At 61.8% G+C, this 113647-nt stretch carries 107 protein-coding genes, 3 pseudogenes and 2 riboswitches (1 of these 112 cut by a window edge); of the genes and pseudogenes, 68 read left to right on the forward strand and 42 right to left on the reverse strand.

What is annotated here, in order from left to right; all coding sequences use genetic code 11:
- Positions 1-253: 253 nt before the first annotated feature.
- A pseudogene (locus ACFRFQ_RS10020) lies at positions 254-1641 on the reverse strand (PLP-dependent aminotransferase family protein).
- Between the two features lie 50 nt (positions 1642-1691).
- On the opposite strand from ACFRFQ_RS10020, the gene ACFRFQ_RS10025 reads away from it, so the two are divergent.
- The 5 genes from ACFRFQ_RS10025 to ACFRFQ_RS10045 are packed head-to-tail and all read left to right on the forward strand — an operon-like array spanning position 1692 to position 5362.
- The gene (locus ACFRFQ_RS10025) at positions 1692-2150 is read left to right on the forward strand and encodes a carboxymuconolactone decarboxylase family protein (RefSeq protein ID WP_378656358.1); all 459 of its coding nucleotides are present in this window, start codon (positions 1692-1694) and stop codon (positions 2148-2150) included.
- A 26-nt stretch (positions 2151-2176) separates the two neighbouring features.
- Positions 2177-2974: an SDR family NAD(P)-dependent oxidoreductase gene (locus ACFRFQ_RS10030; protein ID WP_378656361.1), complete on the forward strand. Its 798-nt coding sequence runs from the start codon at positions 2177-2179 to the stop codon at positions 2972-2974.
- Positions 2975-3008: 34 nt separating this feature from the next.
- Positions 3009-3653 carry a GntR family transcriptional regulator gene (locus ACFRFQ_RS10035; RefSeq protein ID WP_378656364.1) on the forward strand — a complete coding sequence of 215 codons (645 nt, stop codon included), beginning with the start codon at positions 3009-3011 and terminating at the stop codon, positions 3651-3653.
- Entirely contained in the window at positions 3653-4927 is a 1275-nt protein-coding gene (locus tag ACFRFQ_RS10040; RefSeq protein WP_378656367.1) for an MFS transporter, read from the forward strand. Before ACFRFQ_RS10035 ends, ACFRFQ_RS10040 begins: the two co-directional genes overlap by 1 nt.
- A gap of 30 nt (positions 4928-4957) precedes the next feature.
- Positions 4958-5362, forward strand: coding sequence for a DUF4259 domain-containing protein (locus ACFRFQ_RS10045; protein WP_378656370.1), 405 nt, complete (start codon positions 4958-4960; stop codon positions 5360-5362).
- Between the two features lie 6 nt (positions 5363-5368).
- Here the strand turns inward: ACFRFQ_RS10045 and ACFRFQ_RS10050 are convergent, their stop codons facing one another.
- The 3 genes from ACFRFQ_RS10050 to ACFRFQ_RS10060 form a co-directional block, all read right to left on the reverse strand.
- Entirely contained in the window at positions 5369-6673 is a 1305-nt protein-coding gene (locus ACFRFQ_RS10050; RefSeq protein ID WP_378657382.1) for a M1 family metallopeptidase, read from the reverse strand.
- 11 nt (positions 6674-6684) lie between these two features.
- Entirely contained in the window at positions 6685-10599 is a 3915-nt protein-coding gene (locus ACFRFQ_RS10055; protein ID WP_378656373.1) for a Pls/PosA family non-ribosomal peptide synthetase, read from the reverse strand.
- 94 nt (positions 10600-10693) lie between these two features.
- Entirely contained in the window at positions 10694-12547 is a 1854-nt protein-coding gene (locus ACFRFQ_RS10060; RefSeq protein ID WP_378656376.1) for a BCCT family transporter, read from the reverse strand.
- Between the two features lie 496 nt (positions 12548-13043).
- Here ACFRFQ_RS10060 and ACFRFQ_RS10065 point away from each other — a divergent pair, with 496 nt between their 5' ends.
- The 3 genes from ACFRFQ_RS10065 to ACFRFQ_RS10075 all read left to right on the forward strand — a co-directional run bounded on the left by ACFRFQ_RS10065 (position 13044) and on the right by ACFRFQ_RS10075 (position 15817).
- Positions 13044-13370 carry a hypothetical protein gene (locus tag ACFRFQ_RS10065; RefSeq protein ID WP_378656379.1) on the forward strand — a complete coding sequence of 109 codons (327 nt, stop codon included), beginning with the start codon at positions 13044-13046 and terminating at the stop codon, positions 13368-13370.
- 210 nt (positions 13371-13580) lie between these two features.
- Positions 13581-13695: riboswitch (SAM riboswitch) on the forward strand.
- Between the two features lie 54 nt (positions 13696-13749).
- The gene (locus tag ACFRFQ_RS10070; RefSeq protein ID WP_378656382.1) at positions 13750-15072 is read left to right on the forward strand and encodes an aminotransferase class V-fold PLP-dependent enzyme; all 1323 of its coding nucleotides are present in this window, start codon (positions 13750-13752) and stop codon (positions 15070-15072) included.
- A gap of 130 nt (positions 15073-15202) precedes the next feature.
- Positions 15203-15817 carry a hypothetical protein gene (locus ACFRFQ_RS10075; protein WP_378656385.1) on the forward strand — a complete coding sequence of 205 codons (615 nt, stop codon included), beginning with the start codon at positions 15203-15205 and terminating at the stop codon, positions 15815-15817.
- Between the two features lie 44 nt (positions 15818-15861).
- Here ACFRFQ_RS10075 and ACFRFQ_RS10080 read toward each other — a convergent pair whose 3' ends face one another.
- Entirely contained in the window at positions 15862-16206 is a 345-nt protein-coding gene (locus ACFRFQ_RS10080) for a hypothetical protein (protein ID WP_378656387.1), read from the reverse strand.
- 92 nt (positions 16207-16298) lie between these two features.
- Positions 16299-16676: a hypothetical protein gene (locus ACFRFQ_RS10085; protein WP_378656390.1), complete on the reverse strand. Its 378-nt coding sequence runs from the start codon at positions 16674-16676 to the stop codon at positions 16299-16301.
- Between the two features lie 63 nt (positions 16677-16739).
- On the opposite strand from ACFRFQ_RS10085, the gene ACFRFQ_RS10090 reads away from it, so the two are divergent.
- The gene (locus tag ACFRFQ_RS10090) at positions 16740-17318 is read left to right on the forward strand and encodes a CGNR zinc finger domain-containing protein (protein WP_378656393.1); all 579 of its coding nucleotides are present in this window, start codon (positions 16740-16742) and stop codon (positions 17316-17318) included.
- 134 nt (positions 17319-17452) lie between these two features.
- Positions 17453-19072: an ABC transporter substrate-binding protein gene (locus tag ACFRFQ_RS10095; RefSeq protein ID WP_378656396.1), complete on the forward strand. Its 1620-nt coding sequence runs from the start codon at positions 17453-17455 to the stop codon at positions 19070-19072.
- A gap of 4 nt (positions 19073-19076) precedes the next feature.
- Here the strand turns inward: ACFRFQ_RS10095 and ACFRFQ_RS10100 are convergent, their stop codons facing one another.
- The 4 genes from ACFRFQ_RS10100 to ACFRFQ_RS10115 form a co-directional block, all read right to left on the reverse strand.
- Complete coding sequence (locus ACFRFQ_RS10100; protein ID WP_378656399.1) at positions 19077-19280, reverse strand: hypothetical protein; 204 nt, start codon at positions 19278-19280, stop codon at positions 19077-19079.
- A 171-nt stretch (positions 19281-19451) separates the two neighbouring features.
- On the reverse strand, positions 19452-20786 hold the full coding sequence (locus ACFRFQ_RS10105) for an MFS transporter (RefSeq protein ID WP_378656401.1): 1335 nt from the start codon (positions 20784-20786) through the stop codon (positions 19452-19454).
- Positions 20770-21297, reverse strand: a complete 528-nt coding sequence (locus ACFRFQ_RS10110) for a carboxymuconolactone decarboxylase family protein (protein ID WP_378656403.1) — start codon at positions 21295-21297, stop codon at positions 20770-20772. The genes ACFRFQ_RS10105 and ACFRFQ_RS10110 overlap by 17 nt, the downstream gene beginning before the upstream one ends.
- Before the next feature lie 73 nt (positions 21298-21370).
- Positions 21371-22801, reverse strand: a complete 1431-nt coding sequence (locus ACFRFQ_RS10115) for an MFS transporter (RefSeq protein WP_378656405.1) — start codon at positions 22799-22801, stop codon at positions 21371-21373.
- Between the two features lie 310 nt (positions 22802-23111).
- On the opposite strand from ACFRFQ_RS10115, the gene ACFRFQ_RS10120 reads away from it, so the two are divergent.
- Positions 23112-23855 carry a hypothetical protein gene (locus ACFRFQ_RS10120; RefSeq protein WP_378656407.1) on the forward strand — a complete coding sequence of 248 codons (744 nt, stop codon included), beginning with the start codon at positions 23112-23114 and terminating at the stop codon, positions 23853-23855.
- A gap of 269 nt (positions 23856-24124) precedes the next feature.
- Positions 24125-24469: pseudogene (locus ACFRFQ_RS10125) on the forward strand (metal-sensitive transcriptional regulator); the annotation flags it as partial.
- A 101-nt stretch (positions 24470-24570) separates the two neighbouring features.
- Here the strand turns inward: ACFRFQ_RS10125 and ACFRFQ_RS10130 are convergent.
- Entirely contained in the window at positions 24571-26172 is a 1602-nt protein-coding gene (locus ACFRFQ_RS10130; RefSeq protein WP_378656409.1) for an ABC transporter substrate-binding protein, read from the reverse strand.
- Positions 26173-26334: 162 nt separating this feature from the next.
- Positions 26335-26526, reverse strand: a complete 192-nt coding sequence (locus ACFRFQ_RS10135; protein WP_378656412.1) for a hypothetical protein — start codon at positions 26524-26526, stop codon at positions 26335-26337.
- Between the two features lie 9 nt (positions 26527-26535).
- Between ACFRFQ_RS10135 and ACFRFQ_RS10140 the strand changes: the two genes are divergently transcribed.
- The gene (locus ACFRFQ_RS10140) at positions 26536-27246 is read left to right on the forward strand and encodes a class I SAM-dependent methyltransferase (protein ID WP_378656415.1); all 711 of its coding nucleotides are present in this window, start codon (positions 26536-26538) and stop codon (positions 27244-27246) included.
- Here the strand turns inward: ACFRFQ_RS10140 and speB are convergent.
- Positions 27210-28181 (reverse strand): agmatinase, encoded by a 972-nt coding sequence (gene speB / locus ACFRFQ_RS10145; RefSeq protein ID WP_378656418.1) that lies wholly within the window; start codon positions 28179-28181, stop codon positions 27210-27212. The two genes, ACFRFQ_RS10140 and speB, sit on opposite strands and share 37 nt — an antisense overlap.
- A gap of 131 nt (positions 28182-28312) precedes the next feature.
- Between speB and ACFRFQ_RS10150 the strand changes: the two genes are divergently transcribed.
- The 4 genes from ACFRFQ_RS10150 (at position 28313) to ACFRFQ_RS10165 (ending at position 34835) form a co-directional block, all read left to right on the forward strand.
- Positions 28313-28945: a helix-turn-helix domain-containing protein gene (locus tag ACFRFQ_RS10150; protein WP_378656421.1), complete on the forward strand. Its 633-nt coding sequence runs from the start codon at positions 28313-28315 to the stop codon at positions 28943-28945.
- A 106-nt stretch (positions 28946-29051) separates the two neighbouring features.
- Positions 29052-29888 (forward strand): carbon-nitrogen hydrolase family protein, encoded by an 837-nt coding sequence (locus ACFRFQ_RS10155; RefSeq protein WP_378656424.1) that lies wholly within the window; start codon positions 29052-29054, stop codon positions 29886-29888.
- Positions 29885-31573 (forward strand): flavin monoamine oxidase family protein, encoded by a 1689-nt coding sequence (locus ACFRFQ_RS10160; RefSeq protein ID WP_378656427.1) that lies wholly within the window; start codon positions 29885-29887, stop codon positions 31571-31573. Before ACFRFQ_RS10155 ends, ACFRFQ_RS10160 begins: the two co-directional genes overlap by 4 nt.
- A 130-nt stretch (positions 31574-31703) precedes the next feature.
- A complete protein-coding gene (locus tag ACFRFQ_RS10165) occupies positions 31704-34835 on the forward strand; it encodes an NAD-glutamate dehydrogenase domain-containing protein (RefSeq protein ID WP_378656430.1) in 3132 nt (1043 codons plus the stop codon).
- On the opposite strand, the gene ACFRFQ_RS10170 is transcribed toward ACFRFQ_RS10165, so the two are convergent.
- Positions 34809-36326 (reverse strand): PucR family transcriptional regulator, encoded by a 1518-nt coding sequence (locus ACFRFQ_RS10170; protein WP_378656433.1) that lies wholly within the window; start codon positions 36324-36326, stop codon positions 34809-34811. The genes ACFRFQ_RS10165 and ACFRFQ_RS10170 overlap by 27 nt on opposite strands.
- Positions 36327-36454: 128 nt before the next feature.
- On the opposite strand from ACFRFQ_RS10170, the gene gabT reads away from it, so the two are divergent.
- Positions 36455-37819, forward strand: a complete 1365-nt coding sequence (gene gabT / locus ACFRFQ_RS10175; RefSeq protein ID WP_033236294.1) for a 4-aminobutyrate--2-oxoglutarate transaminase — start codon at positions 36455-36457, stop codon at positions 37817-37819.
- A 1-nt stretch (position 37820) separates the two neighbouring features.
- A complete protein-coding gene (locus tag ACFRFQ_RS10180) occupies positions 37821-39266 on the forward strand; it encodes an NAD-dependent succinate-semialdehyde dehydrogenase (RefSeq protein ID WP_378656435.1) in 1446 nt (481 codons plus the stop codon).
- Between the two features lie 51 nt (positions 39267-39317).
- Here the strand turns inward: ACFRFQ_RS10180 and dszD are convergent, their stop codons facing one another.
- From dszD to ACFRFQ_RS10195, 3 genes are all read right to left on the reverse strand, one after another.
- A complete protein-coding gene (dszD, locus tag ACFRFQ_RS10185; RefSeq protein ID WP_378656438.1) occupies positions 39318-39887 on the reverse strand; it encodes an NADH:FMN oxidoreductase DszD in 570 nt (189 codons plus the stop codon).
- 72 nt (positions 39888-39959) lie between these two features.
- Entirely contained in the window at positions 39960-40433 is a 474-nt protein-coding gene (locus ACFRFQ_RS10190; protein WP_378656441.1) for a YbaK/EbsC family protein, read from the reverse strand.
- Between the two features lie 16 nt (positions 40434-40449).
- Positions 40450-41553: a hypothetical protein gene (locus ACFRFQ_RS10195; protein WP_378656443.1), complete on the reverse strand. Its 1104-nt coding sequence runs from the start codon at positions 41551-41553 to the stop codon at positions 40450-40452.
- 68 nt (positions 41554-41621) lie between these two features.
- On the opposite strand from ACFRFQ_RS10195, the gene ACFRFQ_RS10200 reads away from it, so the two are divergent.
- On the forward strand, positions 41622-42269 hold the full coding sequence (locus ACFRFQ_RS10200; RefSeq protein WP_378656445.1) for a TetR/AcrR family transcriptional regulator: 648 nt from the start codon (positions 41622-41624) through the stop codon (positions 42267-42269).
- On the opposite strand, the gene ACFRFQ_RS10205 is transcribed toward ACFRFQ_RS10200, so the two are convergent.
- The 3 genes from ACFRFQ_RS10205 to ACFRFQ_RS10215 all read right to left on the reverse strand — a co-directional run bounded on the left by ACFRFQ_RS10205 (position 42270) and on the right by ACFRFQ_RS10215 (position 44773).
- Positions 42270-42707 carry a GNAT family N-acetyltransferase gene (locus ACFRFQ_RS10205; protein WP_378657385.1) on the reverse strand — a complete coding sequence of 146 codons (438 nt, stop codon included), beginning with the start codon at positions 42705-42707 and terminating at the stop codon, positions 42270-42272. It lies immediately after the preceding gene.
- Between the two features lie 228 nt (positions 42708-42935).
- The gene (locus ACFRFQ_RS10210; RefSeq protein ID WP_378656447.1) at positions 42936-44057 is read right to left on the reverse strand and encodes a DUF475 domain-containing protein; all 1122 of its coding nucleotides are present in this window, start codon (positions 44055-44057) and stop codon (positions 42936-42938) included.
- Positions 44058-44197: 140 nt separating this feature from the next.
- On the reverse strand, positions 44198-44773 hold the full coding sequence (locus ACFRFQ_RS10215; protein WP_378656449.1) for a TerD family protein: 576 nt from the start codon (positions 44771-44773) through the stop codon (positions 44198-44200).
- A 243-nt stretch (positions 44774-45016) separates the two neighbouring features.
- Here ACFRFQ_RS10215 and ACFRFQ_RS10220 point away from each other — a divergent pair, with 243 nt between their 5' ends.
- The 8 genes from ACFRFQ_RS10220 (at position 45017) to ACFRFQ_RS10255 (ending at position 54568) form a co-directional block, all read left to right on the forward strand.
- Complete coding sequence (locus ACFRFQ_RS10220) at positions 45017-46162, forward strand: hypothetical protein (RefSeq protein WP_378657388.1); 1146 nt, start codon at positions 45017-45019, stop codon at positions 46160-46162.
- Positions 46163-46271: 109 nt separating this feature from the next.
- Positions 46272-47429, forward strand: a complete 1158-nt coding sequence (locus ACFRFQ_RS10225; protein WP_378656452.1) for an HpcH/HpaI aldolase/citrate lyase family protein — start codon at positions 46272-46274, stop codon at positions 47427-47429.
- On the forward strand, positions 47426-48709 hold the full coding sequence (locus ACFRFQ_RS10230; protein ID WP_378656454.1) for a phosphoribosyltransferase family protein: 1284 nt from the start codon (positions 47426-47428) through the stop codon (positions 48707-48709). The genes ACFRFQ_RS10225 and ACFRFQ_RS10230 overlap by 4 nt, the downstream gene beginning before the upstream one ends.
- Positions 48706-49815 (forward strand): cysteine protease StiP family protein, encoded by a 1110-nt coding sequence (locus ACFRFQ_RS10235; protein ID WP_378656457.1) that lies wholly within the window; start codon positions 48706-48708, stop codon positions 49813-49815. Before ACFRFQ_RS10230 ends, ACFRFQ_RS10235 begins: the two co-directional genes overlap by 4 nt.
- A complete protein-coding gene (locus tag ACFRFQ_RS10240) occupies positions 49812-50699 on the forward strand; it encodes an HAD family hydrolase (RefSeq protein ID WP_378656459.1) in 888 nt (295 codons plus the stop codon). Before ACFRFQ_RS10235 ends, ACFRFQ_RS10240 begins: the two co-directional genes overlap by 4 nt.
- 28 nt (positions 50700-50727) lie before the next feature.
- Positions 50728-52044, forward strand: coding sequence for a TerD family protein (locus ACFRFQ_RS10245; protein WP_378656461.1), 1317 nt, complete (start codon positions 50728-50730; stop codon positions 52042-52044).
- A 43-nt stretch (positions 52045-52087) separates the two neighbouring features.
- Entirely contained in the window at positions 52088-52990 is a 903-nt protein-coding gene (locus ACFRFQ_RS10250) for an SGNH/GDSL hydrolase family protein (RefSeq protein ID WP_378656464.1), read from the forward strand.
- A gap of 9 nt (positions 52991-52999) precedes the next feature.
- Positions 53000-54568, forward strand: a complete 1569-nt coding sequence (locus tag ACFRFQ_RS10255) for a TerD family protein (protein ID WP_378656467.1) — start codon at positions 53000-53002, stop codon at positions 54566-54568.
- A 5-nt stretch (positions 54569-54573) separates the two neighbouring features.
- Here ACFRFQ_RS10255 and ACFRFQ_RS10260 read toward each other — a convergent pair.
- Positions 54574-54795, reverse strand: a pseudogene (locus ACFRFQ_RS10260) (LuxR C-terminal-related transcriptional regulator); the annotation flags it as partial.
- A gap of 198 nt (positions 54796-54993) precedes the next feature.
- Here ACFRFQ_RS10260 and ACFRFQ_RS10265 point away from each other — a divergent pair.
- The gene (locus ACFRFQ_RS10265; RefSeq protein ID WP_138871661.1) at positions 54994-55449 is read left to right on the forward strand and encodes a tellurite resistance TerB family protein; all 456 of its coding nucleotides are present in this window, start codon (positions 54994-54996) and stop codon (positions 55447-55449) included.
- A gap of 81 nt (positions 55450-55530) precedes the next feature.
- On the opposite strand, the gene ACFRFQ_RS10270 is transcribed toward ACFRFQ_RS10265, so the two are convergent.
- Both ACFRFQ_RS10270 and ACFRFQ_RS10275 read right to left on the reverse strand, forming a co-directional pair.
- Positions 55531-56052, reverse strand: coding sequence for a 2-oxo-4-hydroxy-4-carboxy-5-ureidoimidazoline decarboxylase (locus tag ACFRFQ_RS10270; RefSeq protein WP_378656470.1), 522 nt, complete (start codon positions 56050-56052; stop codon positions 55531-55533).
- 149 nt (positions 56053-56201) lie between these two features.
- Complete coding sequence (locus ACFRFQ_RS10275) at positions 56202-58157, reverse strand: amino acid permease (RefSeq protein WP_378656472.1); 1956 nt, start codon at positions 58155-58157, stop codon at positions 56202-56204.
- Positions 58158-58356: 199 nt separating this feature from the next.
- Between ACFRFQ_RS10275 and ACFRFQ_RS10280 the strand changes: the two genes are divergently transcribed.
- Together ACFRFQ_RS10280 and ACFRFQ_RS10285 are read left to right on the forward strand one after the other, a co-directional pair.
- Positions 58357-58563, forward strand: a complete 207-nt coding sequence (locus ACFRFQ_RS10280; protein ID WP_378656475.1) for a hypothetical protein — start codon at positions 58357-58359, stop codon at positions 58561-58563.
- A 26-nt stretch (positions 58564-58589) separates the two neighbouring features.
- Complete coding sequence (locus ACFRFQ_RS10285; protein ID WP_378656477.1) at positions 58590-59420, forward strand: crotonase/enoyl-CoA hydratase family protein; 831 nt, start codon at positions 58590-58592, stop codon at positions 59418-59420.
- A gap of 74 nt (positions 59421-59494) precedes the next feature.
- On the opposite strand, the gene ACFRFQ_RS10290 is transcribed toward ACFRFQ_RS10285, so the two are convergent.
- Complete coding sequence (locus ACFRFQ_RS10290) at positions 59495-59986, reverse strand: inorganic diphosphatase (RefSeq protein ID WP_138871667.1); 492 nt, start codon at positions 59984-59986, stop codon at positions 59495-59497.
- A gap of 104 nt (positions 59987-60090) precedes the next feature.
- Here ACFRFQ_RS10290 and dacB point away from each other — a divergent pair, with 104 nt between their 5' ends.
- The 11 genes from dacB (at position 60091) to ACFRFQ_RS10345 (ending at position 71049) form a co-directional block, all read left to right on the forward strand.
- Positions 60091-61500 (forward strand): D-alanyl-D-alanine carboxypeptidase/D-alanyl-D-alanine-endopeptidase, encoded by a 1410-nt coding sequence (gene dacB, locus ACFRFQ_RS10295; RefSeq protein ID WP_378656480.1) that lies wholly within the window; start codon positions 60091-60093, stop codon positions 61498-61500.
- Positions 61491-62558, forward strand: coding sequence for a zinc-dependent metalloprotease (locus ACFRFQ_RS10300; RefSeq protein ID WP_378656482.1), 1068 nt, complete (start codon positions 61491-61493; stop codon positions 62556-62558). Before dacB ends, ACFRFQ_RS10300 begins: the two co-directional genes overlap by 10 nt.
- A gap of 3 nt (positions 62559-62561) precedes the next feature.
- On the forward strand, positions 62562-63536 hold the full coding sequence (tilS, locus tag ACFRFQ_RS10305) for a tRNA lysidine(34) synthetase TilS (RefSeq protein ID WP_378656485.1): 975 nt from the start codon (positions 62562-62564) through the stop codon (positions 63534-63536).
- A gap of 3 nt (positions 63537-63539) precedes the next feature.
- Positions 63540-64094, forward strand: a complete 555-nt coding sequence (hpt, locus tag ACFRFQ_RS10310; RefSeq protein ID WP_378656488.1) for a hypoxanthine phosphoribosyltransferase — start codon at positions 63540-63542, stop codon at positions 64092-64094.
- A 244-nt stretch (positions 64095-64338) separates the two neighbouring features.
- Complete coding sequence (gene ftsH, locus ACFRFQ_RS10315) at positions 64339-66972, forward strand: ATP-dependent zinc metalloprotease FtsH (RefSeq protein WP_378656491.1); 2634 nt, start codon at positions 64339-64341, stop codon at positions 66970-66972.
- Positions 66973-67030: 58 nt separating this feature from the next.
- The gene (gene folE, locus ACFRFQ_RS10320) at positions 67031-67648 is read left to right on the forward strand and encodes a GTP cyclohydrolase I FolE (protein WP_033236318.1); all 618 of its coding nucleotides are present in this window, start codon (positions 67031-67033) and stop codon (positions 67646-67648) included.
- A 53-nt stretch (positions 67649-67701) separates the two neighbouring features.
- Positions 67702-68514: a dihydropteroate synthase gene (gene folP, locus ACFRFQ_RS10325; RefSeq protein WP_378657391.1), complete on the forward strand. Its 813-nt coding sequence runs from the start codon at positions 67702-67704 to the stop codon at positions 68512-68514.
- 1 nt (position 68515) lies between these two features.
- The gene (folB, locus tag ACFRFQ_RS10330; RefSeq protein ID WP_378656495.1) at positions 68516-68881 is read left to right on the forward strand and encodes a dihydroneopterin aldolase; all 366 of its coding nucleotides are present in this window, start codon (positions 68516-68518) and stop codon (positions 68879-68881) included.
- Positions 68878-69381, forward strand: coding sequence for a 2-amino-4-hydroxy-6-hydroxymethyldihydropteridine diphosphokinase (gene folK, locus ACFRFQ_RS10335; RefSeq protein ID WP_138871672.1), 504 nt, complete (start codon positions 68878-68880; stop codon positions 69379-69381). Before folB ends, folK begins: the two co-directional genes overlap by 4 nt.
- A gap of 17 nt (positions 69382-69398) precedes the next feature.
- A complete protein-coding gene (locus tag ACFRFQ_RS10340; protein WP_378656498.1) occupies positions 69399-69866 on the forward strand; it encodes a DUF3180 domain-containing protein in 468 nt (155 codons plus the stop codon).
- 70 nt (positions 69867-69936) lie between these two features.
- Positions 69937-71049, forward strand: a complete 1113-nt coding sequence (locus ACFRFQ_RS10345) for a DUF6779 domain-containing protein (protein WP_378656501.1) — start codon at positions 69937-69939, stop codon at positions 71047-71049.
- A gap of 13 nt (positions 71050-71062) precedes the next feature.
- Here the strand turns inward: ACFRFQ_RS10345 and ACFRFQ_RS10350 are convergent, their stop codons facing one another.
- Entirely contained in the window at positions 71063-71188 is a 126-nt protein-coding gene (locus ACFRFQ_RS10350) for a hypothetical protein (protein ID WP_260684529.1), read from the reverse strand.
- On the opposite strand from ACFRFQ_RS10350, the gene ACFRFQ_RS10355 reads away from it, so the two are divergent.
- The 6 genes from ACFRFQ_RS10355 (at position 71169) to ACFRFQ_RS10380 (ending at position 75556) form a co-directional block, all read left to right on the forward strand.
- A complete protein-coding gene (locus ACFRFQ_RS10355) occupies positions 71169-72110 on the forward strand; it encodes a Rossmann-like and DUF2520 domain-containing protein (protein WP_378656504.1) in 942 nt (313 codons plus the stop codon). The genes ACFRFQ_RS10350 and ACFRFQ_RS10355 overlap by 20 nt on opposite strands.
- A complete protein-coding gene (panC, locus tag ACFRFQ_RS10360; RefSeq protein ID WP_378656507.1) occupies positions 72103-73035 on the forward strand; it encodes a pantoate--beta-alanine ligase in 933 nt (310 codons plus the stop codon). Before ACFRFQ_RS10355 ends, panC begins: the two co-directional genes overlap by 8 nt.
- A gap of 27 nt (positions 73036-73062) precedes the next feature.
- On the forward strand, positions 73063-73509 hold the full coding sequence (panD, locus tag ACFRFQ_RS10365; protein ID WP_138871676.1) for an aspartate 1-decarboxylase: 447 nt from the start codon (positions 73063-73065) through the stop codon (positions 73507-73509).
- A 2-nt stretch (positions 73510-73511) separates the two neighbouring features.
- On the forward strand, positions 73512-74327 hold the full coding sequence (locus tag ACFRFQ_RS10370) for a type III pantothenate kinase (protein ID WP_138871677.1): 816 nt from the start codon (positions 73512-73514) through the stop codon (positions 74325-74327).
- A gap of 290 nt (positions 74328-74617) precedes the next feature.
- The gene (locus ACFRFQ_RS10375; RefSeq protein ID WP_378657394.1) at positions 74618-75130 is read left to right on the forward strand and encodes a cysteine dioxygenase; all 513 of its coding nucleotides are present in this window, start codon (positions 74618-74620) and stop codon (positions 75128-75130) included.
- A gap of 3 nt (positions 75131-75133) precedes the next feature.
- Positions 75134-75556, forward strand: a complete 423-nt coding sequence (locus ACFRFQ_RS10380) for a rhodanese-like domain-containing protein (RefSeq protein WP_378656510.1) — start codon at positions 75134-75136, stop codon at positions 75554-75556.
- Positions 75557-75578: 22 nt separating this feature from the next.
- Here ACFRFQ_RS10380 and ACFRFQ_RS10385 read toward each other — a convergent pair whose 3' ends face one another.
- Complete coding sequence (locus ACFRFQ_RS10385) at positions 75579-76538, reverse strand: AraC family transcriptional regulator (protein WP_378656513.1); 960 nt, start codon at positions 76536-76538, stop codon at positions 75579-75581.
- An 80-nt stretch (positions 76539-76618) separates the two neighbouring features.
- On the opposite strand from ACFRFQ_RS10385, the gene ACFRFQ_RS10390 reads away from it, so the two are divergent.
- From ACFRFQ_RS10390 to ACFRFQ_RS10400, 3 genes are all read left to right on the forward strand, one after another.
- Entirely contained in the window at positions 76619-76837 is a 219-nt protein-coding gene (locus ACFRFQ_RS10390) for a hypothetical protein (protein WP_378656516.1), read from the forward strand.
- 509 nt (positions 76838-77346) lie between these two features.
- Positions 77347-78858, forward strand: a complete 1512-nt coding sequence (gene lysS / locus ACFRFQ_RS10395; RefSeq protein WP_033236329.1) for a lysine--tRNA ligase — start codon at positions 77347-77349, stop codon at positions 78856-78858.
- A gap of 243 nt (positions 78859-79101) precedes the next feature.
- Positions 79102-79701, forward strand: coding sequence for a hypothetical protein (locus tag ACFRFQ_RS10400; RefSeq protein WP_378656519.1), 600 nt, complete (start codon positions 79102-79104; stop codon positions 79699-79701).
- Between the two features lie 316 nt (positions 79702-80017).
- On the opposite strand, the gene ACFRFQ_RS10405 is transcribed toward ACFRFQ_RS10400, so the two are convergent.
- Positions 80018-80146: a hypothetical protein gene (locus ACFRFQ_RS10405; protein ID WP_378656522.1), complete on the reverse strand. Its 129-nt coding sequence runs from the start codon at positions 80144-80146 to the stop codon at positions 80018-80020.
- Positions 80147-80449: 303 nt separating this feature from the next.
- On the opposite strand from ACFRFQ_RS10405, the gene ACFRFQ_RS10410 reads away from it, so the two are divergent.
- The 4 genes from ACFRFQ_RS10410 to ACFRFQ_RS10425 all read left to right on the forward strand — a co-directional run bounded on the left by ACFRFQ_RS10410 (position 80450) and on the right by ACFRFQ_RS10425 (position 85717).
- Positions 80450-81391, forward strand: a complete 942-nt coding sequence (locus tag ACFRFQ_RS10410; RefSeq protein WP_378656524.1) for an esterase/lipase family protein — start codon at positions 80450-80452, stop codon at positions 81389-81391.
- A 20-nt stretch (positions 81392-81411) separates the two neighbouring features.
- Positions 81412-82305 carry an esterase/lipase family protein gene (locus ACFRFQ_RS10415; protein WP_378656527.1) on the forward strand — a complete coding sequence of 298 codons (894 nt, stop codon included), beginning with the start codon at positions 81412-81414 and terminating at the stop codon, positions 82303-82305.
- A 308-nt stretch (positions 82306-82613) separates the two neighbouring features.
- The gene (locus ACFRFQ_RS10420) at positions 82614-85157 is read left to right on the forward strand and encodes an ATP-dependent Clp protease ATP-binding subunit (protein ID WP_378656529.1); all 2544 of its coding nucleotides are present in this window, start codon (positions 82614-82616) and stop codon (positions 85155-85157) included.
- Between the two features lie 80 nt (positions 85158-85237).
- Complete coding sequence (locus tag ACFRFQ_RS10425; RefSeq protein ID WP_378656532.1) at positions 85238-85717, forward strand: nucleoside deaminase; 480 nt, start codon at positions 85238-85240, stop codon at positions 85715-85717.
- A 91-nt stretch (positions 85718-85808) separates the two neighbouring features.
- On the opposite strand, the gene fadD5 is transcribed toward ACFRFQ_RS10425, so the two are convergent.
- Positions 85809-87398: a fatty-acid--CoA ligase FadD5 gene (fadD5, locus tag ACFRFQ_RS10430; protein WP_378656535.1), complete on the reverse strand. Its 1590-nt coding sequence runs from the start codon at positions 87396-87398 to the stop codon at positions 85809-85811.
- Between the two features lie 20 nt (positions 87399-87418).
- Positions 87419-88195, reverse strand: coding sequence for an enoyl-CoA hydratase (locus ACFRFQ_RS10435; protein WP_378656538.1), 777 nt, complete (start codon positions 88193-88195; stop codon positions 87419-87421).
- Positions 88196-88436: 241 nt separating this feature from the next.
- Here ACFRFQ_RS10435 and ACFRFQ_RS10440 point away from each other — a divergent pair, with 241 nt between their 5' ends.
- Both ACFRFQ_RS10440 and ACFRFQ_RS10445 read left to right on the forward strand, forming a co-directional pair.
- Positions 88437-89648, forward strand: a complete 1212-nt coding sequence (locus ACFRFQ_RS10440) for a TetR/AcrR family transcriptional regulator (protein WP_378656541.1) — start codon at positions 88437-88439, stop codon at positions 89646-89648.
- Positions 89649-89712: 64 nt separating this feature from the next.
- Positions 89713-90147 carry an OsmC family protein gene (locus ACFRFQ_RS10445; RefSeq protein WP_138871691.1) on the forward strand — a complete coding sequence of 145 codons (435 nt, stop codon included), beginning with the start codon at positions 89713-89715 and terminating at the stop codon, positions 90145-90147.
- Here the strand turns inward: ACFRFQ_RS10445 and ACFRFQ_RS10450 are convergent.
- Both ACFRFQ_RS10450 and ACFRFQ_RS10455 read right to left on the reverse strand, forming a co-directional pair.
- Positions 90122-90604, reverse strand: a complete 483-nt coding sequence (locus tag ACFRFQ_RS10450; RefSeq protein WP_378656544.1) for a hypothetical protein — start codon at positions 90602-90604, stop codon at positions 90122-90124. The two genes, ACFRFQ_RS10445 and ACFRFQ_RS10450, sit on opposite strands and share 26 nt — an antisense overlap.
- Positions 90601-91116, reverse strand: coding sequence for a DUF4352 domain-containing protein (locus tag ACFRFQ_RS10455; RefSeq protein ID WP_378656547.1), 516 nt, complete (start codon positions 91114-91116; stop codon positions 90601-90603). Before ACFRFQ_RS10455 ends, ACFRFQ_RS10450 begins: the two co-directional genes overlap by 4 nt.
- A gap of 24 nt (positions 91117-91140) precedes the next feature.
- On the opposite strand from ACFRFQ_RS10455, the gene ACFRFQ_RS10460 reads away from it, so the two are divergent.
- From ACFRFQ_RS10460 to ACFRFQ_RS10470, 3 genes are all read left to right on the forward strand, one after another.
- Positions 91141-92496 (forward strand): sensor histidine kinase, encoded by a 1356-nt coding sequence (locus tag ACFRFQ_RS10460; RefSeq protein WP_378656550.1) that lies wholly within the window; start codon positions 91141-91143, stop codon positions 92494-92496.
- A 35-nt stretch (positions 92497-92531) separates the two neighbouring features.
- Positions 92532-93185 (forward strand): response regulator, encoded by a 654-nt coding sequence (locus ACFRFQ_RS10465; protein ID WP_378656553.1) that lies wholly within the window; start codon positions 92532-92534, stop codon positions 93183-93185.
- 95 nt (positions 93186-93280) lie between these two features.
- Positions 93281-93910, forward strand: coding sequence for a DsbA family protein (locus tag ACFRFQ_RS10470; RefSeq protein ID WP_378656556.1), 630 nt, complete (start codon positions 93281-93283; stop codon positions 93908-93910).
- A gap of 47 nt (positions 93911-93957) precedes the next feature.
- On the opposite strand, the gene ACFRFQ_RS10475 is transcribed toward ACFRFQ_RS10470, so the two are convergent.
- From ACFRFQ_RS10475 to ACFRFQ_RS10495, 5 genes are all read right to left on the reverse strand, one after another.
- Entirely contained in the window at positions 93958-95526 is a 1569-nt protein-coding gene (locus ACFRFQ_RS10475) for an ABC transporter substrate-binding protein (RefSeq protein ID WP_378656559.1), read from the reverse strand.
- Positions 95527-95680: 154 nt separating this feature from the next.
- Positions 95681-96847, reverse strand: coding sequence for an NADH:flavin oxidoreductase (locus ACFRFQ_RS10480; protein ID WP_378656562.1), 1167 nt, complete (start codon positions 96845-96847; stop codon positions 95681-95683).
- Positions 96844-98142, reverse strand: coding sequence for an alkyl sulfatase dimerization domain-containing protein (locus ACFRFQ_RS10485; RefSeq protein ID WP_378656564.1), 1299 nt, complete (start codon positions 98140-98142; stop codon positions 96844-96846). Before ACFRFQ_RS10485 ends, ACFRFQ_RS10480 begins: the two co-directional genes overlap by 4 nt.
- Positions 98139-99428: a sulfotransferase family protein gene (locus ACFRFQ_RS10490; RefSeq protein WP_378656567.1), complete on the reverse strand. Its 1290-nt coding sequence runs from the start codon at positions 99426-99428 to the stop codon at positions 98139-98141. Before ACFRFQ_RS10490 ends, ACFRFQ_RS10485 begins: the two co-directional genes overlap by 4 nt.
- A gap of 5 nt (positions 99429-99433) precedes the next feature.
- The gene (locus ACFRFQ_RS10495; protein ID WP_378656570.1) at positions 99434-100225 is read right to left on the reverse strand and encodes an SDR family NAD(P)-dependent oxidoreductase; all 792 of its coding nucleotides are present in this window, start codon (positions 100223-100225) and stop codon (positions 99434-99436) included.
- Between the two features lie 78 nt (positions 100226-100303).
- On the opposite strand from ACFRFQ_RS10495, the gene ACFRFQ_RS10500 reads away from it, so the two are divergent.
- From ACFRFQ_RS10500 to ACFRFQ_RS10520, 5 genes are read left to right on the forward strand one after another with little or no spacing between them, the layout of a single operon-like run.
- The gene (locus ACFRFQ_RS10500; RefSeq protein WP_378656573.1) at positions 100304-100915 is read left to right on the forward strand and encodes a TetR/AcrR family transcriptional regulator; all 612 of its coding nucleotides are present in this window, start codon (positions 100304-100306) and stop codon (positions 100913-100915) included.
- Between the two features lie 11 nt (positions 100916-100926).
- Positions 100927-101709 (forward strand): 3'(2'),5'-bisphosphate nucleotidase CysQ, encoded by a 783-nt coding sequence (locus ACFRFQ_RS10505; protein WP_378656575.1) that lies wholly within the window; start codon positions 100927-100929, stop codon positions 101707-101709.
- Positions 101706-102611, forward strand: coding sequence for a sulfate adenylyltransferase subunit CysD (cysD, locus tag ACFRFQ_RS10510; RefSeq protein ID WP_378656578.1), 906 nt, complete (start codon positions 101706-101708; stop codon positions 102609-102611). Before ACFRFQ_RS10505 ends, cysD begins: the two co-directional genes overlap by 4 nt.
- Complete coding sequence (gene cysN, locus ACFRFQ_RS10515) at positions 102611-104512, forward strand: sulfate adenylyltransferase subunit CysN (RefSeq protein ID WP_378656581.1); 1902 nt, start codon at positions 102611-102613, stop codon at positions 104510-104512. Before cysD ends, cysN begins: the two co-directional genes overlap by 1 nt.
- A 45-nt stretch (positions 104513-104557) precedes the next feature.
- Positions 104558-104920: a nuclear transport factor 2 family protein gene (locus tag ACFRFQ_RS10520; RefSeq protein WP_378656584.1), complete on the forward strand. Its 363-nt coding sequence runs from the start codon at positions 104558-104560 to the stop codon at positions 104918-104920.
- Here the strand turns inward: ACFRFQ_RS10520 and ACFRFQ_RS10525 are convergent.
- Both ACFRFQ_RS10525 and ACFRFQ_RS10530 read right to left on the reverse strand, forming a co-directional pair.
- Positions 104910-106163, reverse strand: a complete 1254-nt coding sequence (locus tag ACFRFQ_RS10525) for a GAF domain-containing protein (protein WP_378657397.1) — start codon at positions 106161-106163, stop codon at positions 104910-104912. The genes ACFRFQ_RS10520 and ACFRFQ_RS10525 overlap by 11 nt on opposite strands.
- Positions 106164-106200: 37 nt before the next feature.
- Positions 106201-106980 carry an acetoin reductase gene (locus ACFRFQ_RS10530; protein ID WP_378656586.1) on the reverse strand — a complete coding sequence of 260 codons (780 nt, stop codon included), beginning with the start codon at positions 106978-106980 and terminating at the stop codon, positions 106201-106203.
- Positions 106981-107189: 209 nt separating this feature from the next.
- On the opposite strand from ACFRFQ_RS10530, the gene ACFRFQ_RS10535 reads away from it, so the two are divergent.
- A complete protein-coding gene (locus tag ACFRFQ_RS10535) occupies positions 107190-108335 on the forward strand; it encodes a hypothetical protein (RefSeq protein ID WP_378656588.1) in 1146 nt (381 codons plus the stop codon).
- 44 nt (positions 108336-108379) lie between these two features.
- On the opposite strand, the gene ACFRFQ_RS10540 is transcribed toward ACFRFQ_RS10535, so the two are convergent.
- Positions 108380-109825 carry an MFS transporter gene (locus tag ACFRFQ_RS10540; RefSeq protein WP_378656591.1) on the reverse strand — a complete coding sequence of 482 codons (1446 nt, stop codon included), beginning with the start codon at positions 109823-109825 and terminating at the stop codon, positions 108380-108382.
- A 164-nt stretch (positions 109826-109989) separates the two neighbouring features.
- On the opposite strand from ACFRFQ_RS10540, the gene ACFRFQ_RS10545 reads away from it, so the two are divergent.
- Both ACFRFQ_RS10545 and ACFRFQ_RS10550 read left to right on the forward strand, forming a co-directional pair.
- Positions 109990-110445 (forward strand): MarR family winged helix-turn-helix transcriptional regulator, encoded by a 456-nt coding sequence (locus tag ACFRFQ_RS10545; RefSeq protein WP_378656594.1) that lies wholly within the window; start codon positions 109990-109992, stop codon positions 110443-110445.
- 103 nt (positions 110446-110548) lie between these two features.
- Positions 110549-112396 carry an NAD(P)-binding domain-containing protein gene (locus ACFRFQ_RS10550; RefSeq protein WP_378656597.1) on the forward strand — a complete coding sequence of 616 codons (1848 nt, stop codon included), beginning with the start codon at positions 110549-110551 and terminating at the stop codon, positions 112394-112396.
- Between the two features lie 59 nt (positions 112397-112455).
- On the opposite strand, the gene ACFRFQ_RS10555 is transcribed toward ACFRFQ_RS10550, so the two are convergent.
- From ACFRFQ_RS10555 to mhuD, 3 genes are all read right to left on the reverse strand, one after another.
- Entirely contained in the window at positions 112456-113220 is a 765-nt protein-coding gene (locus tag ACFRFQ_RS10555) for a CbtA family protein (RefSeq protein WP_378656599.1), read from the reverse strand.
- On the reverse strand, positions 113211-113405 hold the full coding sequence (locus tag ACFRFQ_RS10560; RefSeq protein WP_378656602.1) for a CbtB domain-containing protein: 195 nt from the start codon (positions 113403-113405) through the stop codon (positions 113211-113213). The genes ACFRFQ_RS10555 and ACFRFQ_RS10560 overlap by 10 nt, the downstream gene beginning before the upstream one ends.
- A 31-nt stretch (positions 113406-113436) precedes the next feature.
- Positions 113437-113572: riboswitch (cobalamin riboswitch) on the reverse strand.
- A gap of 53 nt (positions 113573-113625) precedes the next feature.
- Positions 113626-113647: the end of a mycobilin-forming heme oxygenase MhuD gene (gene mhuD / locus ACFRFQ_RS10565; RefSeq protein WP_138871712.1), read on the reverse strand. It continues 287 nt past the right edge of the window; 22 of the gene's 309 nt are visible here — the last part of the coding sequence; its start codon lies off the right edge, out of view; its stop codon occupies positions 113626-113628.

Here is a 113647-nt window from a genome sequence, read left to right on the forward strand (position 1 = left end):
CGGAAGCTAAGCCCTTCAGCGCCGATGGTACTGCACTCGACAGGGTGTGGGAGAGTAGGACACCGCCGAACACAACTTGAGAAAGCCCCCCAACAATGTTGGGGGGCTTTTTCGTATCCCCGAATCGATTTGTCCCCGGGATCGGTAGTCGCCGGCACCAGTGGTCGGGGTGAACGTATCGCTCACCCCGACAGACAGGGGCGGCGGTACGTTCACGCGATGCCGGGGCGAGGCATACTCGGCGAACCGGACGCTACTGCAGTGCCGATTCCAATGTCTCGCAGAGCATTTCCAGTGCCCGCGGGTACTGAGACGGTGAGGGTTTGCTGTATCCGACAACAATGCCGTCAGAGTCGGGGCAGGACGAGTCTGGGTGCCGGAACGTGGACAGCCCTTCAAGGCCGAGACCGCGTGCGTCTGCGGCAGCCATCACGGCTTGTTCGCTGCCACGAGGCAACCGAATTACGGCATGAAGTCCTGCGGAGATCCCCTCGACCCGGACTTCGGGTACTCGTTGTGTCAAGATGGCGACCAGTTGATCGCGTCGTCGTCGGTAGGAAACCCGCATCTTCCGAATGTGACTGTCGAACCGCCCGGACTCGATGAAGTCTGCGAGAGCTAGCTGATCGGTTGAGCTGACCCAACGCTCGTACGGCCCCTTGACTGCGAGCACCGGTTCGATCAATCTGTCCGGCAACACCATCCATCCGATACGAATGGCCGGCGAGAGTGTTTTGCTCACCGTTCCGAGGTACGCGACGTGTTGTGGGGCTATCCCCTGTAGTGCGCCGACGGGCTTTCTGTCGTAACGGAATTCACCGTCGTAGTCGTCTTCCAGTATGACTCCGCCAGTGCTCGACGCCCATTCGATGGCAGTTGCCCGCCGTGCGGGACTGAGGGGTCCGCCGAGGGGAAACTGGTGCGCCGGCGTCAATAGCGTAGCTCCGGCGGCTGTGGATGCGAGTTCGTCTGTGCACGTGCCTGATTCGTCAACAGAGACAGGGACGGTTCGGATTCCTTCGTCGCTGAGCAACTGCCGGTGCAGATGAAGGCAGTAAGCGTCGACTGCAAACGTTCCTCCTAGTGTGCGAGCCAGGAGCGAGATTCCGTGACCTGAACTGGCGCTGATCACTATTCGGTTCGGGTCTACCCGAACTCCTCTGGTCGGCCCAGATATCCGGAAAGGGCATCGCGGAGTTCGACGCGACCGCGCGGGTCGGCGGCGGCAAACGCGTCGTTGGGTGCTGCGGTCAGGGCTCGTCGAGCAGATGAAATCCAGGCTGAACGTGGGAAGGCTGATACGTCAGGCGATCCGGGCATCAAGCTGTGTGTGAAGCGCATCGCGGGTGGTGCGGGCGCCGCGTTATTGCGGGAGTCGGCGAGCGAAGCGACCACGGTTCCGGATCCCTGGCGAGTGACGAGCCATCCGGCCGCAGCGAGTTCGGTGTAGCAGTCGGCCACGGTGTTTCGCGCCAGGCCGAGGTCGTGTGCAAGGGTGCGCGACGGCGGGAGTCTGGTGCCGGACTTCAAGACGCCGCCGTCGATCGCGTCGCGAAGTGCCTGCAGAAGTGCTGCTTTGACGCCGATGCCCTGCGGTAGTTCTATGTGCAGATCGAAACCGAGATTGGCCCACGAATTCACACACAAATTGAACCATGTTTGAGGGTCATTGCGAGATTATCGTTCTAGTTATGACAACAACATCAGGACAACGACTCAACATTGCGCAGCTGGCACCCGAGGTTTACAAAGCGATGATCGCACTGGACAGTGCTGCACGTAAGGGGTTGGATCCCACGCTGGTCGAGTTGGTGCTGACACGTGCGTCGCAGTTGAATCACTGTGCGTGGTGCTTGGACATGCACACACGTGATGCGCGCGAAGCCGGCGTGACGGAGCAGAAGCTGTACTTGCTGAACGCGTGGGAGGAAGCCCGAGGTCTGTACTCCGACAAGGAGCGCGCAGCTCTCGCGTTGACGGAGGCCGTCACAGTTCTCACCGACGGGTTTGTCCCCGATGCCGTCTACAACGAAGCGTCCGAGCACTTTGCCGACGCCGAGCTGGCTCAGCTCATCAGCGTCATCTTGACCATCAACGCATGGAATCGGATTGCCGTCACCTCGCGGATGGCGCCGCCTGTCCGGGGCTGACTCCGTCGTTTGGATAGTGTCGCGGCATGGATCTTCGACTTTCGGGAAAACGCGCAATCGTTGCGGGCGGTAGCAAGGGGATCGGGCTCGCGATCGCCAGAGGTTTGGCGGCGGAAGGAGTCGATCTCGCGATACTCGCCCGCACCGAACAGACTGTGGCCGGCACTGCCCGAGATCTGGCGTCGGAGTTCGGGATTCGAGCAATCGGTGTGGCCGCCGATACGCGCGACGACGACGCAGTTCAGGCCGCGGTGCTCGAGGTGGTCGAGACGTTTGGCGGCGTCGACATTCTGGTCAATTCCGCGGCGACGCCATGGAGTGCTGGTAGGCCAACGGATTTCTGGTCGACAACCGATGATGTCGTGCGGGACGAAGTCGAGGTCAAGGTTCTCGGCTATCTCCGTACGGCCCGGGCAGTTGCGCCGCACATGGTGGCGCAGGGGTGGGGCCGGATCATCAACATCAGCGGATTGGGCGCGCGTACGGCCACCTCGATTGCACATACGGTACGCAACGTCAGCGTCTCCGCGTTGACGAAGAACCTGGCCGACGAGTTGGGGCCGAGCGGAATCAACGTGACGGTGGTTCATCCCGGCGTGACTCGGACCGAGCGACTCGATGCGCGGATCGAAGACGAGATGAACCTGACGGGTCGTTCGCTCGCCGAGGTGGAAGCGGGAATTGCCACCAATTCGATTCGCAAGATCGTCGACGCGGCCGAGGTGGCCGATGTCGTCACGTTCCTGGCGTCGCCGCGCAGTGTCTCGATCACGGGTGACGCGGTGGCCGTCGGCGGCGGTATTCCGGGGCCGGTGTACTACTGACCTGCACGGAGGAGTATAAATACATCTTGTGTCTATGTTGCATTCTACGGCGGAGTCGGTATTCCGCGAGGTGAAGGAACTCATCCTGTCCGGCGAGTTGCCCGGTGGTGAGCTCATCAGTGAGGGCGAGATCGCCAGTCGGATGGAGTGCAGTCGCACTCCTGTGCGAGAAGCGTTTCTTCGTCTCGAAGCCGAAGGCTGGATGCGCCTGTACCCGAAGAAGGGTGCATTGATCGTCCCCGTGGCTGACGGCGAGGCCGAGCATGTGGTCGCGGCGCGGCAACTGGTGGAGACGCAGAGCGTGCGCGTTGTGGCTGACCGGCCTCAGTCCCGTAGCGGTTTGGTCGCAGCGTTGACGGCGAGTGTGGCTGAGCAGCGTGAGATTGCAGATCGTGGCGACGTCGCGGCCTTCAGTGCCGCCGACGCAGATTTCCACAAGACGATCGTTGCTGCGGGCGGTAATCCTCTGCTCGACACTTTCTACGCGGGTCTGCGTGATCGGCAGCGCCGGATGACAGCACGGTCCATCGCGCTCGACCCGGGAAAACTGTCGAGGATTCTCGAAGACCACACCGAACTGATCAGCCTGGTCGAGGCCGGCGACGCCGATGCGTACAACGACGCGGTGCTCGCGCATATGCGTCGGGTTCACGGACTCGGACTGCGGGGAGAACTGTGATGAGCGTCGAAACCTTGTTGTCGAACAAGTCCACGGACAACCGTTCTGCCCGAGTGTGGCTCATGGTTGCGGCCAGTATGTTCGCAGTTGCCTGGGGCGGCAACGAATTCACGCCGCTGTTGGTGATGTACCGGGTCGATCACGGCTATTCGCCCGTGATGGTCGACTTCTTCCTCTTTGCCTACGTGGTGGGTATCGTTCCTGCGCTCTTGCTCGGTGGCCCGCTGTCCGATCGGCTGGGTCGGCGCCCGATCATGCTCCCGGCTCCGTTCATCGCGATCGCCGGCTCGACGCTGCTGGCTTTCGGGGCGGATTCCGCGGCTGTTCTGATTGTCGGCCGTATCCTGTGCGGCATCGCACTGGGTATCGGCATGGCCGTCGGCGGTTCCTGGGTGAAGGAACTATCCTCGGCTCCCTGGGATCCGGACGCCAACGAAGGCGCGGGCGCCAGACGCGCCGCCATGAGTTTGACCGCTGGTTTTGCGTTGGGCGCGGGCTTCGCGGGTGTGTTGGCGCAATGGGCACCACTGCCGAGTGCGTTGGCTTACGTGCTGCATATCGCGATCACTGTGCTTGCAGGCGTTGCCTTGTGGCAGGCGCCCGAGACTCGCGCCGCTCAGCCGAAGAACGAGCGTCGCCGGTTGAGTGACGACTTGAAGATTCCGTCCGCCGGTCATCGCCGATTCCTGTACGTCGTTGTTCCGTTGGCGCCGTGGGTGTTCGGAGCAGCAAGCGTCGGGTACGCCGTCATTCCCGCGCTGATGACCGGCCACAGCGGCAACGCCCCGGTGGCCTTCTCCGCGTTCCTCTGTGTCGTTGCCCTGGCCTGTGGATTTGCGATCCAGTCGCTCGGGCGCAAGATCGACACGAACAACAGTGCGCGAGGTGCCGTCGTAGCGCTTGTGTTCCTGGTAATCGGAATGGCTGCAGCGGCTCTGGTGGCGTCGACGCTGACGGTTGCCGTTGCGATTGTTGCCGCTGCGATCCTCGGCTGTGGATACGGAATGGCCTTGGTGTCCGGCCTGCTCGAGATTCAGCGCATCGCCGGGCCGGACGACCTTGCTGGGCTGACCGCGGTGTTCTACTCGATCACCTATATCGGGTTCGCGGTTCCCGCGGTCTTGGCGATGCTGTCGGAAAGCATTCCGGCGCTGAGTTACACGGTGACTTTGTTGTTCGGCGCTGCGGCAGCCGCAGCCTGCCTCGTACTTGTACTGTTCAAATCCCGGTCACACCTCCCGGCGCATGAATCGGATATCGTCAAGGCGGGCTGAGCCTGGCCCACGAAACAGGAGGAACGCTCAATGGGGACTTGGGGTTCGGGACCGTTCGAGAACGACGCGGCCGGCGACTTGCTATCGGCGATTCGGGCCGGTGAATTCGACATCACCGATTTCACCGGGCACGTCGACGAAGAATACGTCGAGGTGGACGATTCGCAGGCGGCAATCGCAGTGGCGGAAATTGTTGCAGTGGCGCACGGACTCCTACCGGCCCCACCGCAACTCGAAGGCATCGATGCCGTCGCCTATACCGAGTCCTTGACGCCAGAGCAGCGGGAGTGGATTCTCGCGACACTCGAACGCACAATTGGCGACCCCGAAACGTCCGAACTCTACGAGCTGTGGGCCGAGAACGGTCCGGAGGATGTCGAGGAATGGCGGGCTCCGATCCTGACAAGGTTGGAGAGCCTCAAAGCCTTGAGCTGACGCGGCTCACGTCCGGCGCGGCAGGGGTTTCTGATTGAGCCACGCATCCCACAGCGGACGCAGCGGGATGTCGGTGAACCGTGATGCCAGATCGGTGAACTGTTCGGTGCTGACAGTGCTGTGGCGATGTTTGGTGGTCCACTGCCGGAGAAGTTCGAAGAACTTGTCGTCTCCGAGAACCCCACGCAGAGTGTGCAGGGTGAGAGCGCCGCGTTTGTAGATTCGATCGTCGAACATCAGGGCCGGCCCGGGATTACAGAGGACGAGATCCTGAGGTTTGCGCATCAGCCCTTGATAGGCGTTAGCAGCAAGGGTTTTGGACGAGGGTCCGCCGGAGTTTTCGGACCAGATCCATTCCGCGTAACAGGCAAAACCTTCGTGCAGCCAGATGTCGCACCACGCCCCGATGGTGAGGCTGTTGCCGAACCATTGGTGCGCCAATTCGTGTGCGACAAGGCGTTCGGATCCGCGTCGGCCGGTGCAGTGATTGGCGCCGAAAATCGAGAGCCCCTGGGCTTCGATGGGAATCTCGAGTTCGTCGTCGGTGACCACGGCGGTGTAGTCGGCAAAGGGATACGGGCCGAACAGTTTTCCGAAGACGTCGAGCATCTGCGGCTGCCGCGAGAAGTCGACGTCGAACTCGTTGTGCAGTCGAGGCGGGTGAACCGCGAAGATCGGCACCTGACCCGAGCTGACCTGCCGATGCTCGTACTGCCCGATCTGAATGGTCGCCAGGTAGGTGGCCATGGGCTCGGTCTGCTCGTACACCCACGTGGTTGCACTGGCGCGGGTTTGCTTACGCACCAATGCACCGTTGGCGAGTGCGTAGAACGGAGAATCGGTGGTGATCGAAATGCGGTACGACGCTTTGGAACTGGGATGGTCGTCGCACGGAAACCACGACGCGGCCCCGTTGGGTTGGCTCGCGACGAGGATTCCTTCGGTGAGTTCTTCCCAGCCGACTTCACCCCAGAGACCTTTGACGGGTTCGGGGTTACCGGTGTACTGAACGGTGACCGAGAGTGCCCCGCCGGCGGGGATCTTGGTGCCGGGCGTGATGATCAACTTGTTGTTCTGACGCGAGTACTTGGCGCCGCGGGCGCCGTTGACCGACACCTTGGACACCTGCAGGTTCTGGGCAAGATCGAAGCTGAATTTGGACCGGTTCTCAGTGGTGACGGCGGTGATGACGGCTTTGCCGGCCAGTCGGTTGCTGAAAACCTTGTAGGTCAGTTCCAATTCGTATCGCGAGACGCGATATCCGTGGTTGCCGTTCTGCGGCAGGTACGGGTCGACCGGCTCGTCGAGCATCTTGTTCGGCTTCACGAAGCCGCCCACGGGGCAATAGGGTTGCCCTGCCACCGGGTCGACGGCGGAACGGTGTCACCTCGCATGACCAATGATGCAGGTCCGACGGTTGCGCCTGCGCCGATTCCGGCTGCAGGTAGCGCGACGCAGTGTGGTCCGAGTGTTGCTCCTGCTCCCAAGGTGACGGTGTCCATGGCCATAATCCGATCATGGAAGAGGTGAGTTTGCACGACGCACCCCCGTTCGACCGTTGCCCCGTCACCCAAGGTTACGAGATCTGCTTCGGGTAGCCAGTACGACTCGCACCAAACCCCTTTGCCGATTTTGGCGCCGAGTCCGCGCAAGAAAATGTTCAGTACGGCAGTACCAGTTGCGGCTCGCGCGAACCAGGGCGCCGCGACTGTCTCGACAAAGGCGTCGGCAACTTCGTTGCGCCAGACGAAGGAACTCCAGAGCGGATGCTCCACCTTCTTGATCTTGCCGACGACAATCCACTTGGCTGCGACGGTGATCGCGCCGGCAACTGCGCCCGCGATCAGCAGGACGATGCCGCTGAGCAATGCGGCGAACCAGAATCCGACGGCGCTTGCGAGGGCTTCGAGTGCAAACAGCACGCCCAGACCGATGCCGAAGGTGACCATGACGGGGATCAAGCGGCAGGTCTCCACGATGCCGCGGGCGATCTTGAGCCGTGTCGGTGGGTTGAAGGTGCGGGCCGCGTCGGTGTCGCCGACTGCACGGCGCAGACGCACGGGCGGGCTACCGAGCCAGGAGGATCCGGACTTCGCCTTCGACGGTGTTGCGGACAACACGGCAACGAGACCGTTCTTGGGGACGCGTCGACCGGGGGCGGTCATGCCGGAGTTGCCGAGGAAAGCACGCTTGCCGACCTTGGCGTGCTCGATGTGCATCCAGCCGCCGCCGAGGCCGTAGCTGGCGACCATGGTGTCGTCGGCGAGGAAAGCGCCGTCGGCAACGGTTGTGAACTTGGGGAGAAGTAGAACGGTGGATGCTTCGACATTCTTGCCGATCTTGGCGCCGAGGAGGCGCAACCAACCGGGCGTCAGCAGACTCGCGTAGAGCGGGAAGAGGAAGGTGCGGGCGGAGTCGAGCAGACGCTCAGTGGCCCACACCTGCCAGCCGATTCGGCTGCGAACGGGGTGGTACCCCTCGGTCAATCCGATGGAGAGCAGGCGTACCGCGACAAGCGTGATGAGGGCAAAGACCAACAGGCTCAGAACCGTCGCGAAGGGGAGAACGATCAATGACTGGGCGATTGCGCTACCGAGGGTGTCGGTGTCACGAATCCACCAGCCGATCAACGATATTCCGGCAATGAGAGCAAAAATCGGGACACCGGCGAGGAATACAGATGTGACTCCGTAAACCGGAACCCAGCCGGGTGCGCGCTTCGGATGTTCCGACGGCCACGGATGATTCGCCTTGCCGACCTTGGCTGCTGGCGAACCGGCCCACTGCTGATTGGCTTTCACCCGGCCGAACACAGCCGATCCGGGCTCGACGACGGCACCGCGACCGATACGTGCGCCCGGCAGAAGTGTGGAACGTGAACCGACAGAAGCGCCGTCACCGATCTTGATCTCACCGATGTGGATGAGATCGCCGTCGATCCAGTGGCCGGACAGGTCGACTTCGGGTTCGACGGAGCAGCCGTCGCCGAGTTCGAGCATGCCGGTGACAGGCGGCAACGTGTGCAGGTCGACGCCGTGGCCGATGTCGGCTCCGAGCGCACGCGCGTAGTACAACATCCACGGCGCTCCCGAAAGATTGGCTGCGCCACTGGCTTCGGTGAGTCGCTGGGCGATCCACAGCCGCATGTGTTCGCTGCCGCCGCGCGGGTAGGTGCCCGGCTGCAGGTTTCGTAGCAGCGCTCGGGTGCCGATCACGGCGATTGCCATCCGGCCGACCGGTGTGATGAAGACGAGGAATGCCAACAGAATCCACCACCACGAGACCGTCGGCGCCCAGCTGACGTCGACGAACCAGGCGAGGACGTTGTTCGCGATTGCCAGCCACGTGACCCACTGGAGTCCGGCCAGGGTGGTGATCGGAACCGTTGCCGCGATCTGCGCCAGTTGGGTTTTCAGTGGTGTGGGCTTGACGATGCGCGGTTCGACGGTTTCGGTGGGGGCCAATTCGTCGAGGTATTCGGCCAGAGATCCCAACCGCGGATGATCGTAGAGTTGCGCGACGGTGACCTCGGGGAAACGCTCGCGTAGTGCTGTCACCAGCTGGGCGGCGGAGAGAGATCCGCCGCCCACTTCGAAGAAATCGTCGTCGAGGCCGGTGATCTGGGCGCCGAGAATCGACCCCCACAGTCCGGCTACCCAAGCTGCGGTTCCGTCCAGTCCGAGTGCGGCTCCGGCATCTTCGCCGGCTCCGGGCAGAGGCCACGGAAGAGCGTTGCGGTCGACCTTGCCGGAGGTGCGCGTCGGGAGTTCGTCCATCAATGCCAGACGCGGAACGAGAGCTGCCGGCAATTGTTCGCTGAGTGTGGCGTGTGCGGCCTTGAGGTCGAAGTTGGGGTCGGTACTCGCGATGTATCCCACGAGCAGTTGGTTTCCGGCCGCGGTTTTCTTGACCGCGGCCGCGGCGCCACTGACGCCGGGAAGGTTCTGCAGCGCGTTGTCGACCTCGCCGAGTTCGATGCGTCGGCCACCGAGCTTGACCTGATCGTCGGCCCGGCCTTGGAACATGAGTCCCTCGAGCTCCAGTCGGACGAGGTCCCCACTGCGGTACGCACGCTCCCAGCCGAGCGAGGGCATCGACGCGTACTTCTCAGCGTCTTTTGCCGGGTCGAGATAGCGGGCGAGACCGATGCCACCGATTACCAGTTCGCCCACCTCCCCGACTGCGACGGGGTTGTTCCGGGCGTCGACGACGGCAAGGTCCCAGCCGTCGAGGGGGAGTCCGATGCTGACGGGGCTCTTGCCGTCCATCAACGCGCCGCAGGCAACCACTGTCGCTTCCGTGGGACCGTACGTATTCCACACTTCACGGCCTTCGACGGCCAAGCGCTCGGCCAGCTCGGGCGGGCAGGCTTCGCCGCCGAAAATCAGCAGACGGACGGCTTCGAGTGCTTCGGCCGGCCACAGCGATGCCAACGTGGGAACGGTGGAGACGATGCTGACATCGCGAGAGACCAGCCAAGGGCCGAGGTCCATGCCACTGCGGACGAGTGATCGAGGTGCGGGGACCAGGCACGCGCTATGACGCCACGCCAGCCACATTTCCTCACACGACGCGTCGAAGGCAACGGACAGTCCCGCGAGTACACGGTCGCCAGGACCGATCGGCTCGTCTTGAAGGAACATGCGGGCCTCGGCGTCGACGAACGCTGCGGCGTTGAGGTGGGTGACGGCGACGCCCTTGGGTGTGCCGGTGGATCCGGAGGTGAAGATGATCCAGGCGTCGTCTCCGGGCAGTGGATCGCGCACGGGTGGGTGCTCGAGCCGCTTCGGCGCGGTGCCAGGCCCGACGCCGTCGCCAGTGATGATCGCGGCGACTTGGGCTTCACCGAAAACCAGTTCGGCGCGCTCCTCCGGATCATCGGCGTCGACGGGTACATAAGCAGCGCCGGCCCCGAGGATCGACAGGATTGCCACGTACAGCGACCGTGAACCGGACGGCATCCGGATGCCGACGCGATCACCCGCGCCGACTCCGGCGTCGGCGAGCCAGCGCGCACCCTGTTCGATTTCGCTCAGCAGTTCGGCGTACGACAGCGTCGTCTCACCGTCGTCGATGGCGGGTGCTTCGGGGTTCGCCTGCGCGGATGCCCGCACGATGTCGATGAGAGTGCGCGGCGCAGGTGCCTGCCCCGAACGTAGGAATACTGGCGGAATCCCGATAGACGATTCCGTCGACTGCGGCTGGAGTGGCAAACCCGTTGATCCTGTTCTGCTCATGATCTTTAGTCGTGCGACCTGTCGAGTTGTTATCTCATGACAAGTTTGCGAGTTGGTGAACAGTTCTGCCTAATGCAACATGCCGACACTGCGCTTATTCCGAGTTCGTGGCGTTCTGCAGGTGCCCTTCGGCCGAATCGGCGAACTCAGGCGTGTCGAAGACCTCTCCGCCCAGAGGGTCGACGGCGCGAGAATCTGCGGAGATGTCGACGACGCCGGTATCGGGATCGATGTTGACCGCGTGCTGCGGTACTTCGTGGACCGCGACGAACATGTGAGTATCACTTGGATCAGTGGTGATACCCGATTGTGACGGTGCCAGCCCCGCGAAGCTGGACGAGATGTTCAGGTCACGCAATCGTTTGCTCGACGGTTGTGGCACGTCGGCCGAACTGTTCGTGGTGGAGATCCGCAAGTACCGCGGAGCTGCGGCGACCTCGTATCGGAACGCCTTGAGCATGGACAGGCAGGCCAGCACCATGATGATCGAGAACGGTACGGCGGTTGCGATCGCCACGGTTTGCAGGGCCGTCAGAGATCCGCTGCCACCCACCAGCAGCAGAACAGCCGAGGCAGCGCCGGACAGGAACGTCCAGTAGACCCGCGTGATCTTGGATGTCTCCAGATTGCCGCCCGTCGCGAGGATGTCGATGACGATCGAACCCGAGTCGGCGGACGTCACGAAGAAGAACACGATGACCACGATGGCGAGAACACTCGAGATCGTTCCGAGCGGAAGCCCGTCGAGCAGCGTGAACAACGACGTGTTGGTGTCGACGGCGCCGGACGCGTCGAGCATGGTGCCCTCGTTGCGTTGACGCAGGATGCCGGAGTTGCCGAAGATCGTGAACCACAGTGAACCGACGAGTGTGGGCGCGAGCAGAACACCGAATACGAATTCACGGATGGTGCGTCCACGAGAAATGCGGGCGATGAACATTCCGACAAACGGCGCCCAACTCATCCACCATCCCCAGTAGAAGATCGTCCACGCGCCTGCCCAGCCGTCGTCGGCGAACGGAGAGGTGCGCAGCATCAGTTCCGGAAGGGCCTGTACGTAGCCGCCGAGGTTCTGCACCCAGGACTGGAGAAGGAACAGTGTGGGGCCGAGGACCAGGACGAACAGAGCAAGGGCCGCAGCCAGGATCATGTTGATGTTGGAAAGCCACTTCAGTCCCTTGGTGACACCGGAGACCACCGAGAACGTGGCCATGCCGGTCACGATGACGATGATGGCGACGACCAACCAATTGTCGGTCTCCACCCAGCCGAGGTAGTCGAGGCCGGCGGTGATCTGCTGCACACCGAATCCGAGCGATGTTGCAACGCCGAACAGGGTGCCGACGATCGCGACGACGTCGATGGCGTGCCCGATCTTGCCCTCGATGCGAGCGCGTCCGAGTAGGGGTTCGAGGAGCCACCGGATCGACAGGGGGCGACCCTTGCGGTACGTCATGTACGCCAGTCCGAGACCGACGACAACGTAGATCGCCCACGCGTGCAGGCCCCAGTGGAACATTGTCAGTTCCATGGCTTGATTTGCGGCCGCGTCGGTGGATCCTGCTACCCGGCCCGCGACTGGCGGGTCCACGTAGTGTGAAAGTGGTTCGGCCACTCCGTAAAACACCAATCCGATGCCCATGCCGGCACTGAAAAGCATGGCAAACCACGACATCATGCCGAATTCGGGTTGTTCGTCGTCGCGGCCGAGTCTGATATTGCCGATCCGGCTGATCGCGCAGTAGAGGGCAAAGACCACAAATCCGGTGGCGGACAGGATGTACCACCAGCCGACGCCATCAGTGATGGCGTTGTTCAGGCTTTGGAACGCGTCGGCCGCAGTTCCGGAATAGATCACGGCAAAGGCGATCAGCCCGAAGATCGCTATCGATGCCGGGACGAATACGGGTTTCCGCAATCCCCTCCACGCGCTTTTGACCGCAGTCATCTCGCTCCTTCACACAGTTCAGCGTGCTTATCGCCACTTCGGCGGCCACAGGTCGCGTAGGTGGGCAAACGCTCGCACCATCGCAGTAAAGACCGGGCTATTGCTTTGCATTCCAAACTAACGGCAGGCTTCCGGCAACTCAACTCAACGAAAGATGGTGCATTGTCATGACATTTGCTTCCTCGTCGCCGGAATTTCGCTGTAAAATGTTGCACAGTAGCAACATTGGTCTGCATTTCAGAGATGGAACGACGAATTCTCTTGGGGCTGAGAGGGGATGTCGATCTCATGTGATTCAGCACTGTCAAGCGATTGTCAAGTTCGGCGAAACTCTTTGTCGGTCAGATGCTTAACTCGCAATTTCCCGCAATATCAATGATGGGCGGGGTCGATACCGAAACGTGACTGTGACGGTCGCAACTATGTACGCCGCCGCCCCTTTTCCGGCTCGGCCAACGGGTCGATATTCGCACAGTTCCGCTGTATCGGTGCGACCATGGTGACTATGGAGATTCAGGATGCAGTGGAGCAACTTCGCGCAGAGTCCGGTGTTGCGAAGATCTTCTCCGAACCCTACGAGACCAGCGATGGAACGACGATCATCGCGGTTTCACGCCTGCATCGGCGATGGCGCGGCGACCCGATTGCGGTGCCCGTTGGAGTGTTCTCCATTCGGGACGGCAAGGCGCTATGGGTGCCGGCAACGGATCAGTCGAGAATTGCGTTGTTGGGGGAGGTTATCGGATTGGCGGCCGCCGTGATCGCAACACTGGCGGTTCTTCGTCGACCGCCGTGGCCGGACTTGTCGATTCAGGGCGAGTGACGCGGCAGCGTGCAGGCCGACAGCCGGGTCATGTTGCAACATAGGGACATTCGACGCGAAATTCACTCGGTTCATTGTCGAAGAACTGTCGGCGTAGCTCGACCAGGAGACGTGCCCTTCACCTCGTGTGCCGAACGGTCGGCCGGCCAGGAAAAATTCTTCATCCCTCCGAGTTGACAAGCCGCCGGAGTCCTGCCATTCTCGTTTGCAGGTCACGAGTACCAGTGTTCAGCCCCGGCTTGCTGGTCGGCAACCCTCCTCCGCGGTGGGGTGCTCCGGGTGACGACCCGGCTGTATCCGAAAACGGATTCGGCAAGCGCGGACTCTTCCGGGAACATCACCCGAACGAATGAGTCCTTGAACGTGAGGATTGTCTTCGATGACTGCTGTTCTGAGTGCCGATACCTGCACCGCTCCCATCGCCAACGTTTCCGGCGCCGACCTGCAGGTTCCCCTCGTCCAAGGTGGCGAGTGTTCCTATGCGAACTTCGACTACGCAGCGAGCGCGCCGGCATTGGCCCAGGTCACCGACCGTATTGCGGAACTTCTTCCCACCTACGCCAGCGTCCACCGTGGTGCCGGATACGCCTCCCGGATCTCCACGCTGACCTACGAGAACGCTCGCGAATCGGTTGCACGCTTTGTGAACTGCGCCGACGATCAGGTTGTCGTCTTCACCCGCAACACCACTGACTCGCTCAACCTCCTCGCTCAGTCCGTGCCCGGTAGCACCGTCGTTCTCGACATCGAGCACCACGCAAACCTGTTGCCCTGGAACGACGCTCGTATCGTCACGGCCGCCGATACCGTCGAAGAAACCATCGAGCGACTGATCGCGGAGCTGTGCACCAAGCCCGCCGCGCTCCTCGCCATTACGGGAGCGTCCAACGTGACCGGCGAGATCCTGCCGATCGCACGCCTTGCGGACATTGCGCACCGTTGTGGTGCACGTATCCTCGTCGACGCTGCTCAGTTGGCTCCCCACCGTCGTATCGACCTGCAGGAATGTGGAGTCGACTACCTCGCGTTCTCCGGTCACAAGCTGTACGCGCCCTTCGGTGCCGGCGTCCTCGTCGGTCGCCGTGACTGGCTCGACGAGGCCAAGCCGTACCTCGCCGGTGGCGGCGCTGTCCGTGAGGTGACCATCGAGTCCACCGAGTGGGCCTGCGCTCCCGCCCGTCACGAGGCCGGTTCGCCCAACGTTCTCGGTGCTGCTGCAATCGCCGCAGCCTGCGACGCGCTGACCGCGCTCGACTTCGATGTGATCGCGGAGCACGAGAAGGCGCTTACCGCTCAGCTGACCGACGGACTGGATGCCATCGCGGGCGTCAACCTGCTCCGCTTGTGGGCCGATGCTCCTGACGCCGTCGGAATTGTCACCTTCACCGTCGACGGATACGAAGCCGGCGAGGTTGCCGCCTTCCTCTCCGCAGAACACGGTATCGGCGTCCGCGACGGACGCTTCTGCGCGCACCCGCTGCTCTCTCGTCTCGGCCTGTCCGGCGGTGCCGTCCGCGCCAGCCTCGGATTGGGCAGCAGTTCTGACGACGTGGATCGCCTGATCAACGCCGTGAGCATCCTGGTTTCCAATCAGCGTGATTGGAACTACGAGAAGACCTCCGGTGCATGGAATCCCGTGCCCGAGACCCGCACTTTCCTTGGTGGCACCGCCGGCGACGCCGGCGCAGCCGAATGCGTCTGAGCTCACATCCGGATGCACTGACTGAAATAGGCAACTAACATGGCAGGCATGGCAACTGCGACGTTTGGAATGTGTACGAGCTGACGATCGTCTCGCGCTCACCCCTCCCTCCATACTTTCGGAGATACACATGTCTTCTATCGCATCACACTCCCTGCACGTAGCTGTTGAGCTGACCGGATTCGGCCACCATCCCGCCGCCGAAGGGGCTCCCGGAAACCTGCCACTCATCGGCGCAGACTACTGGGTAGATCTCACCGAAGGTGACACCCTTCTCGATCTGACGGCCTTCCCTGTCAATGTCATTCGAATCCGCGCCGCCGACCTGCGTGACGCGCAGGCTCAGCGAGCCCAGATCCGTGCAGCGATTGCCGAGGACGGCCGCGATCCCGACTCCGTTGCAGTATTGGTCGATCTCGAAATCCTGATTGCCCCGGAAGCGCGCGCTGCGCGTAAAGAGTTGGCGCAGTTGGACAGTGCGCTGAGCGTCCCGCGAGTCCCGGCTTCGCTGCACTACGTCGGTACGCCGTCCGGGCTCGGCAGTTTGATCGCCGATATTCGGGCTGCCGACGTCGCAGATGGTGTGACCTTGCTCCCGTTGTCGCTGCCTCGCACTCTCGAACATCTTGTCGGCGAGACCATTCCGTGGCTACAGTCGCGGGGTCTGGTGACTCCGGCCACCGCAGTCGACGAGGTTCTCGGTCGCTTCGGGTTGCCGCAGCGTCAGCGCACTCTCGCGTCCTGAAGGTTATTGCGTGCGCCACGCCTACGCTGGATAGGCGCTGATCATCATGCGCCGGTGCGCCCTTCGAGGTGCTCTGCGATCAGATTCTCGACGTGTCCGGGATCGCGCGGAGTGAACGACACCGCGCCGCGGCTGGTGAGTGTGAGAACGACGGCTGTGTCTTTCCACGGCCGGAGCAGGTCCAGGCTGTACCACGAGCTGAAATCTGTTGTTCCCCAGATTCGTAGGCGTCCGCTCAGCCATGACATGACTCCGAGGTCGACGGATTGGATCTGCGAGTACGGAACGTACTTACTGACAAACGGGAAATAGTAGTGGCGGATCGTGACGCCCTGATCGTCGAGCCGGACCGTTCGGTCCTCGTAGATTGTCGATGCTCCTGCACTCACAGTGATAACCCGGCTCCTGCTGGTCGATGCTCTGTTGGTTACCCAGAAACCAACCATACAGTCTCTATTGGAGCGGGCCGCAAGCTCGGGCGTTAGGCGCTGGTGGGCCTTGACACTACGAGATCACTCACCGCGATCTGGGCGTTGCCGATTGCCATCTGAACTGGTTCGCAACTGCTCGATGCTCGGGCGAGGGCAAGAACCGCCGTGAGTAGCGCCGCGTCGGGTTCTCCCTCGTACGGTCCGCTCTGGACGTCGAACTTTCCAGCGCGCAACTGCTTTCGGGCATTGATTCCAAGTTGTGAAATGACCTCGTCCATCGCGGTCAGGCACTGGGCGAGCGCGCCGATCGACCAGTAGAGATCGGCAGCGACGACGGGTGTCTGCGATGCCACGGTGCCGGCGCGGCGCAATCGGTGGTGAGTGTCTCGGAGTATCTCGGGCAGCCTGTGGTCTGCGCAATGTTCCATCCCGCCGCCTCCGTAAGGTGTAAAGTTAGGTTATTCAATTACGGTAGGGCAGGACGGTAAGGGATGCAAGTAGTTTTAGACGATTACGTCGCCGGTGCGTCGTTTGCGACCGACTTGGTCAATACCTCGCCCCGCGTGTGGGTGGAGGCAGGTGACGCGTTGGCTGCCCCTCAGGCGCTTCACGATCTACTGGACGAACATGGACTCTCGCCGGATGCGCTCACCAACGGACGTCGGCTTACCAGCGGTGAACTTGCTGAGGTCAAGGAACTCAGAGAGGGGATTCGTTCGATTCTCGATGCTCCGACTTCTGATGAGCTCGTTGATCGCACTCATCGACTCCTGCAGACCGTCCCGCATCACGTCCGACTCGTGCCTGATGCCCGGTCCGACTATCGATGGAATGCGGTACCGGACAGCAGAATCAATCTCGCCGGCGAACTTGCGCTGTTGATCGGCTACTCGTTGCTGGGGACTCTGCGCACATTGGGGTACGAACGATTCCGCCCATGCGCGTCGCCGACGTGCAACGGGGTGTTTGTCGATACAAGCCGGGGAGGGCGACGCCGCTACTGCATGCCGGCGTTGTGTGGCAACCGAATCAACGTCGCGAATCATCGGCAACGACAGCGTCGTACTTAGTCGCTGTGATTGCCCGGTCGATAGTGACAATCGAACAGAGTACGTCCAACTGTATGGGTGACTTCAACGAGATCCAGACCACGCCAGTCCCGCACCATTGTCGCCATGGCAACTTCTAGTAGATGGCGGCTGGTATGAAAGCTCGTTCTGTCTCCGCGACAGCAGTTATCAGCGTTGGCGTGTTCGCCCTGGCCGGGTGTGGTGGTGCGTCCAGTTCGGAAGGTTCGGTCGGCGAGTATGCAAAGGACGGCAGTTTCACGACTGTCATCAACGCCGATCCTGGAAATCTGCATCCTCTGATCACCAATCTCACCTCGACTCAGATCGTGAACGCGTACTCGTACGATTCGTTGATCGACGTCGATGCGCAAACACGCGCTGTGCGTCCGTACCTGGCTGAAAGCTGGAGTGAAGAAGGAAACACGCTGAAGTTCGTGCTCAAGAAGGGCATCACCTGCGTCGACGGTACTTCCTTCACCGCCCAGACGGCGGCCGACGACATCAACTGGGTCATGGACCCTGAAAACGCTTCACCGCTGCGCGGATCCACTGTGCCCATGTCGACTTCAGCGTCGGCGAATGGTGACGAATTGACGGTCACCACCGCCGAACCGGCACCCTTTCTGCTCTCGCGGATAGGCTCGATGCGCCTTCCGTGTGCCGCGACGCTCGAAGACCCGGCCAGCATCCGTTCGAGTAGCAACGGAACGGGTCTGTTCAAGGTCACCGAAGTTGTTCCCAATGATCACATCACGATGGAACGCCGCGACGGATACACCTGGAGTCCGAACGGAGAGACCACTTCCGACACTCTCGGAGTACCGAAGACCGTGACGATCAAGATTGTCACCGACCCGAGTACAACCGCGAATCTTGTTCTCACCGGCGGGGTCAACGCGGCAGCGGTAGCCGGCGCTGATGAGGAACGAGTCTTGGCGGCGGGTCTGGATTCGAAGACGTACACCACGTTGTCCGGAGAGTTCATCTTCAATCATTTCGCGGCCCTACCCACGGCGGACCGTGCTGTGCGGCAGGCCCTGGTACAAGCAGTCGATCTGGACGACTACACCGAGATCGCCACCGGCGGTAAGGGAACTCGCGCACGCGCACTCGCAGTATCGGAACCCCTTGCGTGCGATTACAACAGTGTCGAAGGAACGATTCCCAAGTTCGACGTCGACGCAGCCAAGAAGACTCTGTCCGACGCCGGCTGGAAGGCGGGTTCCGATGGCGTCCTGACCAAGGACGGGCGACCGCTCACCCTCAACGTGATTTTCAACAATGCGCGTGATACGAACTCTGCCGCCGCGGAATATGTAGCGACACAATGGGAAGGACTGGGTGCGAAGGTGAAACTGACCGGCGGCGATTACAGCTTCGTCATCGCAAACACGTTCAGCACCACCGACCTGTCGTCGTGGGACGTCTCCATCGGATTGACGCTGGGCAGTGACACACCAAGTATCTTTGCGAAGTACTTCACTGGTCCACCGAAACCGGAAGGGGTCAATTTCGCTTCCCTCGACAACAAGAAGTACATCGAATTGTCCACTCAGGCTTCGCTTCTTCCCGGCGACGAGTCCTGCAAGATCTGGGAGGAAAGTGAGCGGGCGTTGTTCAACGACGTCGACTTGTTGCCGATATCGACCACGCCCTCGCACCTGTTCTTCAACGGGGCAACCTCGATCTACCCTCCGTCCGGCGGAATCATTCCGGGCTCGGCGATCCGTGTCCTGGAGTCGGCCGTTCGGTAAACGCTCACCTTCGGGTATTGATCATCCGAAGTGCAAATCGAAATACCACCGCAGCACCCGCACCTGCAGCCAATCCGACTACGACGTCGGCAAGAAGAACCCCGACGCCGATGCCCAGTACGGCAGCAGCGGCGACGGCAAGGGCGACGTCAGCACGAGGAGCGGCGATCGCAGCATTCCTTTCCCCGAGTATCGAACCAGCACCCATCTCAACGGAGCATGTCACGAAACTGTCGTTCGCAGGTGAATCAACTGCAAAATGCGTGAAACGCGTCGGCCCCGACGGAGTTGGACTCCGCCGGGGCCTGGCCGTGTGTGTTGCGCACTGGGTCAGGGTGAGGACGGATTCCTTCGAGGAGGTCGGGACCTATCGTCGATATCAGACGATGCGAGCGCAGGAGCACTGGGCAGCCGCCAAGGTGCATTCACCTTGCGCTGTTTCGTACGTTGCGACGACGCTCGACGGTGCCGGCGTTTCGGTGCCCTCCTCCCGCGGCCAAAGTGCAAATCCTGCAACGGCTCCCACAATCGCAAGGGCTGCAAGGATGCTCCAGGTGGCCGCAAATCCCGCGCTCGTGCCGACCCATCCGGCGATCGGATAGGTGACAAGCCAGGCGAGGTGCGACAGGGAGAACTGGGCTGCGAACACCTCCGGAATTCCGGCGGGGTCGACGGAGCGCCGAAGCACCTTTCCGGTCGGTGTGACGATCATGGCCATCCCGGCGCCGATGAGCGCCCATACTGCGGCTGTGAGTGTCCACGTGAATACACCGGCCACGGCGAGGGATGCTGCCGCGCCGGCGCTGAAGACCAAGATGACGGAACCTGCTGTCATCACGGTGCGTTCGGCGGTTCTGTCGAGAATGCGTGGAAGAAGCAGTGCGGTCACCAATGTGCCGGTGCCCGATGCGGCAAGCATCCAGGCGACGTCGGATTGGCTTCCGCCGAGCGCGTCTCGGACGTAATTGACGGTGTTGACGACGACGATCGAGCCGGATGCTGCCACCACGAGGTTGAGCGCCATGATGCCGCGCAGTCGCGGCGTGGTCACGAAGATTCGCACTCCGGACGCGATCCGATCCCACGCCTTGCGGTGAGTACTGGGACGAGCGTTGGGGATTCGGGTGGCCAGCACGAGCAGTGCCGAGACGGCAAAGCCCACGGAAGTGGCGACGAACAACAGGTTGAATGTCATGAGGGACAGAGCGACTGCGGCGAGAACAGGGCTGAGCAGACTTTCCATCGTGTAGGCGACCTGCGATGCCGACAGCGCGCGGGTGAAATCGGCCTCGTCGGTCACGATGTCAGGGATGACCGCTTGGAACGTGGGAGTGAACGCTGCCGACGCAGCTTGGAGAACACCTACCAGCACGTAGATGTGCCAGATCTCGCTGACGAAGGGCAATGCGATCACGACCGCTGCGCGAATGGCGTCGAGGGCAACGAGGAAAGCCCGTCTCGGCAACCGGTCTACGTATGCCGCCGCGAGTGGAGCGATCACGACGTACAGGGACATCTTGATCGTCAGCGCGGTGGCCAGCACGGCTCCGGCGCTCGGGCCGGCGAGTTCGTAGGCGAGTAGACCTAGCGCAACTGTCGCCAACCCAGTGCCGAACAGGGCGATGATCTGGGCGCTGAAGAGCAGGCGATAGTCGCGAATCAGGAACAGACGCCGGCTGTTCCGTTCCGGTACGGTCCTAGCGGTCCGGTTCATCTGGTTTCACTCCTGCAACAAGATTGAAAGCTCCGGTCAGGACATTGAGGGCGACGATTCCGACTACGTCGGCGATCTCGCGATCACCGTAGCCGTGCGCTCGCAGGCTCGCGATGTGTTCGTCGGAAATCGACGCAGGCTCCCGATAGACGCGAAGTCCGAGGTCGATCATTGCCGCCACTGCGGGATCGGCCGATGTGCCCGCGCGGGCACGCTCGATCTCGTCCCATTCGACGCCGTTGGCGTGCGCGGCGGCGACGTGGGATTCGAGGCAAACAGCGCAACCTTGCTGCACCTGCACAGCGATCGAGATTCGCTCGGTGATCTTGCGGATGAGTTTCGCTCGCTTCATTGCCCGGCTGAGTTGCAGATAGCCACCCAGTACGGCGGGCGAATGAGCCATCGCCGTAACCATGTCGCCGACCTGTCCGTGGCGGTTGACGAGCTCGGCGAGAAGGTCTTTGGATGTGCCGACAGCGGTGGCCGGTGTGAGAGATGCAAGGCGAGGCATGACGAGTCCTAAGTGGTTCCGACAGTGGTGGGTTCGACCGGTGATCGCCGGCCGAACCCACCACCGGAGTAGGTCAAGAATTGACGGTGGATTGAACGGTTTCGGGCTCTTCGACTTTGGACGACCGCATCACTACCGCGGTGATTGCCGCGCCCACCACTGCGATGGCTCCTGCACCGAGGAATACTGCGGAGAACCCGTTCGTCAACTCCGTCAGGTCACCGAGTTGATCGGCGCCGAACGCCGCTGCGATCGCGGTCATCACCGCGAGACCGACAGCGGAGCCGACTTGGTAACTGACGTTGACGATGCCGGAGGCCAAGCCGCCTTCCTCTGGGCGTGCGGCCGAAATCGCCGTACCCAGTGAGGGAATGAACGCCAGCGTCATACCGGCCGCAGCCACCAGAGACGCCGGCAGTACGTCGACCCAGAAGTTGCCGGTGGGCCGGATCAACGACATCCACCCCAAGCCGATTCCCAGGACCAGCAATCCGGCTACGATCATCGCTTTTGCGCCGAAGCGCGCCATGGCCCGTGGTGCTACGACGATCATGCCGAGCATGACGAAGATCGTCATCGGCAGCAGCGCCGCACCGGCAGGGAAGGCGCTGTATCCGAGCACTTGCTGCAGGTACAGGTTCAGGAAGAACCACATCGGTATCCAGGCGGCTCCGAGGACGAGCTGAGCGATGTTCGCGGCACCGAGGTTGGGTGCTTTGAAGATTCCCAGCCGCACCAGTGGCTCCCGGCGCTTGGACTGGATCAACACGAATGCGCCCAACAAAGCGGCCGAGACGGCGAGCGCCAGCCACGTCTGCCCGGATCCCCAACCGACGTCCGGTGCCCTGACGATGCCGAACACTCCAACGGCGAGGCCAGCGGTGACCGCCAGTGCGCCGAGGAAGTCGATCGACCCGGTACGTGCCGGTGCGTTCGGCATCAGGAAGGGAATGGCGATCAATGCAATAACTGCGATGGGGATGTTGAGATAGAAGACCCAAGGCCAGCTGGTGTATTCGGTGATGACGCCGCCGAGAAACACGCCGGCCGTACCGCCCGCTGGGGCGGCAGCGCCGTAGATGGACAGCGCCTTGGTCATTTCCTTTTGCGTGCTGCCGAACAGCATCATCAGCAGGGTGAGCGCCGACGGCGCGATGAGTGCGGCACCTGCGCCCTGAACTGCGCGGCCCGCAAGTTCGACGGCGACGTTACCGGCGGCACCGGCGACAACGGAACCGATAAGCAGGATCAGCCAACCGGCGGTGAACACTCTGCGGGCGCCGAACAGGTCGGAGAGACGCCCGCCGAGGAGGAGTAGCCCGCCAAAGGCGATGACGTATGCATTGAAGACCCAGGTCAGGCTTTCCTGGGAGAAGCCGAGATCGCTCTGCATCTGGGGGAGAGCGACACCGATGATCGAGGTGTCCATGATGACCATGAACTGAGCGGCGGCGATCAACGCCAACGCCCACCACTTACGGGTGGATTGCGGTTGTGTGGACATTCTCAAGTTCCTTACCTGTACGGGGTATAGGTGATGTTCGTGTGGCCAGGGTTGTCGTAAGCGAGTAGCTGCGACATCGGTACAGCGCAACGATGAAATGCACGGGGAAGTGATTCTCTCGGAACTCATTCGACCGGCGCTCGGCGTGGGTGCGCATCGGATCTCCTTCGAGTGAATTCGCGGTGCTCGGATCGCTCGTTGCATACCCTAGGGGGGTATGGTAGAAATTGCAATAGGTTCGACTTCAAGGAGTGCAGAACCCACACAGACGGCAACGGAAGTGCTGCCGACCTAAGCTTTGGAGGGCAAGATGTCCAGCAAGAACGGCTACACACTGGAATTGGCAACGTCGGCGGCTGTCGGCAGCAATGTACCTCTGCAATTCCGAATCCTGGATTCGGCCGGAGCGCCGCTGATTCGGTACGCGGACACCCACGACAAGCAGCTGCATCTGATCGTCGTCGGTCTGGACCTGACCGGGTTCCAGCACGTGCATCCCGAATTGGACGAGTCCGGAAACTGGCACGTATCAGTAGATTTTGCCCATCCGGGAGACTATCGAGTCTTCGCTGACTTCACCCCGGACGGCGGTGACGGAATCACGCTGAGTGCGGATGTTCGCGTCGCCGGCTCCTATGACCCTCGGCCGTTGCCTGCCGCGGCTACCGCCACGACGGTCGACGGCTACACCGTCTCGATTGAAGGCGCGGCCCACGCGGGCCAGGCATCGAAGCTCACGCTCTCGGTCAGTCGTGACGGAATCCCTGTCACGGACTTGCAGCCCTACCTTGCCGCGTACGGGCATCTGGTCGCGCTGCGTGCCTCCGACCTCACCTATCTCCATGTGCATCCGGACGGCCATCCCGGTGACGGTGTCACGTCGGCTGGACCGGCAATCACCTTCTACGCCACCATGCCGAGCGCCGAGGATTACCGATTGTTCTTGGACTTCAAACATGACGAAGTGGTGCATACGGCGGAATTCACACTGACGGCCGACAATGCGACCACGACTGAGTCCGAACACACGAGCCACGCGCACCACGGGCACTGAGGTCGAATGCGTTTCACGGCAACGACATACATTTCACGGCAACGACATAGCTGAAAGGCGACACCTACGAACTGGAGGGCAGTATGTCACCAACAGTCAAACGGGCATGGGCGATCGCGATGTACCCATCTGTTCGCGCAGTAGCGAAGTGCGTGGCGATGTGTGCAGTGATTGCTCTGCAGGACAACGGAAGCCGAAGAGTATCCGCACATCGACTCGGAAATGAGAATTGTTGCGCCGTCATGCCTTGACGAACAGGAGGACATCAAATGCCGGAAGCGACAGAAGTCGGCAGTGCTCCACGTAGCGCACCGAGCAGAGCCCCAGGCAGTGATCCGACTGACGATGCGTGCTGCACGAACGATTCACGCGGTTACGTCTCTGCCGAGGACGACTACCTGGGGCGTCTGCGTCGCATCGAAGGTCAAGCTCGTGGACAGCAGCGTATGGTCGACGAAGACAAGTACTGCATCGACATTCTTACGCCGGTCTCGGCGATGACCAAGGCTCTCCAGGCTGTGGCCATGGGCCTGCTCGAGGACCACATCGGCCGCTGTGTGGTCAAAGCTGCCGTCGCCGGTGGGCCCGAGGCGGATGCGAAGATCAAAGAATCGGCCACCGAACTCGACAACGAGACGATCGGTGCGCCAACAAGATACGTCGGATCGCAGCGATCTGACGTATCTCGTTGGCGCACAGCGTTCGATCGGCCGGCCTACCGGTAGAGGCGCAGTGCAGAGCCGATGAAGGTCTTACCGAATGCGAGACCGGACTTGTTGAAGTAGAAGCTCAGGACCGTATCGGCAAACGGCACTGCGGACACCGTTTTGGTGATCTGTGATTCGGCGTCTGCCCATTCCGCGCATGCTGCGTCGCCGGTCAAACCGGAGGCCTTGGCCACGGCTGCTTCGTAGGCGGGGTTGTCGATCGACGAGAAATTCTTACCGGCTGCCGGGGCAGGACCGGAGAAGAACGGGACGAACCCGCTGGGAATCGAGTTGTTGATCTGGATCCACGCGATGTCCCACTGGTTGTTGTCCTTACCGCTGAGCATGACGTCGACAACCTTGGTCTGGTCGGCTCCCGTCACCTCGACCGTTGCGCCGAGATCGGACCATGCCGACTGAGCGAGTTCGGCTGCTGCGCTGCGAGCATCTTCGCCGGCGGCGTAGAAGAGGCGCAGGGTCAACGGGTTTCCGTCCTTGCTTCGCTTGCCGTCAGCGCCGGCGGTCCAACCAGCCGCATCCAGTGTTGCCTTTGCCGCGCTGAGATCGAAGTCCGGAATGATCCCTGCGACAGAGTTGTACACGCAGGCGCGGGGTTCGACGGAGACAAGACTGGTTGCACGGGTGCCCTGACCGCCAGTGATCACTTCAGTGAGATCATCGAGATTGACTGCCTGGACAAGGGCTTTTCGAACGGCGGGATCGCTGGTCGGATTGTTGGCGATCTGATTGAAGTACATCTGACCGGCCGGAAGTGGGCGCTGGACCGAGGCGAGATTGGCGGCTTCGATGCGATCCTTGTCCGGACCGGCGATCGGAGATGCGCTGAGTTCGCCCGAGAGAAGCTGGTTTGCGGCGGTGCTGACATTGGGTGCCATGACGGCGATGACTGTCTTGGGGACGCCCGGTGTGTCGGAGGTGGTGTCGTCGGGGCCCCAGTGGTAGCCCTCACGACGCTCGAACGTGTAGTGGTCGTTGGCCGAGACTTCGGTGACTTCGAACATGCCGGAGCCGAGTGACTTCTTGTTCGAGGCGGTCGGATCCTCGATCCCGGCGTCGCACATGATCGAGAGGCGACTGACGGTGAGGAGGAGGAACGGGGTCGGTGCCGCAGTGGTGACCGTGATGGTGCGGGTGGCGAGATCGGCGGTTGCCGACGCGCCGACGGGAACTGTGGTGCCGCGCTGTTGTGAACCGTTGGCAGGATCGGCGACGAAGTTGATGTTGTTGGCGACGGTCTGTGCGGTCAGGGTCGACCCGTCGGTACAGGTCACGCCTTCACGGATGGTGAAAGACGCGGAGGTTGGTGTCTCTTCCCATTTCTCTGCCAACCACGGTTTGAGTTCACTGGTTTCGGGATCCTGGTAGACCAGGGAGTCGTACGCCAGCCTCGAGACGTCCGCGGTTGACTGGGATCCGGACATGATCGGGTTGAGTGCACCCGGATCGCCCTGCAACGCGTACCGGAAGGTCCCGTCTGTCAGAGGCTCACCGCCGCCGGAGCCCGAGGACGTGCCTCCAGAGCTGCAGGCCGACAACACGAGCGCGAGCCCCGCGGCCACTGCAAGTGTCGGATAGGAGCGGTGTTTCATTGTGCCTCCGTGAAGGAGCCGGGGCCCGGAGAGAATCGTGAGGGCGCATTCGAGTGTGACCGCTAAATCTTGGCGCAGGACGTGACGGGCATCTCGGTCGATCCTCACGAAAATCCGGCAGATTTTTGTCCGATCACACGAGAGCTGGGATTGTGGATCGGTTCAGCGCACGGACACCCGGTTTTCGGCGAGTATGACGGCGGGAACGGACGTCGGTGGAACACATACGAGTTGCTGCTCGTCGAACAAAATCAGGACGGTCGGCTCGAAGGGGGAGCGACGATACAGGAGTTCCGAATCGGATGCGTTGCTGTTTCGGCAATGAACGTTGCGCAAGTTTTCAAGTGTGGTCATCCTGGAAACATGAGCCACGAACACCATGACCATGCAGATCACAACCATGCAGACCACAACCATGCAGACCACAACCAAGCTGACACGACTGAAAACCCGTATGCCAAGGCCGATGCACAATTCTGGAACTCACTGTACGAGGAACGTCCAGCCCGCTGGAGCGGAAACCCCAACCCGCAGTTGATCGCCGAGGCTTCAGACCTCGAGCCCGGCACCGCACTCGACGTCGGTTGCGGCGAGGGCGCCGACGCTCTGTGGTTGGCACGCCGCGGGTGGAAAGTTACCGGCACCGATATTTCGTCTGTGGCGCTCAGTCGCGCAAAGGCCCATGTCGAGGGCTCGGGCGTTGACATCGAGTGGCTGGAAGCAGACCTGACCAAGTGGGATCCGCAGGGGCGTTCTTTCGATCTGGTGTCCGCGCAGTTCTTCCACATGCTCGAACCCGCACGCGGTGAACTGTTCCGAGCACTCGGCGGACTGGTCGCGCCGGGTGGCCATTTGCTGATCGTCGGCCACTCGCCGCACGAGTCGCCCACGGAACATCATCGGGCAATGCTGCATACGCCCGAATATGTGGAATCGTTGTTCACGGATGGGTGGAAGGTGTTGGTCTCGGAGTCGCGGGAGCGTGATCTTCCCGCGAACCCCGAGATGCATCACACCACGGATACCGTTGTGCTGCTTCAGCGATTGAGCGAGAGTACCGACAGCAACTCGTAAGCGACGTGAGCCGCTGCGATACCGGTGATCTCGGCGTGGTCGTATGCCGGCGCGACCTCGACGATGTCGGCGCCGACCACGTTGAGACCCACCAATCCGCGCAGCGTGTTCAGCAATTCACGAGAAGTCATGCCGCCCGCTTCGGGCGTTCCGGTGCCCGGAGCGTGGGCGGGATCGAGTACGTCGATGTCGACGGAGACGTACACCGGGCCGCCGTCGAGGCGCTTACGCATGCGCTCGACGATGCTCGCGACGCCGTCGACCTCGTAGTCGTCGCTGCGGATCACCTGGAAGCCGAGCACACGGTCGTCTTCGAGGTCCTGCTCACTGTAGAGCGGCCCGCGGATTCCGATGTGCTGCGAGCGCTCCATGTCGATGAGCCCCTCTTCGCTGGCGCGGCGGAAAGGTGTTCCGTGCGTGAAGGGTTGGCCGAAGTAGGTGTCCCAGGTATCGAGGTGGGCATCGAAGTGCAGGACGGCTATCGGTCCGTGATCGCGGGCGAGTGATCGCAGGATCGGCAGTGCGATGGTGTGGTCGCCGCCGAGTGTGAGCACCGAGGAACCGTCGGCGCGCAGGTCGGTGACCGCGGATTGAATCGTCGTCAGCGCTTCCTGCATGTCGAAGGGGTTGACGCCGATGTCGCCGAAGTCGGCAACCTGCTGGTTGGCGAAGGGGGACACCTTCAGTGCGGGGTTGTACGGACGCAGCAGCTTCGATGCAGCGCGGATGTGGCCAGGCCCGAAGCGCGCGCCGGGCCGGTAGCTGACCCCGGAATCGAAGGGGATTCCCAGGATGGTCACGTCGGCGCGCGACACCTCGTCCAGTCGCGGCAGACGCGCAAAAGTGGTCGGTTCGGCATATCGGGGGACGCGAGTTGCGTCGACCGGTCCGATCGGTGCCCCGGAGCTGTCGGCTGCGGAATTGTTGGTGGCCATGTTCGGGGTCCCTGCTCGTGAATGGGCACATCGATGATGTAGCTCTCTAGGCAAGTATGGTTTCTTCAAGAGGCTCAATTGTCAACCCTTGTTTCCTATAGGGGACAGGGCTGTGCTGAAGGAGTTGCTGCGTGGTCAAGACGAAGGACAGTTCGGAGCCGGCTGGACCGCAGATCGGGTCCAGGCTCAAGGCTGCCCGCCAGTCGAAGCGGTTGACGCTCGAATATCTGGCCGAATCGTGCGGCGTCACCAAGGGGTACCTGTCGAAACTCGAACGCGACCATGTCAACGCGTCGGTGGCGACCTTGATCAAGGTGTGCGCGGTGCTCGAGATCCCGGTCGGCTCGCTGTTCGAGAACGCATCTGCCGGTGAGGTGGTGCGCGCCGAGGCTAGGCCGCAGATCAGCTTCGGCGGCGAGAAGATGGCAGAGTTCCTGCTCACACCGTCGAATGAGCGTCGCATCCAGGTGTTGATGAGCGAGATCGAACCGGGTGGTGGAAGCGGGCGGGAGTACTACAGCCTGCCGGTCGACGTGAACTTCGTTCACGTCCTCGAAGGCGGCTTGCGGGTGTCGTTCGAGGGTGGGCGAACTGATCAGGGAAGTGAGTCCGTCGACGCGGAGGACGTGGTCCTGCAGGTGGGGGATTCGTTCACCTTTGCTCCGCGTCACAACCACAGTTTCTCGGCTGAGGGCGCAGTGCGGGCAAAGGTTTTGTGGGTTTTGAATCCGGCGTTGCCGGAGGGGCCGCGAGTACCCGCCTAATGTTGAGTTTTGAGAAACTCTAGTTGACAGATGTGACGTCGCAGATCACCCTTTGTAGTCGTCCCCGTCGCATACTGACGTCACGGAACTTCTCGAGGAGTGCACGATGAATGTCGATTCCCTCCGTGTCGGACTGTTTCAGGGCCCGCTCACAGCGAAAGACGCCGTTGCGTCGGTGCAGTCCAATCTGGAGGCGATCGGGGAGGCAGCACACGTAGCGGCAGCGTCCGGTGCATCGATCCTGGTGACGCCGGAGATGTCCGCAACGGGGTACAACATCGGCGGATTGCTCCGAGCGCGCGCGGAAGTGGCGGACGGACCGATTTTCGACGCCGTCGCGGCGGTGGCAGTGAGCGCGGGCATTGCCATCGTCTACGGCTATCCCGAACTCTCCGACGGCGATGTCTACAACAGTGTCCAGGTAATAGGGCGCGATGGATTCTCACTTGCCAACTACCGCAAGACGCATCTCTTCGGGGCACTCGATCGTGAGAATTTCACGCCCGGAGACACTTTGGTGGCCGGATTCGATCTCGACGGAATCCGGTGTGGTCTGTTGACCTGCTACGACGTCGAATTTCCCGAAGCTGTTCGTGCACACGCTGATGCCGGTACGCAGTGGTTGATCGTGCCCACCGGGTTGATGGCGCCGTTCGAACACATTGCACAGCAAGTTGTTCCGGCCCGCGCCTACGAGAGCCAGATGTTTGTCACCTACGTCAATCGCTGTGGTTCGGAGTCCGAGCTCACCTACTGTGGATTGTCGTGCGCGATCGATCCGACCGGCCGGGAACTGGCCCGAGCGGGTGCGGAGCAGGAACTGATCTTTGCCGATGTCTCCGCTGCCGAGGTGGCTCGATCACGTTCCGTCAATACACATCTCGACGATCGTCGACTCGATCTGTACCCCGCTTATCGTTCCCGCCGAGAGGGCCGTCGATGACCATTCCCGTAGCTCCGGACAGTTCCTCCGAACCTGGGCCGCTGCCTCCGCTGACGATGTTCGGCCCCGACTTTCCCTTTGCATACGACGATTACGTGTCAGACCCGGCTGGGTTGGGTTCGGTGCCCGATGTCGCATTCGGTACCGAAATCGCGGTGATCGGCGGCGGGCTGGCCGGTATGATTGCCGCCTACGAGCTGCTCAGGATCGGACTCAAACCGGTTGTCTACGAGGCAGATCAGATTGGCGGCCGAATGCGGTCGGTCGAATTCGACGGGTATCCAGGCGTGGTCGCGGAGATGGGTGCGATGCGCTTCCCGCCGTCGTCGACAACGTTGTTCCACTACCTCGGCGAGATGGGACTGGGGACCGAGGAGTTCCCCAATCCGCTGGCGGAAGTCACGCCGAGCACCGTCATCGATCTCAAGGGCGAGAGCCACTATGCACACACACTCGAGGACTTGCCGCCGATCTTCACGGAGGTCGCACAGGCGTGGGCGCGCACTCTTGAAGAGAGTGCCGACTTGATTCCGATGCAGCAGGCAATTCGGGACCGCGATACCGCCGAGATCAAGCGGATCTGGAACGACCTGGTGGTGCGTTACGACGACCAGACGTTCTACGGATTCCTTGCCGCGTCGGAGCACTTCAAGTCTTTTCACATGCGGGAAGTGTTCGGCCAGGTCGGTTTTGGTACCGGTGGCTGGGACACCGACTATCCCAATTCGATCCTCGAGATCCTGCGTGTGGTCATCACAGCAGCCGATGACGATCACCGTGGGATCGTCGGTGGGTCGCAGCAGTTGCCGTTGCGACTGTGGAACCGTTCTCCAGCGCGGATGAAGCACTGGCCGGCCGGCACAACGGTGTCTTCGCTGAACGGCGGAAGAACCCGGCCGCGTGTCACTGAACTACGACGCACCGAACCTCGTCGTTTCACGGTGGTCGATGCCGAAGGTTTCATTCGAACATATGCGAGCGCCGTTGTCACCGTGCAGAGTTGGATGCTTCTCAACAACATTCGCTGCGCCGACGATCTGTTCCCGATTGATCACTGGACTGCAATCGAACGAACGCATTACATGGGCTCGACCAAGGTGTTCGTGCTCGTCGATCGTCCGTTCTGGAAGGACAAGGATCCCGAGACCGGTCGCGATTCGGTGTCGATGACACTGACCGACCGCATGAGTCGCGGCACATACCTCCTTGATCAGGGGGAAGGGAAACCCGGCGTGATCTGTCTGTCGTACACGTGGTCGGACGATTCGTTGAAGTTGTTGGCACTGAACGCTACCGAGCGCATGGAGATCATGTTGCGCTCATTGGAAGAGATCTATCCCGGCGTCGATTTCCGGAGTCACGTCATCTCCAGTCCGGTTACGCTGTCCTGGGAAACCGAACGTGACTTCATGGGTGCTTTCAAGGCGAATCTGCCCGGGCATTACCGGTACCAGGAACGGCTGTTTTCGCACTTCGTGCAAAGTGACCTCGAACCGCGTCATCGCGGAATCTTCCTCGCGGGCGACGACATCTCCTGGACGGCGGGCTGGGCGGAAGGCGCGATCCAGACGGCGATCAACGCCGTCTGGGGCGTCGTCCACCATCTCGGCGGTTCTACACCGTCCGGGAATCCGGGCCCGGGAGACGTCTTTGCAGATCTGGCGCCGATCCGGCTGGGAGACTGACCCGAGATGTGCAACTGCCGGATTGTCGTGCCGGGGGAGGGTTAGCACTCCGATTGGGCACGAACTTTTCGCGGTGATGCACGTAACACTGGAAAGTGTTCGGATCCAATACTTTCCAGGAGGGTGTTCAATGGCGAGCACATCAACGGCAACCAAGTCAGAATTCGCAGACTCAGCGGATCCAGCGTTGGGACTGGTTGCCGAGTTGGCAGCAGCGGGGCAACGACTGGTTTTCCGTCAGGGCGACGAACTGACCGGCGTGGTGCTGTGGCCTTCCGGCGAGCCCTCCCTCTCCGATCTGTGCGAGAACTTCGAATCCCTCGGGCTTCGAGTGTCCACGCACCGCCCTCTTCCGACAGTTCTCGGATCGGCGCATCATTTCACCTTCGAACCCTGTGCCTTCGACGGCGGTGCCCTCGAGAAGATGGCCGCGGCTTTCGAAGCTGTTGTCGCCGGTAGGACCCGGATGGACAACTTTTCCAGCCTGATCGGCCGAGCCGACATCACGTGGCGCGACGCAGAGCTGCTCCGCGCGGCGTGCCGGTTCCTCGCGCAGGCACGGATCGGGCTGTCCGAAGGCTACGTGGTGGGCGTGCTGGCAGCGAAGCCCGTTTTCGTTCGTGCGGCGCTCGGACTGTTCACTGCGCGATTCGACCCCGTCGTGCTCGAACGCGGTGCGGCGGTCGCCGCCGCGGTTGCCGCGATCGACGAGTCGGTCGAGCGGGCAGACACTCTCGACGAAGACCGGGTACTTCGCGGAGTTCGCTCATTTCTTCAAGCAACGTTGCGCACCAACTGGTACCTGAGTGACGACGCCGGCAATCCGCTGCCGTACGCGTCGTTCAAGATCGATTCGAAGCTTCTGTCGACGCCGCAGAAAACCGTTCCGTTCCGTGAGATCTACGTCAGCGCACCCAACGTCGAGGGCGTTCACCTGCGTAGCTCGTCGGTAGCACGTGGCGGCCTGCGATGGTCCGATCGCTTCGAGGACTTCCGCACCGAGGCCTTGAGCCTGATGAAAACCCAGAGCGTGAAGAATTCGCCCATCGTTCCGACCGGAGCCAAGGGCGCTTTTGTCGTGCGCGGAACATCCACGCCCACCCCGGCCCAGGTGCAGGACTCGTACAGTACGTTCATTCGCGGACTGCTCGACGTCGTGGACAACATCGTCGACGGCTCGGCAGTACACCCGGCGGAAGTGATCGCCTACGACGGTGAAGACTCGTATCTTGTTGTGGCAGCGGACAAGGGAACCGCTAGGTTCTCCGACGTCGCGAACGGTATAGCGATCGAGCGCGGTTTCTGGCTCGGCGACGCTTTTGCGTCGGGTGGCAGCGCCGGCTACGACCACAAGGCCATGGGTATCACCGCCCGCGGCGCATGGGTGGCAGTGCGACGCCATTTTGCCGAACGTGGCGTGGACGTCGACACCGATCCCTTCACCGTCGCGGGGATCGGCGACATGTCCGGCGACGTGTTCGGCAACGGAATGTTGCTCTCGCACAAGATCCGTCTGGTTGCCGCGTTCGACCACCGCCACATCTTCATCGACCCGAACCCCGACATGGAGGCGACGCTGCGCGAACGCGCCCGCCTCTTCACGGTGCCGCGCTCGTCCTGGGACGACTTCGATCGCACGGTGATGTCTCCGGGCGGCGGCGTCTGGCCGCGCAGCGCAAAGTCCATCAGCCTTCCTCGTGAGGCACGTGACGCACTCGGAATCACCGAGGAGAAGCTCACCCCGCAGGAATTGATCCGGGCGATCCTGTGCGCCCCGGTAGAGCTGCTATGGAACGGGGGCGTCGGCACCTACGTGAAGGCGTCGGCCGAGAGCAACGTCGACGCGGCCGATCCGTCCAACGACGGTGTTCGTGTCAGCGCGGACGAATTGCGTGCCGCCGTGGTGGGGGAGGGCGGCAACCTCGGTTTCACGCAGCGTGCGCGGATCGAATACGCCGCAGGCGGTGGACGAATCAACGCAGACTTCATCGACAACGCGGCAGGGGTTGCCACGTCGGACCGTGAGGTCAACATCAAGATCGCTCTGGCGGAGTTGGATTCCGGCGCACGAAATGCGCTTCTGGCGTCAGCGCAGGACGAGGTCGCCGCGTCGGTGCTGAAAGCCAGTGAAGATCAAACCCTGGCCATCAGCCTGGCCGAGCATCGAGCGCCGGCACTTCTCGACCAGCACGAGCGACTGATCGAGAATCTGATTGCCGCCGGCGCGATGAAACGCCTCGAGGAATCGCTTCCGGACGCCAAGGCGCTTGCTGCAAGGTCGCGGGCAGGTCAGGGGCTGCTTCGTCCCGAACTTGCTGTGCTGGTTGCTCAGTCGAAGAATGTGCTGACCGCCGAGCTGGGCGCTTCGGATGCCCCCGACAACAAGATCTTTGCGGACCGGCTGACGCAGTACTTCCCGCCGTCGGTAGTTCAGGCGGCGCCTGAAGCTGTGAAGGCGCACCGACTCGGACGTGACATCATCATCACCTCGGTAGTCGATGAACTGGTCAACCGCGTTGGGCCGGGGGTACTTTTCAGGCTGGAAGAACACCTGGGTGTGCGTAGTCCGGAAGCGTCGTTGGCCTATGCGGTGGTCAGCGAAGTGCTCGGCACTGAGGATCTTCGCCGCGACATTCTGAACTCCGATCTTGATGCTGCCGAACAACTTCAGGCTCTCGATCGCCTGCAACAGTTGCTCGAGTCGGAAATGAGTTGGGTGCTGCGACGGCCAGGGGCCGCCGGACGCTTTGCCGTGAACCCACGGGCAGACATTGATCGATGGGCGGGGCCGGTGCGTGAACTCACCGCCGGGCTGACCTCGAGTGAACGCATCGAGGTGTCGTTCGGAGCGTTGGCATTGGCCGACCTTGCACTGCAGGAGAATACGTCGGTCCAGGCGGCCGCTACCGTCTACCGCGAGCTCGTCGCAGAGCTCGATCTGAGTGATGTGCTCGGTGGCGTCGACGTTGCCGTCGGAGCTTCGCACTGGGAGGTCATGGGCGGCGCTGCTGTTCACGCCCGACTGACAACGCGATTTGCGGATCTTGTGTCAGGGGCCCTCGACGACGATCGTGACGGTGTGGTGCAGCGGTGGTCGAGTGTCAATGCTGTTTCTGTACAGCGATTTACGTCTCTGTTGTCGCATGCGCGTCGAAGTGGAGCGTTCGACACCGCAAAACTGTGCACCGTCGACGCCGAACTCGAACTGCTGATCCGCGGAGCGACGTCATTTCTGTCAGCGGCTCTCCCACGCGAGCAGTGACAGCAATAGTTCAGCTCTGACCCTGGCCTCACCGAGGTCGCATCGCAAGAGTTCTTCGACGCGGGTGATGCGACCTCGGAGGGTGTGCCGGTGGATGCCGAGTTCGGATGCGGCAGATTCCCATTGGCCGTTGGCCTCGAGGTAAGCGCGAAGCGATATCGTGAGTGCCGTTCCGTGTTTGTCGTCGTGTTCGGTCAGTACGGGAATCGTGGTGGCGGCCATGGCAACGAGTGCTTCCCGTGCAGGTTCGGACGCAAGAATCGTCGATCCGGTCAGTGCATCGAATTCGAGAATGCGCGCTGTTGCTGTTGTGAGGTTGGCTGCGGCGCGTGCTTGCACGAGTGCGCGCGAAGCGTCGAGGATCGGGTGCGGCGGGCTGATTCCGGCGCGAACCGCTTTGGATTCGCTCGGAGTCAATTGCGTCAGAAGGGCCTGTGCGGTGTCGACGGTATCGCTGCCGCGAAGCAGCACGGTGAGCGCGCCGTTTTCTGCCTGGGCAAAAAGAGGTCTTCCCGCGCGTGCCAGTGCGCCGTCCAGTTCACGTAGAACTGGACCCAGCGCTGGTCCGCGAATGTGGACGACGCGTACCAATCCGGTGGTGTCGCTGGCTTCGTCGAGATACGAGGGCACAGCATCTTCGGCGATTCGTCCGTCGAGTAGCAGTCCCAATGCCGTGGAGTTCAGTTTGGACCGCTCCGCCCGCAGTCGCACTGGTTTCTCGAGTTCGAGGGTCAGCAGTGAAACGGCATGTCCGAGAAGCACTCTGTCGATGTTGCTCAGCGGCTTCGAGCCGGCCAGTGCAAGGTAGCCGTGCCAACTGTCGGTCACCCCGACCGGGGAGAGCGTGAGCGTCCGCTCGGGCGTGCTCTGTGAAATAGATGCCGGAGCATTGGGGTCACGAGTGGTCGCGGCTACGGCACGCACCTCCGCGATCAGCGACTTCTGATTCGCCGGATGTACGGCAGTGATGCGGTCGCCGACAAACGCAACCGAATTCTTTGTCGCCGTAGCCAGTTCGCGCACGATTGCGGAAACACCGCCGCGCAGCGCGACCCGGGTGATACGTGTCTGCACTTCTGCGGCACGCAAGACGGACTCGTACTCCTGCTGACTCAGCCGAGTCATGACGGCGCGGGTGACTGCCGCGAACGGGGTGGTGAACGGAACCTCGAGCAGAGGGAGCCCGCGACTACGGGCAGCTGCGAGAAGCTCCGCCGGGACCTCCTTGTGAGAAAGTCCCGTTCCGAACCCCAATGCCGATACTTCCGCCGCGGCCAAACGATCGACGTAATCCGCAAAATCAGTGGCGGTCGCCCCCACGAAGGCAAGCCCGGTGGTGAGGACCAGTTCACCGCCCGAGAGCCACGGAGTTGGATCCGTCAGTTCTGTGGCCTGCGCAAACGTGACCGGCTGGGCGGATGATGACGAGTCGGTCAGCAGTGTCAGCGACAGGTGTTTCTGTCGCAGAAGCCAGGAAATCGGAACTGTCACGAGTTCAAGGCTAGCGGGACGTGCCGATATGGAGTAGGCCTGAGTAGGTAGATATCCATTTCGGCACTGCTCGACGGTGCTCGCGCGTCGCATACTCGAATGCAATACACAACCGAGAGGGTGGTCACATGAGTGCAATCGAATACCGGCTTCCGCAGGAACGTCGCATCGTCACGGAGTTCCCGGGCCCGCGCTCGGCTGCGCTCGCAGAGCGTCGTAAGAAGGTTGTCGGCGCCGGCGTCGCGTCCACCCTTCCGGTCTACGTTGCCGACGCGGACGGCGGAGTGATCGTCGACGTCGACGGCAACTCGCTCGTCGATCTCGGTGCCGGTATCGCCGTGACCAGCGTCGGTGCGTCCAACCCCGCCGTTGTCGCCGCAGTTCAGGATCAGGTTGCGCACTTCACTCACACCTGTTTCATGGTCGCTCCGTACGAGGGCTACATCGAGGTAGCCGAGCGCCTCGCCGAACTCACCCCCGGTGACCACGAGAAGCGTTCCGTGCTGTTCAACTCCGGCGCCGAAGCCGTCGAGAACGCCGTCAAGATCGCTCGTCACGCAACGGGTCGCGACGCCGTTGTGGTGTTCGATCACGCGTACCACGGCCGCACCAACCTCACGATGGCACTGACGGCGAAGTCGATGCCGTACAAGAGCGGCTTCGGTCCCTTTGCTCCCGAGGTATACCGCGTTCCGATGTCCTACCCGTACCGCGAGGGACTGAACGTCGACGGTTCGAAGATCACCGGTGAGCAGGCAGCGCAGCGCGCCATCACGATGATCGAGAAGCAGATCGGCGCGTCCAACACGGCAGCCATCCTCATCGAACCCATCCAGGGTGAGGGCGGATTCATCGTTCCCGCAGAAGGATTCCTGCCGACGCTCGTCGCCTGGGCCAAGGAGAACGGCGTCGTCTTCATCGCCGACGAGGTCCAGGCAGGATTTGCTCGTACCGGCGCCTGGTTCGCCAGCGACCACGAGGGAATCGTCCCGGACCTGGTTACGCTTGCCAAGGGCATTGCCGGCGGTATGCCGCTCGCAGCCGTCACCGGCCGGGCCGACCTGATCGACGCAGTCCACCCGGGCGGCCTCGGTGGCACCTACGGCGGTAACCCCGTCGCCTGCGCCGCGGCGCTGGCATCCATCGACCAGATGCATGAGCTGGACCTCTGTGGTCGAGCCCGCACCATCGAGACCACCGTCGTCGGCCGAATGAACGCGCTGGCAAAGGAACTCGACGTCATCGGAGATGTTCGCGGACGCGGTGCCATGCTCGCCATCGAGCTGGTCAAGCCCGGCGGACAGGAGCCGGACGCCGACATCACGAAGGCAATCGCAGCTGCGTGCCTTGCGGCGGGCGTTGTGATCCTCACGTGCGGCACCTACGGTAACGTCATTCGTCTACTCCCTCCGTTGGTCATTTCCGAAGAGCTGCTCGACGACGCCCTTACCGTCCTCGAGTCTGCTATTCGCACTGCAGCACAGGAGAACTGACATGTCGAACGTCTCGGAACTTCTCGATTCGCTACCCCAAGGTCTCTGGCTGGGCGGCAAGCTCACCCCGGCCGAGAAGACCTTCGCGGTCTACAACCCGGCAACCGGCGAAGAGTTGGCGCAGGTAGCCGACGCCACGGCAGCCGACGGTATCCGTGCCCTCGATCTCGCTGCTGCGGCACAAGATGATTGGGCCGCAACGCCCGCTCGTACTCGTGGCGAGATCCTGCGCCGCGCATTCGAGCTGTTGCACGCCCGCGCCGAGGACTTCGCGCTGATGATGACCCTGGAAATGGGTAAGTCGTTGGCCGAGAGCCGCGGTGAGGTCAACTACGGCGGCGAATTCCTGCGCTGGTTCAGCGAGGAAGCCGTCCGCATCGGTGGACGCTTCACGCAGGCTCCGGCCGGCAACGGTCGTATTCTCGTCACCAAGGAAGCCGTCGGACCGGTTCTGGCGATCACGCCGTGGAACTTTCCGTTGGCCATGGGCACCCGCAAGATCGGACCGGCGCTCGCTGCCGGCTGCACCATCATCGTCAAGCCGGCCGAGGACACTCCGCTCACCATGCAGCTTCTCGGCCAGGTATTTGCCGATGCCGGTCTGCCTGACGGTGTGCTCTCGATCCTCCCGACCTCCGACGCCGCAGCCATCAGTGGACCGCTGATGGAAGACGCGCGACTGCGCAAGGTCACCTTCACCGGCTCCACTGGCGTCGGAAAGCTCTTGGTGCGCAATGCTGCTGACAAGCTGCTTCGCACGTCCATGGAACTCGGTGGCAACGCTCCGTTCATCGTCTTCGACGACGCCGACATCGATGCAGCTGTCGACGGCGCGATGCTCGCCAAGATGCGCAACGGCGGTGAGGCCTGCACCGCAGCCAACCGTATTTACGTTGCCAACTCGGTCCGCGAAGAGTTCACCGACAAGTTCACCGCCAAGGTTGCAGCCTTGAAGGTGGGCGCCGGCGACGCCGAGGGCACCAACATCGGACCGCTGATCAACGCCAAGCAGCTCGCCACCGTTACCGGACTCGTCGACGACGCCGTGTCCAAGGGTGCTCGCGTGCGCACCGGTGGATCGGCACCCGAAGGCCCCGGATTCTTCTTCACCCCGACGGTCCTCGATCAGGTTCCCGCTGACGCGCGCCTGCTGAAGGAAGAAATCTTCGGACCTGTTGCAGCCGTAGTCGGTTTCGACACCGAAGAAGAAGCCGTCGCCGCAGCCAACAACACCGAGTTCGGCCTTGTCGCGTACTTCTACACCCGCGACATCGATCGCGCGATGCGTGTCTCGGCGAAGCTTGCCACCGGCATGGTCGGCGTCAACCGCGGCGCCATCTCCGACGCCGCAGCACCGTTCGGTGGTGTCAAGGAATCGGGCTTCGGCCGCGAAGGCGGAACCGAAGGTATCGACGAGTACCTCGATACCAAGTACGTAGCGCTGTAACTTGCTGTGCGCCTTTGTTAACCGCGGGCGGTTAATAAAGGCGCACAGTAGCTATTGCCCCAACGGCGTCGGGCGGTAGTACTTACCCTCGTGATACAGCAGCGGTGCCGCAGCGGAATCGTCGTCCTCGTCGGCGTGGACTCGGGTGACAAGCCCGACAACAAGGGTGTGGTCGCCCACCGGAATCAACTGATCGACGGTGACCCGCATCCAACTGGGCGTGCCGTGCAGTACCGGTTCGCCGGTATCGAGGACGGCCCAGAGCGATTGATCGGCAAAACGCTGATCGGCGCTGCGTGCAAAGCGCTGCGCGAGATGCTGTTGGTGCTCACCGAGCAGATGAATGACCAAGGACTTTGCGGCCTTCAAGGCGGTGATGCTCGACGACGTCTCCGCGATGTTGAACGACACGAGCGGCGGTTCGAGTGAGAGCGAGGAGAACGAGGTGGCCGTGAAACCTACCGGTCCGGTGCCGGAGTCGAGGGTGACAACAGTGACTCCCGCAGGGTGACGGCCGAGTGCTGCGCGGTAGTCGGCGGCGCAGATGCCGGTGGACAACTCGGGCGTGGCGACCGCTTCGGGTGTGGTTGAGTTGGAAATATCGTTCGGCGTGTCAGACAACGGGGACTCTCCGGTGGGAAATATGGTCTTTCGCCCACTATAAGCGCGAGTCCGCCCTTACCTGGTCCGTATCTAGTCCATCTCTATGGCAAGGCCCGCCGTTATCCGCAGCAGTTCCGGATACGTCGTGCGGAAGACCGTGTTCGGATGGCCCGCCGCGGCCCACAGGATCGGGTACTGCTCGAGTGCGGTATCGACATAGGTCGGCAGATTCGTGGGATGCCCGAGCGGCGCAATTCCGCCGATAGGTTGGCCGGTTGCGGCTTTGACCATCTCCAGCGGAGCGCGCGTCAGTTTGCCCTCGAGGCGCTCACCCGTCGCCTGCAGGTTGACCTGATGTGCGCCTGAGACCAGCAACAACACCGGATCGTCGTCGAGTAGGAAGACGAGTGACTTGGTGATTGCGCCCACCTCCACCCCGACGGCTGCCGCTGCTTCCTCGGCAGTGTGCGTCGCGTCGGCTTGCGTGACGATGACGCCGTGATGGCCGCGAGCGATCAGGGTTTCGGCGACGTGCGAGGCGTTGGGGTGGAGGAGGCTCGTCATGAATTCAAGAGTAGGTCTAGTCGGCGATTGTCACAGCCGGAGTGGGCGTTGTGTCGGCTGACTTTCGGTTCTTCCTGATTGTAAATCCGAACAACATGGCGGCCCCGACCACGGCGTACAGGAAAAGCGTCAGTACGGGCTGGCCGATTCCGACGTTGCCGAAGTACACGATGCTTCGAACACCCTCGGTGCCCGCACCCGGAGTGATCCACCGACCGATCGCGGCATAGAACGATGGGAGCACATTCGAGCCGAAAGCGCCTCCGGCACTGGGATTGCCGAGGATAACAAACACTGCGATCGCCAACGGAACGGCGAGGACGCCGATTGCCGCACGGAGTCCGACCGTGAACATTGCGGTACCGAACACGACAGCACTGCCCAGCAGGGAGAGCGGGAGCCAGTGTCCGGCAAAGGTTCCGAGAACGTGTGACGTGATGAGTGCGCCCAGTGCTCCGGATATCACCGAGTACACCGCGATCACGCCGGTGTGCGCCGCTGCCTGACGAAGTGTCTTCGGTGCACCGATGAACAGGCCGATTGCGGCGGCAAAGAGGTAGCCGCCGACAACCCAGCCGATCGAGAGGTAGAAGCCGGACAGGCCGCGGTTGTCGTGAGCGCCCACCGGAATCTCGTCGCGCACCACGAACTCGCGGTTCTGGCTGCCCTCGACCTGGGCAAAGATCGATTCGAGCGACGTCGCAATGGAACTGCCGCCCGCGCTGGCGGTGATCAGGGTGTCGGCGCCGGCCGGATTGATGACAAACGCTCCCTGGATCTCGCGATCGTGAAGCATCCGACGCGCTACGGCGGTGCTGTCGACTACACGGGCGTCGAGGGGGCTGCCGTCGATGGCGTTGAGCTTGTCGGCGATCTGCTGATCCATGCCGGCTGGAGTGCCTTGATCTGCGATGACCACGATTTCGATGTCACGGGGCGTCGGCTGATGAAACGCGGCGACGTAGCTGAGGATGAAGCCCATCTGCAGCAGGATCATGCCGACGAACAGCGCCACCATGACTTTCGGTGCGCCGTATTTGGCCAGCAGGTTGTCGCTGGGGTGTTCGTGCTGAGGTGTGGGAGTTTCGGGTGCGGCGTGTGCCGGATGCGTTGTGGTCACGATGAGTCCTGATCTTGTCGAAAGTAAAGAGCTTGTCAATACCCGAGGTATTGAATACTCTAGGTATCGTGACTGAATCCCGTCAACCGGACTTCGTGCCGGCACCCCGCCCCGGCCGCGACGTTGTGCGGCAAAGACTGCTCGACGCTGCAGCGGAAGAATTTGCGGAGCAAGGATTCAGTGCTGCACGTCTCACCGAAGTGGCCCGCCGAGCGGGCTTTACGAAGGGAGCCGTCTACTCCAACTTCGAATCCAAACAAGATCTGTTTGCCGAACTTTTTGCGCAACGGTCTCTCGAACTTGCCGGGCGGGTACTTGCCGAGATCGCGGGTATGAGCCCCACCGATGCTGCCGGTAAAAGTGGCGAAGCGATCGCGTCGTGGATGGCGGGCAACCCTGGCTGGTTGCTGCTCGTCCTCGAATTCGGAGTCCTGGCCGGGCGTGACCCCCAGATTGCCCAGGCATACCTCCGAGAGCGTCGGCACCTGCGAAGTCAACTGGTGGAATTGATCGGTGCGCGTGCCAGTGAATGGGGCGTCGAGGATGCCTTCGACGTGCGAACTACGGCAATCTCGTTGATGGCCTTGATATCCGGATTGGTACTCGAACACTCCGTCGACCCGGAAGAAGTCGATCAACAGGCAATGGGCGCCGCAGTGACCGCTCTCTTCGCCGGTGCGGTCGCGCGGGCGGGACTGCCCACGGCCACCGGATAATTACTGACGAGCAAGGTGGGGATCGGGCGCCGTCTCGAGTTCTCGGCGCAGGAAGATTTCGGAGGATTCACCCGGGAGCAACAAGACTCCGGCGTCGGCGTATCCCATCGTGCGATAAAAGTTCTGGGCTGATTCGTCCGCGAGTGTGGAGGTGAGAACGCTCGAATAGCCCGCATGGCGCATATCGGTTTCCCAATATTCGACCAAGGCTCGCCCGGTGCCCTGGCCGCGGTCCGAAGGCAAAACGGTGAGCATGTTCATGAACGGAATCTCGTCCCAGAACAATCCCCAGCGGAGCCATCCGATTGGGGCGTCGTTGTGCTCGGCGATCAGAATCCGGCCGCGTTCGACCACGGACGCGAGTTCGACGGCTGTGATGTGTGAGTCGTTCTCGTGTAAGAACGGCAAGTCTGCCTGTGCTGCGACGCGAATGTTCATCACGTAAGCCAGTATCGCCGTTCAGTCGCAGACGGTGATGTTCAGCGGCGGCAACTGCACGTAACCCGCCGGGTCTTCGTTCCCGCGCGCTGATTGTTCATCCGCAGGCGAAGTCTGGCGCGCGGCTGAACAATTGCCCTGCGGCTGTAACTGCAGAAAGTTTCAATTCGGGCATAACGAATAAAACGCCCGCGACCGGAATCGGCCGCGGGCGTTCTACGAACATAATCAGACTGTGGCTGGAGTGTTCTCGTCGAGTTTCGGATCTTCATTCGCGATCCGCTTGTTTCGGATAATGCTGCTGATAAACGCTGCGCCGATCAAGACGACACCGACAAGGCCGGTGATGATCTCGTTGATGTGAACACCGATGGACACCATCAGGATGATTGCCAGAGCGCCGATGGCCCAGTGAGCACCGTGCTCGAGGTAGACGTAATCGGACAGCGTGCCCTTGCGGACGAGGAAGACGGTGATGGAGCGGACGAACATCGCGCCGACAAAGCCGAGGCCGAGAGCGATGATGATCGGGTCCGAGGTGATGGCAAATGCGCCGATTACGCCGTCGAAGGAGAAGGACGCGTCGAGAACCTCGAGGTACAGGAACAGGAAGAACCCGGCCTTACCAGTCGCCTTGACCAGCTCGGAGGGGCCGCCGGACTTGGCGCTCTCTTCATCTTCGCCCTCTTCGGGCAGGTTGAAGAGTTCACCCAATCCGTTGACGGCGATGTACGTGATCATGCCGAGTACACCGGAGATCATGACCGTCGTGACTTTGTCGTCTGCGGCAAGGAACGAACCTGCCAGGACCAGGATGAGACCGGCAACGACTACGGAGAGCTGATCCAGCTTGCCGATACGCGCAAGCGGCCTCTCGAGCCAGGACAGCCAGGTGATCTCACGCTCTTCGAAGATGAAGCCGAGGAACAGCATCAGCAGGAACATGCCACCGAATGCCGCGATGGTCGGGTGGGCGTCGGTAATCAGTGTTTCGTAGCTCGGATCGCCGTTGGGGAAGTACGCGGCGTCGTCGGCCGGCGGGTTCAGCGCGAGGTCGAGTGCCGCGATCGGACCGAGGCCCGACGCCGCCCACACGATGACAAGCGGGAACACCAGACGCATACCGAACACCGCGATGACGATGCCGACGGTGAGGAAGATCTTCTGCCAGAAATCGCTCATTCTTCGCAGAACGGTGGCATTGATGACGGCGTTGTCGAAGGAAAGTGAAATTTCCAGAATTGACAGGATGACAACGAGGAAGAGAGCCTCGGGGCCGCCGTAGATGAACGCGACGATCATCGCGATGATCGAAATGCCGATGGACAAACCGAATATTCGCAGTACCACGGAGCGTGGCCCTTTCTAGTTGGTCAATGCGCAGTGGTTACTGCAGCGGTTATCTCACCGCAATCGAAACGAAGCCGGGGAGAGTTCCACAGCGTACTGCGGAACTCTCCCTTTGGTCAGCTCGACGGAAGGTCGACTATTTAGACGTTGACGCCGTAGTCGCGTGCGATGCCCGCGAGGCCCGAGGCGTAGCCCTGGCCGATAGCGCGGAACTTCCACTCGGCGCCGTTGCGGTACAGCTCGCCGAAGACCATTGCGGTCTCGGTGGAAGCGTCCTCGGACAGGTCGTAGCGGGCAAGCTCGTTGCCGTTGGACTTGTCGACGACGCGGATGTACGCGTTGCGGACCTGGCCGAAGGACTGCGAGCGTGCTTCTGCGTCGTAGATCGAGACGGGGAAGATGACGCTCTCGATGTTGGCCGGGACAGCAGCGAGGTTGACGTCGATCTGCTCGTCGTCGCCTTCGCCTTCACCGTCGGTGTTGTCACCCTTGTGCTCGATCGAGCCGTCGGGCGAACGCAGGTTGTTGAAGAAGATGAAGTGCTGGTCGGAGACGACCTTCTTGTCTGCACCTGCGGCGATTGCGCTGGCGTCGAGGTCGAAGGCTGCACCGGTGGTGGAACGTGCGTCCCAGCCCAGGCCGACGACCACTGCGGTCAGGTTCGGGGCCTCCTTCGTGAGAGAGACATTGCCGCCTTTGGTCAAGCTGACGCCCATTCAGGGGTCCTTTCAAGAGAAGAGACATGACCCGCGACGACGATTGGCCGTCTTGGGAATGTGTTTACCTCCTCCACCCTAACGGCACTTCGGGTGTGGCTGCGGTAACAGTGGAAATCGAAACGGAAGCGCAAGCAGTCGGCCCCGTAGGATTCAATCGTGGTAGGCAGATGGTCGGAGCGCTTCAATCGGGGGGTGAGCGTGGAGGAGTCGATCAGTCGTGCGCGGGAGGCGCAGACTGCGATGGTCTCGGCGTTTCTCGATATGGACAAGCGTCAGACGATTGCTTCCGCTGCTGTCAAAGCATCGACAGAACTGTTTCCCGAGCGTGGCCTGGGCGAGGCCTGGAAACCGGTTCGGGACAAGTGCTACGTGGCGGTGTCGAACTATCTGTCCACGAGCGAGCAGTACGGGAACGACCAGGCTCTCCATCGTGACGCGCGCACTGCCACTGCGGCCTTCGAGAAGTCGGTGGCCGAGCTGGTATCCGCGGCTCAAAGCATTGATGCGTTCTACAACGGGAATCGCGCGCACCTCGAGCAAGCCACCGCGACGATGTCCACGATTCCGGTTCTCGGCCAGCAGGCGCGCACAGCGGCCGAGGCCGCTCGCCGCGCGTTGAGTGATACCGATCGGCGCTATTGCGAGTATCCGTCGGTTGTGGCGTCGGCGGAGCATCTGGACGCGGCTGTGGCCGCGCTCGCCAGGGCGGAACGCGGCGAACGGGCAGACGAAATCCGGGTCGAAGCCGAGCGGGTTACCGCCGCGGCAGCAGCACTCACGGAAGCATTGGCGCAGGCACCGTCCACGCAGCGACATGCACAGACGACGGTGTCTGCCGTGTCGACAAGGCTGGCGGCGGTGCGAACGCGGGTGGACCGCCTCGACCCTGCGTATTCCGCTTTGCTTCGGGAGTTCAATGCTGCGAGTTCAGCTGATCTGGTCAACAACAGCAGTCGGAGTCGTGAACATATCGATAACGCCGCTGCCGATTTGAACGAGGCAATGCAGGCTTTGGACGTGGGTAACCCGGAGCATGCGTTGGCATTGATGGCAGACGCGCGCGTTCATCTTGCCGAAGCGGAAGCCTGCGTCGATGCTGTGACGGATCGGTTGACAACACTTCGGGCAGTTCGGGCGGATCCGACAGAAAAAGAGCGTCAGGTCCGCTTTCGGTTGAAAGACGCGCAGATGTTTGCCGTCAATCACGGTTTGGTGGCGGAATGGGGGTCTGTCCTCGATGCGCAATTGGCGCGGATCGAACGGGCGGCCGCGTCACTGACGGGAACTCATCCGGACTACTGGTCGTATGTCATGCAGTTGGATTCGGTTTCGGCGTTCATCGCCGAAGTCGTCGAAAAGATGCGGACGCAAGCAGGAAGACGCTGACCAGGAACTGAAAACGCAGGCCGGGGCCGATCGGGGGATCGGAATCTACACCCGAAATCAAGTGGGGGAATGAAACGTGGAATTGCCATCGGTCATAGAGAGAAGAGACATGCAGCACTTTCAACACCTCGAGGATGACGTGCGGGAACAACTGTTCCTGCACGTTCCCCGGACCTTCAGCGATTCCGACGAGCGAGATCTGCTGGCGATCGCATTGGGTGCGACTCTGTACGTTCCCGCCACGCGGGCAGGGTTGGCCGAACTCGTGGAGAAGCGTGCTGCCGAGGGTGTCAGTTCGATGGTTCTCGATCTCGAGGACGCAGTCGCAGACGACGAGGTGGAAGCAGCGCGGGCCAACGCAGTGGCCGCGCTCGACAAGATCGCGGCGACGGATGCGGTCGGCATGTTGCTCTTCGTCCGGGTCCGTGAAGTCTCCGACATCGCGGACATTGCCCGATCGCTGACGATCGGGCGGGATGCGCTGACGGGGTTTGTGATCCCCAAGTTCGGGAGCGACTCCGGTGAGTCGTTCCTCGATGCGGTAACCGACGCGTCCGCTGCGCTCGGAAAGCACCTGTACGCCATGCCGGTGCTCGAATCGCCGGAATTGGTACACCGCGATACCCGCGATCATGAATTGCGCAGTGTCCAGGAGATTCTGACTCGCCATCGGGATCGCATTCTTGCAGTTCGTATCGGCGCCACCGACATGTGCAGCACGTTCGGCATCCGCCGCGACCGCGACTTGACGATCTACGACGTGCGCGTGGTTGTCGATGTCATCGCCGACATCGTCAATTACCTTGGCCGAGCCGATGGTTCGGGGTTTGTCATCACCGGACCGGTGTGGGAATACTTCGCGGACCACGAGCGCATGTTCCGCCCGATGCTGCGCGCGACGCCGTTCGAGGAGCATGATGCGGTGCGATTCCGCCAGCACCTGGTGAGCCGCGACCTGGACGGTCTGTTGCGGGAAATCGCTTTGGACCGGGCTAACGGCATTCAAGGTAAGACGGTTATTCACCCGTCACACGTTGCCGCGGTCAATGCGTTGTCCGCAGTCACGCACGAGGAGTACCACGACGCTCTCGACATTCTCGGTGTCGAGGTGGGCGGAGTGCAGGCGTCCGGCTACCGGAACAAGATGAACGAGATGAAGCCGCACCGTAACTGGGCTCGGCAGACTGCGCTGCGCGCGCACGTCTTCGGGGTGACCAATAAAGGGATCACCTTTGTCGAACTGCTGACGGCGTTGGTCGATCGATGACCAGCAGTGTGGGATCGGTTCCCTGGGCCACAGAAGAATTCGGATTGGATCTTGTTCACGGTGGCTCTGCCGTCGGACGGACGGTGCCGGAGTTGGTGATTCCCGGACTGCGTCGCAACCCGCGCCGGGCGCACCTGTTGGTGTCGACGGTGCTCGGTAAGCACATTCCGACGCCGCCGTCGGTCGTCATCGGGGCCGCCGAGGATCTGGGTGACCTGGTGCGCGAGCGCCTGGGTGTCGGCGTCGATGTTGTGGTACTCGGATTTGCCGAAACTGCAACAGGTTTGGGTCATTGTGTCGCTGCCCGCCTACATGCTCACTGCTACCTGCATTCGACGCGCCGCGACGTGCCGGGGGCTACCACCCTGGCCGGGTTCGAGGAGGGGCATTCGCATGCGACCAGTCACCTGATGCAACCGACGTCGGCGGAACTGTTCGAGAACAATTTGCCCTTGGTGTTGGTGGACGACGAAATATCGACCGGTGCAACAGCGATCGACGCGATCCGCGCACTACACGGCCAGTGTCCGCGCGAGCGATACGTCGTGGCCTCGTTAGTGGACATGAGGACCGATGAACATCGCGCAGCCAGTGCGGCTGCCGCAGAAGAACTGGGTGTGGCTATCGACTACGTCAGTCTCGCGTCGGGTTCCACCGTCCTGCCGCTCGGATTGACGGAACGAGTGACGGCGCTGGATGCTCCTACTCTCAATATTGTCGGTACCGATCGCGGTTCGGTTACCACTGTGGACCTGCCGTGGCCGGCGGAAGTGCCGGACGGCGGCCGGCACGGATTCCTCGACGCGGATTCGGCAGCTTTCGACAGCGCGGTCGAAGTCGCTGTCACGGTTCTCGATTCGACGGTGGCGCCAGGCCGTGCACTGATCGTGGTCGGTCACGAAGAGTTGATGTATCTCCCTCTCCGCATTGCGAGCGGTCTCGAACGTGGCGGCCGCCAAGTGCGGTACCAGACGACAACGCGGTCTCCCGCGTACGTCATGGATCATGCGGGCTACCCACTGCGTCGTGGATTCACCTTTGTCGCACCGGAATCGGGCGAGAATGAGCCGCGCTTCCTGTACAACGCGCAGTGGCCGGAGGCGGCCGTCGACGCACTTGTCGTGCTGATCGTGGACGAACCTGCCGACACCGATCGTCTGACGTCACCTGGCGGTGTTGTCGAGGTATTGAGAAACGCCGGGACCGATGTTGTCGTGGCAACGGTGCGCGGCGCAAACCCGTCGACGTTGCGGGATTCGAGAGAAGGTGAAGGCAAATGACGACGCCTCTGGTCGGACCCGAGTTCGGTTCGTATGCACCCGAAGAAGTGACGTGGCTACTCAAAGATCTGTCGCATGCAGACCTGGAAGCAGATGTTGCGCTGCGGGAGCAGCGTATTCAGTCGGGTGAAGCGCATTATGCCGAATCCCTTCCCATCGAGTACCAACCCGATGCGGCGTATCGTGAACTGTTCGAAACCGTGTTGTCGGAGAGTGCGCCCCGACTGGCGCGTGCCGTCGGAACAGTGACGGACCTGGTGCTGGCCGAGCGCGGATCCGACGTAGTCTTGGTGTCGCTGGCCCGCGCGGGCACTCCGGTCGGCATCTTGATGCGTCGGTGGGCGCAGCACGTCCACGGATTGACCTTGCCGCACTACGCCGTGTCGATCGTGCGGGGTAAGGGCATCGATTCCGTCGCGCTCGATTATCTTGCGCGCCATCATGATGCGTCGAACATCGTCTTTGTCGACGGCTGGACGGGCAAGGGTGCCATCGCCCGGGAACTCGAGGCCGCTCTCTCTGAATACCAAGCCGGCGGCGGCGCCGAATTCAATCCGGACCTGGCTGTTCTTGCCGATCCCGGATATTGCGTTCGGACCTACGGCACCCGGGACGACTTCCTGATCGCGTCGGCCTGCCTCAATTCGACTGTGTCCGGTCTGGTCTCGCGGACGGTACTCAACGACACTCTCATCGGTCCCGGCGACTTTCACGGTGCGAAGTTCTATGCGGATCTGGCCGATGTCGACGTGTCCAACCGTCTCCTCGACGTTGTCTCAGCCGAGTTCGACGGCGTTCGGAGCGACGTCGCGGATTCGCTTGCCGCTGTGCGGGCTTCGGATCGAACCCCGACGTGGGCCGGATGGGAATCCGTGGAGAAGGTGCAGGCGGAATACGGGATTTCGACCGTGAACTTCGTGAAACCGGGCGTAGGCGAGACCACCCGCGTGCTGCTGCGCCGACTGCCGTGGAAGGTGCTCGTTCGCGAGAGTGGAGCGCCCGAACACGCGCACATCCGTCTGCTGGCCGAAGCTCGCGGTGTTCCGGTCGAGGAAGTGCCCGATCTTGCGTACTCCTGCGTCGGATTGATCAAGGACATCACATGAGTGCGTCACCGGTGCTGGTCGCGACCGATCTGGATCGCACGATGATCTATTCGAAAAACGCGATCGGTGGAGACCCGAGCGGCACCGACCTGACCTCGCCGCAGCAACACGTGTGCGTCGAGTATTACAACGGTGGCCCGCTGTCCCACATGAGCACCGACACCATCGATCAACTCGTAGCGCTCAGCCGAACAACGCCGGTCATTCCCACGACCACCCGAACCATCGCGCAGTTTCAGCGCATCGACCTACCCGGCGCTCCGTGGAAATATGCGATCACGAGCAACGGCGGCAACATTCTGGTGGACGGAAAGCCCGATCTCCTGTGGCGCACCGAGATCGACCGATCGACCCACAGTGCCGGAGTGGAGCTGGCGCATGTTCACAGTGAACTCGAAACCCGCATCGACGTCAGCTGGGTCAGTTCCCTGCGAGTGGCCGACGAGTTGTTTCCGTACTTGGTAGTGGACTTGTCGACCATTCCGGCCGATTTCGAAGCGGGCTGGAGCGACTGGTGCACCGCACGTGGGTGGAACGTCTCGCGCCAGGGCCGGAAGATCTACACGATGCCGAACGCGGTCTCGAAATCCCGGGCCCTCGCGGAAGTACGACGACGCCTCGTCGAAGCGGGCGAACTCACGCCGGGCGCCACGGTCCTGTCGGCCGGAGACGGCGCGCTCGACGCGGACATGCTCGAATATGCGGATTTCGCGATCCGGCCCAGGCACGGTGAGCTGGAAGAACTCAACTGGCAACGGCCGACCGTTACTGTGACAGAAGGATCCGGTATCGCGGCGAGTGCGGAGATTGTGCGTTGGTTCTCCGCCCACGTTGCTGCGATGACGGTCGGAACACCGCACAGTCCGAGCAGCTCTCTTAAGTAATGCACGCTCTGAAATGAAGGAGATGTAGTTGTCTGTATCGCTTGCCAAAGGTCAGAACGGTCCGTTGGATGTGCCGGAGGTGATTGTGTCGGTGCAGTTGGCCGCCGCCGCTGACCTCTCCGCCCTGCTCGTGGCCGGCAACGGCAAAGTGCGCTCCGACGCGGACTTCGTCTTCTTCAACCAGCCCACCGGGCCAGGCGTGCAGTTGGTTCCCAACCCGGGTGGCATCGCGTCCCTGAAGGTCTCGTTGGCCGGTGTGCCTGCCGACATCGAGCAGGTTCGTGCCGTGATCACTCTCGACGACACCTCCTCGAATTTCGGGCGTACTGCGGCGCCCACGGCTCGGGTATCGGATTCCGCCGGAAACGTGCTGTACGAGTACGTGATCGACGGGCTGTCCAGCGAGTCCATCGTCATCGCACTCGAGGTGTACCGCCGCCAGGGCGCGTGGAAGATCCGCGCCGTCGGGCAGGGCTACGCCGGCGGATTTGCAGCGTTGGTGACGGATCACGGTGTTTCCGTCGACGACGCACCAGCCCCCGCGGCCCAGGCTGCACCCCCGCAGCCGGCCTACAGTCCGCCGCCGCAACAGCAGCCGGTGTACAACCAGCCCCCGCAGCAGCAGCCGGTCTACAACCAGCCCCCGCAGCAGCAGCCGGTCTACAACCAGCCCCCGCAGCAGCAGCCGTCGTACAACGCTCCGCCGGCCCCGCCGGTGTACAACCAGCCTCCCGCAGCACCGGCCGAGGTAAGCCTGGTGAAGGGTCGCCCCGTCAGCCTGACCAAGGGACAAAAGGTCACGCTCCGCAAGGAAGGCGGCGTTGCGCTCACTCTGATCCAGATGGGGCTTGGTTGGGACCCGATCAAGAAGAGCGGCATGTTCGGCAGCCGCACGGCCAATGTCGACCTCGACGCGTCGGCGCTCCTGTACGCCGACGGCAATCTGGTCGACGTCTGCTACTACGGACAGCTCACGTCGAAGGACGGGTCGGTGCGTCACATGGGTGACAACCTGACCGGCGAAGGTGACGGCGACGACGAAGTGATGACGGTGGATCTTCAGCGCGTTCCGGCGCACGTCAATGCCGTGATCTTCACGGTCACGTCGTACCGCGGGCACACGTTCGAGCAGGTGCAGAATGCGTTCTGCCGTTTGGTCGACAGCACCACCAACTCCGAACTGGCTCGGTACACGATGCAGGGCGGAATGCCGTTCACCGGAATGGTGATGGCAAAGGTGTACCGCCAGAACGGTGAATGGAAGTTGCAGGCGATCGGTGAGGGCATCCAGGCAAAGCACGCTGGTGAAGCCGCACCACAGCTGGGCCGTTTTCTGATGGCGTAGTTATCGAAATTCGGTTGGGGTGTGAAAGGGCTTGGCTCGGTAGATGATTAATCGTGGGATGCGGTTCGGCTCCATTGCGGCCACTGTGGTGGGACTGGTTTTGACGTTGGCGGGTGCCGGCGCCGCACATGCGTCGGTCCCGGTGGACGCGGGGGAGAACGAGGGCATCAAGTACACCGCTCTCGGAGACTCCCGGGCGTCGGGACCGCGCTTGGAACCGATGTACCCCGACGGGTGCTCACGGTCCTACGAGAACTTCGCGGGCAAGATATCGCGCGAACTCGCAGTCGAGGAGTTCGCGGACGTGTCCTGCAGTGCTGCTCGTAGCGAGAACATCATCTCCACACCCCAACTGATTCCGACGCAGTGGCCGGTGCAGTTGGACGCGGTACACCCGGACACGAATTTGATCACACTCTCGGTCGGTGGAAACGACTCGAACACACTGATCGTGGGCGCGCTGTGCGCTTCGCCTGCCCCTGGCGTCGATCGCAGATGCCGCACCGATCCGCTCACCGAATCCCTGGCGCAGTCCGGGATCGATCAGGCTGCTGATTCTCTCGACAAGACCCTGGCTGCGCTGACGGCGCGGGCTCCGCAGGCGCGGATCTACATGGTCGGCGCCGGCGGAATGATCGGTGCCCGCGCGTGCTGGCCCAACGTTCCGTTCTCGGACGGTGACGCAGCGTGGTTCATGAACTACTACGCACGTTTCAACACACAATTCGCCGCGATTGCCGGCCGGTACGGGGTTCACGTCATCGACATCGCCACGGACGCCGTAGCGGGTGGGCACGACGCCTGCGCGGCGCCCGAGCAGCGGTGGTTCGAGGGCATGTTCTCGGAGTCGACGGCGCAGCGACTGCATTTCACCGCCAGCGGAATGACCGAAGTCGCAGATCGGATCGTGGCAGATCTGCGAGCGAACCCCATCGGCGTGGCATAGTTCTCGCCTGTGACTGTGGAGTTCGTTCCTGGGCAGAATGCGCCGCTGCATACATCCGTCGTGATGTTCCGTGCGTCAAGCCAGACACCGTTCGACGTGTCTGCGATGGTGACGGATACGCGGCTGCGCGCCCTCTCGTCCGATGCGTTCGTCTTCTACAACCAGCCGTCGACGGCAGGCGTGCAACTGACGGGCGACATCGTCCGGGTCGACCTCGATCGCCTGCACCCCGATGCCGAGGCGGTGCTGTGCATCGTGAGCGTCGATCCGAGTGCCGCGGCAGCCGGGGCCTTTCGGGTCGCGGGGTTGTCGGCGCAGCTGAGCGATGAATCCGGTTCGGTACTCGGAAAATTCGACATTCCCACCGCAGGTTCGGAAACCGCAGTCATCTGCTGGGAGCTGTACCGGCGAAACGGCGCGTGGAAGGTTCGAGCAGTCGGACAGGGGTATGCGGGTGGTCTGGCCGAACTCATCGGCGTTCACGGAGTCGAAGTCGACGACGCACCGGCCAACCCGATTCCCGTGCCGGAAGATCACGCCGTGGAGCCCGTCGAGGAGGGCCGCGCACTCGAACGTATGTGGATGATCTTCGAAGACGCGTCGAGGTCGGCGGCGTCGTTGATTTCGAGTAGCGAATACGCGATGACGAGGTTGGACGAAGAACTGTCCGTAGCAGTAGCTGACGCGAGCAACCGCAATTCGCCTGCCGGAATTGCGGCTCGCGACGCGGCGCAGAAGCGTCACGACGAACTGGTGGCGACGGCCCGTGCGAGCCATACGCGAGATTCCGCGCAATTGGCCCACGAATTGACCGTCGTGGATTCGGTGATGCCGCGGGCGATGGCGTCCTGGGAATCACCGGTCTGGACGCCGGGTTCGGTGAGCGAATCTCTGGCGGCGAGTGACGGTGTGCGACTTGGCATGTTGTCGGCGCCTGACCGAAGTTCGCTGAGCGTGCCCTACTGCATGCCGCTCCCGCTGCCACGTCCGATCTGGGTAGACAGCACATCCGGGGCAGCTGCGGTTGCCGTGGTCAGTGCGTTGACGCTCCGAATCATGGCAGCGGGGCCCATGCCCTTGCTTGACGTCGTTGATCTGACCGGGTCGTACACGTTGCTGACGGACCGTTTGTCCGCGCAGTTGGCCGGGCCGCTGATTCGCACACATCAGGAGATCTCGGCGCGGTTGACGGAGTTGGCCCAAGGCGTGGATTTGGCGGGGCTGGCACGAAACAGCGGCCAGGAATTCGCGATGTCACTCGACGCCGGCCCGAGTACTCCCCGACTACTGATACTCGGCGACTTCCCGCACGGGTATTCGGCGCAGGACGCCGATGCGATCATGTTCCTCGCTGAGCACGGATCGATGATCGGATTGTCGATACTGCTTGTCGGAGATGACGAGTCGAGTTCGACCGAGGAGAGCATCGTGGCCTTGGCACACGGGTGCCGTCACCTCCCGGCGGCCGGTGAGATCGACGTGCACGATCCGTGGACGGGATCGCACTGGGTCTTGACTCCGGACACACTGAACCCGGCCACGCAACCGCAACTCTTTGCCGCATTCGACAAACTCTGACCCGATCAGAGTTCGTCGAGCGAAATAATTCCGTCCTGCAACGCGCGAGCAAGCAGGCTCATCTTGGTGGGGGCTCGCCGACCGACGGCTGCGTATTTCCCTCGAATCCGTGTCAGATGCGTGTTGATCGTTCCGATGGAGATAAGCAGCTCCGTAGACACGACGGGTTTACTGTCGGATTTGAGCCAGTGCCGGAGCACTTCGATCTCGCGGCTGGAGAGACCAGGGTCGCGTGGCGGCGCAACAGGTTGTTCGGGTGGGCCAGTCACGGAAATGCTCCTCGATCTTGACTGTCTGCAGGTCCGCCAGCATATAAGAACCTACCGGAAGGTTTTAATCTAGGTGGATGGCAAAATCCGAGGCTCCCAGGCAAAGTGGTTGGTACGACTACGCGCGGTGCGTGGCGGCAATACCCGAGGAGACTCATGGCATTCTGGGATCAGCTGAAGGCTAAGGCTCAGGAAATGAACGGCCAGCTCAAGACCAAGACGAGCCAGTTCCAGAACAAGGAGTTCAAGAACGCAAGTATGGCGATGTGCGCGTTGATCGCTGCCGCAGACGGCTCGATCGACCCGTCGGAGCGTCAGAAGACGTCGGCGTTGATCATGAGCAACGAGTCGCTGGCTGTCTTCCCGCCGGCTGAGTTGAGTCAGCAGTTCGATTGGTACTGCAGCAAGCTTACGTCGGACTTCGAGTTCGGAAAGCTCGAGGCGACTGCGGCAATTTCCAAGCTCAAGTCCAAGCAGGATCAGGCTCGCGCGGTCATTCAGATCGGCATCATCATCGGCGGCGCCGACGGCAACTTCGATCAGCATGAGCGCGGCGTAGTGCGGGACATGTGTTTTGCGGTGGGAATCGCTCCCTCTGAGTTCGATCTGTGAGTGTTCGATCTCTGAGTTCTGTGTAGAACAGCAGAAAAAGCGGGTGTGGTGCCAGTGGCCCTACACCCGCTTTTTACGCTGTCAGTACTCCGGGTAGCCGTCCTCGGGGCCGAGCATGCGCTCGATCCGGGTGCACGTGATCTTTGCCAACTCGTCGACGCAGATCTTTCGTTCCACGGATACCGGATTGGTCAGACGGACGCGGATGTTCTCGAGTAGATCCTGAGCATCGTGTCCGTGCGAGCACCAGATGTACCGGAACCCGAAGATCAGCTCGTATTCCTCACCAGCCCGGCGAATGGTTGCCATCAGGGCCTCGTCGGAATCCCAGATCGCGCATTGTTCGAGGTGGGACGGCACACTGTGAGCGCGAACGCCGACGGGCGGATGGCAATGCAGGGAATTCTCGACATCGGCGTCGGACAAGTTCAGTAGTGCGTCCTCGGCTCGCGCCAGGATCTCCGCGTAACCGGCAAACGGGCGACCGTCGCTGACCCATCCCGCCCATGTCATCGAGCAGCAGCATTCGTACAGCGCGTGGATTGCCTTCGGGCGGGGCAGTTCGTTGAAGCATTCCAACCCGATCGACTGATGTAGCAGCATGTGCCCTCCCGGTCGGTTCCTGAGGCAGTGTGGGGCGTCCTGCCACGGGTTAACTAGATGTGCGATCACCACCGATGATCCGGCGTTTACCTGCGAATGGAAAGGTTTGCCAGCCGAATTTTCAGGTTCTTAACACGTGGGAAATCCGCTCAGCCGACGTGAACATGGGGCCGACGGGAGCGTCGAGGTTCGGCCCGGCGCAGCACCTCACGGGTCACCGGAGCGGTCTCGCCTTCGCCGATGAACAGGAACCGAAGAAGGTTGGTCAACGGATTTCCTTCGGACCATTCGAAGTAGACATCGGGAATCACGCCCGTGAGATCGCGAGCCTTCAGGAGTACGGCTGCAATGGTGTTGGGAACTGCCGGACTGTCCACCCGCAGGACGCGGTGCCTGCCGCGCCGTCGGCCGTGGACAACAAGATCGGTGCTGAAATCAGAGGAATCGGTGACGTTGACTTCCATGAAGATGATCGATTCGCCTCGGGGGATGTTGCTCTGCACCCGTTGCTGGAGTTCCTTGACCCGGTACTCCTTCTCGCTGAGGTGGGCGGCGTCGTGCGCGACCACGGCGAGATAACCCCGGTGTGTGGCTTCGGTGATGAATTGCACAGCGGTATCGTCGAATTCGACGGATGTGGCGCGCAGTTCGAACGCCCGTGACACTCTCGACAGGAGGGATACGACCATGATGGCGGCGATGAAGAACGAGGCAACTTTCACTCCGTCCGGTCGTTCGATGATGTTTGCGATGGTCGTATAGACAAAGAGCACGGCAACAAAACTGAAGCTTACGAACAGCTTTCGGATTCCGCGTTTGCGAGCGGACAGCGCGACGGCCACTGTTGCGGAGGAGATGAGAACCAGGACGCCGGTTGCATACGCCGAACTTTGTGCGTCGACGCTGGCATCGAAATAGAACGTCACGGTGATCGCGATGACGCTGAACACGAGAACGAGTGGGCGCACGGCGCGAGCCCACGACGGGGCCATTCCGTACCGGGGGAGGTATCGGGGAACAAGATTGAGGAGACCGGCCATCGCGGAAGCGCCGGCAAACCACAGGATGAGGATCGTGCTCAGGTCGTAGACGGTGCCGAATATCTGCCCGAGATAGTCGTGAGCAAGAAACGCCAAGGCGCGCCCGTTTGCAGCGCCGCCGGGCTGAAACTCGTTCTCCGGGATCAGGATTGTGGTGACCAGGCTCGATGTCAGCAGGAATCCGCTCATGATCAACGCTGCTGTGGTCAGTAGCCGTTTGGTGCCGCGGATGCGGCCCTCCGGCTCGGCTTCGGTGTCGTGAGGACCACCTTGGATCTGCGGCATCACGGCAACGCCGGTCTCGAAACCGGAAAGGCCGAGAGCAAGTTTCGGGAACACGATCAGAGCGATCAGGATCATCATCGCGGGATTGCCGTGCTCCGTCGACATGGCTCGGGTCCAGTCGGTGACCAACGCGGGTGCCGTCACGATGTGCCACAGGCCCACGCCGATCACCACGAGATTGAGCGTCAGGTACACCGCGACGAGCCCTACCGCGATGCCGATGGCCTCGGTGAAACCGCGCAGGAATACCGCCGACAACAGCGCCAGGAGAACCAGTGTGACGACAACGGTCTGCCCCGAGAGAAATGTTGGTGCAAAAGGGTTTTCGACGAGGTGGGCGGTTGCATCCGCTGCCGAGAGCGTCATCGTGATCAGGAAGTCCGTCGCGGCAAATCCCAGCAACACCAGGACGAATATCTTTCCGCGCCACTTCGGGAGCAGTCGCTCGAGCATGGCAATCGAACCTTCACCGTGCGGACTCTCTCGCGCCACACGTCGGTACACGGGTAATGCGCCGAACAGAGTGAGAAGGATGAGCACAACCGTTGCCAACGGGGCCAAGGTACCGGCTGCGAGGGCGGCGATCCCAGGTTGGTATCCGAGCGTCGAGAAGTAATCGACCCCGGTCAGACACATGACTTTCCACCAGGAATGACGGTGTTCCTTCTTCCGGGCGATGCGGTGTGGACCCAGGTGTCCGGCCGGTTCCTCGGTGATGTCCGCGAGCAGCCACGATCTCAGCCGACGTCGAGGAGTATCTGGTTCGGCGGTTGTCGCCATAGTGATCGCTCCTCGTGCGCAGGCTCGATCAACCGGGTACCCGTTTTCCGGTTCTCAGCGTTTTCCGGTTCTCAGCGGATTCGCAGGAATCTCGAGCTGAATTCTTCGGGAAGCGGGTCTAGATTGAAATTGTCGAACTTCGCCGCAGGCTTGACTTTTGAAACCTGCGACGAGAATGCGGAGTCGAGAGGATCGTGTAATGGCTACCACTGTGGCAACGAGGAATCCGAGCAGTTCGCGCACGCGAGTCGTGCCGCTGGATCAGTACATCGCCGAGCATCCGACGGTGCGGGTTTTTCCACCGACAAGTGAGCGCGCCACGAGGATCGCGATGCAGACGATGTGGGCGCTGATCGTGGTGTCGCTGGTGATATTGGTACTGGATGAGGCCGGACTCTTCGGCTGATCGCAACTCGAGGTTACTCTTGAGTAATGAGCGAACAGAAGAGCTGGAATGCGTTCACCGTCGAGCGCGAAGATCACATTGCCCAGGTCACGTTGATCGGACCGGGCAAGGGCAACGCGATGGGTCCGGATTTCTGGAGTGAACTCCCCGAGATCTTCGCGGACCTCGACGCAGATCCCGATGTGCGAGCCGTCGTTATCGCGGGATCGGGCAAGCACTTCTCGTTCGGACTTGATCTGCCGGCGATGAGCGGCGAATTCGGCGCCGTCCTCGCGGACAAGGCTCAGGCCGGCCCGCGAACCAAGTTTCACGACATGATCAAGCGCATGCAGTCCGGCATCAATGCCGTCGCGGATTGCCGCAAGCCGGTGATTGCCGCTGTTCAGGGTTGGTGCATCGGTGGCGGCGTAGACCTCATCACGGCGGCAGACATTCGCTACGCAAGCGCCGACGCGAAATTCAGCATCCGTGAGGTCAAGGTCGCGATCGTTGCGGACATGGGCAGCCTCGCCCGCCTGCCTGCGATCATCGGCGACGGGCACCTGCGCGAACTCGCGTTGACCGGCAAGGACATCGACGCTGTGCGCGCCGAGAAGATCGGCCTGGTCAACGACGTGTTCGACGACGCAGACGCCGTGCTCGCCGCAGCCCGCGCAACTGCCCGGGAAATTGCGCTCAATCCGCCGCTCGTCGTTCACGGCATCAAGGACGTGCTCGATCACACGCGTAGCGCGAGCGTCGACGACAGCCTGCGCTACGTCGCTGCGTGGAACGCCGCGTTCCTGCCGTCGCAGGATCTGACGGAAGCCATCACGTCGGTGTTCCAGAAGCGTCCGCCGGTCTTCACCGGGGAGTAGACAAACAGGGGAGTAGGCAAACAAAAATCCCCGCGCGCCGGAAGGCGAGCGGGGATTTTTTGTGCGGAGATCTTTCAGTGACCGCCGTTGGCAGCGAGACGCTTGATCGAAGCTTCGATCTCGGCCTCTGCCTCGGCGCGGCCGACCCAGTCGGCACCGGTGACGTGCTTGTTCGGCTCCAAGTCCTTGTAGTGGACGAAGAAGTGCTTGATCGCGTCCAGCTCGAACTGCGAAATGTCGCTGAGGTCCTGGATGTGATCCCAACGAGGATCACCTGCCGGAACGCACAGAACCTTGTCGTCGCCGCCGGCCTCGTCGACCATTTTGAACATGGCAACGGGGCGAGCTTCGACGATGACGCCGGGGTACACCGACTCGGGCAGCAGAACCATGGCGTCCAGGGGATCGCCGTCCTCGCCGAGGGTGTTCTCGATGTATCCGTAGTCAGCCGGGTAGCCGAAGGCGGTGTAGAGGTAACGGTCCAGCTTGACGCGGCCGGTCACGTGGTCGACCTCGTACTTGTTGCGTTGACCCTTGGGGATCTCGATGGTGACGTCGAACTCCACGCCGATTCCTCGCTGTCGTGTCGGTAATGATTCGTCCGGAAGGATATCGGGTCAAGGATAAGGTTGGCTGACCACCCAGCAGGGCGAGCACAGACGGAGGGGCGTTGGCGGGCCAGGGAAAGAAAAAGATCGGCTCGTTGGAAGAGCGCAAACGACGCACAGTGCGCATCCTCCTTGCGGTGTGCGTGGTCGCGGTAGTCGCGATTGCGGCAGTGCTGGTCGTCGCACTGGGAACTTCCGAGGAACCCACACAGAACGCGATTGTCACGACATCGCCACAACCGAGTCCGGTGACGCCGGCGCCGCAGGTAGTTCCCGTTCCGGCGGACGCACCGATGCCGTCGGAGGCTGGTATTGCCGCGGCTGTCGGACCAGCTGTCGCGAACCCTGATCTGGGCAAGTTCACCGGCGTCGTCGCTGATGCGCTGACCGGAAAGGTTCTGTGGAGCGCCGACCCGTCGACGCCCATGACGCCGGCATCCACCACGAAAGTCCTCACCGCAGCCGCCGCGCTGCTCGCATTGCCGCTCGATCATCGAGTGGCGACGACAGTGGTCCAAGGTTCAGTGCCGGGGCAATTGGTGCTGGTCGGTGGCGGTGACCCGACTCTGACCGCAACTCCCAAGGGTGAAAGCGGGTACTACGCAAACGCTGCGCATATCGCCGATCTTGTCGATCAGATCAAGGCGTCGGGAACGCAGGTGGACAGCGTTGTCGTCGACAGTGGTCTGTTCAAAGGCGACACCATGGCACAGGGATGGTTCCCGGCCGATATCGCTGCGGGATACATCACACCCATCGAATCGGTGATGATCGAGGGCGGTCGATTCGACGGCTCCATGGACGAGTCGCCGCGTTCGGAAACTCCCGCTTTGGATGCGGGCAAGGTTCTGGCACAGGCACTGGGTGTCGACGTGGCCAACGTCTCGGCAGGAACGGCGCCCGCCGGCGCAAAGTCGATCGCGAGCGTGCAGTCTGCACCGCTCAGCGATCGACTGATCCAGATGATGGAGCATTCCGACAACGTGCTCGCCGAGACGATCGGGCGTGAGGTGGCGATTGCCTCAGGCAGCGAAGCATCGTTCGTAGGGGCCGTGGACGGTACTGCCAAGACTTTGCGTGCAGCAGGCTTCGAATACACCGGTGTGACGCTCTTCGACTCCAGCGGGTTGTCTGTGGACGACCTCATCCCGGCCGAGGTTCTCGATCGAGTGATGACTGCCGCAGCGGGAGACGGCGACCCGAAACTGCGGCCGCTGCTCGACTACCTGCCCGTTGCCGGTGGAACCGGCAGCTTGTCCGACCGATATGCGTCGGGCAACCGAACGGGCGCAGGATGGGTGCGCGCCAAGACGGGAACTCTGTCGACGGCTAGTGCGTTGTCAGGTTTTGTAGTGGATCAAAACGGACGAGTGCTCACCTTTGCGCTCATGTCCAACGATCGACCACCGGAAGTCAGCCGTCCGGCTTTGGACGCCATCGCCGGAGCATTGAGGAATTGCGGGTGCCAATAGTGGCAGCAGAGAACGACTCGACAACTCTGGGTGGAGCGGTCGACTGGAGTCTCGCGACCAAAGCCGGCATCAAATTCGCTCGCGGCGGTCCGGCCATGTCGCGCTACACCGCCGAAACTGCTACCGCAGAGCTGGCCGACGCGTCGAAACGCGCCGAACTGCCGGTGCGCGACGTGACCGGTCTGGCCGACGGTCTGCCCGTTCCGGCAGCGGAAGTTCTCGATCGCGCCGGCTGGATCACCGCGGCGTCGCGGTCGATGGCGCATCTCACCGGTGCCGATCCGGACGGCAACGGAAATCTTCTGGTCGGCAAGCCCGCCGGGTTGCAGGCCGGCGCGATGCTCGCCTATCTGTCGTCCGCGATTCTCGGGCAGTACGACCCATTCACCGGCGAAAACGGCACACTGCTTCTGGTCACTCCCAACATCGTGTCCGTCGAGCGTTCGCTTCGGCTCAACCCGAGTGATTTCCGGCTGTGGGTCTGCCTGCACGAGGTGACGCACCGCGTGCAGTTCTCGTCGTCGCCGTGGTTGGCGGATTACATGAAGGAATCCGTCGAAACGTTGAGCGCGAGCGTCGACGAGTCGATGACCGACGTCGTGGGGCGTCTCACTGCCGAACTGCGGTCCCGGAAAGACCCTGCCGCAGACGGTGACGCCGCCCCCGGCGGAATCATCGGGCTGTTGCGTGCGTCGCAGGCGGAACCGCAACGCGACGCGCTCGATCGCATGCTGGTTCTCGGCACGCTGCTCGAAGGTCACGCCGATCATGTGATGGACGCGGTCGGGCCCGCTGTGGTGCCGTCCGTCGCCACGATTCGCGCCGCCTTCGACAAGCGTCGGCAACGCAAGTCCAATCCGGTGCAGCGCATTATCAAGATGCTGCTCGGCATGGACGCCAAGATGGCGCAGTACGTTCGAGGCAAAGCGTTTGTCGACGCCGTGGTTCTCAAGGTCGGGATGGAGCAGTTCAACACGATCTGGACCGGCCCGGAAACGTTGCCGTTGCTCGACGAGATCGACAATCCCGACGCGTGGGTGACACGCGTGCTCGGCTAGACGGTGCTGCCTGAAACTGCGTCGCTGCTGGAATTGCGGTTGGCTCTGAGGCGATGGCTGCGTCTCTACCGCTCGCACGGTCCGGTGTGTGTGGCGTTGTCCGGTGGTGCCGATTCTCTGGCACTGACTGCTGCTGCGGTGGCGGAAGCGGAGTCGGTGGACGCGCTGATCGTCGACCACCGCCTGCAGCAGGGCTCGGACGTCATTGCACGTGCCGCCGCTGACCAGGCACTGGCGCTGGGAGTTCGATCCGCACGGGTGCTCACTGTCGACGTCGACAGCAACGGCAGCCTCGAGGCCGCCGCCCGCGATGCGCGTTACGAGGCGCTCGGCAGCAGCAGGGGAGAAGCGCCGGTTCTGCTCGGCCACACACTCGACGACCAGGCCGAAACGGTTCTCCTCGGTCTCGCCCGCGGGTCCGGCGGCCGATCCATTCAGGGAATGCAGGCCTTCGACGATCCGTGGGGTCGGCCACTTCTGGGTGTGCGACGCGGCGTGACCCGAGCCGCGTGCCAAGACCTGTCGATCACGCCGTGGGACGATCCGCACAACACCAACAACGAGTTCACGAGGGTTCGTCTGCGGCACGAGGCCTTGCCGTTGCTCGAACAGATTCTTGGTGGCGGAGTTGCCGAAGCACTAGCCCGCACGGCCACACAATTGCGTGAGGATGGGCAGGTTCTCGACGCGCTTGCCGACGCCGTGCTCCTTCGCGCTGTCGTCGACGGGGAAGTGGAAGTGGACACACTTGCCGAATCGGCCGGCGCGGTCCGTCGACGCGTTCTCCGGAGCTGGCTTTTCGAGGGCGGGGCAAAAGCGTTGACGGACAAGCAGTTACGTGCAGTCGACGCGCTGATTACCGATTGGCGGGGTCAAGGTGGCGTTGCAATCGGTGGCGGAACCCCGGAGTCGAGGTTGGTAGTGGTTCGTCGACGTGGCAGGCTGGCCGTCGGATTCGAAGACCGACGAAGGGTTTGACGCGTGTACGAGGGTGACATCGCATCGGTACTGATTACCGAGGAACAGATTCGTCAGCGAACGGCGGAACTGGCCGAGGAAATCGCCAAGCGTTACCCGGTGGGAGCTCCCGAGGGGGATCTGCTGCTGATCGGTGTACTCAAAGGCGCAGTCTTCTTCATGACGGACTTTGCCCGCGCGCTCCCGATTCCGTCGCAGATGGAGTTCATGGCCGTCAGCTCCTACGGATCCTCGACCTCGTCGTCGGGCGTCGTGCGCATTCTCAAGGACCTCGACAAGGACATCGCCGGCCGCCACGTGCTGATCGTCGAGGACATCATCGACTCCGGTCTCACACTCTCCTGGCTGATGCGCAACCTCAAGACCCGAAACCCAGCGTCACTCGAGGTAGTCACCCTGCTTCGCAAGCCCGACGCCGTGAAGATCGACGTCGACGTTCGTGACGTCGGGTTCGACATTCCCAATGAGTTTGTCGTCGGCTACGGACTCGACTACGCCGAGCGTTACCGCGATCTGCCGTACATCGGATTGCTGGATCCCGAGGTCTACGGGGGCTGAACTCGCTGCGTCGCCTGACGTAGGAGTGGGTGTTCGCTCACAGGGAACTATGCACTGTGGTTGCTCGGGAACCTCGTGGTCCTGGTCGTCGTTGAAGTTGCAGACGATCATTTCGATCAACCTCGACGGCTGCTGACGGGCACAGACGGGACCGACCACGGTAACCTGCAGGTGTCCGGTTGACAGCCGGCGGCGACCGGCAGACCCGCACTCCCGAAAGGACCGGCCACTTCGGCCGACCTGTATGAACCGTAAGACTGTGTTCCGTAACGTGCTACTCGTAGCCGTCGTGCTGATGGTGATCTACGCCTTCAGTTACTTCGGTAACGACACCCGTGGCTTCAAGACCGTCGATACGTCGGTCGCGATCTCCCAGATAGACGCCAAAAACGTCACGTCTGCGCAGATCGACGACCGTGAGCAGCAGGTCCGCCTGTGGCTCAAGGAAGGTAACGACGCGACTGATGGCCAGACGCAGATCTTGGCGAAGTACCCCGAGAGTGCGTCCCAGCAGATCTTCCAGGACATCGAGGGTGCCGGGCTCGAGAAGTTCAACACCACCGTCACCACTCAGAGTTGGTTGACGTCGATTCTGCTGTTCGTCCTGCCGATGATCATTCTGTTCGGCATCTTCTTCTTCGTCATGAACCGCATGCAGGGCGGTGGGGGTCGTGGCGGCGTGATGGGCTTCGGTAAGTCGAAGGCCAAGCAGCTGTCCAAGGACATGCCCAAGACCACGTTCGCCGATGTCGCCGGTGCGGACGAAGCTGTCGAAGAGCTGTACGAAATCAAGGACTTCCTGCAGAATCCGACGCGCTACCAGGCTCTCGGTGCCAAGATCCCGCGCGGCGTTCTGCTGTACGGGCCTCCCGGTACCGGTAAGACGCTGCTCGCTCGCGCTGTTGCAGGCGAAGCCGGCGTCCCGTTCTTCACGATCTCCGGTTCGGACTTCGTCGAGATGTTTGTCGGTGTCGGTGCTTCGCGTGTTCGTGACATGTTCGAGCAGGCCAAGCAGAACAGCCCCTGCATCATCTTTGTCGACGAGATCGACGCCGTCGGTCGTCAGCGCGGCGCAGGTCTCGGCGGCGGACACGACGAGCGTGAGCAGACTCTTAACCAGTTGCTCGTCGAGATGGACGGCTTCGGTGACCGCACCGGCATCATCTTGATCGCCGCAACCAACCGCCCCGACATCCTCGACCCGGCACTGCTGCGTCCCGGCCGCTTCGACCGTCAGATTCCGGTCGGCGCCCCCGACCTGGCCGGCCGCCGCGCAATCCTGCGTGTTCATTCGCAGGGCAAGCCGATCGATCCCAATGCAGACCTCGAGGGTCTCGCCAAGCGAACCGTCGGAATGTCGGGCGCCGATCTAGCCAACGTCATCAACGAAGCCGCGCTGCTCACAGCGCGCGAAAACGGCACCGTCATCACGGAAGCCTCTCTGGAAGAATCCGTCGACCGCGTTGTCGGTGGACCGCGCCGCAAGAGCCGCATCATCAGCGAGCACGAGAAGAAGATCACCGCGTACCACGAGGGTGGACACACTCTTGCGGCGTGGGCGATGCCCGACATCGAGCCCGTCTACAAGGTCACCATCCTCGCTCGCGGTCGCACCGGCGGCCACGCGATGACCGTGCCCGAGGACGACAAGGGTTTGATGACACGCTCCGAGATGATCGCTCGTCTCGTGATGGCGATGGGTGGACGTGCTGCGGAGGAATTGGTCTTCCACGAGCCCACCACCGGAGCGTCGTCGGATATCGACATGGCGACCAAGATCGCTCGCGCGATGGTCACCGAATACGGCATGAGCGCCAAGCTCGGTGCAGTCCGCTACGGGCAGGAGGGCGGCGATCCGTTCCTCGGCCGCTCGATGGGCGTGCAGTCCGACTACTCGCACGAGATCGCCCGCGAGATCGACGAGGAGGTGCGCAACCTCATCGAGGCCGCGCACACCGAAGCGTGGGCAATTCTCAGCGAGTACCGTGACGCCCTCGACCTCATTGCCAGCGAACTGCTCGAGCGTGAGACGTTGACCCGCAAGGATCTGGAGAAGATTCTTGCTGGCGTCGAAAAGCGTCCGCGCATCACGGCTTTCAATGATTTCGGTGGCCGCACGCCGTCGGATCGTCCGCCGGTCAAGACGCCGCGCGAATTGGCGATCGAGCGTGGCGAGACGTGGCCGGAGCCGGCTCCGGCACCCGTACTCGTGAAGTCCGCTGCGGCAACCAACGGTACCTCCAACGGCTACGCGCAGCCCAATGCTCCGCAGCAGCCTGCTGCGCCCCAGCAGCCCGCACCTGCGCCGGGTACTCCCGACTACGGTGCACCGGCCGGTTGGTCGGCTCCGGGTTGGCCGCCGCGCGAGAACCAGACGCAGGCCTACCCCGGCCAGCAGTCCGGCGGATACCAGGGCACTCAAAACCAGGGCGCTCCCAACCAGGCACAGCCTGCTCCGGGCCAGTACGGTCAGCCGGCGCCGGGTCAGTACAGCCAGCCCGCGCCCGGTCAGTACGGTCAGCCGCAAAGCCATCCGGGTGAGCAGGCCTACGGTCAGCAGAATCCGGGCCAGCAGAATCCGGGTCAACAGAACCCGAGTCAGCAAAATCCGGGCCAGCAGCAGAATCCCGACCAGCAGTACCAGGGGCAGCCTCAGTACCCGACCCAGCACTACACGGGTCAACAGGGTCAACCGAGCTACCCGGTGCAGTACCCGGACGGTGGGCCGTTTGCCGATCCGAACCGCGGAAATGCCGGTGGAAACACGGGCGTCGAGGGCCAGGATCGGTGGCTGGCGCCGGAGTCTGATCCCAACGCCACGTCGAGTGACGACGGACCGAGCACCATGCGCTGGGACGGACCGGACGGATCTCGCTGACCAACCGCCGATAGGCTCATGCGGCGGGGTATGAAACAAACTCTCGAGGAGCGTTCGGTTGTCGGTGAATGAAGTGGTCAGTGAACTGGTATCGGTTGAAACAGGACGGCCGTTCGATCAGGCACGTGCAGAAGCAGCAGTTCGTGAATTGTTGATCGCGGTGGGCGAGGATCCGGATCGTCCCGGTTTGCTCGACACACCGGCACGGGTGGCTCGGTCGTACAAGGAGATCTTTGCCGGGCTGTACTCCGAACCGGATCAGGCGCTCAACACCACGTTCGACGAAGGACATCAGGAACTGGTGCTCGTGCGAGACATTCCGATGTACTCGACCTGTGAGCACCACCTGGTTTCGTTCCACGGAGTGGCACATGTCGGCTACATCCCGGGTAAATCCGGCAAGGTCACCGGCCTGTCCAAGTTGGCCCGCGTTGTCGATCTGTACGCCAAGCGACCCCAGGTCCAAGAACGGCTGACCAGCCAGATCGCCGATGCGTTGATGCGCAAACTCGATCCGCGCGGCGCCATCGTGGTCATCGAGGCAGAGCATCTGTGCATGGCGATGCGTGGTATCCGTAAGCCCGGCGCGAACACGACGACGTCGGCTGTTCGTGGGCTCCTGCAGTCCAGCGCGGCCTCGCGTTCCGAGGCTCTGGACCTCATACTCCGTAAGTGAGCGTCGTGAACTCCGCGAGCAGCGTGTCGACGGATCCGGGTCGGACGCTGGTGATGGGGGTCCTCAACGTCACCGCTGATTCATTCTCGGACGGTGGCCAGTTCCTCGATCGAGATGCGGCGCTTGCTCGCGGACTGGAACTGAAGGCTCTTGGCGTCGACATCGTCGATGTCGGTGGCGAATCGACCCGGCCGGGAGCCTCGCGAGTTGATCCGAAAGTGGAAGCGGGACGGGTAGCGCCGGTCATCGAAGAGTTGGTGGCCGCGGGTATCCGCGTCAGCGTCGACACCATGCGGGCATCGGTTGCCGCTGCCGCGATCGAAGCCGGCGTCGACATCGTCAACGACGTATCCGGCGGACGTGCAGATGCAGACATGGCGTCGGTGGTTGCCGATGCCGGGGTTCCGTGGGTTCTGATGCACTGGCGTTCTGCGAGTCACTACGTGCACCGCGGCAGTGCCGATCACTACGACGACGTTGTCGCCGACGTACGTGACGAACTCCTGACTCAGGTCGACCTCGCGTTGAAGGCGGGCGTCGATACCTCTGCCATCATCCTCGATCCAGGTCTCGGGTTCGCCAAGAACGCCGACCACAACTGGGCACTGCTGCGGGCGCTGCCCGAGTTCACGGCGTTGGGTTTCCCCGTTTTGGTCGGGGCGTCGCGTAAACGTTTCCTCGGCTCGCTGCTCAGCGGCTCGGACGGAACGCCGAGGCCACCCGCCGGTCGGGAAACAGCGACGGCGGTAGTCTCCGCGCTTGCTGCCCGTGAGGGCGCGTGGGGTGTTCGTGTTCACGACGCCCAGGCGTCACTCGACGCCATCGCTGTTGTGGAAGCGTGGTCTCGTGGACGGGAAAGGGACTGACATGGGCGATCGGATCGAGTTGCGAGGACTGAAAGTCCGTGGCAATCATGGTGTTTTCGACCATGAGAAGCGTGACGGTCAGGATTTCTTCATCGACATCACGGTCTGGATGGACTTGGCCCCGGCGGCCGCATCGGACAATCTCGAACACACACTGCACTACGGCGAGTTGGCCGAGGCCGCCGCAGCGATTGTCGGTGGACCTTCACGCGATCTCATCGAAACCGTTGCCGCCGAGATCGCCGACAACGTCATGACGGATTCGCGGGTGCAGAGCGTCGAAGTTGTGGTCCACAAGCCGTCGGCGCCGATCCCACTCGTGTTCGCGGACGTTGCCGTCGTTGCTCATCGGACGAGGCAGCAATGACTCGGGCCGTTCTGTCGATCGGTTCCAACATCGGCGATAGCCTGGCCCATTTGCAATCTGCGGTAGACGGTCTCGGAGACGCCGTAGTGGCTGTGTCACCGGTGTATTCGACCGCGCCGTGGGGTGGCGTCGAACAGCAGGATTTTCTCAATGCCGTCCTACTCGTCGACGATTCGACGGCCGGAAGCTACGACTGGCTTCTGCGGTCACGCAAACTCGAGGAAGACGCCGATCGGGTGCGTGATCAGCGGTGGGGTCCGCGGAGCTTGGACGTCGACGTGGTGGATTGCGAAGGAATAATCAGTGCGGATCCGGAACTGACTCTGCCGCACCCGCGGGCGCATCTGCGAGCTTTTGTACTCATTCCCTGGCTTGACGTCGAACCAGGTGCAACTTTGATGGTCGATCAAGAGGTGCGTGCCGTTGCGGAGGTTCTCGCGAACCTCGATCGCTCGGAGCGCGACGGAGTGCGCGTCACGGATTCGGTTCTGATTCGGTGACCGAACAGGATCGGGGCATGAAGCCGACAAAAATCAGCGAACTACTGGTTTTGACCGGGGTGGCCGCGGTTGCCACCTGGATTCTGATTCGTGTGTTCTACGGTTCGATGCCGCCGATCCCGGTGTACGCCGGTGCGTCGTTGTATCTGGCCGCCATCGCCGAGGTGGTCCTCGCGTTCGTCATTCGGTCCCGGATCAAGGGAAGTCAGATCGGGGACGGTTACCGACAACTGCACCCGATTGCGGCGGCACGGGCGCTCGCGCTCGCCAAAGCGTCAGTACTGGTCGGTTCAGCTACCACCGGTGTCTGGATCGGGGCGCTGGTGTATCTCATCCCACAACGATCCGTTTTGAAAGCTGCCGCCGAGGACACGCCTGGTGCGTGGGTCGGACTCGGGGCAGCAATTGCGCTGGTAGCGGCCGCGTTGTGGCTCGAACACTGTTGTAAGACGCCAGAAGATACACCGGACGAGCCGGCGCACTGAGCGCTGCGGTAGGCGAATCGCATGGGTAAGGTCCATGGCACCTGCGCTCTCGGCAAGTACCCTGGCAACCATGACGAATTCTGGTCGATCGAAGTCTGCGCGCCGTAGCAAGCGCAGCGCGAGCCAGATGATCGTTGCCGGTCTTCTTGCTCTCGCCGTCATCGCCTCACTGTTTCTGATCTTCAGTAACAGTGTTCAACTTCTTCGCGTCGGACTGGTGGTGGCGCTCTGGGCAGCCACGCTGGGCGCGATCGCGATGACGAAGTACCGCCGCGAATCAGCGCTCGACAAAGCCAAGGTTGCGGACCTGCAGACCGTGTACGAACTGCAACTAGAGCGTGAGATTTCCGCCCGCCGCGAATACGAATTGAGTGTCGAAGGTCGTATTCGCCGTGAAGTCGGCGCCGACTCGGCTGAGCTGTCGGCGCTCCGCGAGGAGCTCGTGGCGCTACGACGCAATCTCGAAGCGCTCTTCGACGGCGGACTACTCCCAGAACGCCCGGCATTGAAGGCGGACTCGACGCGCGTCGGAGAACTCGGTGGCGGTTCGTACAGTGCATATCAACCGGCAGCATCGGGCCTGTACGTACCCGGTGCCGGTCAGAATGCCACCAATTCCCCAAGCCCTCAGGTAGGTGGCTTGGCGTCGCCGAACGACGATCCGGTCACCGCTGAAACCACCGTCGTGTTCGAGGAAGTCGCGTGGCGCGAGGCAGCTGCGAAGAATGCGTCCGCCAAAGTTGCTCCGGTGAAACGCAATTCGCAGCAGACGCAAGGTGCTGCGCGCGGCGATAACCGTGAGCCGGCTGTTGCCCCGGTGAAGCCTGTGGCTGTCACGCCTCCGGTCGCGAAGCCTGCGGTTGTGAAGCCCGCCGTTGTGAAGCCCGCCGTTGTGAAGCCTGCGGTTGAAGAGTCGGTCGTCGAAGAAATCGCTGAAGTGGTCGAAGAGCCGACGGTCACACCTGCAAGCAGTGCTCCGGGGCCGACGGTCGCACCTGCAAGCAATGCTCCGGAACCAGCATCCGAACCCACGGAAGAACCGCGGCGTCGGCGCCGCGCTGTTCCGGACAGTACTGACAGCGGTGCGCACTCCAACGGTTTGACGGTGGCCGAGATCATGGCAAACCTCAGTTCCGCGAATCCGGCGGAAGGCTCAGGTCGCCGTCGGCGACGTGAGGATTGAGAGAGTTTGAGTCCTAGATCACTCGCTCGTCCATAGCGTCGCGTCTGGCGTGGGGGATATCCTCGTCGAAGAACGTCTGGTACCCGCCGAGCGGGACTGGAACGAACGAGAGGAATCCGGTGACTTCCTTCGGGATCACTAACGGACCTGTGCCTGCGCGATTGACAGTGGGAATTGTCTCGGCAGGGCGGGTCGGAACTGCGGTAGGTGCCGCACTCGAGCGCGCTGGACACATTGTCGGGGCGTGCTCTGCTGTCTCGGCGGCGTCGGTTGCGCGGGCAACCAAGCGACTGCCCGATTCCGAAATCCTGCCTGCCACTGATGTTGCAGCTCGCTCGGAACTGTTGATCCTGGCTGTTCCGGACGATCAACTGGCGGACCTGGTCAAGGGCCTGGCGGCTACACAGGCAGTCAAGCCGGGGACGCTCGTCGCCCACACGTCCGGTGCCAACGGGATTGCCATCCTGGCTCCGTTGACGGAACTGGGCGCGCTGCCTTTGGCTATCCATCCGGCGATGACGTTCACCGGGCATGACGAGGACACCGCACGGTTGTCGTCGGCGTGCTTCGGGATCACCGCGGCAGATGACATCGGGTACGCGATCGCTCAATCCCTGGTCCTCGAGATCGGCGGCGAACCGGTTCGCGTCCGCGAGGAGAACCGCGCGCTGTACCACGCTGCATTGGCGCACGGCAGTAATCACCTCGTCACGCTGGTCGTGGATGCCGTCGAGGCGCTGCGCGCGTCGTTGCAGGGAGATGAGCTGCTCGGTCAGCAGTTGATCGACGGCGATCCCGGGGGAGTCGCCGAGCGGGTCTTGCAACCACTTCTCTCCGCTGCCCTCGACAACGCACTACGACGCGGCCCGTCGGCATTGACGGGTCCGGTGGCTCGCGGTGACGCCGCGGCCGTCGAGACACATTTACGAGTACTGACGGATCTCGACCCGGAGCTTGCAGCCGGATATCGAGCGATGTCCTTGCGATCGGCCCAGCGGGTGGGCGCCCCCACCGAATTGTTCGACATCTTGACTGAAACGGGAGGTGACCGTCGTGAGTGATTTGCAGGGCGGATACAAGCGCGGCGAACTGACAGTGCACCACGAGCCGGACATGATTCGGCGCGTATCGAAGGCCCTGCGCGGAGTGGGGCGCCAGGTGGCGTTGGTTCCGACGATGGGTGCTCTGCATGCCGGGCACATCGAGTTGGTCCGTCAGGCCAAGATCACCGGTGCGGTTGTCGTCGTGTCGATCTTCGTGAATCCACTGCAGTTCGGCGCTGGCGAGGATCTGGACGCGTACCCGCGCACGCTCGACGCAGACCTCGATCTGCTTCGGGCCGAGGGCGTCGAGTTGGTGTTCGCGCCGAGCGCGAAGACGATGTACCCGCGTGGTCAGCGCACGACCGTCATGCCGGGTCCGTTGGGTAGCGAGCTCGAAGGCGGAGCCCGCCCGACGCACTTCGCCGGCATGCTGACGGTGGTGGCGAAGCTGCTGCAGATCGTGGCTCCCAACCACGCGTACTTCGGGGAGAAGGACTACCAGCAGCTGACGCTGATCCGTCAGATGGTGTGGGATCTCAACTTCGACGTGCAGGTCATCGGTGTTCCGACGGTCCGCGAGTTCGACGGACTCGCATTGTCCTCACGCAACCGTTACCTCGACGAGGGCCAGCGGACCGCGGCTGTGGCATTGTCGGCGGCATTGATCGCGGGCGCTCATGCTGCCGCCGGTGGTGCGGAAGCGATCCTCGACACTGCGCGCGCCGTTCTGGCCGCCGTTCCCGAGATCGAGGTCGATTACCTCGAAGTTCGTGGTGTTGATCTCGGGCCAGCCCCGGAGCGGGGTGACGGCCGACTGTTGGTGGCCGCCAAGCTCGGTACCACCCGGTTGATCGACAACGTGGGAGTCGCGGTGGGAACCGGATTCCTCGAACGTGACACCGACCCTTCCGCCGACGCCATTGACGACCTGCTGTCTCACTGAGACCCTCTCGAGTAAAGGACCTTGGATATGTTTCGCACGATGATGAAGTCGAAGATCCACCGCGCGACGGTGACTCACGCCGATCTGCATTACGTCGGTTCGGTCACGGTCGACGAGGATCTGATGGATGCCGCCGATCTGCTCGAAGGTGAGCAGGTGTGCATCGTGGACATCGACAACGGTGCCCGCCTCGAGACTTACGTCATTGCGGGTGAGCGCGGCAGCGGAGTCATCGGAATCAACGGTGCGGCAGCGCATCTGGTCAAGCCTGGCGACCTCGTGATCCTCATTGCGTACGGCGTGATGAACGAACAGGAAATCAAGGAGTACGCTCCGCGCGTCGTGTTCGTGGACGCCGACAACAATCAGGTGGAACTTGGTTCCGATCCGGCGCACGCACCTGAAGGCTCCGGTCTGATCACTCCTCGCATGCTGTCGACCTTGGACGCCGAGCGCGAATCCAGTCTGGTCTAACCGTGCTGCTCACGGTCGATGTGCGGAACACCAACATCGTTCTGGGATTGTTCTCCGGGGTCGGTGAGTATTCGAAGTTGTTGCAGGACTGGCGGATGCGAACCGATTCGAGGATGACGGCTGACGAGTTGGCGTTGACGTTCCGCGGGCTGCTGGGGCAGCACGTCGATCAGATCACCGGCGTTGCGGCGTTGTCGACCGTGCCGTCTGTGCTGCGTGAGATTCGCGTGATGCTCGAGCGGTACTGGGGACATGTCCCGCACGTTGTGGTCGAACCAGGCGTGCGAACCGGGGTGCCGCTCCTGGTCGACAATCCCAAAGAGGTGGGCGCCGACAGGATAGTGAACAGCCTTGCTGCGCACTATCTTTACGAGGGTCCGTGCATCGTCGTCGATTTCGGAACGTCGACGTGTATCGACGTCGTATCCGCCAAGGGTGAGTTCCTCGGCGGCTGTATCGCACCGGGGCTCGAGATCTCGACCGATGCATTGGCGTCGCAGTCTGCCGCATTGCGGAAAGTGGAGTTGGTGCGTCCGCGTTCGGTGGTCGGAAAGAACACCGTGGAGTGCATGCAGTCCGGAGCGGTGTTCGGCTTTGCCGGCCTTGTCGACGGATTGGTACGACGCGTTCGTGAGGAGTTGCCGGAGTTCGGCGGCTCGGACGTCGCGGTTATCGCCACGGGAGACAGTGCGCCGCTGATCATTCCGGAATCCGCCACTATCGAGCACCTCGAACGGGATCTGACGCTCGAGGGTTTGCGGTTGGTGTTCGAGCGCAATCAGGCGCGTCGGGGATCGGGCCGTCGGCCGATAGCGTGACCTTGTATGTGTGACGCGCCTGTGTGACGCAGGAGATTTACTCCGCAGGTTTCGCGATCGCGGAAGTTGTGCCACAATGGTCAACGTGAATCGCTGCATGAGTGCTCAGGAGTGTTGTCGAGGCTGACCGCTGCCTTGACCAATTCACATCTCCTTGGAGCTAGCTCGTGCTACCCACATATTCTGCAGATCTCTCTGTTTTGACCCCTACGCTTGCATCTAGTCGCGGTGTTTCCGCAGGTAATGCTGCTAATCGCGGTTCGTCTGGACGGCGCCAGAACCGGGCGTCACTGCCCACTCGCTTGCGTCCGGCCGACCTTCTGCGCCTCACTGACGAGGGTGCCAACGGTGTTCTCGACGGGCGTTTCGATCACCTCATTCCCGAGGCGTTCCCGACGGTCGAGCGGTGGTCCACCCGCTTGTATGCCGACGACGACGTCGACGTCTGGCTCATCAGTTGGGTTCCGGAACATAACACCGAATTGCACGACCACGCAGGTTCGTTCGGTGCACTAACTGTTCTCAGTGGTTCGCTCACCGAATATCGTTGGGCCGGCGAAGAATTGGTGGAGCGTCAACTCGACGCCGGCGATCAGGCGGCATTCCAGCTCGGGTGGGTTCACGACGTCGTCTGGACGCAGCCGCAGCCCAACTCTCCGATCGAAATCAGCTCTGATTCACCAACTTTGAGCATCCATGCCTACTCGCCGCCCTTGACGGCAATGTCCTACTACGAAGTGACGGACAACAACACACTTCGACGCACACGTACCGAGCTGACCGACCAGCCCGAGGGAGCCTGAAAAATGACTATCGACCAGATGCTTGACGACGCCCGTTCGCAGATCGATCGCATGTATGTCTTCCAGCTCACCGAGGCTTTCCACCGCGGAGCAATCTTCGTCGACATTCGTCCGCAGGCGCAGCGCGCGATCGAGGGAACCCTTCCCGGCGCCCTCGCGATCGAGCGGAACGTCCTCGAGTGGCGTCTCGATCCCACCAGTAGCGCGCACCTCGCACTCGCGACAGACCACGACGTCGAGTGGGTGATCGTGTGCTCGGAGGGCTACACCTCCAGCTTGGCCGCTGCGTCGTTGCAGCAGCTCGGCCTGCGCAACGCCACCGACCTGGTTGGCGGATACAAGGCGATCAAGGCTGCAGGCTTGCTCGGTGCTCTCAGCGGAGTGCGTCATTGCACCCGTGAGTTGGCGGCGGTTTCCGCTCACTGACGTGCTCTGCTGTGCGCCTTTGTTAACCGCGGGCGGTTAACAAAGGCGCACAGCGAGTCTGGCGGTACATCTTCGGGCTCACTCCGTGATGGCGGGTGAACGCGGTCGTGAGGGCAAAGGGGCTCGAGTAGCCCACTTCTCGCGCGATCGACGACACCGTTCGTGCCGGGTCCGCGAGTAGATCCGCGGCCACGGACAGTCGCCACTCGGTCAGGTACCCAACCGGCCCGATACTCATGAGGTTGGTGAACCGGCGAGCAAAGGCTGCTCGCGAACTGCCGGCTTCCTGGGCCAAACTCGCGACCGTCCAGGGGTGCTCCGGCCGATTGTGTATGAGCCTCAAGGCATGCCCGACGACGGGATCTTCGTAGGCTTTGGTCCACCGCGGTGATCGATCCGGGTTCTCGGCGAACCAGGTCCGGACCGCTGAGATCAGGACCAGGTCCAGGAGCCTGTCCAACAACACCTCCTGCCCTGGTCCGTCGGAGGCGATCTGTTGCTCCAGAAGCGTTGTCATCGGCACGGTTTCGATGCTGTGTCGCACTACCGCGACAGGTGTCAGGCTGTCGAGGATCTGGCGGCTGACGTAGGAGTCCAAACGATATGTGCCCGTGAGCATGACGGTCTTGCCGCTTGTCGAGTTGCCCCACGTACGAACTCCGAGCGCTGACATGTCCTCGAGTGGTGTGCCGTCGACAGTGGCGCAGTTCTGCGCTTCGTCGATGAGTACGTGGATCGGGGTGCCGGGTTGATCAGCGACTGTATACGGATCAGGACCTCGCAGAAGTGCCACGTCGCCGGCCCCGAGATTCTCGGTCTGCCCGGCGTCGGAGACGACGACTGCGGTGCCGCGAACCAGAACCAGTACGGTGACGGGTGCATGGTCCTCGATACGTAGTGACCACGGCGGATCGAGCAACGAGCGCAGCAGAAATGCACCTTCCGCTCGGGATCCTGCCAGCATCATCGACAGTGCATCCATGATTCGACGGTAGACGCTGGCGTATGTTTTTGCGATCTTCGACTATGGATCGTATTGCCGTCGCGCGGTCGAATGAGTTCATGACTTCAACAAGTGAAATTCAATCGGCGGTAGTGATCGGTGGTGCCGGCAAGACCGGTGCGCGCGTTGCTCACAGGCTCACGGCGGCGGGAGTGTGGACTCGAACCGACCTCCCCGGTCGAATCCTCGAGGTGACAGGTCCGGAGTTGCTGGAAAGTCCCGCACGCGATTTCACTACTTTTGCCGCCGAGACCGCTCGAACGGGGGTTTGGTCGTGAAGAAGTCCGAGATCATTCTGGAGCTGCTGGTCGGCGGGACGGCGCTCGGCGCGCTCGTCGCCGGCGGTGCGTTGTTTGCGTTCTCTTCCTTCGTGATGCCTGCCCTGCGATCGGTGGATGCGCAGACTGCGATCACGTCGATGCAGGCGATCAACGTCGAAGCGCCACGGAGCGCCTTGATGCTGCCGCTCATCGGATCAGCGCTGACTGCACTCCTCGCCGGAATCTGGGCATCGATTTCCAGACCGAACGGCTGGGTGCTCGCTGTTGTCGGCTGCATCGGGGTACTCGCGGCGTTCGCGGTGACCGCGATCTACCACGTCCCGCAACGACGCGTTTGCCTCGGTCAGCGCTACCGACGCAGCCGCATGGGCGTCGTACGAGGCGGCTTGGACTCTGTGGAATCACGTCAGGGTCGGGCTTTACGTGCTGTCGGGAATCGTGCTCGCGGCGGCCGCGGTGCTACCAGCAACAAACGCGGTGGACACGGCCCAGTAGTCTTGTACCCCGTGAGTGATGTAGAAGCCCAGCCAGTCGACGACACCCCCGAGCAGCTCCGTATCCGGCGCGAGAAGCGTGAACGGATCCTCGCGCAGGGGCAGGAGGCGTACCCGGTCTCGGTCGATCGCACCCACACGCTCGCGCAGATCCGCGCAGAGTTCCCGGAACTCGAAGCTGACACCGCTACCGGCGTGATTGTCGGCGTCGTCGGCCGCGTCATCTTCATGCGCAACACCGGCAAGCTGTGCTTCGCGACTCTGCAAGAAGGTGACGGCACCCAGCTGCAGGCCATGATCAGCCTCGCCGGCGTCGGCGAAGAGGCACTGGCCGCCTGGAAGTCCGACGTCGACCTCGGCGACTTCGTCTTCATCCACGGTGAGGTCATCAGCTCCCGTCGCGGCGAGCTCAGCGTGATGGCCGACGCGTGGCAGATCGCATCCAAGGCGCTGCGGCCCCTGCCGGTCGCGCACAAGGAGATGAGCGAAGAGTCCCGCGTGCGTCAGCGCTACGCGGACCTGATCGTTCGCCCCGAAGCCCGCGACAACGCCCGCAAGCGTGTTGCTGTCGTCCGCGCACTGCGCAATGCGCTCGAGAGCCGCGGCTTCCTCGAGGTCGAGACGCCGATGCTGCAGACGCTGCACGGCGGCGCGGCAGCTCGCCCGTTCGTCACGCACTCGAACGCTCTCGACATCGACCTGTACCTGCGTATCGCGCCGGAACTGTTCCTCAAGCGTTGCGTCGTCGGCGGTATCGAGAAGGTCTTCGAGATCAACCGAAACTTCCGCAACGAAGGCGTCGACTCCACCCACTCGCCCGAGTTCGCAATGCTCGAGACGTACGAGGCCTACGGCACGTACGACGATTCCGCGAAGATGATTCGTGAGCTCGTCCAGGAAGTTGCGCAGGAAGCATTCGGCACTCAGGTCCTCACCCTCGCCGACGGTTCCGAGTACGACGTCAGTGGCGAGTGGCAGGTTCTCGAGATGTACCCGTCGTTGTCGGCGGCCATCGGCACCGAGGTCACCCCGGATACGACGGTCGACGAGCTTCTCGCTCTGGCGGAGAAGGTCGGCCTCGAGGTTCCCAAGGACAAGGGTTACGGCCACGGCAAGCTCGTCGAGGAACTGTGGGAGCACCAGTGCGGCGATCAGCTGTACGTGCCGACGTTCGTCCGTGACTTCCCGGTCGAGACGTCGCCCCTGACCCGTGATCACCGCAGCAAGAAGGGTGTCACCGAGAAGTGGGACCTCTACATCCGCGGATTCGAGTTGGCGACCGGCTACTCCGAGCTGGTCGACCCGGTCATCCAGCGTGAGCGTTTTGTCGACCAGGCGCGTCTCGCATCCGCTGGCGATGACGAAGCGATGGTGCTGGACGAGGAGTTCCTCGCCGCGATGGAGCAAGGCATGCCGCCGACCACGGGAACCGGAATGGGAATCGACCGCCTGCTGATGGCGCTCACCGGCCTCGGTATTCGCGAGACGATCCTCTTCCCGATCGTTCGTCCGTCTGCTCGCTAGATTTCCTGAAAAGGGTTCGGCCACACAGTGTTGCGGCCGAACCCTTTTCTGTCCCCGGAGGGATTGTTCGGCGGCTCAGCCAAGCCAGCCCACCGCGCTGTCCGCGGTCCCCTCCGTCGAGGCCGTAGCCACGCGAAAAAAGTGCTCGCGACGATCGATCCGCGTTCCATGACCGGCCGCCACGCACTGTTCGCGGACACGGCGCTGCCATCTGCGGGTGTCGTACAGGTGCATACTCCAGCCATGGATGTTGATTTCGACTTTTCCTGGTCACAGTTCCTCTGGAGTGTATTTATCTTCGTGGGTGTGCCCACCGTGATCGGCGCCGGCATCATCCGGTCTGCCTTGCGATCAGAGCAGGCCGGACTGCACCACACCCCGGGCCGTGATAGTTCGGCCGAGACATATACGGGCAGTGGCAGGTTGGGGCTGTGGGCAACCAGTCTGATCGCGTTTCCCCTGGGATTCCTGTCCTGTATGGGTTGGCTGAGTTGGTCTGCCGACTACAACGGAGAGTTCCGCGGCCCCGGCCTACCGTCACCGAACCAGTTCCCCACCTGGCAAGTGATCGCCTGTGGAATAACGACGGTGCTGGTGTGTCTCGCCGCGGCTCACCTCTCTCGCTGGGCGATGGCCGGCGGACTCGCAGCCGCCGCGGGCACGGCCGCAGGGTTCACGACTGCATTCAGCGTGAACGCCAGCGCCGATGTCACCGGCCAGGCAGGAGTGGGCGTGGTGCTCTCGGAGATCGGGTGGGGTCTCGCTCTGGGCGTGCTGATGCTCGCTCGGGGTGCTTGGCTGGCCAATAGACGCAGCCGGCTGGCTGCACGTTTCCAGCAGTAGCGGTTGTCCCAAGGCCAGGACGGTATTCGGGTCTGCGAACCAGACACAAGAAGCCTCGTCGGAGCACAGGCCTCAGCTAACATGCCATTTTCAACTACCAGGACTGTGCCATTTACCGCTGAAATTCACAGCCTCCACCCATATGGGGCGGAGGCAACTTTATTCGGGGACTGTCTCACCGATCAATGCCCCGGCAACGGACGGGAGTGAGACGCAGAAACGTGCGCACTCCATTGGGACTGTCGCAGATCCACAGAGCGGAGTCCCTTCTTCCAAGGGCCCGGACTCTCCCACGGAGCCAACGCCGATTCGCTGTTCAACGGGCACTCTTCGAGCAGAATTCGTCGAACGTCGACTGATTCGCCCGAACCCGCTTGGCGAGGTCGGTAGCATCCCAGACCGACGGCAGGCGCACGTTCATCGGCTTGGCATTGTGGAACATCATCAGCGCTTGATCTTCGGGGCATCTCGCGAATCTCGTTGAGCGCCATCACCGGAACCGATCTCGGTGCCGAGCACGGGTCGCGGCAGGTGTACTCGTTCCGGGTGCCCATCAACAGCGACAGCGCGGCCAACTCGCTTTCGTCACCGAGACTGGACCGTACCTGCCCGAAACGTCGACGGGTGATCTCGATCAGGGGTGGGTGGAATCAACACATTGTGGGCACGTTTTCCGGAAACTGATTGATAACGCGTTCTAGTTTGTTAGCGTCTGCACGGTTCGTATCTGCCGTCAGAGGAGTCGATCGTGCGCAGAATCAGGGTGTTCGGGGGAGCGGTTCTTGCCGCGATGATGCTCATCGGAATCGGGTCCACGGCGTCGGCGCAGGTGCCGTTGCCCGTGCCCACTGCGTTTCTGGCCGGCGTTCCCCAGGAGCTGGGCAATCCTGGCGGTTCGGCTCCCGGGTCCAACGACTTCTCTTGCAGGCCAACGGAACAGCATCCTAATCCCGTTGTGCTCGTGCACGGCACGGGTGGAAACAGGCAGACCAACTGGGCCACTTATTCGCCGCTCCTCGCCAACGAGGGCTATTGCGTTTTCGCGCTGACCTACGGCAACTTTCCGGACCAGCCGTGGCCGCTGTCGGCGATCGGTGGGATGCAGGAAATTCCCTCCAGTGCAGCGCAATTGGCTAGCTTCGTCGATCAGGTTCTGGGGGCTACGGGCGCATCGTCGGTGGATCTGATCGGACATTCGCAGGGCACGATCATCAACGGCTATTACGCGAAGTTCCTCGGTGGGGCCGACAAGGTGGACAACATCGTGTCTGTGGCGCCGCTGTGGAAGGGAACGCTCGGAAATGAGCAGGTCAGCATCGGGCGCTCCATGCGTGATCTCGGGGTATCCGAGGCGGCGCAGGCCGGATTCCCGATCTGTAAGGCCTGTTTGAACATGGGTGCGGGATCGGAGTTCATCGAGAATCTTCGTGCCGGTGGCGTTTACGCGCCGGGTGTTCGGTACACGAATATCGCGACGCGATACGACGAGCTGGTTCTTCCGTACACAAATGGTCTCGAGACTGGGCCGAACGCCACCAATATCGTCGTCCAGGACGGTTGTGAGCAAGACATCTCCGATCACCTCGCCATTGCAGCATCGTTGCGCGCTGCGGCATTTGCTCTCAATGCGCTCGATCCGCTGCACCCGCGACCGGTACCGTGTAATCCGGTGTGGCCCATCGTGGGTTGAGCAGAGCGTGGAGGCGTGCGATGGGCATACGGGCGGTAGCCTGCGCGGCGGTTGCGGCAGCAGTACTGGGGGCTGCTGCGGCGCCGGAAACAGCGTCGGCGACCCCACCGCCGGCGAGCGCAGCGCTGCCCGTCCCGTTCGGCTTCGCCGGCGGTATTGCGCTGGAAGCGCTCAACCCCGGTGGCTCGGCACCGGGAACCAACAACTTCTCGTGCGTACCTTCGGTGGCTCATCCCGATCCAGTGGTTCTCGTTCACGGAACTGCGGCAAACCGTCAGACCAACTGGGCGGTACTTGCACCGGTTCTCGCGAATGAGGGCTACTGCGTTTTTGCACTGACGTTCGGGAATCGGTCCGACCTGCCATGGCCGTTGTCGGCGGCAGGCGGCCTCGCACCGCTTCCGGAGAGTGCGCAGCAGTTGTCGGACTTCGTCGACGACGTATTGGCGGCAACGGGTGCCTCGACAGTCGATCTCGTCGGACATTCGCAGGGGACGACGGTCAGTGGCTACTACACCAGGTTCCTCGGCGGTGAGGGCAAGGTCTCGAAGATCGTGTCGATCGCTCCGCTGTGGAACGGCTCCGAAGTCGGTCCACCGAAAGGCGTCGGCGGTCCGGATTTCGACAATGCGAGCTTTGTGTCCGAGCTGCGTGACGCGGGTGTTTATGCGGATAGTGTCGAGTACACCAACATCGTGACGCGCTACGACCAAGTTGTGGTTCCGTACACCAGCGGAATACTCGCGGCGTCGAATGCGTCCAACATCGTGGTGCAGGACGGTTGCGAGCAAGACCGGTCGGACCACATTGCCGTGGTGGCGTCGCAGAGAACGGCGGTGTTGACGCTCGAGGCTCTCGATCCGTCGACGGCCCGGGAAATCCCGTGTGATCGAGTGCTCCCGGTAATCGGCTGATTTCGACGTTGAACTCGATCTGCGTACCTGTTCGCTTCAGGCGTACAGGAACCGGGAAACGATTGCCGGAGCTGCGACGTTGTGAGATGTAGGTAAGCCGGTATCCCCTGCCAATCGGGTGGAGGAGCAGCAGGTGGACTTCGAGCCCTCTAGAGTAATAAGTGGGGTCGTGCAACCTCAGTCGATTCGTAGGCGTGATGTCTGCTGACCGGCGAGGCGATCAGTCTGTAGTGCCGGAGCGAAACGCGGCGACCAGGGACGAGACATCCGGTCTCGAACCTGCCCGCCGGAGAGTGTGAGGGAGAGCGATGTTCGAGAGGTTCACCGATCGCGCGCGGCGCGTTGTTGTCCTGGCTCAAGAAGAAGCCAGGATGCTCAACCACAACTACATCGGTACGGAGCACATCCTCCTCGGCCTCATTCACGAGGGCGAAGGTGTTGCCGCCAAGTCGTTGGAGTCGTTGGGTATCTCCCTCGAGGGAGTCCGCAGCCAGGTCGAGGAGATCATCGGCCAGGGCCAGCAGGCTCCGTCCGGTCACATCCCCTTCACGCCGCGTGCCAAGAAGGTCCTGGAGCTGAGTCTGCGCGAGGCGCTGCAGCTCGGACACAACTACATCGGCACAGAGCACATCCTGCTCGGCCTCATCCGCGAGGGTGAGGGCGTAGCAGCGCAGGTTCTGGTCAAGCTCGGTGCCGATCTCAACCGCGTCCGCCAGCAGGTTATTCAGCTGCTGTCGGGCTACCAAGGCAAAGAGCCCACCGAAACCGGTGGCACCCGCGGAGAGGCCGGCACGCCGTCCACCTCGCTCGTGCTCGACCAGTTCGGTCGCAACCTGACGCAAGCTGCCCTCGAAGGCAAGCTGGACCCGGTCATCGGCCGCTCGAAGGAAATCGAGCGTGTCATGCAGGTTCTCTCGCGTCGTACCAAGAACAACCCGGTCCTCATCGGTGAACCCGGTGTCGGTAAGACCGCTGTCGTCGAGGGCCTGGCTCAGGCAATCGTCAACGGTGAGGTCCCCGAGACGCTCAAGGACAAGCAGCTGTACACGCTCGACCTCGGGTCGCTCGTGGCCGGTAGCCGTTACCGCGGTGACTTCGAAGAGCGCCTGAAGAAGGTTCTCAAGGAGATCAACACTCGCGGCGACATCATCCTGTTCATCGACGAGCTGCACACTCTCGTGGGTGCGGGCGCGGCCGAGGGCGCTATCGACGCGGCCTCCATCCTCAAGCCCAAGCTTGCCCGCGGTGAGCTGCAGACCATCGGTGCCACCACTCTCGACGAGTACCGCAAGTACATCGAGAAGGATGCCGCTCTCGAGCGTCGTTTCCAGCCCGTTCAGGTGGGCGAGCCCACCGTCGAGCACACCATCGAGATCCTCAAGGGTCTTCGTGATCGCTACGAAGCTCACCACCGTGTGTCCATCACGGACGGCGCTCTCGTGGCAGCTGCGACGCTGGCCGACCGCTACATCAACGACCGTTTCTTGCCGGACAAGGCGATCGACCTCATCGACGAGGCGGGCGCGCGAATGCGCATCCGTCGGATGACTGCACCGCCGGACCTGCGCGAATTCGACGATCGCATCGCCGACGCGCGTCGCGAGAAGGAGTCCGCGATCGACGCGCAGGACTTCGAGAAGGCCGCGAACTTGCGTGACAAGGAGAAGACCCTCGTCGCTCAGCGCGCTGAGCGTGAGAAGCAGTGGCGTGCGGGCGACCTCGATGTCATCGCCGAGGTCGACGACGAGCAGATCGCCGAGGTTCTGGGCAACTGGACCGGCATCCCCGTCTTCAAGCTCACCGAGGAGGAGACCACTCGTCTGCTCCGCATGGAAGAGGAACTGCACAAGCGGATCATCGGCCAGGAAGAGGCAGTCAAGTCCGTCTCGAAGGCGATCCGTCGTACGCGTGCAGGTCTGAAGGATCCCAAGCGTCCCTCGGGCTCGTTCATCTTCGCCGGCCCGTCCGGTGTCGGTAAGACGGAGCTCGCGAAGTCGCTCGCCAACTTCCTGTTCGGTGACGACGACGCTCTGATCCAGATCGACATGGGCGAGTTCCACGACCGCTTCACCGCTTCGCGTCTGTTCGGTGCCCCTCCCGGGTACGTCGGATACGAAGAGGGCGGCCAGCTCACCGAGAAGGTGCGTCGCAAGCCGTTCAGCGTGGTGCTGTTCGACGAGATCGAGAAGGCACACCAGGAGATCTACAACACCCTCCTGCAGGTGCTCGAGGACGGCCGTCTCACAGACGGTCAGGGTCGTACCGTCGACTTCAAGAACACGGTGCTGATCTTCACGTCCAACCTCGGTACGTCGGATATCTCCAAGGCTGTCGGCCTGGGCTTCAGCTCGGGAACGGGCACCGGCTCGAACTACGAGCGCATGAAGCTCAAGGTGCACGACGAGCTGAAGAAGCACTTCCGCCCCGAGTTCTTGAACCGTATCGACGACATCGTCGTGTTCCATCAGCTCACGAACGATCAGATCGTTCAGATGGTGGACCTGATGCTGGCTCGCGTCGAGGCTGCGCTCAAGAACAAGGACATGGCCATGGAGGTCACCGACAAGGCCAAGTCGCTTCTGGCCAAGCGCGGATTCGATCCGGTACTGGGTGCGCGGCCGCTGCGTCGCACCATCCAGCGCGAGATCGAGGACCAGATGTCGGAGAAGATCCTCTTCGGAGAGATCGGACCGGGACACATCGTGCTCGTCGACGTCGAAGGCTGGGACGGCGAAGGCTCGGGCGAGGACGCGAAGTTCACGTTCACGCCTACGAAGAAGCCGATCGATGTGCCGGACGCACCGCCGATCGAACTGTCCAAGGCAGGCGAAAGCGAAAGCGCCGCAGAGTAAGTAGTACAGAGCAGTAAACGAGAACGGGCGGCACCTTTACCGGTGCCGCCCGTTCTGTGCATCACGGGGAAGGCATACACATGAACGAGATCGAGATGGGCCATCTGCGTCGCTGCGTCGAATTGGCCACGGAGGCATTGGCCGAGGGTGACGAACCGTTCGGATCGGTACTTGCTGCCGCTGACGGGACATTTCTCGCGGAGGACCGCAATCGAATTGCGGGCGGCGACAGCACCAGGCATCCGGAATTCGAGTTGGCGCGGTGGGCCGCGCAGTATCTGACTCCGGAAGAGCGCTCGACGGCAACGGTATTCACCTCCGGCGAGCATTGCCCGATGTGTTCCGCGGCGCACGCGTGGGTGGGATTGGGCCGGATCGTGTACATCTGCTCCTCAGCACAGTTGGGCGAATGGCTCACCGACTGGGGAGTGGCTCCGGCGCCGGTGAAGTCGCTGCCGATCAACGAGGTGGCGCCGAACATTCCTGTCGAAGGTCCGGTTTCGGAGTTGGTACCGCAGGTGCAAGAACTGCATCGGAAGTTGCATTCTCGGAGCGTTTGAAGGCGGACATGAGTTTCGGGCGGCACCTCGCTGGAGGTGCCGCCCGTAACTGTGTTCGCCCGTAACTGTGTTCGCCCGTAACTGTGTTCGGTCAGGAAACTGTGTCGACTGCTCGAACCTTCTCTCGCAGTTCGCCCTTGACGACCTTGCCGCTTGCATTGCGCGGCAGTGCTTCCACGACGACGATGTCCTTGGGGTGCTTGTACCTGGCCAGTCGATCACTGAGGAAGGTGCTCAGTTCCTCGATGGTCAGGTCTACAGCCGAACCTGGCGCCATCGCGATGATCGCGACCGGAACCTCGCCCCATTTGGCGTCGGGGCGCCCGACGACTGCAGCTTCGACTATCAATTCGTGCTCGTACAGAACGTTTTCGACCTCGGCGCAGTAGATATTTTCGCCGCCGGAGATGATCATGTCCTTCTTACGGTCGACGACGTACACAAATCCTTCGTCGTCGACTCGAACGAGATCGCCGGAGTGAAACCATCCACCGTGGAAGGCGTCAGCGGTGGCCTGGGGGTTGTTCCAGTACTCGCTCATCATCGTGGGCCCACGGTAGACAATTTCCCCGATGTCTCCTGCTGCGACGTCGTCCATGTTCTCGTCGACGACCCTGGCCGAGATGGTCGGGATGACCCGGCCGACTGATCCGAGCTTACGGATGGCGTCTTCACCGTCGAGAACGCAAGTGATGGGGGACATTTCGGTTTGCCCGAAGACTGCGACGTTGAACGCGTCTGGGAAGGTTTCGGCCATTGCTCGCAAGATCGTGTCGGACGACGGTGCGGCACCCCAAGAGATGTTCTTGAGCGAAAGTGCTCGGGGTTGCGCCTTCTGAACTGCGCACACGGCCTGCCATTGCACAGGCACGAGGAAGAGGCTCGTGACTTTCTCGGCTTCGAGGATGTCGAGAAGCTGACCGGGGTCGAAAGCGCCCACCGGGTGGATCACCGTCGTAGTGCCGAGTTGCAGGCTGGGTGCGATGGAACCGAGGGCGGCGATGTGGAACATCGGCGAGGCGCAGAAGCCGATGGAATCGGCGTTGAACAGGTGGAAGGCACGAATGCAGGTCAATGCTTGCGACGCGAGGTTGGAATGGGAGAGCACGGAACCTTTGGGGCGTCCGGTCGTTCCCGAGGTGTACATGATGAGCGCCGGTGTGTCGTCCGGTACGTCGACGAACGCGTGCTGCTCGCCCGCTTCGCTGATCAAGTCCTCGTAGTTCAGGCTGTCACCCTCGGCGGGTGCGCCCACGGTGATGGAGATGTCGATGCCCTCGGACGCCGCGCGGGCCGCGCCGGCCAACGGAGCCAACGGGCCTTCCGCAACAATGACTTTGGAGCCCGAATCGTTGACAAGGTAGGCGACCTCGGGTGGGGTCAGGCGGAAGTTCACCGGAACAGCGATCGCGCCCAATGCGTTGGTGGCAAGAACGACTTCGAGGTATTCGGGGCGGTTGAGCATCAGGATCAGAACGCGGTCGCCGAAACTGACGCCGCGCCGGGAGAGCGCGTCTGCGAGTCTTTCGACGCGTGTGTCGAGAGTGCTCCAGGAGATGGAATTGCCCAGGAATCGCAGTGCGGTGCGATCGGGAATCATCTGCGCGTGCCTGGCGACCTGATTGTTCCAGTTGGTGCGGCGTGAACGCTGCGCCTCGGAGACTGCATCGGTGGAGGGCATCTACTGTTTCCTCTCGTGAATCACTTGAAGTGGGGTGCGCGTTTCTGGAGCATTGCTGTTGCGCCTTCGGCGAAGTCGGCTCCGACAAGAAGTTCTGCTTGACCAGCTTTTTCGAGTTCCAGGGCTGAGTCGATGCGATCGAGTGTTGCGGCGTTGAGCGCGGCCTTGGTGAGTTGAAGAGCGCGGCGGGGCGCTGCGCTGGTGCGCTTCGCGACGGACTCGATGTGTGCCGCGAACTGATCGTCGGGAAGGGTTTTGGCGACGAGTCCGAAATGCGCTGCATCCGTTGCGGACAGGCGCTCACCCAGCAGGAGCATCTCGGCGGCTCGCGCCCGGCCGATCGCTGCCGGAATCAATGCACTGGCGCCGCCGTCGGACATGAGCCCGATGTTGACGAAAGACATGAGGAAGTAGGCGCTTTCGGCAGCATAGGTCAGGTCTGCGGCGAGAGCGATGGAGACGCCGACACCCGCGGCAGGCCCGTTGACTGCGGCTATCACGGGCACAGAGGTGCTGGTGATAGCGCGGATCGCGGCATTTGCGGTGTCCATGACGATCTGGGGGTCTGTCGGATTGGTGGTGACAGCGGCGAGGTCTGCTCCCGTGCAGAAGGCGCGGCCTGCACCGGTGATGACGATGGTCCGTACATCCGGTTTGTCGCCGGCGTCGGTGACCGCGTCGATGAGACTTTTCATGGTCTCGAAGTCGGCTGCGTTCATGCGTTCGGGACGGTTGAAGGTCAAACGCAGGATGCCGTTGTCGAGTTCTGTCAGGAGACCGGCTGTGGACGACGTCATGACGAGCTCGGGAGGGCGGTACAACACAGGCGAATCATCAGCACACAACTTCCTTCTCGCGGTCGATCGGGTGAAATGTGTTCCGTTGGTGTAGAACGCAACTCGTGCTGCAGGAGAGATCATTCGGTGATGAACTTTCCTGCGAGATTGTGCGAATATCGGTTAACATAACACCTCGAGTGGCAGTGTCAAGGGTGTTCGGAGAATCCGATACGGTATCTGTGAAACGACTGGAGGGTTCATGCCGGGACGCACACGCGTCGTCGCACGCGGCGATGAATCCACTTCGCGTACGCGGCCGAAGAATCGCAAGGCGCAGATCGCGGCGGTTGCGGCCGAAGCATTCAGTGAGCGCGGGTACCACGCGGTGGGTATCGACGACATAGCGTCCGCAGTCGGGGTGTCGGGGCCGGCGCTGTACCGTCATTTCCCGACCAAGTACGCCTTGTTCGTTCACGCGGTCGAAAACCTGTCCCGGGCACTGCTCGATGCGGCCGGTTCGGCGCACTGCAAGAGTGACGATCCACGACAACAGTTGCAATCCGTCATGGTTGCAGTCATCGGTGTCACCCTCGAGAATCGGCGTAGAGGTGCCCTTTATCGTTGGGAAGGCCGCTACCTCGAGAAGGAGGATCGCGAGAACCTGCGCCGCGAGGTGCATGCGTTGCGCCGACGGGTATCCGAGCCGTTGTCCGCGGTCCGTCCGGAGTTCGATCGCGCCGATCTCGACCTCGTCACGTCGGCGATCCTGAGTGTGATCGGTAGTGTCACGGCGCATCGATCGGCATTGCCGTCCAAGCAGATCGAGTCGTTGATGCTCTCCATCTGCTGGTCGGTGATCGATATGGAACTCCCGCCGAGAGTCCCGTCGGCGGTGCCGTCGTCAGGTGTCAGGTCAATTCCGGGGCTCGTCCGTACATCGAAACGTGAAGTGCTGCTTCACGAAGCAGTTCTGCTGTTCTACGAACGGGGGTATCACGAGGTCAGTATCGAGGAAATCGGAGCCGCCGCCGGAATCACCGCGTCGAGTGTGTACCGGCATTTTCCGAGCAAGGCGGACCTACTCGCTGCAGCCTTTCACCGGGCCTCCGAACGATTGTCCGAGACGCTGGGCTCTGCCCTGGCGGAATCCGAGACTCCGTTGCAGGCAGTACACACACTCGCGGAGCTGTACGTTGCCGTCTTCTTCGCTCAGAGTGAGCTGCTTGTCGTCTATTTCGCGGAAGTCGGAAATCTGCCTGCTGACGCACGCAAGGAGCTCCGGAAGATCCAGCGACGCAACGTCGAGGAGTGGGCGCACCTGTGCGTCGACGCCCGGCCCGAACTCACTGTCGCGGCGGCTCGATTTCGTGTTCACGCGGCACTGGGATTGGTTCTCGATGTCGGCCGCGTCGTCCGATTCTCGGAAGCCGAACGCGTCGCGGCACTTCTGTCGGTGACACTTCTCGGATAGTCGCGGGTAGATTTCGAGTGGCAAGGCGTTTCAAGAAATCCGTACACGGAAGTAGGGACACCCAATGCCAACTCGTACCGCACGCACCGCCTGGAACGGCACCCTGGAAGCCGGATCGGGGCAGGTGGAACTCACCAGTTCCGGTGTCGCGACGTTCGACGTGTCATTCCCCAAACGAGCAGCCGACGACGCCGGCGGGACCACCAGCCCTGAGGAACTGATCGCGGCAGCGCATTCTTCGTGCTACGCGATGCAGTTGTCAGCGCTCATCGCCGAAGCCGGCGGAACTCCGCAGAGCCTCGATATCACTGCTGACGTCTCGTTGGGCCCCGACACTGTCGGTTTCAAGCTCACCGGAATCAAGCTCACCGTTCGCGCCGAGGTCGACGGCCTCGACGCCGACGGTTTTGCCAAGGTCGCGCAAGCGGCGAAGGAAACCTGCCCGGTCAGTAAGGCTTTGACAGGCGTCGACATCACCTTGGATGCAGCGCTGGACTGATTTTCTCGTGCTCGGGCGCCCCCTCCGGCGCCCGAGTGCGGTTGTGTGTGATGACCAGGTAGCTCGCGAACAGTATCGGGAGCACCCACAGATCCGAGGGATCGCGAAAGACCAGGATCGGCAAGATGTCTCCGCGTAATCCTCCCGCAGCCCAACGGAGAAACCCGATCACCCACTCGTACGCGTCGCCGACCGGCGCAACCAACTTCACTGCGGCAAAGCCGATTCCCGTGACTGCGATGGACCAGGCGATTGCTGCTCGACCTACCAGGCTGCGTCTGAGCACCTCGAGAACCGAGAGAAGAAGCAGTGGAAACAGGAACACTCCGGCGATGTCGGACAGCTTGCCCGTCAACGTGTTCCCGAACGCGTCCTTGAGCACGTGGTCGTTGATCAGAACGGTCGCCACCGAAACCAGCGCCCACGGACTCAGCAGCAGATCGCCCGGACGGTTCACGACAGGTTGATGGTTGCCGAGCCGGACGAGAACAGATCGCACTTGAACTGAAGACGCAGACCGGTGGCGGCTTCGGGGACCTCGTACGCCAGTTCGCCCCGCTTGGCTGCGCCCGGCGCGAGCTCTCCGTCGACGCTCGACGTGCTGCTGTCGGTGAACGTGATGTTGTACGACTTGTTTGCCGAGTCCTGCAGTTCGAAGCACATCATCGACGACACGGCCGCGGGCTTGTCGCTGTTGTTGGTGACTTCGGTATCGATCACGACGTAGCGGCTTCCGGGATCAGCGGTGATGAACTGATTGGTCGAGACGTACGGATCGACGACGCCGTGTACCTGGACGCGCCAGTCACCGAGTTCGACGACGTCCCCGACGCCGAAAGCGGCAGCGGGTGCGGCGGTCGAACCGCTGTCGTCGACCTTCTTCGCTTCGTCGGTCTCGCCTGAGGCGATGGTTGCGAACAGGGCTGCGCCGACGGCGAGGACAGCGAGGGGAGTGCGGAGTGATCGCATGATGTGTGCCTTTCGAGAGCGGATATGGCACTAGTCAACGATGTCGGGGATGCCCTTCGCGTCAGCCGAAAGATCGGGGTGTCTCCTCCTTTCGGTCGGTGTTCGTGCGCGTGGTCGATCTATCGGCTGATTCGAGTAGTCGGTGGTGGTCGATACGCTTGCTCGGTGATCACTACCCGAGGAACTGCTGTGCGGCGACGCGTATGGACAACCGCCGCTGTCGCGTTCAGCATTTTCTGTTCGATCATGACGGCGAGTATCGCCGGCTCGTCGGGAAATGTGCCACCGGTGCTGGTCGGCATCGGGTTTGTTCTGGGCGCGACCGGTGGGATATCGCTGGTGTGGCGCCATCAACGTCCCTGGGTGGTTCTGGCGATCACGCTGGTCGGTCCTCTGCTCTTTCCGACAGACGCGACGGCAGCGCTCATCGCGTTGTTTGCGGTTGCTCGAATCGCCCGCGGAAGTCGATTGGCGGCCGCATCCGCTGCCGTGTACGTGGCATGCGGAATCTCCTTGACCTACGACGCTTTCCGGGATCGCGAGTATTCGGTGCTCACGATGGGGACGCCCATGCCGAAGGACGGCATCGAGCTCGAGCAGTACGACCTGGCGTTGTGGATTCCCTGGTTGGTCGCGGCTGTGATGGTTGCCGTCGTGCTGGCGCTCTCGCTGCTCGTTCGTACCAGAACCGAACTCGTCAAGGCCGTGCACGTGCGGGATCTGGCGACGGAGCAGACCGATGCGATGCGCGACGAGATGATTCGCACCGAGGAACGCACCCGGATCGCCCGCGACATGCACGATACGATCGCGGCCAGTTTGAGTCGAATCTCGTTGTTTGCGGGCGGGTTACAGGTCAGTGCAGCCGATAATCCGGAGAAGGTCGTCAATACCGCGGCCATGATCCGAACCACGGCACACGAGGCTTTGGACGAATTGAAGGGCATCGTCGGAGTGCTCCGGGGAAGTGGTGATCGTCGTGAGCACGGTGGGCACCAGGGGATCGATGCGATCGGTGATCTGGTCAACGGTGCTCGGGCGGCCGGTATTCACTGCCGTCTGGAATCCGAATTGCTTCCGGGCGACGTAGGAATGTTGGCCGGTCACGTGTGTTATCGCGTCGTGCAGGAAGCACTCACCAATGTTCAGAAGTACGCGAGCGATCAAATGCTCGTCATCACCGTGAACGGCTCACCACACGACGGAATTCGGATACTGGCACGCAACAAGCTCAGCGACCTACCCCCGATGACGTCGATCGGTTCGCGTTCGGGTCTGCGCGGATTGGCCGAGCAGGCCCGCGAAATCGGCGGCAAGGTCGAGGCCGGCGCTCTGGGGGAGGATTTTCTCGTCAGTTGCTGGGTGCCCTGGTTCGCTTAAATTCTGTCGGTGGCGCTCGGTAGCCTTAACTCACCATGGACACAGACTCGCGGGTTACTACGCTGATCGTCGACAACGACGCCTGGGTGCGGCGCGGGATGAAGGACATCCTCGAAGCCACACCGGACATCGTGGTGGTTGCGGAGGCCGAGGACGGCGATCAAGTGTCCGCCAAGGTCACTCGGTTTCGCCCCCACGTGGTGTTGATGGATCTCAAGATGGCTCGAGTCGGGGGCTTGGAAGCAACTCGTCAGCTGATGTTGATGCCCAATCCGCCCAAGGTCATCGCGATGACGGCATTCGACGTCGACGGCCTGGTCATCGCTGCAGTCGAGGCCGGCGCGCACAGCTTCATGCGGAAAGATGCTGCACCGGAAGCCTTTCAGCAGGCCGTGCGTGTCGTTGCAACCGACCACGCATTGTTCAGTCGGGATTCCCTACGGGCTATCGCCGAGTCCACTCCCCGTGAACCTGCTCGGGATCAGAGCGCGTTGGCGGTGCTCACGGACCGTGAACGCGAAGTTCTGGCGCAGTTGGCCACAGGTCTGGGAAACAGCGAAATCGCGGAGCGTATGTATCTCGGTGAAACGACGATCAAATCGCACGTCTCCTCGTTGTTCTCGAAACTCGGAGTCAACAATCGGGTGCGTGCGTCGCTGGTTGCGTACCGGTGTGGTCTTGTCTCGTAGCGTGACCTTTGTTGCAGTCGTGTGGTGTGAGGACTAATCCCGCACGTGGTGTTGTTGCACCTTCGGTGACTGATCAAATTGTGATTGACCAAGACGTGACCATCGAAGTATGGTCGGACATCGCTTGTCCGTGGTGCTACATCGGAAAGACCAGGTTCCTTTCGGCCCTGGATCGTTTCGAGAACAAGAACCGCGTCAACGTCATCTGGCGCTCGTACCAGCTGGCTCCGGAGACTCCGGTGGGCGAGGGACGCACCGAACTCGACGCTTTGGTCGAGATGAAGGGAATGGCGCCTGATCAGGTACGCCAGATGTTCGCCCACGTGAGTGCGACGGCCGCCGAAGTCGGATTGACTTTGGACTTCGAGACCGTGATCGCCGCCAACACTTTTGATGCGCACCGACTGCTGCATCTTGCCGGTGAGCGACAGAACGAACTCCTCGAAGCGCTGTTCAAGGCCCATTTCAGCGACGGGAAGGTGATCGACGATCGCGAGGTGCTGGTAGATCTGGCTGTCAGCGTCGGCCTCGACGCCTATACTGTTCGTGAACAACTCGACTCCGATGCGGCCGCCGAGGCTGTACGCGAGGATCTGTCCATGGCCCGCCAGCTCCAGGTCAGCGGCGTTCCGTTCTTCGTCGCCAACCGTGCGGTCGCAGTGTCCGGCGCCCAGCCAGAAGAGGTGTTCCTGCAGTTGCTCACGCAGGCTTCCGAGCCGGCCTGACGGTCACCGAGATCGTGTGCGATCTCGGCGACCGGAGTTCCGAGGCTCTAGTTCTTCCAGGCTTCGTCGAAGAGCATGATGCCGTCCATGCTCTGCTGCACTCCGTGCACGTTCTTGTTCCACACATCGAGCATCGGGGCATTACCCCAGACCTGCCACGGCACGGTTTCGTTAGCGCGTTCCTGGATTTTGGCGAGGACGGCTTTCTTGCCCTCATCTGTCGTAGCGATGCCCAACTCGTCCAGCAGGCTATCCATTTCCGCGTCGGAGTAGCCCGTAATGTTGTTCTTGGCACCAGTTTTGTTGTTGGTGTACAGACGCTCGAACGGATCCGCTTCACTGAGGCTCAGCGCGCCGGTACTCATGTCGAAATCGCGGTCTGCGTACAGACGCTTGACCAGATCGCCTGAACTCGTGACATATTCGATCTGCGCGTCGAAGCCGACTGCATTGAGCATTGCCTGCACCCCGAGAGCTGTTGCCTGCGCGGACGGCTCCTGGATCGAGAGGAACGTAATCCTGCCGTCGTAACCGTCAGCCTTGGCTTGGCCGAGCAGTTCTTTCGCCTTGGCCGGGTCGACACCGATGGGTGCGACGTCGTTGTGCCAGCGCGAGGTGTCCTGGAAGATCACCTGGCCGGGCAGACCCTTGCCGTTGTTGACACGGGTGTTCAGCGTTTCCGGGTCGATGGCAAAAGCTATCGCCTGACGGACGCGCACGTCCGATCCGGGGCGACCCGGAGCCATGTTCACGTTCGAGATGTACCCGAGCGAAGGAATGTCGATGAAGCCCGGGTTACCGTTCTCGATCAGGTCCAGGATCGGGGCGAGCGTGCGCATGTATGCCACGTCGATGCCGCCGGTCTCGAGCGCCTCGGCCGTGGGCTGAGCGCCGACGATACTGATCAGCTTGAGCTTGTCGATCATAGGTGCGCCGCCGTAGTAATCGGGACGAGCCGCCAGGACCAGTTCTTCGTTGGGCGCGAACTTCTCGAGGGTGAACGCGCCGGCGCCGATCGGCGTGAACGTCTCACCCTGCTGAGCGGTCGGGGCAACGATCAGACCTGGTCCGGTAGCGAGCATCGACTGAATGCCGGTCCACGGATCGACGAGGTTGAAGACAACCGTCGATGCGTCCGGGGTGTCCATCGAAGCGACCTTGGCGGCCCACAGATTTGACTGCGCCCCCTTGTTGGTGACGTAGCGGGTGATGCTGTCGGTGACGGCCTTGGAGTCGAAAGGTGTTCCGTCGCTGAATGTCACGCCGTCACGCAGTTTCAACGTCCAGGTCTTGCTGTCGACGCTCGGCTCGAGCGACTGTGCCAACTGCGGCACGAACTTCTGCTCGATGGGGTCGTAGCGCACCAGCACGTCGTAGATCGCACTGAGCTCGGTGCCGCCCGTGGCGCCGGCAACCTGGGCCTTGGCCGGATCCAACGTGGTCACGGCGGAGTAGCCGCTGAATGTCAAAGTGCCGCCCTTGGTGGGTGTGCCGGGATCGGCTTGCTTATTGACCATGCCGATCTCCAAGGAAGAACTCGATTCCGCGGACTCGCCGTCACCACCGGTCGAGCTGTCGGCGCACGACGCCAGGAACACGCTTGCGGTGATCGCCACACCGATAGCAGGCAATAGACGGCGGCCTCGCGACTTGTGATTCGTTCGGGTTGCTCCCGAAAGTCGCTCAATCGGCTCCGTGCGCGACCGCACTGCTTGTCGTTCCACTTTTCTCACAGAATTCATACCTCTCGAAAGTGTTGAAAGGGGTGGATCATGGCCGCAACACGCAGCGAGTTCCTCCGTAGATCGTGGTCATACATTTGTTGCAGTGAATGCAGAGTGTCTGCCCCTGGCCTTCTTCCTCGATCGTCTTGATCAAGTCCGGGTCGCTGAGCAGAGCGCGGCCCATTTCCACGAACTCGAACCCCTCGCGCATGGCGAGGTCGATCGATTCCTTGCCCGTGATGCCGCCGAGCAGTACCAGCGGCAGATCTACTGCCGTGCGGATTTGGCGTGCGTGGTCGAGAAGGTAGGCGTCGGTGTACGGGTAGGTGCGGAGGAAGTGCTTCCCCACCAGTTTGATTCCGAGCTTCTGCGGTTGCGGCATGAGCGCCCCGAACTCTCGCAGCGGTGCGTCGCCGCGGAACGTGTAGAGGGGGTTCTCGAGTGAGCTACCGGCAGTGAGCACCACCCCGTCCAGCGTGCCGTCTTCTTCGAGCCAGCGCACCAGAGTGATTGCTTCGTCGAGCCAGAATCCGCCGGGTACACCGTCGTCCATGCTGATCTTTGCGAGGATGGCAATCTTTCCGCCCACAGCGTCGCGAACGGCCCGTGCGGTTCGACGCGCAAAGCGTGCCCGATTTTCCAAGCTCCCGCCGTAAGAGTCGTTGCGGTGGTTCAGTTTCGGGCTCAGAAATGAACTGATGAGGTAGCCGTGCCCGAAGTGCATTTCGATCGCGTCGAATCCTGCCTCGACCGCTTGTCCGGCCGCGTGAGCATGAGCCTCGACGATCCGATCGATGTCCGCCTCGGTAGCAGCTTCTGCGAAACTGATGGTCGTCAGATGGAAATGCCGACTCGGTGCAAGTGCCTTGCTGCCGATTGCTTTTGGTGGTGCGACGGCACCCGCATGTCCGATCTGCGCAGATACTGCTGCGCCTTCGGCGTGAATCGCATCCGTCAGCCGGCGCAGACCGGGTGCGGTTTCCTCGGTCCACTGAATCTGCCCTGCGGATGTGCGCCCTTCCGGCGCAACAGCGCAGTAGGCAACTGTTGTCATGCCGACGCCGCCGGCAGCGAACTTGCGATGGAAGTCGATCAGTTCGTCGGTGACCACGCCTTTCGGCGTCATGCCTTCGAACGTAGCCGATTTGATGATTCGGTTCCGGAGCGTTGCCGGCCCCAACTGTGCCGGCGCGAAGGCGTCGAGTGTTTTCATCCGTTCGTATCCGATTCTGCGACAGTTGCTTCGAGCTTTTCGATCTGGTGTGCCAACCAGCCGGATTCCCAGAAGTTCGCCTCGGTGGACGGCTGCGTCAGCAGTTCCCGATGGCAGGCCAGAAGGATGCGGGTAGCGGGTACGTTGTCGGGGGCGAATGCGAGAACAGCTTCGGACAGTGCGGTGGCTTCGACCACCGCGCCTTCGGCAAGTCTCGTTTCGGCGAGTTCGATCGCACGCTCCACCCCGGCAAGTTCGACGAGATCAGCCAAAGTCTTCGCCCGTGGCAGATCGTAGAGCGCGGTGGTCGAGTCGTGATGGAACCAACCCAGGTAGGTTTCCCAGATGGTCTTGACTCCCCATTTGACTTGACCGTAGCCCTGTCCGACGTAAAGGGCTGGAGGCAGAGTGATTTCGCGCATCAATGTTTCGACGGACTTGCCCGCGTTGATTCCGTCGAGCGTGGTTCGGTGCACGTAGTCGACGGCGTCGTACATCCGCTTCAGGACTGCGTCGATCAGCTCTTCTCCCTCGATGGGCTCGCCGCGGCCGGTAATCAGGGTTTTCGGACGCAGATCCCGCAGTTTCCGAATCGTCTGGAGATACGGTTCGGCAAAGCGGTATCGCTGCCCGCGAACGGTATTGAGGTTGGGGAAGTGGCCGAAGAGGGGACCGAGCAGGTTGCTGATCATCGCGATGCGATGCTGAGGGAGCCACACCATTGCGCCGTCGACCGTTTCGCCTACACCGGAATACAATTCGATATCCAGTCCGCCGACCGTGAAGCCGAGACGATCTTTGAATGTGAGATCCGGAACCGGTTCGTCCTGTGCGTTCGACACCGACGGGAATTCTGCGGCAAAGCGTGCGACTGTGTCGGCGTCCCGGCCGAACCACACGGGTGCCCACTGGCGCATCCGCTTGATGACGCGCGCATCGTCGAGCTGGACGGACTGGTTCAGTTCGTTGGCCACGTAGACGGCGCCCGGCTCGCGAAAGGCGTGTACTCCACCGACGTGATCGGTATGGCCCTGAGTGGTGATGATGTATCTGGTCGGCCCGGAGTAGATGTCGTCGAACAGCTTTCGATGATGCGGTCCCTCGAATCCGCAGCCCGTGTTGACGATGATTCGGCCCGCCGGCGTGACGATCATGTATGCCGCGCTGGTGCCGCCACTGCCGTAGATGAAATCGTTGATCTTGATCGCTGCATCGGTGTACTCAGGTTCGAGCAGGGTCTTTCCTGGTCGTTGTGCAATCAGATTGTCGACTTGATCGGAGATGTGCTGGTTCACAAGACCTCTACTTTCACTGGAAAGGCATCAAAATAATTGGCAAATCGAGCGCGTAAATCGGCCGGCTCACGGCCGAAGTCTGCGCGCAGGTCGTAAACAACCTGACCGTTGGAGCCGCGCCTGTGACGGGACATGTACTCGCGGATCTCTCCTCGAGCCTGCTCGGTCATCTCCAGGCCGGCGCGATTGTAGATTTTCTCGACTGTCCCTAGGTCGTCCGCCATGAATTCGTCGAAATACACATCCACGCGCCGCTCTGCGGGAATCAGTGCAAGATCACGAGTGCCCGCGTCGAGCAGTCGGCTGACACGGTCGATCCAGTAGTCGCACACTGCATCCAGATCGAGCGTGTGAAAGTTCATCCGAGCGCCGTAGCCGACCATCGTTGCGGCAGACTGAACTACCGACACTGGATCGCGGTGTGTCATCACGACCGTTGCGTCGGGGAAGGTGTCCATGAGTGGGCCGAGCTGTTCGAGGTGCTGCGGGCACTTGAGTATCCAGCGATTCGGGCCTCGCTGCCACTGCAGGAGTTTGAGCATCGTCTTGATGAACTCGTAGTGTGGGCGCTGATCGTGGGAAAGATAGTAATCGCGCCAGCGAGGGGCCATGGACGACATCCACTCGAAGTTGTAACTCGAGAAATCAAGGCTTTCGAGTTCGAGTTCCTCGTGAATATGTTCCGGGTTCATCGGGTGCATTGCTGCCACCAGTGGGCTCTTGGCCTGCATCTGATCCCAACGTGCTTGGCTCCGAGTCAATCTCGGGTCGACGCCGTCTGCGTCGAGCTCGTCGCCGGCAAAGGGGACAGGTTCCTGGCTCTCCCAGAGCGGCAGCGACCGGAAGCGGGAATCGGCTGAGATGAGGTTCAGGAGATGCGTGGTACCGGATCGCGGCAGTCCCACCACGATGATGGGAGCCACTACCTCCTCGTCGTGAATCTCGGGGTGGCGACGCAGGACGTCCAGCACTCGTAGTCGGTTGGCCGCGTAGCGGGTGCACGCCGAGTGAGTAACCATGCGAGAAACGGGTGACCGATTGGGATCGGCGTCGATCTCGTCCAGCCACAACGCAAGTCGTTCGCGGAAGTCGTCCGGACCGAAATCGTCCAGGCCTGTTTGTTCGCGGGCCGCGGCGAGGACGCTGTCCACGGACAGAGTGATCGGGTTCGCTTCGGCATATGCCCACGTCTGCTGCTGGGACTCGGTGAGTACGGGGTCACGGAGGTCGGCGATGCGGAGGCGTTTCGGTGTGGTTTCCGCAGGCTGCGCAGTTGTCGACGGCACGGTCGTCATCCTTTGATCGAGTATCCGCCGTCGACGGGCAAGGTCTGCCCGGTGACGAACTGTGCGGCTGGGCTGGCGAGAAACAGTACGACGGGGGCGACGTCCGTTGACGGGTCTGCCCACCGGGCCATCGGTGTGCGATCGAGTGACGGTTTGCTGTGCTCAGGACGCTGCTGGAGTCCCGCTGTCATCTTGGTTGCAGTCAATCCCGGGGCAATGGCGTTGACCCGAATCCCGTGCTCGGCCCAACTCGACCCCATGGTCTTGGTCATCTGGACGACGGCGCCCTTCGACGCGCCGTATCCGGGCACGACATCGACGGCGAAGTACGACGCCATCGATGCGACGTTGACAATGGAAGCGCCGCCGCTTTGCGTGCTTTCCTTGAGCAGTGGCAAGACCGCGGACGACATCCGGAACCCACTCACGACGTTTACCGCGAGCGATTCTTCGAATACTTCCGGGTTCCATTCGCCCTTCTGGGTAAGCGTTTGACCTGCGTTGTTGACCAGTATGTCCAGTGCTGACAGCCCTGCGGCGACGTCGGCGATCTGCTCGCGATCGGTCATGACGCACTGCCGATACGTGAATGCGGAGAGGTCGTGCTCGTAGTCGCCCGCTGATGCCTTCGTTCCGGTGATCGTCACGTGTGCCCCGGCGTCGGCGAAGCGGTGTGCAATAGCAAGTCCGAGGCCGTTGGACCCTCCGGTCACCAGAACTCGGGAGGAAGAAAAGTCGAATGCCACAACACTTTTCGCAGTGGAATCAGTTGCGTTGTCTTCGGTGCTCGATGTCATGAGGTGTGACAGTAGCCAGTTTGTGAACAATGTTCAATAGCTGTTGAACATTGTTTAACGAGCAGCTAGTGTGTGTGGATGAACGCAACGAACACCACGTCTGTCCGCGGAGATACGGAAGCACGGCGCCGAGGGATCCTCGATGCTGCAGCAGCCATCCTGGATGTGGGTGGCTACGCCGCACTGACGATTCGGAGCGTCGCCAAAGAAGCCGGTATGAGTCCCGGACTCATCTACCAGTACTTTGTCGACAAACGCGATATCTTTGCAGCTCTCCTCTTCGAGAGTCAGCAGGAGTTGACCGCGTTCATTGCCGAATTGCCACGCGATCAAGGCATATCGGCCCTGATCGCAGCTATCGTGCCTGAGACCACCAAGCAATGGGCCCGAGTCGGGCACGTGGCATCTGTGTGGCGAACGACCGAAGATGCTTCGAACTCCGACGGGCAAGCGGTCCAAGACTTGCGACATTCCACCGAAGCGCAATTCGCAGAGCTGCGGACAGCTCTCGAAGACGCAGCGGGTGCAGAGGGACTCTCACTCCGTGAGGGACCTTCCCTGATCCCCTTCGTCTGGGCCGGCCTCATGGGGCTGGCCGACACCATCGTCAACAACTGGGCCCAAGACCTCGATCCGACGGAGTACATCATGTACTCGGCAGACGGGCTAGCGAGGGCAATTACACACTGACTGGAGCATCGATGACGCGAACTACCACGCATCATGACGACCCACCCGAAACGACGTGCGATACAGCCGCTGCCATCGATATCAGCACTGCCGCAGGAGAACTGCTCCTCCGGTATCGAGAGGCGTTGACTTCCGGCGACGTCGATCCCGTCGCATTCCGAAAGGGTGCAGACCGAGTCAGTCAGGAATTCATCGCGGGGGAACTGGCTCGCCGATTCAGCGGCGACGCAGTGCTCTCGGAAGAATCACCTGACACTGCGGTGCGGCTCGGTGCGTCGCGCGTCTGGATTGTCGACCCACTCGACGGAACTCGCGAGTTCGGTGAGATCGGCCGCAATGACTGGGCTGTGCATGTTGCTCTGTTCGAGAACGGCTCTCTTGCAGCAGGAGCCGTGGCCCTCCCGGGGCTGGGAATAACGCACTCGAGTAAAGACCCGGTACCGCCGTTCGGCGCCGTGCCGTCCAATCCTCGGGTTGTCGTCAGTCGCACCCGCAGGCCCGAGCCCGTGATGGCACTGGCTCGCGCGTTGGATGCCGAGCTGATCGAGATGGGTTCGGCCGGCGCCAAAGCCATGGCGGTGGTGCGCGGCGACGCGGACATCTACGCACACTCCGGTGGACAGTACGAGTGGGATTCTGCCGCTCCTGTTGCTGTATCTCAGGCTGCAGGCCTGCATGTTTCACGAATCGACGGCTCTGCTCTGCACTACAACCAATCAAATCCCTGGTTGCCGGACTTGTTGATCTGCCGCCCCGAGCTCGCGGCTACCGCATTGGAGGTGCTGAACCGATGACTACTGCACTGACTCATCTCGAACGGCTCGAAGCCGAGAGCATCCACATCATGCGTGAAGCCGTCGCCGAGAGTGAAAACCCGGTGATGCTGTACTCGGTGGGTAAGGACAGTGCTGTCATGTTGCACTTGGCGCGCAAGGCCTTCTACCCGTCGAAGTTGCCGTTTCCGCTGCTGCACGTCGACACGACGTGGAAGTTCCGCGACATGTACAAGCTCCGCGACGAGACCGCAGCCGCAACTGATCTCGACTTGCTGGTGTACCAGAATCCCGAATGCGTCGAGAAGGAAATCAATCCGTTCACTCACGGATCCGCAGTGCACACCGATATGTGGAAGACCGAGGGCCTCAAACAAGCTCTGGATCACTACAAGTTCGACGCCGCGTTCGGCGGCGCTCGCCGTGACGAAGAAAAATCCCGGGCGAAGGAACGGATCTTCTCGATCCGATCGGCAGCGCACCGCTGGGATCCGAAGCAGCAGCGCCCGGAACTGTGGCGGATGTACAACGTCCGTAAATCGCCAGGTGAGAGCCTGCGGGTGTTCCCGCTCTCGAACTGGACCGAGCTGGATGTGTGGGAATACATTCGCCAGGAAGAGATTCCGATCGTTCCGCTGTATTTTGCGGACAAGCGTCCCGTCGTCGAACGCGACGGCGCACTGATCATGGTCGACGACGACCGGATGCCGTTGCTGCCGGGAGAAACTCCGGAACTCAAGAGTGTTCGATTCCGCACCCTCGGCTGCTACCCACTGACCGGCGCTGTCGAATCGACGGCAACCTCCTTGACCGACATCATCCAAGAGATGTTGTTGACCACCACTTCCGAACGCCAAGGCCGCGTCATCGATCACGACTCGAGCGCGTCGATGGAGAAGAAGAAGCAAGAAGGGTACTTCTGATGACTCATCCATCCGAACTCATTGCCGACGACATCGAGCAGTATCTCGAGTTGCATGCCAACAAGACGATGCTGCGCTTCATTACGTGCGGTAGCGTCGACGACGGCAAGAGCACGCTCATCGGCCGGTTGCTCTACGAGTCGAAATTGGTTTTCGAAGACCAGCTTTCGGCGCTGGAGAACGACTCGCGCAAAGTCGGCACCCAGGGCGAAGGACTCGATTTTGCGCTCCTCGTCGACGGTCTCGCAGCTGAACGTGAGCAGGGCATCACCATCGATGTCGCCTACCGCTACTTCGCGACCGAGCGTCGCAAGTTCGTCGTCGCTGATACTCCCGGCCATGAGCAGTACACCCGAAACATGGTCACCGGCGCATCGACAGCCGACCTCGCGGTCATCCTCATCGATGCCCGCAAAGGTGTGCTCACTCAAACCCGTCGTCATTCGTACCTGGTTTCACTGCTCGGTATTCGACATGTAGTCATCGCCGTCAACAAACTCGATCTTGTCGACTACTCGCAGGAGGTATTCGACAACATTGTCGCCGAATACCGTGATTTTGCAGACGAAATCGGTTTGAAGAACGTCGTTCCGATTCCCATGTCGGCATATATGGGGGACAACCTGACCGAGCGCAGCGCGAATACCCCGTGGTACAACGGTCCGACACTTATCGATCACCTCGAAACCGTCGAGATCGACGATGATCTGCAGCAACGCCCGTTCCGTATGCCGGTGCAGTGGGTCAACAGACCCGACCTCGATTTCCGCGGCTTCTCCGGTCAGATCACCTCCGGCATCATCCGCCCGGGTGATCGAATTCGAGCACTTCCCAGCGGAAAGGAGTCGACCGTCGCACGTATTGTCACGATGGACGGTGATCTCATCGAAGCCATCGCCGGCCAATCCGTGACCATCACACTCGCCGACGAGATCGACATCAGTCGCGGCGACATGCTCGCTGCCTCGGATTCCCTGCCCCCGGTGGCCGATCAGTTCGAAGCCCATGTGGTGTGGATGGGTGAAGCGGAGATGCTGCCGGAGCGGCCGTACCTCTGCCAGATCGGCACTATGACGGTCCAGGCTCGAATCACCAAGCCCAAGCACAAGATCAATGTCAATACTATGGAGAAGACGGCGACAGACACGCTTGCCCTGAACGAAATCGGTGTCTGCAACCTGAGTTTCGACCGACCGGTACCATTCGACCCGTACACGGAGAATCGTGATACCGGTGGATTCATCCTCATCGACAGGCTGACCAACACGACCGTCGGTGCCGGACTCATCCAGCATTCGCTGCGGCGTTCGGACAACATCCACTGGCAGGCCGTCGACATCGACGAAAAGGCGCGTGAGACGCTCAACAGTCACAAGCCGTGCGTCGTGTGGTTCACCGGGTTGTCCGGCTCGGGTAAGTCGGCGATTGCCAACGAGTTGGAACGACAACTGCATGCACTCGGCTGCCACACCTATCTGCTCGACGGTGACAACGTTCGGCACGGACTCAACCGTGATCTCGGATTCACAGAAGCGGATCGTGTCGAAAACATCCGCCGCGTAACAGAAGTCGCTAAACTCATGGCCGATGCCGGATTGATCGTGCTGGCATCGTTCATCTCACCGTTTCAGATCGAACGTCAATCCGCCAAGGAAACGATCGGTGCCGATCAGTTCTTCGAGGTCTTCGTGGACACCCCGCTGGCTGTCGCCGAACAGCGAGATCCCAAGGGGTTGTACAAGAAGGCGCGCAGTGGTGCGTTGAAGAACTTTACCGGTATCGACTCGCCGTACGAAACACCGGTCTCGCCGGATATCCGTATCGATACGACGTCGTTGTCGACACTCGATGCCGCTGATCAGATCATCCGGCATCTGCTCGAACGCGGAATCATTCACTGAATTCACGATCTGCTGAATACTCAACCCTCAATTAAGGAGTCCTACATGCCTTCTCGCGACGATATCTGCGCCGTTGTCGACAGCTATGTCAAGCTGCTCGGATCGCACCAGATCGATGCGTTGATGGAATTGTTCCATCAGGGTGCTGTGCAGCACGAACCTGTTGGTGTTCGTACCAATCGAGGTTTCGACGAGATCCGTGCATTTTTCGCCGAGAGCGAGGACACGCCGTTCACGGTGAGCCTGCTTACCCCTGTCACCGTGGTGGGGAAGTTCGCCGCGATGCAAATGCGGGTCCAGCGTGAAGGCTTGGAGGACTTCGCGTCCACAGACCTCTTCGAGTTCGACGACAACTGCAAGATCCTTTCGATCACCGCCGTACCCGACATCAAGGCTCTCATTCCCTGATTCGGGCAGCTCGAACTGCTGGAGCGCTCGAGAATGGAAGTAGATGCGCACCGATATCGGGGCAGGAGAGCATGACCTGTGCTGCATCGACAAACCGATACGGCTGTGCTGCAACAACTCCAGCAAGATTCTTGCGTAGGCGGGACATCTCGGCCCGTACGGTCACCGTGCGGGCCGGGTCGTCGAACAGGTCCTGGGCCAATTGTGACGCGGTGCGCCCGCGTCGCTCCGATCCCAGGAGGAACAGAATCTCCGCATGGCGCTGGGTGGGGGAGTACGTCCATTCTCCCAACTCCGAAGACACGGTTACCGACATGTTCTCGGAATCACGCAGATCGACGTGCACTGTGGGAGCCGCGCCGTTGCTGCCGACGGAGGTCGGCCTGATCAACCAGCCTCCGGGGAGCGGATCCAATTCGCACAATCCGAGGGCCGGGAACCATGTCCGGCCGGGAGTCAGCGCCGCGGGCAGCAGGATTCGTGTGCGATGCGGCAGAGAATCGACCGCCGCGACCCAGCCGTGGGCATCGGTAACCAGTGCAGGTGATCCGCCGCGTGCGAGCATCGGCGCTGCAACAGAACGTAATTGGTCGAGATTGTCACGGTGTTTGTCACGCAGGTGGGATTGGGCGAGGCGTGCGACGGCGTCGACCAGTGCGAGTGTGGTGGGGTGAATGGTCTTGGCCGGCCCGCTGATGTCGACCACCCCGATCACCCGATCGTCGCGCGGATCGCGGATGGGTGCACCCGCGCAGGTCCACGGATGGTGGCTGCGCGCATAGTGTTCCGCCGAAAAGATCTGAACAGCTTGATGCGACACCAGTGCGGTGCCGATGGCATTGGTGCCAACGGAGTCCTCGGCCCAGTTTGCACCCTCGATAAATCCGAGCCGCCCGGCCTGATCGAGTACTCGATTGGAACCGCTGCGCCACAACACCGTTCCACGGATGTCGGCGACAACCATGATGTTCTCGCCGCTCGCAGTCACCGACTCCAGTCCGCGGGTCACGTCGTCGAGTACGTCGTACAGGCCGGATTCGCGGCGACGCAGATCGAGTTCTGCAACATCCATCGACGGTTCGACTCGGCTCTGTTCAGGATCGACTCCAAGTTCGCGCAGTCGTTGCCAGGACTTGCGGATCACGTCGCGGGGACGGGCGGGGGATCGATCACCGGCCATCGTGGCGTCGTACACCGCGGCGAGGGTCCTCGCATAGTTGCGAGGATCCTCACCGGGTGGCATCGCGGGCTCGGGTAGCCGCGTTGTGGGTGTTGCCATGTCAGCGATATACCAACCCTCCGTCGATGAGGCCGGCTTGGCCGGTCATGTAATCCGAGTCCGGTCCGGCCAGATAGGAGACGAACCCGGCGACGTCGTCGGGGGTCTCCGCTCGTCCCAAGGCAATGCCGCCGACAAACTTGTCGTATGTCTCCCCTTCCGGTGCACCGGTGAGTTCGGAGAATCGCTTGTCGATGGTGACCCACATATCGGTTCCCACAACTCCGGGACAGTACGCGTTGACGGTAATGCCGTCCGACGCGTATTCCTTGGCCGCAGCTTGAGTGAGTGCCCTGACCGCAAATTTTGTTGCGCTGTATACGCCCAGCATGGCAAAACCGTCGTGGCCGGCAATGGACGATGCATTGATGATCTTCCCTCGCCGACCGAGTTCCTTGAACTTCGCGGCGCCGGCCTGAATGCCCCACAGCACGCCGTCGACGTTGACGCTCCAGATCTTGGCGACGTCTGCGGGGGTGACGTCGGACAGGGGGCCTACCAGTGCGATTCCCGCGTTGTTGACAATGATGTCGAAGCCGCCCAGTGTTGAATATGCGTGTTCAACGCTGGCGAGCACCTGATCGCGGTCGCTGACATCGGCGATGAACGTGCTTGTCCGACGGCCGATTTCGCGGATTTCTTCGGCGACGGCATCCAGCTTGGTCTGGTCGAGATCGACTAACGCGATATCCGCGCCGTCCTGGGCGAGTCGGAGTGCGATGCCGCGTCCGATCCCTTGGCCTGCTCCGGTGACCAGTACAACTTTGCCGGTGATGCTCATATGCAGTGTCTCCTCGTTGGCGGGTTAGCCGATGAGTGAGTTATATGTGATGACGACCACACTATAGAAGGGTTGCATCGCGTTGCAAACCCGATCAATCGGACATCGATTGCAACCGTCGGCAACTCTCCCGGTGTCCGGTTCGGCGCCTTCATAGTTGCGCGACCACTTCGCGAATTGCTTTGTGGCACAAACCGGGAGAAGAAGAAATGACTGCAACAGTCGATGCTGCGACAGGTTCGGGCACTCCGAGCCGTCTACCCTCGCGCCGCTGGATTCCGTTCGGTGCTGCCAATCTTGTGATCGTTCTGGTTCTGGCTCTGGCAAGTTGGTATCTTCTGGCCGATCCGGTGACCAGTCCCTGGAATTTCTATCCGCTGCCGTTCAATGCAGCACTGTTCTGGGCCATACTTTTTGTGGTGTTCATCGGCTTCAACTGCGAGTTTGCCGGATTCGATCGGCTGCAGCAGCCGGCCAGGGGCATCGCAATCACGGCAGCGACAGCCGTGTTCTCGGTTGCGGTGACGTGGTTGCTCGCCAATGGAATCGGGAGTCTTTACCCGGACTTCGCGGCAGACCGCGCCGGCGGTCTCGGTTATTTCGCCGGCGCCTTGTTTGTGCTGTTCGGGTTCGGGACCTGGGTGATGGTGGTCCTGAACTGGCAGCATTGGCCCTGGACCGCAATGGGGATGAAGCAGCCACTTGTGGGTTTGTGTGAGATTGCGTTTGTGGCCGTGCCGACGCTCGCGCTGTACTTCGTGTTCGGCTTGCCGTCCGTGTCGCTGTCCGCAACCGATCCTCTGATGACCGTCGACACCGTACTCGGGTGGTTCTACTGCGTTGTAGTGGTCGTGATCCTGACCGGTCAGACCCTCGACAATTGGCCGTGGCGACAGTTCGGTGGCGGCGGGAAAACGGCTCTCGCGGCCACAGTCGGCAATTTTGTCCTGGGAACCGGGCTGTACTTCGTGGCATTGCCCGTCGCGAAGGTTCTGCTGGGAAGTGCTGCAGTTACCGAGTTGGGTGGCGTCGTGCATCAGTTTCCCGCCCAGCTCGGTGTGTGCTGGGCATTCTGGATGATCTTCTGGGCCAATGCATTCGGAAACAAGCCCACAGGTTTCGGCGACGGGGTCAATCTTCTGGTCCGCGGTGTGCTCACGTTTGTCTTGGCGGTCGCGACATTTCTGTTCTACTACCGATTTGCGGCGGAGCACATTCTTCACGAACCTGCAGTGGCCGACGGGTTGCACGGCAATGCACTGGGTTTCGTGGATTGGGCGGTGCTGTGGACGCTGTTCTACGTCGTCGGTTTTCAGTCGTTGGGGCTCGGCCGCTTGAAGCCTGAATCCGCGTGAAACCGGTTGCCCGCATCTGCATGCGGGCAACCGTCCTGCGTAGGTCAGACCTTCGTGAGAGGTGCTGATTCTGCGGCATTTTCCTTCGGCGCCGCGGTCTTTCGTGCGGGAATCAGGAGCGTGAGAGCGCCGGCGACCAGCGCCGCACCGCAGGCGATGAGCAGCCCGGTCCGGAAGCCGGCTTCCGTCGGCAGGGTGTGACCGGCGAAGTCCATGCTCATCTGAGCCAGGACAACACCCACGACGGCGGCGGAGATCGAGGTGCCGACGGAGCGCATCAAGGTGTTGAAGCTGTTGGCCGACGCCGTTGCCGACGGTGGGACAGCACCCATGATGAGGGCGGGCATCGAGCCGTACGCAAGGCCGATTCCCGCATTGCAGATGCAGCTCACGATCAGCAATCCCCAGGTGGATCCCATGAGGAGCATCGACGATCCGTACCCCAGCGCGATGACCAGGGTCCCGAGCAGCAATGTCACCTTGGGTCCGCGGGCGGCGGAAAGCTTTGCGCCCGCGATGGAGACGGCCATCATGACAAAACCGCCTGGCGCCATCCACAGGCCCATTGCGAGCATCGACTGACCCATGCCGTAGCCGGTGGCGGCGGGCAACTGAAGAAGCTGGGGCAGGATCAGAGCCTGGGCGTACATGGCAAAGCCGACGGCAACCGAGGCTGTGTTGGTGAACAGTACCTGCGGCCTCGCGGTGATCCGCAGGTCCACCAGCGGGTCGTCGGTGCGGAGTTCCCACCAACCCCAGACAGCCAGGACGATAACGGTGGTTGCGAACAATCCGACGGTTGTTCCACTGGCCCAGCCCCAGTCGGCGCCCTTCGAGACGGCCAACAAGAGCGATATCAGGCCGACGCCCAATCCGAGTGCGCCGATGAAATCGAAGCGACCGCCTGAGTTGTGCACCGGAGTAGCGGGAACGAAGAACCAGATCAGCACAGCGATGATCACGCTGAGAACGGCGGAACCCCAGAAAAGGACGCGCCAGTTGGTGTGCTCGGCCACGGCAGCTGCCATGGGCAACCCGAGTGCGCCGCCGATGCCCATCGAGGAACTCATCAGTGCAATGGCGGAATGCAGCTTCTCCGGCGGGAGCAGGTCACGCAACGCGCTGATTCCCAAGGGGATCATGCCGACGCCGATACCTTGAAGTCCGCGGCCGATCACCATGGGCATCAGCGACGATGCCATGGCTGCGACAACCGACCCGGCGATCAGCGGGATGGAGCAGATCAGGATCATCTTGCGCTTGCCGTACAAGTCACCGAGGCGACCGGATATGGGAGTTGCGACGGCACCGGCAAGCAGTGTTGCGGTGATGACCCACGATGCGTTGGACGCCGTGGTGTTCAACAGTTTGGGGAGGTCTGCGATCAGCGGTACGACGATCGTCTGCATAAGCGCGGCGACAATGCCTGCAAATGCGAGGACTCCGACAAGTCCGCCTGCGCGAACGTCGGGTTGGGTGGAATTCTCCACGCCCTTCTCCTTTTATTAAGGTAAAGAATCATTTACTATGCAAACGAGTTGCATCATGCAAGAGATGTGCAGCATACATATTTGTTGTTCGCTGCATCGGGTTGTGCGTACCGTCTGGTCGAGATTCGGTGCTCGGATCGAGAATGGATCGGTAGAAGGACGGCATGGACAAGCCCACGCATTTGATCGAGTTCGAAACCATGTTGCTCGGGCGATACGTCGGCCTTCAGCCGCCGCAGTACACATACGGTCGCAATCAACTCGATCGCAGTGCCTACACCTTGCTCAGTCGCATCGACATGCAGGGCCCGATGTCGCTCGGTGAACTCGGTGAGGCTTTCGGGCTGGATACGTCGACGCTCAGCCGACAGACATCGGCGATGGTGAATTCCGGACTGGTGCAACGTATTTCCGATCCAGATGGCGGCATGGCGCGAAAGTTCCGCATCACGGACGAGGGGATGCGCCGACTCCGTGCGGACCGGGCGAGAAACGTGGACGGGCTGGATCAGGTTCTGGCTGATTGGGAACCCGAGGACGTTGCGACTTTTGCGATGTGGCTCCGGAAATTCAATTCCGATGTCGAGAGGTTTTCCGGGCGCCCCTGGCCACGAACGTAGCGCGACTTTCATCGCGTACTTCGATTGCAACTGGTTGCAACGCTTGTGACCAGGACCACTGATGCGATGTGCTGTGTATCACATTCCGAAAGAAGGAGAAGTGATGACGCAAACCATCGATTCCGCAGTTGCAGCCCCGGAAAGCGCGACGGCTGTAACACCCCAGGAGCGCGTCGACGCCTGGCTGGCGGATTTCGAGTCGGCACTCGCGGCTCGTGACATCGAGCGTGTTGCAGGCAAATTCGCCCTCGACAGTTTCTGGCGAGACCTGGTGTCGTTCACCTGGAACATCAAGACCGTCGAAGGCCGCGAGCAGATTGCCGACATGCTCTCCGAGCGTCTCGATGACACCGATCCTTCAGGGTTCCGGACCACCGAGACACCGGACGAAGCTGACGGTGTCACTTCGGCCTGGATCGAATTCGAGACTGCAACCGGGCGTGCGCACGGGCACCTTCGTCTCAAGGACGAGCTCGGCCAGCCTGTCGCCTGGACCCTGCTGACGTCGCTGCAGGAATTGAAGGGGCACGAAGAGGGAAAGGGCACTCGCCGGCCGCGCGGAGCGAAGCACGGGGCAGATCCGAACCGCGTGACGTGGGCCGAGCAGAAGGAGATCGAGGACCGCGAACTCGGTTACACCACGCAGCCTTACGTCGTGATCGTCGGCGGCGGCCAGGGCGGAATCGCGCTCGGTGCCCGGATGCGGCAGCTCGGTGTTCCGGCCATCGTGATCGACAGCCACGAGCGGCCGGGCGACCAGTGGCGCGGACGCTACAAGTCACTGTGCCTGCACGATCCGGTTTGGTACGACCACCTGCCGTACATGCCGTTCCCCGACAACTGGCCGGTGTTCGCGCCGAAGGACAAGATCGGCGACTGGCTCGAGATGTACACGAAGGTCATGGAGGTTCCGTACTGGAGTTCCACCACCTGCACCTCCGCGTCGTTCGACGAGAAGGCCCAGGAATGGACCGTCGAGGTCAATCGAAACGGCGAGAAGCTGACGTTGCGTCCCAAGCAGTTGGTGATGGCGACCGGTATGTCCGGCAAGGCAAACGTTCCGACGTTCCCCGGGCAGGACAAGTTCCTCGGCGATCAGCACCACTCGAGCAAGCACCCCGGTCCGGATCAGTACATCGGTAAGAAGGTCGTGGTCATCGGGGCCAACAACTCTTCGCACGATATCTGCGGCGCTCTGTGGGAGAACGGCATCGACGTCACGATGGTGCAGCGCAGCTCGACGCACATCGTGAAGTCGGATTCGTTGATGGATCTGGGCTTGGGCGATCTGTATTCGGAACGCGCCCTCGCCGCAGGTATGACGACGCACAAGGCGGACCTCACGTTCGGTTCGCTGCCGTACCGGATCATGCACGAGTTCCAGATCCCGGTGTACGACGCAATCCGCGAGCGTGACAAGGACTTCTACGATCGCCTCGAGAAGGCAGGCTTCGAGCACGACTGGGGCGACGACGGTTCGGGCCTGTTCATGAAGTACCTACGACGCGGCTCGGGTTACTACATCGACGTCGGCGCGGCAGAACTGGTTGCCAACGGAGACATCAAGCTCGCGCACGGCAACATTCGTGAGCTCACCGAGACCAGTGTCATCCTCGAAGACGGTACGGAACTGCCGGCCGACGTGGTGGTTTACGCAACCGGCTACGGCTCGATGAACGGTTGGGTGGCCGATCTGATCGGTCAGGACACTGCCGACAAGGTGGGCAAGGTGTGGGGGCTCGGCTCGAACACGACCAAGGATCCGGGACCGTGGGAGGGCGAGCAGCGCAACATGTGGAAGCCGACGCAGCAGGAAGCGCTCTGGTTCCACGGCGGCAATCTGCATCAGTCGCGCCACTACTCGCTGTACCTCGCGCTGCAGTTGAAGGCGCGCTACGAGGGCATTCCGACGCCGGTGTACGGATTGCAGGAAGTGCATCATCTGAGCTGAAAAACTACTGCTGTGCGCCTTCGTTAACCGCCCGCGGTTAATAAAGGCGCACAGCAGGTTCAGCGAAGGGCGAACTTTTTCGCGACGTCGGCATCCCTGGTCGCGCGCTCGGTGAGAAAGGCAAACGCCAATCCGAGTACAAGCCACAAGGTTGCCTGTGTAGCGAGGGACGAGAGACGGAATTCCCACAACAGAGTCGCTGGGAAATCGTCGCCCACTTCGTTGATCGTGGGCAGTGAGACATAGCCGATCACGACGATCACGAGGAACGCGGCGACCGGAGCGGCGACGCGCACACTGAGGAACTCGTGGGCGGATACAGCTTTTGCCGCGGCAGCGGCGGCGGTGACGGCCAGCAGTCCGAGGATCACGGTCGCGAGCCACAGCAAGGTTCGCTGGTTGATCGTGTCTGGATCGCCGACGGCCGGTGGATTGGCCGGGTACTTGAAGAACGGCACCGCCTCGATGGCGAGCCAGCCTCCCAGTGCGATGGCCATCGCCAATAACGGTCCGGACATCGCGGTGATCCGCCGCGCGTAGTTGGCGACCACAGCGAAGATGGCGCCGAGGGCCAAGCCCGCGAGCGACGTCGCGAGGAAGAGGCCGGCGCGTTGACCGTCACGACTGACAAGTGGGGCTTCTTCGTCGCCGTGGGAGTGCCCGGCAGTTTCGCCGGCAGCACTGTTGGCTTCTTCGATCGCGATGGCAGCGTTGACATGCGGTTCACCCAACACAAATGCAACTCCGCCGGCAAGGATGCCCGCGATCAAACCAGCCAACAAGCCACGAATCAGAAGCTTCGTGAAATTGTCGACTAGTGGCACGGGAGGCCCATCAAGTGGCGTCCGTCGTGCATCAGCTCATGCATGTACATGCCAGTGCGTGAGATTGCGCCCTGGTCGAATCCGACCAGGTAGAGAGCCAGCATCGCGAACAGCAGAACAGCTGCGGCGAAGAAGGCGAGACGAGTCGAATCGATCGACGAGTCGGGAGAGTAGGCCAGTGCCATCGAAGCCTCCTGGGATTTTCGCGTCCCCTAGGTCAAATGCGATGGCCGAAGTGTCTGGCTGTCGAGGTGGTTCACCTCGAATTACAGTGGCGCGACCGCTCCGGGCTTTCACCGGATTCCTGTCGACCATCGCGTGTACAGAGCGCACTTTAGCAGTGAACACACAAAAATCGTGAAGGATTTTGTTCGCGTACCGAACAGAATCCTTCACGATCGTGGGTCAACTCTTGGCGGGAACGTCC

It is taken from the genome of Rhodococcus sp. NPDC056743, assembly GCF_042790355.1.
GTDB lineage: Bacteria > Actinomycetota > Actinomycetes > Mycobacteriales > Mycobacteriaceae > Rhodococcus_F.

Excerpts from the sequence above, each read along its gene's own strand:
- ACFRFQ_RS10025 (WP_378656358.1), top strand. The coding sequence starts at position 1,692 with ATGACAACAACATCAGGACAACGACTCAACATTGCGCAGCTGGCACCC.
- ACFRFQ_RS10030 (WP_378656361.1), top strand. The coding sequence starts at position 2,177 with ATGGATCTTCGACTTTCGGGAAAACGCGCAATCGTTGCGGGCGGTAGC.
- ACFRFQ_RS10035 (WP_378656364.1), top strand. The coding sequence starts at position 3,009 with ATGTTGCATTCTACGGCGGAGTCGGTATTCCGCGAGGTGAAGGAACTC.
- ACFRFQ_RS10040 (WP_378656367.1), top strand. The coding sequence starts at position 3,653 with ATGAGCGTCGAAACCTTGTTGTCGAACAAGTCCACGGACAACCGTTCT.
- ACFRFQ_RS10045 (WP_378656370.1), top strand. The coding sequence starts at position 4,958 with ATGGGGACTTGGGGTTCGGGACCGTTCGAGAACGACGCGGCCGGCGAC.
- ACFRFQ_RS10050 (WP_378657382.1), bottom strand. The coding sequence starts at position 6,673 with ATGCTCGACGAGCCGGTCGACCCGTACCTGCCGCAGAACGGCAACCAC.
- ACFRFQ_RS10055 (WP_378656373.1), bottom strand. The coding sequence starts at position 10,599 with ATGAGCAGAACAGGATCAACGGGTTTGCCACTCCAGCCGCAGTCGACG.
- ACFRFQ_RS10060 (WP_378656376.1), bottom strand. The coding sequence starts at position 12,547 with ATGACTGCGGTCAAAAGCGCGTGGAGGGGATTGCGGAAACCCGTATTC.
- ACFRFQ_RS10065 (WP_378656379.1), top strand. The coding sequence starts at position 13,044 with ATGGTGACTATGGAGATTCAGGATGCAGTGGAGCAACTTCGCGCAGAG.
- ACFRFQ_RS10070 (WP_378656382.1), top strand. The coding sequence starts at position 13,750 with ATGACTGCTGTTCTGAGTGCCGATACCTGCACCGCTCCCATCGCCAAC.
- ACFRFQ_RS10075 (WP_378656385.1), top strand. The coding sequence starts at position 15,203 with ATGTCTTCTATCGCATCACACTCCCTGCACGTAGCTGTTGAGCTGACC.
- ACFRFQ_RS10085 (WP_378656390.1), bottom strand. The coding sequence starts at position 16,676 with ATGGAACATTGCGCAGACCACAGGCTGCCCGAGATACTCCGAGACACT.
- ACFRFQ_RS10090 (WP_378656393.1), top strand. The coding sequence starts at position 16,740 with ATGCAAGTAGTTTTAGACGATTACGTCGCCGGTGCGTCGTTTGCGACC.
- ACFRFQ_RS10095 (WP_378656396.1), top strand. The coding sequence starts at position 17,453 with ATGAAAGCTCGTTCTGTCTCCGCGACAGCAGTTATCAGCGTTGGCGTG.
- ACFRFQ_RS10100 (WP_378656399.1), bottom strand. The coding sequence starts at position 19,280 with ATGGGTGCTGGTTCGATACTCGGGGAAAGGAATGCTGCGATCGCCGCT.
- ACFRFQ_RS10105 (WP_378656401.1), bottom strand. The coding sequence starts at position 20,786 with ATGAACCGGACCGCTAGGACCGTACCGGAACGGAACAGCCGGCGTCTG.
- ACFRFQ_RS10110 (WP_378656403.1), bottom strand. The coding sequence starts at position 21,297 with ATGCCTCGCCTTGCATCTCTCACACCGGCCACCGCTGTCGGCACATCC.
- ACFRFQ_RS10115 (WP_378656405.1), bottom strand. The coding sequence starts at position 22,801 with ATGTCCACACAACCGCAATCCACCCGTAAGTGGTGGGCGTTGGCGTTG.
- ACFRFQ_RS10120 (WP_378656407.1), top strand. The coding sequence starts at position 23,112 with ATGTCCAGCAAGAACGGCTACACACTGGAATTGGCAACGTCGGCGGCT.
- ACFRFQ_RS10130 (WP_378656409.1), bottom strand. The coding sequence starts at position 26,172 with ATGAAACACCGCTCCTATCCGACACTTGCAGTGGCCGCGGGGCTCGCG.
- ACFRFQ_RS10135 (WP_378656412.1), bottom strand. The coding sequence starts at position 26,526 with ATGACCACACTTGAAAACTTGCGCAACGTTCATTGCCGAAACAGCAAC.
- ACFRFQ_RS10140 (WP_378656415.1), top strand. The coding sequence starts at position 26,536 with ATGAGCCACGAACACCATGACCATGCAGATCACAACCATGCAGACCAC.
- speB (WP_378656418.1), bottom strand. The coding sequence starts at position 28,181 with ATGGCCACCAACAATTCCGCAGCCGACAGCTCCGGGGCACCGATCGGA.
- ACFRFQ_RS10155 (WP_378656424.1), top strand. The coding sequence starts at position 29,052 with ATGAATGTCGATTCCCTCCGTGTCGGACTGTTTCAGGGCCCGCTCACA.
- ACFRFQ_RS10160 (WP_378656427.1), top strand. The coding sequence starts at position 29,885 with ATGACCATTCCCGTAGCTCCGGACAGTTCCTCCGAACCTGGGCCGCTG.
- ACFRFQ_RS10165 (WP_378656430.1), top strand. The coding sequence starts at position 31,704 with ATGGCGAGCACATCAACGGCAACCAAGTCAGAATTCGCAGACTCAGCG.
- gabT (WP_033236294.1), top strand. The coding sequence starts at position 36,455 with ATGAGTGCAATCGAATACCGGCTTCCGCAGGAACGTCGCATCGTCACG.
- ACFRFQ_RS10180 (WP_378656435.1), top strand. The coding sequence starts at position 37,821 with ATGTCGAACGTCTCGGAACTTCTCGATTCGCTACCCCAAGGTCTCTGG.
- ACFRFQ_RS10190 (WP_378656441.1), bottom strand. The coding sequence starts at position 40,433 with ATGACGAGCCTCCTCCACCCCAACGCCTCGCACGTCGCCGAAACCCTG.
- ACFRFQ_RS10205 (WP_378657385.1), bottom strand. The coding sequence starts at position 42,707 with ATGAACATTCGCGTCGCAGCACAGGCAGACTTGCCGTTCTTACACGAG.
- ACFRFQ_RS10215 (WP_378656449.1), bottom strand. The coding sequence starts at position 44,773 with ATGGGCGTCAGCTTGACCAAAGGCGGCAATGTCTCTCTCACGAAGGAG.
- ACFRFQ_RS10220 (WP_378657388.1), top strand. The coding sequence starts at position 45,017 with ATGGTCTCGGCGTTTCTCGATATGGACAAGCGTCAGACGATTGCTTCC.
- ACFRFQ_RS10225 (WP_378656452.1), top strand. The coding sequence starts at position 46,272 with ATGCAGCACTTTCAACACCTCGAGGATGACGTGCGGGAACAACTGTTC.
- ACFRFQ_RS10230 (WP_378656454.1), top strand. The coding sequence starts at position 47,426 with ATGACCAGCAGTGTGGGATCGGTTCCCTGGGCCACAGAAGAATTCGGA.
- ACFRFQ_RS10235 (WP_378656457.1), top strand. The coding sequence starts at position 48,706 with ATGACGACGCCTCTGGTCGGACCCGAGTTCGGTTCGTATGCACCCGAA.
- ACFRFQ_RS10240 (WP_378656459.1), top strand. The coding sequence starts at position 49,812 with ATGAGTGCGTCACCGGTGCTGGTCGCGACCGATCTGGATCGCACGATG.
- ACFRFQ_RS10250 (WP_378656464.1), top strand. The coding sequence starts at position 52,088 with ATGATTAATCGTGGGATGCGGTTCGGCTCCATTGCGGCCACTGTGGTG.
- ACFRFQ_RS10265 (WP_138871661.1), top strand. The coding sequence starts at position 54,994 with ATGGCATTCTGGGATCAGCTGAAGGCTAAGGCTCAGGAAATGAACGGC.
- ACFRFQ_RS10270 (WP_378656470.1), bottom strand. The coding sequence starts at position 56,052 with ATGCTGCTACATCAGTCGATCGGGTTGGAATGCTTCAACGAACTGCCC.
- ACFRFQ_RS10275 (WP_378656472.1), bottom strand. The coding sequence starts at position 58,157 with ATGGCGACAACCGCCGAACCAGATACTCCTCGACGTCGGCTGAGATCG.
- ACFRFQ_RS10280 (WP_378656475.1), top strand. The coding sequence starts at position 58,357 with ATGGCTACCACTGTGGCAACGAGGAATCCGAGCAGTTCGCGCACGCGA.
- ACFRFQ_RS10285 (WP_378656477.1), top strand. The coding sequence starts at position 58,590 with ATGAGCGAACAGAAGAGCTGGAATGCGTTCACCGTCGAGCGCGAAGAT.
- ftsH (WP_378656491.1), top strand. The coding sequence starts at position 64,339 with ATGAACCGTAAGACTGTGTTCCGTAACGTGCTACTCGTAGCCGTCGTG.
- folP (WP_378657391.1), top strand. The coding sequence starts at position 67,702 with ATGGGGGTCCTCAACGTCACCGCTGATTCATTCTCGGACGGTGGCCAG.
- folB (WP_378656495.1), top strand. The coding sequence starts at position 68,516 with ATGGGCGATCGGATCGAGTTGCGAGGACTGAAAGTCCGTGGCAATCAT.
- folK (WP_138871672.1), top strand. The coding sequence starts at position 68,878 with ATGACTCGGGCCGTTCTGTCGATCGGTTCCAACATCGGCGATAGCCTG.
- ACFRFQ_RS10340 (WP_378656498.1), top strand. The coding sequence starts at position 69,399 with ATGAAGCCGACAAAAATCAGCGAACTACTGGTTTTGACCGGGGTGGCC.
- ACFRFQ_RS10345 (WP_378656501.1), top strand. The coding sequence starts at position 69,937 with ATGACGAATTCTGGTCGATCGAAGTCTGCGCGCCGTAGCAAGCGCAGC.
- panD (WP_138871676.1), top strand. The coding sequence starts at position 73,063 with ATGTTTCGCACGATGATGAAGTCGAAGATCCACCGCGCGACGGTGACT.
- ACFRFQ_RS10380 (WP_378656510.1), top strand. The coding sequence starts at position 75,134 with ATGACTATCGACCAGATGCTTGACGACGCCCGTTCGCAGATCGATCGC.
- ACFRFQ_RS10385 (WP_378656513.1), bottom strand. The coding sequence starts at position 76,538 with ATGGATGCACTGTCGATGATGCTGGCAGGATCCCGAGCGGAAGGTGCA.
- ACFRFQ_RS10390 (WP_378656516.1), top strand. The coding sequence starts at position 76,619 with ATGACTTCAACAAGTGAAATTCAATCGGCGGTAGTGATCGGTGGTGCC.
- ACFRFQ_RS10400 (WP_378656519.1), top strand. The coding sequence starts at position 79,102 with ATGGATGTTGATTTCGACTTTTCCTGGTCACAGTTCCTCTGGAGTGTA.
- ACFRFQ_RS10405 (WP_378656522.1), bottom strand. The coding sequence starts at position 80,146 with ATGATGTTCCACAATGCCAAGCCGATGAACGTGCGCCTGCCGTCGGTC.
- ACFRFQ_RS10415 (WP_378656527.1), top strand. The coding sequence starts at position 81,412 with ATGGGCATACGGGCGGTAGCCTGCGCGGCGGTTGCGGCAGCAGTACTG.
- ACFRFQ_RS10420 (WP_378656529.1), top strand. The coding sequence starts at position 82,614 with ATGTTCGAGAGGTTCACCGATCGCGCGCGGCGCGTTGTTGTCCTGGCT.
- ACFRFQ_RS10425 (WP_378656532.1), top strand. The coding sequence starts at position 85,238 with ATGAACGAGATCGAGATGGGCCATCTGCGTCGCTGCGTCGAATTGGCC.
- fadD5 (WP_378656535.1), bottom strand. The coding sequence starts at position 87,398 with ATGCCCTCCACCGATGCAGTCTCCGAGGCGCAGCGTTCACGCCGCACC.
- ACFRFQ_RS10435 (WP_378656538.1), bottom strand. The coding sequence starts at position 88,195 with ATGACGTCGTCCACAGCCGGTCTCCTGACAGAACTCGACAACGGCATC.
- ACFRFQ_RS10440 (WP_378656541.1), top strand. The coding sequence starts at position 88,437 with ATGCCGGGACGCACACGCGTCGTCGCACGCGGCGATGAATCCACTTCG.
- ACFRFQ_RS10445 (WP_138871691.1), top strand. The coding sequence starts at position 89,713 with ATGCCAACTCGTACCGCACGCACCGCCTGGAACGGCACCCTGGAAGCC.
- ACFRFQ_RS10455 (WP_378656547.1), bottom strand. The coding sequence starts at position 91,116 with ATGCGATCACTCCGCACTCCCCTCGCTGTCCTCGCCGTCGGCGCAGCC.
- ACFRFQ_RS10460 (WP_378656550.1), top strand. The coding sequence starts at position 91,141 with ATGGCACTAGTCAACGATGTCGGGGATGCCCTTCGCGTCAGCCGAAAG.
- ACFRFQ_RS10465 (WP_378656553.1), top strand. The coding sequence starts at position 92,532 with ATGGACACAGACTCGCGGGTTACTACGCTGATCGTCGACAACGACGCC.
- ACFRFQ_RS10480 (WP_378656562.1), bottom strand. The coding sequence starts at position 96,847 with ATGAAAACACTCGACGCCTTCGCGCCGGCACAGTTGGGGCCGGCAACG.
- ACFRFQ_RS10495 (WP_378656570.1), bottom strand. The coding sequence starts at position 100,225 with ATGACATCGAGCACCGAAGACAACGCAACTGATTCCACTGCGAAAAGT.
- ACFRFQ_RS10500 (WP_378656573.1), top strand. The coding sequence starts at position 100,304 with ATGAACGCAACGAACACCACGTCTGTCCGCGGAGATACGGAAGCACGG.
- ACFRFQ_RS10505 (WP_378656575.1), top strand. The coding sequence starts at position 100,927 with ATGACGCGAACTACCACGCATCATGACGACCCACCCGAAACGACGTGC.
- cysD (WP_378656578.1), top strand. The coding sequence starts at position 101,706 with ATGACTACTGCACTGACTCATCTCGAACGGCTCGAAGCCGAGAGCATC.
- cysN (WP_378656581.1), top strand. The coding sequence starts at position 102,611 with ATGACTCATCCATCCGAACTCATTGCCGACGACATCGAGCAGTATCTC.
- ACFRFQ_RS10520 (WP_378656584.1), top strand. The coding sequence starts at position 104,558 with ATGCCTTCTCGCGACGATATCTGCGCCGTTGTCGACAGCTATGTCAAG.
- ACFRFQ_RS10525 (WP_378657397.1), bottom strand. The coding sequence starts at position 106,163 with ATGCCACCCGGTGAGGATCCTCGCAACTATGCGAGGACCCTCGCCGCG.
- ACFRFQ_RS10530 (WP_378656586.1), bottom strand. The coding sequence starts at position 106,980 with ATGAGCATCACCGGCAAAGTTGTACTGGTCACCGGAGCAGGCCAAGGG.
- ACFRFQ_RS10535 (WP_378656588.1), top strand. The coding sequence starts at position 107,190 with ATGACTGCAACAGTCGATGCTGCGACAGGTTCGGGCACTCCGAGCCGT.
- ACFRFQ_RS10545 (WP_378656594.1), top strand. The coding sequence starts at position 109,990 with ATGGACAAGCCCACGCATTTGATCGAGTTCGAAACCATGTTGCTCGGG.
- ACFRFQ_RS10550 (WP_378656597.1), top strand. The coding sequence starts at position 110,549 with ATGACGCAAACCATCGATTCCGCAGTTGCAGCCCCGGAAAGCGCGACG.
- ACFRFQ_RS10560 (WP_378656602.1), bottom strand. The coding sequence starts at position 113,405 with ATGGCACTGGCCTACTCTCCCGACTCGTCGATCGATTCGACTCGTCTC.